Annotated in this window: 88 protein-coding genes and 2 tRNA genes (1 of these 90 only partly in view); 44 read left to right on the top strand and 46 right to left on the bottom strand. The window is 57.4% G+C overall.

The window, feature by feature from the left end:
* On the top strand, nucleotides 1-194 hold a 194-nt coding region (locus ACQKP2_RS05875; RefSeq protein ID WP_427575115.1), incomplete at its 5' end, for a hypothetical protein.
* Here the strand turns inward: ACQKP2_RS05875 and ACQKP2_RS05870 are convergent.
* Nucleotides 191-493: a transposase gene (locus ACQKP2_RS05870; RefSeq protein WP_427575114.1), complete on the bottom strand. Its 303-nt coding sequence runs from the start codon at nucleotides 491-493 to the stop codon at nucleotides 191-193. The genes ACQKP2_RS05875 and ACQKP2_RS05870 overlap by 4 nt on opposite strands.
* 329 nt (nucleotides 494-822) lie before the next feature.
* Here ACQKP2_RS05870 and ACQKP2_RS05865 point away from each other — a divergent pair, with 329 nt between their 5' ends.
* Nucleotides 823-1,863, top strand: coding sequence for a DNA-binding protein (locus ACQKP2_RS05865; RefSeq protein WP_427575113.1), 1,041 nt, complete (start codon nucleotides 823-825; stop codon nucleotides 1,861-1,863).
* Here ACQKP2_RS05865 and gorA read toward each other — a convergent pair.
* Nucleotides 1,860-3,218 carry a glutathione-disulfide reductase gene (gene gorA / locus ACQKP2_RS05860; RefSeq protein ID WP_427575112.1) on the bottom strand — a complete coding sequence of 453 codons (1,359 nt, stop codon included), beginning with the start codon at nucleotides 3,216-3,218 and terminating at the stop codon, nucleotides 1,860-1,862. The genes ACQKP2_RS05865 and gorA overlap by 4 nt on opposite strands.
* Before the next feature lie 145 nt (nucleotides 3,219-3,363).
* Nucleotides 3,364-4,203, bottom strand: coding sequence for a UTP--glucose-1-phosphate uridylyltransferase GalU (gene galU, locus ACQKP2_RS05855; protein ID WP_427575110.1), 840 nt, complete (start codon nucleotides 4,201-4,203; stop codon nucleotides 3,364-3,366).
* A gap of 276 nt (nucleotides 4,204-4,479) precedes the next feature.
* On the opposite strand from galU, the gene ACQKP2_RS05850 reads away from it, so the two are divergent.
* Both ACQKP2_RS05850 and ACQKP2_RS05845 read left to right on the top strand, forming a co-directional pair.
* Nucleotides 4,480-4,668: a hypothetical protein gene (locus ACQKP2_RS05850; protein ID WP_427575108.1), complete on the top strand. Its 189-nt coding sequence runs from the start codon at nucleotides 4,480-4,482 to the stop codon at nucleotides 4,666-4,668.
* 134 nt (nucleotides 4,669-4,802) lie between these two features.
* On the top strand, nucleotides 4,803-5,084 hold the full coding sequence (locus tag ACQKP2_RS05845; protein ID WP_427575107.1) for a hypothetical protein: 282 nt from the start codon (nucleotides 4,803-4,805) through the stop codon (nucleotides 5,082-5,084).
* A 10-nt stretch (nucleotides 5,085-5,094) separates the two neighbouring features.
* On the opposite strand, the gene ACQKP2_RS05840 is transcribed toward ACQKP2_RS05845, so the two are convergent.
* Both ACQKP2_RS05840 and ACQKP2_RS05835 read right to left on the bottom strand, forming a co-directional pair.
* Complete coding sequence (locus ACQKP2_RS05840) at nucleotides 5,095-5,325, bottom strand: hypothetical protein (protein WP_427575105.1); 231 nt, start codon at nucleotides 5,323-5,325, stop codon at nucleotides 5,095-5,097.
* A 70-nt stretch (nucleotides 5,326-5,395) separates the two neighbouring features.
* Nucleotides 5,396-5,752 carry a hypothetical protein gene (locus ACQKP2_RS05835; RefSeq protein WP_427575104.1) on the bottom strand — a complete coding sequence of 119 codons (357 nt, stop codon included), beginning with the start codon at nucleotides 5,750-5,752 and terminating at the stop codon, nucleotides 5,396-5,398.
* Nucleotides 5,753-5,959: 207 nt separating this feature from the next.
* Here ACQKP2_RS05835 and ACQKP2_RS05830 point away from each other — a divergent pair, with 207 nt between their 5' ends.
* The 5 genes from ACQKP2_RS05830 to ada all read left to right on the top strand — a co-directional run bounded on the left by ACQKP2_RS05830 (nucleotide 5,960) and on the right by ada (nucleotide 9,190).
* Nucleotides 5,960-6,262 (top strand): DUF1883 domain-containing protein, encoded by a 303-nt coding sequence (locus tag ACQKP2_RS05830; protein WP_427575102.1) that lies wholly within the window; start codon nucleotides 5,960-5,962, stop codon nucleotides 6,260-6,262.
* A 35-nt stretch (nucleotides 6,263-6,297) separates the two neighbouring features.
* Entirely contained in the window at nucleotides 6,298-6,468 is a 171-nt protein-coding gene (locus ACQKP2_RS05825) for a hypothetical protein (RefSeq protein ID WP_427575101.1), read from the top strand.
* A 193-nt stretch (nucleotides 6,469-6,661) separates the two neighbouring features.
* The gene (locus tag ACQKP2_RS05820; protein WP_427575099.1) at nucleotides 6,662-7,366 is read left to right on the top strand and encodes a 2OG-Fe(II) oxygenase; all 705 of its coding nucleotides are present in this window, start codon (nucleotides 6,662-6,664) and stop codon (nucleotides 7,364-7,366) included.
* 5 nt (nucleotides 7,367-7,371) lie between these two features.
* Complete coding sequence (gene alkB / locus ACQKP2_RS05815; protein WP_427575126.1) at nucleotides 7,372-8,037, top strand: DNA oxidative demethylase AlkB; 666 nt, start codon at nucleotides 7,372-7,374, stop codon at nucleotides 8,035-8,037.
* An 88-nt stretch (nucleotides 8,038-8,125) separates the two neighbouring features.
* Complete coding sequence (ada, locus tag ACQKP2_RS05810) at nucleotides 8,126-9,190, top strand: bifunctional DNA-binding transcriptional regulator/O6-methylguanine-DNA methyltransferase Ada (protein ID WP_427575097.1); 1,065 nt, start codon at nucleotides 8,126-8,128, stop codon at nucleotides 9,188-9,190.
* On the opposite strand, the gene ACQKP2_RS05805 is transcribed toward ada, so the two are convergent.
* The gene (locus ACQKP2_RS05805; protein WP_427575096.1) at nucleotides 9,191-10,174 is read right to left on the bottom strand and encodes an MDR family oxidoreductase; all 984 of its coding nucleotides are present in this window, start codon (nucleotides 10,172-10,174) and stop codon (nucleotides 9,191-9,193) included.
* A gap of 177 nt (nucleotides 10,175-10,351) precedes the next feature.
* On the opposite strand from ACQKP2_RS05805, the gene ACQKP2_RS05800 reads away from it, so the two are divergent.
* The 9 genes from ACQKP2_RS05800 to ACQKP2_RS05760 all read left to right on the top strand — a co-directional run bounded on the left by ACQKP2_RS05800 (nucleotide 10,352) and on the right by ACQKP2_RS05760 (nucleotide 18,868).
* Nucleotides 10,352-12,796, top strand: a complete 2,445-nt coding sequence (locus ACQKP2_RS05800; RefSeq protein ID WP_427575094.1) for an autotransporter — start codon at nucleotides 10,352-10,354, stop codon at nucleotides 12,794-12,796.
* A gap of 104 nt (nucleotides 12,797-12,900) precedes the next feature.
* Nucleotides 12,901-13,965, top strand: a complete 1,065-nt coding sequence (locus ACQKP2_RS05795) for an NAD(P)H-dependent flavin oxidoreductase (RefSeq protein WP_427575093.1) — start codon at nucleotides 12,901-12,903, stop codon at nucleotides 13,963-13,965.
* Nucleotides 13,966-14,098: 133 nt separating this feature from the next.
* Nucleotides 14,099-14,866 (top strand): molybdate ABC transporter substrate-binding protein, encoded by a 768-nt coding sequence (modA, locus tag ACQKP2_RS05790; protein ID WP_427575091.1) that lies wholly within the window; start codon nucleotides 14,099-14,101, stop codon nucleotides 14,864-14,866.
* The gene (gene modB / locus ACQKP2_RS05785) at nucleotides 14,867-15,547 is read left to right on the top strand and encodes a molybdate ABC transporter permease subunit (RefSeq protein ID WP_427575089.1); all 681 of its coding nucleotides are present in this window, start codon (nucleotides 14,867-14,869) and stop codon (nucleotides 15,545-15,547) included. It begins immediately after the preceding gene.
* Between the two features lie 3 nt (nucleotides 15,548-15,550).
* Complete coding sequence (gene modC, locus ACQKP2_RS05780; RefSeq protein WP_427575087.1) at nucleotides 15,551-16,630, top strand: molybdenum ABC transporter ATP-binding protein; 1,080 nt, start codon at nucleotides 15,551-15,553, stop codon at nucleotides 16,628-16,630.
* Between the two features lie 75 nt (nucleotides 16,631-16,705).
* Complete coding sequence (locus ACQKP2_RS05775) at nucleotides 16,706-17,725, top strand: DNA topoisomerase IB (RefSeq protein WP_427575085.1); 1,020 nt, start codon at nucleotides 16,706-16,708, stop codon at nucleotides 17,723-17,725.
* Between the two features lie 72 nt (nucleotides 17,726-17,797).
* Nucleotides 17,798-18,019 carry a hypothetical protein gene (locus tag ACQKP2_RS05770; RefSeq protein ID WP_427575084.1) on the top strand — a complete coding sequence of 74 codons (222 nt, stop codon included), beginning with the start codon at nucleotides 17,798-17,800 and terminating at the stop codon, nucleotides 18,017-18,019.
* 125 nt (nucleotides 18,020-18,144) lie between these two features.
* Entirely contained in the window at nucleotides 18,145-18,375 is a 231-nt protein-coding gene (locus tag ACQKP2_RS05765) for a hypothetical protein (protein WP_427575082.1), read from the top strand.
* Between the two features lie 208 nt (nucleotides 18,376-18,583).
* Nucleotides 18,584-18,868: a hypothetical protein gene (locus ACQKP2_RS05760; protein WP_427575080.1), complete on the top strand. Its 285-nt coding sequence runs from the start codon at nucleotides 18,584-18,586 to the stop codon at nucleotides 18,866-18,868.
* A gap of 23 nt (nucleotides 18,869-18,891) precedes the next feature.
* On the opposite strand, the gene ACQKP2_RS05755 is transcribed toward ACQKP2_RS05760, so the two are convergent.
* Complete coding sequence (locus tag ACQKP2_RS05755) at nucleotides 18,892-19,563, bottom strand: TetR/AcrR family transcriptional regulator (RefSeq protein ID WP_427575079.1); 672 nt, start codon at nucleotides 19,561-19,563, stop codon at nucleotides 18,892-18,894.
* Between the two features lie 177 nt (nucleotides 19,564-19,740).
* Here ACQKP2_RS05755 and ACQKP2_RS05750 point away from each other — a divergent pair, with 177 nt between their 5' ends.
* The 4 genes from ACQKP2_RS05750 (at nucleotide 19,741) to ACQKP2_RS05735 (ending at nucleotide 21,621) form a co-directional block, all read left to right on the top strand.
* A complete protein-coding gene (locus ACQKP2_RS05750) occupies nucleotides 19,741-20,571 on the top strand; it encodes an NmrA family transcriptional regulator (RefSeq protein ID WP_427575078.1) in 831 nt (276 codons plus the stop codon).
* Nucleotides 20,572-20,681: 110 nt separating this feature from the next.
* On the top strand, nucleotides 20,682-20,882 hold the full coding sequence (locus tag ACQKP2_RS05745) for a hypothetical protein (protein WP_427575076.1): 201 nt from the start codon (nucleotides 20,682-20,684) through the stop codon (nucleotides 20,880-20,882).
* A gap of 31 nt (nucleotides 20,883-20,913) precedes the next feature.
* Nucleotides 20,914-21,357 (top strand): hypothetical protein, encoded by a 444-nt coding sequence (locus ACQKP2_RS05740; RefSeq protein WP_427575075.1) that lies wholly within the window; start codon nucleotides 20,914-20,916, stop codon nucleotides 21,355-21,357.
* A 45-nt stretch (nucleotides 21,358-21,402) separates the two neighbouring features.
* Nucleotides 21,403-21,621 (top strand): DUF4287 domain-containing protein, encoded by a 219-nt coding sequence (locus ACQKP2_RS05735; protein ID WP_427575074.1) that lies wholly within the window; start codon nucleotides 21,403-21,405, stop codon nucleotides 21,619-21,621.
* Nucleotides 21,622-21,689: 68 nt separating this feature from the next.
* Here the strand turns inward: ACQKP2_RS05735 and ACQKP2_RS05730 are convergent, their stop codons facing one another.
* The 4 genes from ACQKP2_RS05730 to ACQKP2_RS05715 all read right to left on the bottom strand — a co-directional run bounded on the left by ACQKP2_RS05730 (nucleotide 21,690) and on the right by ACQKP2_RS05715 (nucleotide 25,337).
* A complete protein-coding gene (locus ACQKP2_RS05730) occupies nucleotides 21,690-22,073 on the bottom strand; it encodes a VOC family protein (RefSeq protein WP_427575072.1) in 384 nt (127 codons plus the stop codon).
* Between the two features lie 59 nt (nucleotides 22,074-22,132).
* Nucleotides 22,133-23,251, bottom strand: a complete 1,119-nt coding sequence (locus ACQKP2_RS05725; protein ID WP_427575071.1) for an S-(hydroxymethyl)glutathione dehydrogenase/class III alcohol dehydrogenase — start codon at nucleotides 23,249-23,251, stop codon at nucleotides 22,133-22,135.
* A 107-nt stretch (nucleotides 23,252-23,358) separates the two neighbouring features.
* Nucleotides 23,359-24,327 (bottom strand): glycine betaine ABC transporter substrate-binding protein, encoded by a 969-nt coding sequence (locus tag ACQKP2_RS05720; RefSeq protein ID WP_427575070.1) that lies wholly within the window; start codon nucleotides 24,325-24,327, stop codon nucleotides 23,359-23,361.
* Between the two features lie 173 nt (nucleotides 24,328-24,500).
* Nucleotides 24,501-25,337: a HalD/BesD family halogenase gene (locus ACQKP2_RS05715; RefSeq protein ID WP_427575069.1), complete on the bottom strand. Its 837-nt coding sequence runs from the start codon at nucleotides 25,335-25,337 to the stop codon at nucleotides 24,501-24,503.
* Between the two features lie 109 nt (nucleotides 25,338-25,446).
* On the opposite strand from ACQKP2_RS05715, the gene ACQKP2_RS05710 reads away from it, so the two are divergent.
* Nucleotides 25,447-26,358 carry a LysR family transcriptional regulator gene (locus tag ACQKP2_RS05710; RefSeq protein ID WP_427575068.1) on the top strand — a complete coding sequence of 304 codons (912 nt, stop codon included), beginning with the start codon at nucleotides 25,447-25,449 and terminating at the stop codon, nucleotides 26,356-26,358.
* Nucleotides 26,359-26,384: 26 nt separating this feature from the next.
* Here the strand turns inward: ACQKP2_RS05710 and ACQKP2_RS05705 are convergent, their stop codons facing one another.
* From ACQKP2_RS05705 to ACQKP2_RS05685, 5 genes are all read right to left on the bottom strand, one after another.
* Nucleotides 26,385-27,152, bottom strand: coding sequence for an ABC transporter ATP-binding protein (locus tag ACQKP2_RS05705; RefSeq protein WP_427575066.1), 768 nt, complete (start codon nucleotides 27,150-27,152; stop codon nucleotides 26,385-26,387).
* A 19-nt stretch (nucleotides 27,153-27,171) separates the two neighbouring features.
* Nucleotides 27,172-27,885, bottom strand: a complete 714-nt coding sequence (locus tag ACQKP2_RS05700) for an ABC transporter permease (protein ID WP_427575064.1) — start codon at nucleotides 27,883-27,885, stop codon at nucleotides 27,172-27,174.
* Nucleotides 27,882-28,571 (bottom strand): ABC transporter permease, encoded by a 690-nt coding sequence (locus ACQKP2_RS05695; RefSeq protein ID WP_427575063.1) that lies wholly within the window; start codon nucleotides 28,569-28,571, stop codon nucleotides 27,882-27,884. Before ACQKP2_RS05695 ends, ACQKP2_RS05700 begins: the two co-directional genes overlap by 4 nt.
* Nucleotides 28,572-28,661: 90 nt before the next feature.
* Nucleotides 28,662-29,450, bottom strand: a complete 789-nt coding sequence (locus tag ACQKP2_RS05690) for an ABC transporter substrate-binding protein (protein WP_427575062.1) — start codon at nucleotides 29,448-29,450, stop codon at nucleotides 28,662-28,664.
* Between the two features lie 61 nt (nucleotides 29,451-29,511).
* Nucleotides 29,512-30,681, bottom strand: a complete 1,170-nt coding sequence (locus tag ACQKP2_RS05685) for a M20 aminoacylase family protein (RefSeq protein ID WP_427575061.1) — start codon at nucleotides 30,679-30,681, stop codon at nucleotides 29,512-29,514.
* A gap of 130 nt (nucleotides 30,682-30,811) precedes the next feature.
* Here ACQKP2_RS05685 and ACQKP2_RS05680 point away from each other — a divergent pair, with 130 nt between their 5' ends.
* Nucleotides 30,812-31,765 (top strand): LysR family transcriptional regulator, encoded by a 954-nt coding sequence (locus ACQKP2_RS05680; protein ID WP_427575060.1) that lies wholly within the window; start codon nucleotides 30,812-30,814, stop codon nucleotides 31,763-31,765.
* A 10-nt stretch (nucleotides 31,766-31,775) separates the two neighbouring features.
* On the opposite strand, the gene ACQKP2_RS05675 is transcribed toward ACQKP2_RS05680, so the two are convergent.
* From ACQKP2_RS05675 to ACQKP2_RS05655, 5 genes are all read right to left on the bottom strand, one after another.
* Nucleotides 31,776-33,515, bottom strand: a complete 1,740-nt coding sequence (locus tag ACQKP2_RS05675; RefSeq protein WP_427575059.1) for a putative bifunctional diguanylate cyclase/phosphodiesterase — start codon at nucleotides 33,513-33,515, stop codon at nucleotides 31,776-31,778.
* 277 nt (nucleotides 33,516-33,792) lie between these two features.
* Nucleotides 33,793-34,476: a DUF3313 domain-containing protein gene (locus ACQKP2_RS05670; protein WP_427575058.1), complete on the bottom strand. Its 684-nt coding sequence runs from the start codon at nucleotides 34,474-34,476 to the stop codon at nucleotides 33,793-33,795.
* Nucleotides 34,477-34,581: 105 nt separating this feature from the next.
* Entirely contained in the window at nucleotides 34,582-35,220 is a 639-nt protein-coding gene (locus ACQKP2_RS05665; RefSeq protein ID WP_427575056.1) for a response regulator, read from the bottom strand.
* Nucleotides 35,221-35,336: 116 nt separating this feature from the next.
* A complete protein-coding gene (locus ACQKP2_RS05660; protein ID WP_427575055.1) occupies nucleotides 35,337-36,683 on the bottom strand; it encodes a DUF1329 domain-containing protein in 1,347 nt (448 codons plus the stop codon).
* Entirely contained in the window at nucleotides 36,683-38,545 is a 1,863-nt protein-coding gene (locus tag ACQKP2_RS05655; protein WP_427575054.1) for a DUF1302 domain-containing protein, read from the bottom strand. Before ACQKP2_RS05655 ends, ACQKP2_RS05660 begins: the two co-directional genes overlap by 1 nt.
* A 548-nt stretch (nucleotides 38,546-39,093) precedes the next feature.
* On the opposite strand from ACQKP2_RS05655, the gene ACQKP2_RS05650 reads away from it, so the two are divergent.
* Together ACQKP2_RS05650 and ACQKP2_RS05645 are read left to right on the top strand one after the other, a co-directional pair.
* Nucleotides 39,094-40,119: an AraC family transcriptional regulator ligand-binding domain-containing protein gene (locus tag ACQKP2_RS05650; RefSeq protein WP_427575052.1), complete on the top strand. Its 1,026-nt coding sequence runs from the start codon at nucleotides 39,094-39,096 to the stop codon at nucleotides 40,117-40,119.
* Nucleotides 40,120-40,289: 170 nt separating this feature from the next.
* On the top strand, nucleotides 40,290-41,852 hold the full coding sequence (locus ACQKP2_RS05645) for a carboxylesterase/lipase family protein (RefSeq protein WP_427575051.1): 1,563 nt from the start codon (nucleotides 40,290-40,292) through the stop codon (nucleotides 41,850-41,852).
* 78 nt (nucleotides 41,853-41,930) lie between these two features.
* On the opposite strand, the gene ACQKP2_RS05640 is transcribed toward ACQKP2_RS05645, so the two are convergent.
* Nucleotides 41,931-42,974, bottom strand: coding sequence for a helix-turn-helix domain-containing protein (locus ACQKP2_RS05640; protein WP_427575049.1), 1,044 nt, complete (start codon nucleotides 42,972-42,974; stop codon nucleotides 41,931-41,933).
* A gap of 106 nt (nucleotides 42,975-43,080) precedes the next feature.
* On the opposite strand from ACQKP2_RS05640, the gene ACQKP2_RS05635 reads away from it, so the two are divergent.
* Nucleotides 43,081-43,206, top strand: a complete 126-nt coding sequence (locus ACQKP2_RS05635; RefSeq protein ID WP_427575047.1) for a hypothetical protein — start codon at nucleotides 43,081-43,083, stop codon at nucleotides 43,204-43,206.
* Nucleotides 43,207-43,228: 22 nt separating this feature from the next.
* Complete coding sequence (locus tag ACQKP2_RS05630; RefSeq protein WP_427575046.1) at nucleotides 43,229-44,677, top strand: DUF1254 domain-containing protein; 1,449 nt, start codon at nucleotides 43,229-43,231, stop codon at nucleotides 44,675-44,677.
* A gap of 149 nt (nucleotides 44,678-44,826) precedes the next feature.
* Here the strand turns inward: ACQKP2_RS05630 and ACQKP2_RS05625 are convergent, their stop codons facing one another.
* From ACQKP2_RS05625 to ACQKP2_RS05615, 3 genes are all read right to left on the bottom strand, one after another.
* Nucleotides 44,827-45,036 (bottom strand): hypothetical protein, encoded by a 210-nt coding sequence (locus ACQKP2_RS05625; protein WP_427575124.1) that lies wholly within the window; start codon nucleotides 45,034-45,036, stop codon nucleotides 44,827-44,829.
* Between the two features lie 335 nt (nucleotides 45,037-45,371).
* Nucleotides 45,372-45,614, bottom strand: a complete 243-nt coding sequence (locus tag ACQKP2_RS05620; protein ID WP_427575045.1) for a hypothetical protein — start codon at nucleotides 45,612-45,614, stop codon at nucleotides 45,372-45,374.
* Nucleotides 45,615-46,207: 593 nt separating this feature from the next.
* Nucleotides 46,208-46,438 carry a hypothetical protein gene (locus ACQKP2_RS05615; protein ID WP_427575043.1) on the bottom strand — a complete coding sequence of 77 codons (231 nt, stop codon included), beginning with the start codon at nucleotides 46,436-46,438 and terminating at the stop codon, nucleotides 46,208-46,210.
* 155 nt (nucleotides 46,439-46,593) lie between these two features.
* Here ACQKP2_RS05615 and ACQKP2_RS05610 point away from each other — a divergent pair, with 155 nt between their 5' ends.
* On the top strand, nucleotides 46,594-46,773 hold the full coding sequence (locus ACQKP2_RS05610; protein ID WP_427575041.1) for a hypothetical protein: 180 nt from the start codon (nucleotides 46,594-46,596) through the stop codon (nucleotides 46,771-46,773).
* A 91-nt stretch (nucleotides 46,774-46,864) separates the two neighbouring features.
* Here the strand turns inward: ACQKP2_RS05610 and ACQKP2_RS05605 are convergent.
* The 6 genes from ACQKP2_RS05605 to ACQKP2_RS05580 all read right to left on the bottom strand — a co-directional run bounded on the left by ACQKP2_RS05605 (nucleotide 46,865) and on the right by ACQKP2_RS05580 (nucleotide 50,697).
* A tRNA-Leu gene (locus ACQKP2_RS05605) sits at nucleotides 46,865-46,951 on the bottom strand.
* A gap of 248 nt (nucleotides 46,952-47,199) precedes the next feature.
* Nucleotides 47,200-47,273, bottom strand: a tRNA-Cys gene (locus ACQKP2_RS05600).
* 344 nt (nucleotides 47,274-47,617) lie between these two features.
* Nucleotides 47,618-48,349: an MBL fold metallo-hydrolase gene (locus ACQKP2_RS05595; RefSeq protein WP_427575039.1), complete on the bottom strand. Its 732-nt coding sequence runs from the start codon at nucleotides 48,347-48,349 to the stop codon at nucleotides 47,618-47,620.
* A gap of 8 nt (nucleotides 48,350-48,357) precedes the next feature.
* Nucleotides 48,358-49,122: an amino acid ABC transporter ATP-binding protein gene (locus ACQKP2_RS05590; protein WP_427575123.1), complete on the bottom strand. Its 765-nt coding sequence runs from the start codon at nucleotides 49,120-49,122 to the stop codon at nucleotides 48,358-48,360.
* 43 nt (nucleotides 49,123-49,165) lie between these two features.
* Nucleotides 49,166-49,846 carry an amino acid ABC transporter permease gene (locus ACQKP2_RS05585; RefSeq protein WP_427575037.1) on the bottom strand — a complete coding sequence of 227 codons (681 nt, stop codon included), beginning with the start codon at nucleotides 49,844-49,846 and terminating at the stop codon, nucleotides 49,166-49,168.
* Between the two features lie 11 nt (nucleotides 49,847-49,857).
* Nucleotides 49,858-50,697: a transporter substrate-binding domain-containing protein gene (locus tag ACQKP2_RS05580; protein WP_427575036.1), complete on the bottom strand. Its 840-nt coding sequence runs from the start codon at nucleotides 50,695-50,697 to the stop codon at nucleotides 49,858-49,860.
* 139 nt (nucleotides 50,698-50,836) lie between these two features.
* Here ACQKP2_RS05580 and ACQKP2_RS05575 point away from each other — a divergent pair, with 139 nt between their 5' ends.
* Complete coding sequence (locus ACQKP2_RS05575) at nucleotides 50,837-51,721, top strand: LysR substrate-binding domain-containing protein (protein ID WP_427575034.1); 885 nt, start codon at nucleotides 50,837-50,839, stop codon at nucleotides 51,719-51,721.
* A gap of 60 nt (nucleotides 51,722-51,781) precedes the next feature.
* Here the strand turns inward: ACQKP2_RS05575 and ACQKP2_RS05570 are convergent, their stop codons facing one another.
* Nucleotides 51,782-52,555 carry a ParA family protein gene (locus tag ACQKP2_RS05570; protein WP_427575032.1) on the bottom strand — a complete coding sequence of 258 codons (774 nt, stop codon included), beginning with the start codon at nucleotides 52,553-52,555 and terminating at the stop codon, nucleotides 51,782-51,784.
* A 187-nt stretch (nucleotides 52,556-52,742) separates the two neighbouring features.
* On the bottom strand, nucleotides 52,743-53,516 hold the full coding sequence (locus ACQKP2_RS05565) for an AraC family transcriptional regulator (protein ID WP_427575030.1): 774 nt from the start codon (nucleotides 53,514-53,516) through the stop codon (nucleotides 52,743-52,745).
* 114 nt (nucleotides 53,517-53,630) lie between these two features.
* Between ACQKP2_RS05565 and ACQKP2_RS05560 the strand changes: the two genes are divergently transcribed.
* Entirely contained in the window at nucleotides 53,631-54,842 is a 1,212-nt protein-coding gene (locus ACQKP2_RS05560) for an MFS transporter (protein ID WP_427575028.1), read from the top strand.
* A gap of 91 nt (nucleotides 54,843-54,933) precedes the next feature.
* Here ACQKP2_RS05560 and ACQKP2_RS05555 read toward each other — a convergent pair whose 3' ends face one another.
* Complete coding sequence (locus ACQKP2_RS05555; RefSeq protein WP_427575121.1) at nucleotides 54,934-55,179, bottom strand: hypothetical protein; 246 nt, start codon at nucleotides 55,177-55,179, stop codon at nucleotides 54,934-54,936.
* A 265-nt stretch (nucleotides 55,180-55,444) separates the two neighbouring features.
* On the opposite strand from ACQKP2_RS05555, the gene ACQKP2_RS05550 reads away from it, so the two are divergent.
* Entirely contained in the window at nucleotides 55,445-56,221 is a 777-nt protein-coding gene (locus ACQKP2_RS05550) for a substrate-binding periplasmic protein (RefSeq protein ID WP_427575026.1), read from the top strand.
* Between the two features lie 74 nt (nucleotides 56,222-56,295).
* On the opposite strand, the gene ACQKP2_RS05545 is transcribed toward ACQKP2_RS05550, so the two are convergent.
* Complete coding sequence (locus ACQKP2_RS05545) at nucleotides 56,296-57,225, bottom strand: LysR substrate-binding domain-containing protein (protein ID WP_427575025.1); 930 nt, start codon at nucleotides 57,223-57,225, stop codon at nucleotides 56,296-56,298.
* A gap of 209 nt (nucleotides 57,226-57,434) precedes the next feature.
* Here ACQKP2_RS05545 and ACQKP2_RS05540 point away from each other — a divergent pair, with 209 nt between their 5' ends.
* The 10 genes from ACQKP2_RS05540 (at nucleotide 57,435) to ACQKP2_RS05495 (ending at nucleotide 67,375) form a co-directional block, all read left to right on the top strand.
* Nucleotides 57,435-58,205 carry an ABC transporter substrate-binding protein gene (locus ACQKP2_RS05540; protein ID WP_427575023.1) on the top strand — a complete coding sequence of 257 codons (771 nt, stop codon included), beginning with the start codon at nucleotides 57,435-57,437 and terminating at the stop codon, nucleotides 58,203-58,205.
* 134 nt (nucleotides 58,206-58,339) lie between these two features.
* Nucleotides 58,340-59,029: an ABC transporter permease gene (locus tag ACQKP2_RS05535; protein ID WP_427575022.1), complete on the top strand. Its 690-nt coding sequence runs from the start codon at nucleotides 58,340-58,342 to the stop codon at nucleotides 59,027-59,029.
* On the top strand, nucleotides 59,026-59,739 hold the full coding sequence (locus tag ACQKP2_RS05530; RefSeq protein ID WP_427575020.1) for an ABC transporter permease: 714 nt from the start codon (nucleotides 59,026-59,028) through the stop codon (nucleotides 59,737-59,739). Before ACQKP2_RS05535 ends, ACQKP2_RS05530 begins: the two co-directional genes overlap by 4 nt.
* 27 nt (nucleotides 59,740-59,766) lie before the next feature.
* Nucleotides 59,767-60,534 (top strand): ABC transporter ATP-binding protein, encoded by a 768-nt coding sequence (locus ACQKP2_RS05525; protein ID WP_427575018.1) that lies wholly within the window; start codon nucleotides 59,767-59,769, stop codon nucleotides 60,532-60,534.
* A 73-nt stretch (nucleotides 60,535-60,607) separates the two neighbouring features.
* Nucleotides 60,608-61,729, top strand: a complete 1,122-nt coding sequence (locus tag ACQKP2_RS05520; RefSeq protein WP_427575016.1) for a DUF2817 domain-containing protein — start codon at nucleotides 60,608-60,610, stop codon at nucleotides 61,727-61,729.
* Nucleotides 61,730-61,992: 263 nt separating this feature from the next.
* The gene (locus ACQKP2_RS05515) at nucleotides 61,993-63,066 is read left to right on the top strand and encodes a Rieske 2Fe-2S domain-containing protein (RefSeq protein WP_427575014.1); all 1,074 of its coding nucleotides are present in this window, start codon (nucleotides 61,993-61,995) and stop codon (nucleotides 63,064-63,066) included.
* Nucleotide 63,067: 1 nt separating this feature from the next.
* Nucleotides 63,068-64,207, top strand: coding sequence for an FAD-binding oxidoreductase (locus tag ACQKP2_RS05510; protein ID WP_427575013.1), 1,140 nt, complete (start codon nucleotides 63,068-63,070; stop codon nucleotides 64,205-64,207).
* A gap of 54 nt (nucleotides 64,208-64,261) precedes the next feature.
* Entirely contained in the window at nucleotides 64,262-65,380 is a 1,119-nt protein-coding gene (locus ACQKP2_RS05505) for an S-(hydroxymethyl)glutathione dehydrogenase/class III alcohol dehydrogenase (RefSeq protein WP_427575012.1), read from the top strand.
* Nucleotides 65,381-65,459: 79 nt separating this feature from the next.
* Nucleotides 65,460-65,843, top strand: coding sequence for a VOC family protein (locus tag ACQKP2_RS05500; RefSeq protein WP_427575011.1), 384 nt, complete (start codon nucleotides 65,460-65,462; stop codon nucleotides 65,841-65,843).
* 381 nt (nucleotides 65,844-66,224) lie between these two features.
* A protein-coding gene (locus tag ACQKP2_RS05495) for an IS3 family transposase (RefSeq protein WP_427575009.1) occupies nucleotides 66,225-67,375 on the top strand; the annotation gives its coding sequence in 2 pieces (ribosomal slippage) (nucleotides 66,225-66,459 and nucleotides 66,459-67,375; 1,152 coding nt in all).
* A 34-nt stretch (nucleotides 67,376-67,409) separates the two neighbouring features.
* Here the strand turns inward: ACQKP2_RS05495 and ACQKP2_RS05490 are convergent.
* The 7 genes from ACQKP2_RS05490 to ACQKP2_RS05460 all read right to left on the bottom strand — a co-directional run bounded on the left by ACQKP2_RS05490 (nucleotide 67,410) and on the right by ACQKP2_RS05460 (nucleotide 74,668).
* Nucleotides 67,410-67,700 (bottom strand): DUF1330 domain-containing protein, encoded by a 291-nt coding sequence (locus ACQKP2_RS05490; protein WP_427575007.1) that lies wholly within the window; start codon nucleotides 67,698-67,700, stop codon nucleotides 67,410-67,412.
* Nucleotides 67,701-67,818: 118 nt separating this feature from the next.
* On the bottom strand, nucleotides 67,819-68,901 hold the full coding sequence (locus ACQKP2_RS05485) for a quaternary amine ABC transporter ATP-binding protein (RefSeq protein ID WP_427575006.1): 1,083 nt from the start codon (nucleotides 68,899-68,901) through the stop codon (nucleotides 67,819-67,821).
* Nucleotides 68,894-69,781: an ABC transporter permease gene (locus ACQKP2_RS05480; protein ID WP_427575004.1), complete on the bottom strand. Its 888-nt coding sequence runs from the start codon at nucleotides 69,779-69,781 to the stop codon at nucleotides 68,894-68,896. The genes ACQKP2_RS05485 and ACQKP2_RS05480 overlap by 8 nt, the downstream gene beginning before the upstream one ends.
* A gap of 87 nt (nucleotides 69,782-69,868) precedes the next feature.
* The gene (locus ACQKP2_RS05475; RefSeq protein WP_427575002.1) at nucleotides 69,869-70,918 is read right to left on the bottom strand and encodes an ABC transporter substrate-binding protein; all 1,050 of its coding nucleotides are present in this window, start codon (nucleotides 70,916-70,918) and stop codon (nucleotides 69,869-69,871) included.
* Between the two features lie 345 nt (nucleotides 70,919-71,263).
* A complete protein-coding gene (locus ACQKP2_RS05470) occupies nucleotides 71,264-72,190 on the bottom strand; it encodes an ornithine cyclodeaminase family protein (RefSeq protein ID WP_427575000.1) in 927 nt (308 codons plus the stop codon).
* A gap of 103 nt (nucleotides 72,191-72,293) precedes the next feature.
* Nucleotides 72,294-73,265 (bottom strand): D-2-hydroxyacid dehydrogenase, encoded by a 972-nt coding sequence (locus tag ACQKP2_RS05465; RefSeq protein ID WP_427574998.1) that lies wholly within the window; start codon nucleotides 73,263-73,265, stop codon nucleotides 72,294-72,296.
* An 11-nt stretch (nucleotides 73,266-73,276) separates the two neighbouring features.
* A complete protein-coding gene (locus ACQKP2_RS05460) occupies nucleotides 73,277-74,668 on the bottom strand; it encodes an NAD(P)/FAD-dependent oxidoreductase (protein ID WP_427574997.1) in 1,392 nt (463 codons plus the stop codon).
* Between the two features lie 340 nt (nucleotides 74,669-75,008).
* Here ACQKP2_RS05460 and ACQKP2_RS05455 point away from each other — a divergent pair, with 340 nt between their 5' ends.
* Both ACQKP2_RS05455 and yddG read left to right on the top strand, forming a co-directional pair.
* On the top strand, nucleotides 75,009-76,061 hold the full coding sequence (locus ACQKP2_RS05455) for a GlxA family transcriptional regulator (protein ID WP_427574995.1): 1,053 nt from the start codon (nucleotides 75,009-75,011) through the stop codon (nucleotides 76,059-76,061).
* A gap of 171 nt (nucleotides 76,062-76,232) precedes the next feature.
* On the top strand, nucleotides 76,233-77,129 hold the full coding sequence (yddG, locus tag ACQKP2_RS05450; RefSeq protein WP_427574994.1) for an aromatic amino acid DMT transporter YddG: 897 nt from the start codon (nucleotides 76,233-76,235) through the stop codon (nucleotides 77,127-77,129).
* A gap of 19 nt (nucleotides 77,130-77,148) precedes the next feature.
* Here the strand turns inward: yddG and ydiJ are convergent, their stop codons facing one another.
* The 4 genes from ydiJ to ACQKP2_RS05430 form a co-directional block, all read right to left on the bottom strand.
* On the bottom strand, nucleotides 77,149-80,205 hold the full coding sequence (gene ydiJ / locus ACQKP2_RS05445) for a D-2-hydroxyglutarate dehydrogenase YdiJ (RefSeq protein ID WP_427574992.1): 3,057 nt from the start codon (nucleotides 80,203-80,205) through the stop codon (nucleotides 77,149-77,151).
* Between the two features lie 180 nt (nucleotides 80,206-80,385).
* Nucleotides 80,386-80,730 carry a RidA family protein gene (locus ACQKP2_RS05440; protein ID WP_427574990.1) on the bottom strand — a complete coding sequence of 115 codons (345 nt, stop codon included), beginning with the start codon at nucleotides 80,728-80,730 and terminating at the stop codon, nucleotides 80,386-80,388.
* A 10-nt stretch (nucleotides 80,731-80,740) separates the two neighbouring features.
* On the bottom strand, nucleotides 80,741-81,091 hold the full coding sequence (locus ACQKP2_RS05435; protein WP_427574988.1) for a cupin domain-containing protein: 351 nt from the start codon (nucleotides 81,089-81,091) through the stop codon (nucleotides 80,741-80,743).
* 78 nt (nucleotides 81,092-81,169) lie between these two features.
* Nucleotides 81,170-81,230 carry the 3' end of an NAD(P)/FAD-dependent oxidoreductase gene (locus ACQKP2_RS05430; protein WP_427574987.1) on the bottom strand. The gene runs 1,256 nt beyond the window's last position, so the window shows 61 of its 1,317 coding nt (coding positions 1,257-1,317); its start codon lies off the right edge, out of view; it ends in the stop codon at nucleotides 81,170-81,172.

Raw genomic sequence — 81,230 nt, 5'->3', positions numbered from 1 at the left:
TCCTTGGTCAAAGTCCGCGAACCGGCAGATGCTCTGGATTGCTTGTGATGTTCAATCAGCACGGCTTTGAGCTTCTCCCGCTCAGGGCTCACCTTTCCTTGGCGCTGACGCCAGGCGTAAAAGCTGCTGCGGCTGACTCCAAACGCCCGACAGCAATTGTTAACGCCGTATTGCTCGTCCAGCTCGTTGATTAACGAGAATGATCCTTGGAGTCCAAGAGCAGGAGAGCGCTGGCCTTTTTTAGGATTTCGATGTCCATGTCCTTTTGCCTGAGCAACGCTTTGAGCCGCTGGATCTCTCGCTGATCGGCGGTAATCGCCTTGGCGCCCAGTGGGGTCGAGCCTAAACGCTCCTGACGAACCTGATCGACCCAGCGGCGCAGGGCCGTAGGACCAACATCCAGACTGGCGCAGACTTCGGGAACTGACTGCCCCTCGTCCAGCACCAAGCTGGCAGCCTTGAGTTTGAACTCGCTGGAATAAGATTTACGCATGGCCAAACACCTCAGATTTGGGCGCCATCATAGCGCCCGATTGAAGTGTCCAAAATCATTAGGCCAGTTCAGCACGCTCGCGAAGATCGCAGGAACACCGCGTTAATTCAGGTTTCCCGCGTAATCGTTGACGACCATCGCGAGCATGCTCGCTCCTACAGGAGGGCGTCCTGTACTGACATCGCGTGATAGAAACCGTGAAATCGTGATGACACGGGGTAATACCAGTATATCCCGTGTCAGTAACAGACTGTATTTAACTTTTTATTTTGAGTGGTACAATGTGTATTTACGTAATACGTACCACATTTGAAAACACAGGAAAAATCATGGCCCGTGGCGGTGTAAACAAGGCAATAGTGCAAGCAGCTCGCTTGGCGATCCTCGCTCGCGGCGAAAACCCCAGCATCGATGCTGTACGGATCGAAATGGGCAACACCGGCTCGAAAACCACGATTCATCGCTACCTCAAGGAGCTCGATGACAGCATCGTGCGCGAAGAGGCCGAACCGATGGAGCCGATCAACGATGAGCTGATGGCGCTGGTTTCGCGGCTGGCCCAGCGCTTGAAAGAGCAGGCGCAAGAGCCTGTGGACCAGGCTCGCGAGCAGTTCGAGCAGCAACGCAAGGCACTGGAAACGCAACTGGAAGAAGCCCGGGAAGCCAACACCGAACTGCATCAGCAGTACGAGATTCAAAGCCTGGCGCTGACCCAGGAGTCCGAGGCGCTGCATGACACCCGCGCCCTGCTGCAGGCCGAACAGACCCGCAATGCCGGCCTGAACCAGGCGCTGGCCGATTTCGAATTACGTCTGAAGGACAAGGACGAGCAGATTCGCTCCCTGGAAGAAAAACACCTGCATGCACGTGACGCGCTGGAGCACTACCGCAATGCCGTCAAGGAGCAGCGCGAGCAGGAGCACAGTCGCCATGAGAGCCAGGTGCAGCAATTGCAGATGGAGCTGCGGCAGGCGCAGCAAAGCGCGCTGGTGCGCCAGGATGAAATCACTCAATTGCACCGTGACAATGAGCGCCTGCTGACCGAAAACCGCGGCACCCTGCGCGAATTGAGCTTGTTGCAGGAACAGCTCAAACAGAGCAACAGTCGTCAGGATCAGCTACTGGAACAGGCCAACCGTGTCGACGGCGAACGCACCCTCCTCCAGGAACGCTTGCGCGTCGCCCTGCTGGAAAGCCAATCGCTGAAACAGAACATCGACGAACAGACGCAAATCAACAAATCACTGGAAACCGAATTGGTAAAAACCCGGGCCAGTCTGGAGGAAAGCCTGCGCCTGGCCGCTGCCGTTGCGGCAGCGCCAGACGCAGAACAGACGCCTGAATCGAAACCAAAATCGAAAAAGGTTTAACCGGCAACCGGCGTACGCATGGTGACAAACTCTTCGGCGGCCGTTGGATGTACGCCAATGGTCTCGTCGAAGTCACGCTTGGTGGCGCCCGCCTTCAAGGCAATCGCCAGGCCCTGGACGATTTCACCGGCATCCGGACCGACCATGTGACAGCCCAGCACCTTGTCGGTCTTGCCATCCACCACAAGCTTCATCAGCGTGCGTTCCTGGCACTCGGTGAGGGTCAGCTTCATGGGACGGAAGCGGCTTTCGTAGATCACCACATCGTGCCCGGCCTCACGCGCTTCTTCTTCAGTCAAACCGACGGTGCCGATGTTCGGCAGGCTGAACACCGCCGTCGGGATCATTTTGTAATCCACTGCACGGTACTGCTCAGGCTTGAACAGACGCCGTGCAACCGCCATGCCCTCGGCCAGCGCTACCGGCGTCAGTTGAACGCGACCGATCACATCACCCAGGGCCAGGATCGACGGCTCGGCGGTCTGATACAGCTCGTCCACTTCGACGAAGCCTTTTTTGTCGAGTTTGACCCCGGTGTTTTCCAGCCCGAGGTTGTCCAGCATCGGACGGCGACCAGTGGCATAGAACACACAATCGGCCTCCAGTTGACGGCCATCCTTGAGCGTTACCTTCAAACTGCCATCGGCTTGCTTGTCGATGCGCTCGATGTCGGCATTGAATTGCAGGTCCATGCCACGTTTGGTCAATTCTTCCTGCAAATGCTTGCGCACCGAACCGTCAAAGCCGCGCAGAAACAATTCGCCGCGATACAGCAGCGTGGTCTGCGCGCCCAGGCCGTGGAAAATACCGGCAAACTCAACAGCGATGTAGCCACCGCCCACCACCAGCACACGCTTGGGCAACGCTTTGAGGAAGAACGCCTGATTGGAACTGATTGCGTGTTCATGCCCCGGAATCTGCGGAATCTGCGGCCAGCCGCCGGTTGCGATCAGGATGTGTTTTGCGCTGAAGCGCTCGCCATTGATCTCGACCGTATGTGGATCGACGATGCTGGCGTGGCCTTCATGCAAGGTCACTCCGCTATTGACCAGCAGATTGCGATAGATGCCGTTGAGGCGATTGATCTCGCGGTCCTTGTTGGCGATCAGGGTCGCCCAGTCGAACTGCGCCTCCTCCAGACTCCAGCCAAAGCCCGAGGACTGCTCGAAGTCCTCGGCGAAATGCGCGCCATAGACCAGCAGCTTTTTCGGTACACAGCCCACATTCACGCAGGTACCGCCCAGATAGCGACTTTCGGCCACGGCCACTTTCGCACCAAAACCTGCGGCAAACCGCGCCGCCCGCACACCGCCAGAACCGGCGCCAATCACATAGAGGTCAAAATCGTAGGCCATTGTCTATCTCCTCGGCAGGCAAACAGCATACGCGCCGATGCCCTTTGAGCAAACGCTGTTAAGGACAGGATCGTAAAAGATACGGCGCCGGAAAAAGAAAAAGCCACCCGAAGGTGGCCTTTCAATACAAGCAGGCCGCGTACGATCAGTATGCTTTGCCGGTCTTGTAGAAGTTCTCGAAGCAGAAGTTGGTCGCGTCGATGTAGCCTTCGGCGCCACCGCAGTCGAAACGCTTGCCCTTGAACTTGTAGGCCATTACGCAGCCGTTCTGGGCCTGTTTCATCAGGGCGTCGGTGATCTGGATTTCACCGCCCTTGCCTGGCTCGGTCTGCTCGATCAGGTCGAAAATATCCGGAGTCAGGATGTAACGACCGATAATGGCCAGGTTGGACGGCGCGTCTTCCGGCTTTGGCTTTTCAACCATGCTGTGCACGCGGTAGATGTCGTCGCGGATCATCTCGCCGGCGATGACGCCGTACTTGTTGGTTTCTTGCGGATCGACTTCCTGGATGGCCACGATCGAGCAGCGGAACTGCTTGTACAGCTTGACCATCTGGGTCAGGACGCCGACGCCTTCGAGGTTGACGCACAGGTCGTCCGCCAGCACCACTGCGAACGGCTCGTCGCCGATCAGCGGGCGGCCAGTCAGGATCGCGTGGCCCAGGCCTTTCATTTCGGTCTGACGGGTGTAGGAGAACGAGCACTCGTCCAGCAGTTTGCGGATGCCGACCAGGTATTTCTCCTTGTCGGTGCCTTTGATCTGATTTTCCAGCTCGTAGCTGATATCGAAATGGTCTTCCAGGGCGCGCTTGCCGCGACCGGTAACGATGGAAATTTCGTTCAACCCGGCGTCCAGTGCTTCTTCAACGCCGTACTGGATCAGTGGCTTGTTTACCACCGGCAGCATTTCTTTGGGCATGGCTTTAGTCGCTGGCAGGAAGCGAGTACCGTAACCGGCTGCTGGGAACAAGCATTTCTTGATCATATAAGTCCTTGAAAGGGCTGTGTGTACGAGTTTCGGCGCAGTCTAATCAGGCGGCGTGAAGCTTACAATGCCCCCGATGGCCAACCGATGCCATCATAGAGAAAAATTCTTGCGGATAGTTCCGCAAGTGTTTGCGTTGATCGATCAGCAGCCTGTAAGTGATAGCAGAGACCGGCAGATTTGCACGGCTTTACCCGGCCCTAAGTCGTCACCGCGCCCGATCGCGTGAAATTGGCGGTATCATGGCGCAATTGAACCCGCCAACGAGGCAAATAGATGTCGGCAGCAAAAAGCGTCAACGGTTTCCTGATCAACAAGGCAAAAGACGGCCAATGGTGGATTGACAGCGCCGCCGGTGAAAACATCGCCGGCCCTTTTCCAACCGAAGCCATGGCGGTTGAAGTCGCCTCGGTGCTGGAGCTTGAACACCCGCAGCCCAAGCGAAGCGGCAAGAAAAACGACTGACTGATACCCCGAACGCCGGCAGCCCTGACATCGCGCAGGGCTTTTTTATGCCGGCCGAGAAAAAAGTGGCCAATCGCTATAACCTTTTGCCTGGCACGCTGTCACAGGCTTGCCCCCAGCATGATGACAACGACATGACCCGATTCTTACCCTTGATTGCAGTGTTGGCCCTGAGTGGATGCGCGACATCCGAAACCGCTTACCTCGATAACGGCGAACAAGGCCTGGCCATCAACTGCTCCGGGGAGGCCAATTCCTGGGCGGACTGTTATGAAAAAGCGGACGCCTCGTGCGCCGGCACCGGCTACCGCATCATCGGCACTGATGGCACCCCGGCCCCCGATGAGCGCGACAAAACGTTGGGCGTCGATGTCGGCAACTATAAAAACCGCACGGTCGTGGTCGTCTGCAAGTAAACCGCCGACCCTACATGTGGATTTCGGCGAATTTGATTCCGAGACTGCGCACGGTTTCCACCAGTTCGTCGAGGCTGGTAAAGGATTCGACTTCGTCGTTGTCATCGACCAGGAAAAAGCTTCGACCGGCGCTTTTCTTGAAAAACACGATCCATTCCCCCGGATTCGCCGGATTGGATATCACATGGGTGGTACAGATCTGCCCCTGTGCATGGCACTCCCTTACCCGCTCTCGTTTCATGCCTGACTCCAGAAATGACAATGCCGCCAAAGTATCGCTTTGACGGCATGTGTTGAAAGTCGACAGTCTATCAGCCGGAAATGCACTCGGTCGCGGCGTCGCGCACATCCGTCGGGCGCACGGGCACGTTGGACATGCTTTCATGGAGTTTGATACTGCTGCCACCGGAGCGTTTTTCGATGTCGAAGACAGCGGCCGGCCCCGAGGTCAATTTGCCCGGCACGATCACCTGCACGCCCTCCTTGTGCGGTTCGATCTGCAAGGCACCACGGCTCCTGGCAAGCTTTTCGCTCAGGCATTGTGCGTATTCATGGGGCTTCTTGCCGGAAATGACATTCATGGTAGGCAGCGATTCGTTGATATCCGCAACACTTGCGCAACCACTGATCGCCAATGCCCACGGCAAGACCCACACACTCCATTTCATAAGAAACCTCCGACAAAGACCCTCCGACCGCCCGGATCCCGTTTTTCTCCGCATCCCCCTGTATTTTCGCAAATCAAATGTGGAAATACCGTTTTTAATTGCCAAAGCGCACCTCGACAGCCGGATAATGAAGGCCCCGGCCTGATAAACTGCGCCATTGGCTGATTGCTACCGTTTTGATTTGTAAAAGCCTTCTGGAGGCGCCCCATGAAATTCATTCACCAGCGCGAGCACCTCAACGAGGACGACATCGTTGTCATTCAATGCTCGCAAATGTGCAACATTCGCTTGATGAACGACGCCAATTTCCGCAGTTTCAAAAACGGCGGTCGCCACACCTACCACGGCGGCGCGTTCGACAAGTTCCCGGCGCGCATTACCGCCCCCAGCACCGGTTTCTGGAACATCACCATCGACACGGTCAGTCGCCGGGCGATCAGCGTGACCCGCAAGCCCAACCTGACTCACTCAATCAAAATCGTTCGCCGCTCCAGCTCCAAACTGAGCTGAGCGCCGCTCCAACTCGCATAAAGGCAGGTAAGGCCATGGCCCAGACGACCAAGTACGTCATCAAATACAAACTCAACGGCGAGCGACGCTTCGAATTCGCCCAGCTCGAAAACGGCACCCAAGAGCAAGCCAAGGCTGCGCTGGATGCCCTGCACGGCAAGAGCGAAGACGTCATCAGCGACATCAGCGTCAGCAAGGCCCTGTAAAGCGCTCGCGCAGCAGCAACAGGCATGCTGGCCCCGCGCGCTGGAATTCGACAGCAAGCAGCGGGGTGTCCACACCCTCGGCATGCCTCACACTGGCCACCTCACCCCGGGGTCAAGGTGTCAGAACAATGTCCATCGCTTGTGTCCGCCTCATTTGTCGCACATTGAATTCGAGCCATCGCGAGAATCGTCGATGAGTGAGCGATTCCTGGACAGGCTCGATTGGACGATGATCGAGCAGCAACTCGATCAGGATGGCTGCGCGATCATTTCCTCACTGTTGAGCCACAAGGCTTGTGATGAAATCGGCGCCTTGTACGCCCGCTGCGAACCGTTTCGCTCGCAGATCATCATGGCTCGCCACGGATTCGGACGTGGCGAGTACAAATACTTCAACTACCCCTTGCCCGATCTCGTGGCCCGCCTGCGCACTGCGCTGTACCCGCGCCTGGTGCCGATTGCCAATCGCTGGAACGAGCAGATGGACCTGCCGGTGCGTTTTCCCGACAGTCATGAAGCCTTCCTCGAACGCTGCCACGCGGCCGGCCAGAACCGCCCGACGCCGTTACTGCTGCAATATGGTCCGCAGGACTACAACTGCCTGCATCAGGACTTGTATGGCGAGCATGTTTTCCCGCTGCAAGTGGCGATTCTGCTGTCGGAACCGGGGGAAGATTTCACCGGTGGCGAATTCGTGCTGACCGAGCAGCGCCCCAGAATGCAATCGCGCCCGCAGGTCATCGGCCTGAAAAAAGGTGACGGCGTTATCTTTGCGGTCAACCAGCGCCCCGTCAAAGGTGCGCGAGGCTATTACCGGGTGACGCTGCGCCACGGTGTCAGTCGCTTGCACAGTGGTAAAAGGCATACGCTTGGCATCATCTTTCACGATGCGACATGACCGACATGGCCCCGACCACCCTCGACTTGTTCGCCGATGACGAACCCCAACAGCAGCCCCGGCGTGATCGGATCGGCGAACAGGCTTTCGTTCTCAGAGGCTTTGCCCTGCCCTGGCTTGAGCAATTGCTGCCCGCGCTGGAAGGCGTGCTGGCCGCCGCTCCATTCCGGCAAATGGTCACGCCAGGCGGATTGACCATGTCGGCGGCCCTGAGCAGTTGCGGCACATGGGGCTGGACGACCGACCGCAATGGCTATCGCTATACCCGTAACGATCCGCAGACCGGCCTGCCATGGCCGGACATGCCCGAGGTGTTCCTTCAATTGGCGCAAGCCGCAGCGCGGGAGGCTGGATTCGCAGCTTTTGTGCCGGACTCCTGCCTGATCAACCGATATGTTCCTGGCGCCAAGATGTCATTGCATCAAGACAAGGATGAAAAATCCTACGCGGCACCTATCGTTTCGGTATCGCTGGGGCTACCGGCCATGTTCCTGTTCGGCGGCTTTCACCGCAGCGACAAAAGCCAGCGGGTGCCACTGCTGCATGGCGATGTCGTGGTCTGGGGCGGTGTGGATCGATTGCGCTATCACGGCGTCCTGCCGATCAAGGACGGGCGGCATTCACAACTGGGTGAGCAACGGATCAACTTCACCTTTCGTACGGCGAATTGATGCCCCTGGAATTTGACCGCAAGCGCCGGAGTGCAGGCTTGCCGAGGCCAGTTCAATCTGCGGTAAACGGGTCAACGGAAACCAAGCCATGACAAATCAATCGACAAAAATCGCCATCGAACAGGATCCCCGCTGGGCCGCCGTTGTTGCACGCGACCCAAAAGCCGATGGGCAATTCGTCTATGCGGTGAAAACCACCGGGATCTACTGCAACCCCAGCAGCCTGGCACGTTTGCCCAAACCACAGAATGTCGAATTCTTCGAGACCGCCGAGCTGGCCCAGGCGGCCGGTTACCGCGCGAGTAAACGCGCCGTCAAGGACCAGAGCGATGTCGCCGCGCAACATGCCGCGACCGTCGCGGCCGCCTGTCGCCGGATCGAAACCGCCGAGCAGATTCCCGCCCTCAACGATCTGGCCGAAGCTGCGGGTCTGAGCAGCTTTCACTTTCACCGGGTATTCAAGTCCGTCACGGGCCTGACACCCAAGGCTTACGCGGCGGCCCATCGCTCGCGCCGGGTGCGCGAGCGGCTGGCCGACGGCCGTTCCGTCACCGACGCGCTGTATGACGCCGGCTTCAATTCCAACAGCCGTTTTTATGAGGCGGCGGATCAGGTGCTGGGGATGAAACCTGCCGATTATCGAGCCGCCGGGCAAAACAACGACATACGATTTGCAGTGGGCCAGTGTTCCCTTGGGGCGATTCTGGTGGCGCAAAGCGAGCGCGGCGTGTGTGCAATCCTGCTTGGCGATGATCCGCAACAATTGGTCTACGACCTGCAGGACAGGTTTCGCCGCGCCAACCTGATCGGCGCCGATACGGCGTTCGAGCAGTTGATCGCCAGGGTGGTGGGTTTTATCGAGGCCCCTGCCCTGGGCCTGGATTTACCTCTGGATGTACGCGGCACGGCATTTCAGGAGCGGGTCTGGCAGGCCCTGCGGGATATCCCCGCAGGCTGCACCGCCAGTTATGCCGATATCGCCCAACGCATCGGCGCGCCCAAAGCCGTTCGCGCGGTGGCCCAGGCCTGCGGCGCCAACCACCTGGCGGTCGCGATCCCGTGCCATCGCGTGGTGCGCAGCGATGGCAACTTGTCGGGATATCGCTGGGGGATCGAGCGCAAACGGCAACTGCTGGAGCGCGAGTCGCACTGATCAGCGATTCACATCCACCACAACCCGCCCGCGCAGTTGCCCGGCGAGCAAACGTGGAGCCGCATCGATCGCTTCGCTCAGGCCGATTTCATGGCCGATCAGCGGCAGCAGATTGAAATCCAGATCCTTGGCCAGGCGGCTCCAAGCCTCCACACGTTTGGCTTTGGGCTGCGTCACGCTATTGATGCCGGCCAGGGTGACACCCCGCAAGATGAACGGGGCGACGGATGCCGGGAAGTCCATGCCCTGGGCCAGGCCACAGGCGGCGACAGTGCCATTGGCCCGGGTGCTGGCACAGGCGTTGGCCAGGGTGTGGCTTCCGACCGAATCGATGACCGCTGCCCAACGCTCCTTGGCCAGGGGCTTGCCCGGTTCGGACAGGGTGGCGCGGTCGATGATTTCGCTGGCGCCCAATTGCTTGAGGTAGTCGTGTTCCGAGGTGCGTCCGGTGGATGCCACCACTCGATAGCCCAATTTGCTCAGCAAGGCGATGGCGAAGCTGCCCACACCGCCATTGGCGCCCGTGACGAGGATTTCACCCTGATCAGGCGTCACGCCGTTGTGCTCCAGCGCCAGGATGCACAGCATCGCGGTATAACCGGCGGTGCCAATGGCCATGGCTTGCGCAGCGGTGAACGCCGTGGGCAATGGAATCAGCCAGTCGCCATTCAGGCGGGCCTTTTGCGCCAGCCCACCCCAATGCCCTTCGCCGACACCCCAGCCATTGAGCAGGACCTGATCACCGACCTTGTAGTCTGGATGCCCACTCTCTTCGACAGTCCCTGCCAGATCGATGCCCGGCACCATGGGGAATTTTCGCACCACCGGGCTGCTGCCCGTGATGGCCAGGCCATCCTTGAAGTTCAGCGTGCTATAGGCCACACGCACCGTGACATTGCCTTCGGGAAGCTGATCGTCATGGATCTTTTCCAGTGTCGCCCGGTAACCGTTGTCGTCTTTGTCGATCAAAATACCTTGGAACATGACTGCCTCCTGGTGGGATCACCCGTTGTGGTGTGAATTAAATACCACATCGTAAAAAAATCCCGTACTCGACTTTAAGCCAACTGATCAATCCGCCGGACGGTTGCGCGAGCTGCGACTATGCTTTTTTCGCGATCTCGAAAAGCTGCCTGAACGGTCCTGTCGATGGAGTTGACGATGTATTTTCCGCGCGCTTTTGCAACGTTGCTGATGCTCTGCCTGGTGGCCTTGCCGAATGCACAAGCGGCACCGACACAACCCGCCAACGCCCCCGCCGCCCAGGCGCCAGGCCCCAGTTGGCCCCAGGTGCTGACCAGTGGCGACAGCAAGCTGACCCTCTACCAGCCGCAGCTCGACAGTTGGGACGGCTATACCCTCAAGGCACGGGCGGCAGTCGAGGCCACCGGTGCCGACGGCAAGTCCACCTACGGCATCGTGCAGTTCAGCGCCCATACGCTGGTCGACAAGGCCACCCGCTGGGTTGCGCTCGATCAATACACCATCATCAAAGCCGATTTTCCTTCCAGCGCGGCGCAAGCCGACAGCTGGGTAGCCACGCTCAAGGAGGATGCAGCAAACCGCAAGAAGACCCTCTCCCTGGATCAACTCGAAGCGGCCATGGGCGTGATCGCCGCCGAACAGAAATCCAGTGGCGAGCCAATCGCCAACACACCGCCCACCATCATAAGCTCCGAAGTGCCAGCCTTGCTGGTGTACATCGACGGCGAACCTGCCTATCGCCCGGTCGACGGCACCTCGTTGCAGCGGGTGATCAACACCCGGCCGCTGCTGCTCAAGGATGCTCAAGGCAAGCATTACCTGCACGTATTCGATGGCTGGATGGTCGCCGATGCATTGAACGGCCCGTATGCGCCGCTGCCCTCTCCCTCCGCCGAACTGGAAAAAGCCAAGAAAGCCGCGATCCAGAGCCGCCAGGTTGACCTGCTGACGGGCCAGAGCGATCCGAAGGACAAGATACCCACCCTGGCCAAGCCGCCTGTTCCGCAGATCCATGTCGCCACGGTCCCCACCGAACTGATCGTCACCGACGGCGCCGCGCAGTGGCAGCCGATCCAGGGCACCCAGTTGCTCTACGTGACCAACACCACCGGGCACATTTTCAAGGAGATCGGCGACCAGAACAGTTACCTGCTGATTTCCGGCCGTTGGTTCCGCGCCAGTGACATGCAAGGCCCCTGGTCCTTCGTCGCCGCCGACAAGTTACCGGCGGACTTTGCCAATATTCCCGATGACAGCGCCAAGGAAAACGTCAAGGCATCGGTAGCAGGTACGCCTCAAGCCAGGGAGGCGGCCATCGCAGCCACCATTCCCCAGACCTCGGCCGTCAAGAAAAGCGAGCTGAAAATGACCGCGCCGCAGTTCGACGGTCAGCCGCAACTCAAGGCGATCGATACCACGCCGTTGCAGTACGTGGTCAACAGCGCTACCCCCATCATCATGGTCGACGCCAATAGCTGGTACGCCGTGGAGAACGGTGTCTGGTTCGCCGCCACTTCCGTGCAGGGCCCCTGGGTGGTCGCCACTTCAGTGCCGGCAGTGATTTACTCGATTCCACCCAGTTCGCCGATGCACTACGTCACCTACGTGAAAGTCTATTCGGCCGACGGCGATACCGTGGTCGTGGGTTACACGCCCGGATATCAGGGCTCCACCATCGATCCCGAGAGTGGCGTGGTGGTGTATGGCACCGGTTATCCCTACACACCCTGGGTCGGCAGCGTCTGGTACGGGCCGCCGGTGACTTATGGTTTCGGCGTGGCGATTCGCTATACCCCCTGGACCGGCTGGACGTTCGGCTTCGGCTTCGGCTGGAGTTGGGGCGGCAGCACGGTGGCTGTGGGTTGGGGCTGGGGCGCCTACCCATGGTGGGGCAACTACGGTTGGGGCTATGCATGGGGCCCCCATCTGTATCCTGCGCCGATGCCATGGGGAGGCGCCGCCTACGGCTATCACGGCGGTGCAGTCGCCTGGGGACCCGGCGGCTGGGCCGGTACCACGGGCAATATCTATCGCCAGTGGGGTGATCGCGCTTCGGTCAGCCGCTACGGCGCCGGCTACAACGCCTGGACCGGCAACCAATGGGCCGGTCAGGTGGGTGCGTCCTACAACTCACGTACCGGCGTCGCCGCGGCCGGCCAGCGCGGCGCCGTGCACAACGTCTATACCGGCAACTACGCGGCCGGGCGCAGCGGCGTGGCGGTCGGCCCCAATGGCGGGGCCATTGCCGGTCAGCACGTGACCGCGGGTAATGCACGCTATGGCACGCAAGTGAAAGCCAATCGCGGCGCCGTCTACAACCCCAATACCGGCGACACCACGCAATACAGGAGCGTTCGTGGTCGTAATAGCGGTGCCGCGCAAATCGGCAACAACGTGTATGCCGGGCACGACGGCAACGTTTACAAAAAGACCGATGACGGCTGGCAATCGATGGTCGGCGGCACCAACCGGACCAATGCGGTCAATTCTGCCCAGGTGCAAAATCTCGACCGGGAATCGTCGGCGCGCTCGTTCGGCAACGACCGCTTGAACAACTTTCACGACTCCTCTCAAGTGATGAACCGTTCATTCGGTGGCGGCGGCGGATTTCACCGACGCTGAGCAGGCAGGCCCCGCGACAAACATGACTGGCCCCGGGCCAGTCATTGCTGCTACAAATCCGGTTCTACCGTCCCTGCCCGGTTTCAAGTCGGAGAACACCCAAAATGAAGCAATGGCCAGACACCCGCATTCTTGACCTGCTGGGCATCGAACTGCCCATCATCCAGGGCCCCATGGCCGGAGCCACCAACGCTGCCATGGTGATCGCAGCGAGCAACGCCGGCGGCCTGGGCTCCATGCCGGCGGCCATGCTGAGCATCGAGCAGCTGCGCGATGAGCTCAAGACCATCCGCCAACACAGCCAGCGCCCGATCAACGTCAACTTCTTCTGTCATCAACCGCCGCCGGTCGATGAGCAGCGCGCACGGGACTGGAAGAACCTGCTGGAGCCCTATTACCGCGAACTGGGTGTCGATTTCGACGCACCGACGCCCGTCTCCAACCGCGCGCCGTTCGATCTGGCGGGGTGCGAAGTGATCGAGGAGTTTCGCCCCGAGGTCGTGAGCTTCCACTTTGGCCTGCCGGAGAAATCCCTGCTGGATCGGGTCAAGGCCACAGGTGCAAAGGTACTGTCCTCGGCCACTACCGTGGAGGAAGCCGTCTGGCTCGAACGCCACGGCTGCGACGCGATCATTGCAATGGGTTATGAAGCAGGCGGCCATCGCGGGATGTTTCTGAGCGATGACCTGAGCAGCCAGGTCGGCACCTTCGCGCTGGTGCCTCAGGTGGTCGATGCGGTGAAGGTGCCGGTGATCGCGGCCGGGGGCATTGCCGATGCGCGGGGCGTTGCGGCCGCGTTCATGCTGGGGGCGTCGGCGGTGCAGGTCGGCACGGCGTACCTGTTCACCCCGGAAGCGAAAGTCAGCGCCTCGCATCACAAGGCATTGCGTACCGCCAGGGAAAGCGAGACGGCAATCACCAATCTTTTCACCGGGCGCCCGGCGCGGGGCATCCTCAATCGCGTGATGCGCGAACTGGGGCCGATGAGTACCAAGGCGCCGGCGTTTCCCCTTGCCGGCGGTGCATTGATGCCATTGCGCGCCAAAGGCGAAGCCGATTTCAGCAACCTGTGGGCGGGACAGGCATTCACGCTGGGTGTCGAGTTGACCACCGCTGAATTGACCCGGCAACTGGCCGAACAGGGGCTGGCCAGATTGCTCCGTCGCTGAGCATCGCGGCGAAGGCAGCACGCCTTTGCCGCGTCCCCTAAACCGCTCATTCCGTTTACAGGCATTTCGCTATATATTCCGATTTATAACGAATCACCCCCCTTGCAACATTTGACTATAACGGAGCCGTTTCATGACCATTCGTGCCTCACGTTTTGCCCCGACTTGCCTTGCGACCCTCATCGCCGTTTTCGCCTTCGGCACTGCGCAGGCCGATGAAGTGCAGGTGGCTGTCGCCGCCAACTTCACCGCACCGATTCAGGCGATTGCTGCAGACTTCGAGAAAGACACCGGCCACAAACTGGTCACTTCGTTCGGTGCGACCGGTCAGTTCTACACCCAGATCAAGAACGGCGCGCCGTTCGAAGTATTCCTTTCGGCCGATGACACCACGCCGGAAAAACTGGAAAAGGAAGGCGATACCGTCAAGGGTTCGCGTTTTACCTACGCCATCGGCACGCTGGCGCTGTGGTCGGCTAAAGAAGGCTATGTCGATGCCAAGGGCGACGTCCTGAAGAAGAACGAATACCAGCACTTGTCCATCGCCAACCCGAAGGCCGCACCTTATGGCCTGGCGGCGACCCAGGTCCTGGCCAAACAAGGCCTGACCGACAAGGTCAAGGACAAGATCGTTGAAGGCCAGAACATCACCCAGGCCTATCAGTTCGTGTCCACCGGCAACGCCGAACTGGGCTTCGTCGCCTTGTCGCAAATCTACAAGGACGGCAAAGTCACCAGCGGTTCGGCCTGGATCGTTCCGGCCAGCCTGCACGACCCGATCAAGCAAGACGCCGTGATTCTGAACAAAGGCAAGGACAATCCGGCCGCCAAGGCACTGGTTGACTACCTCAAGGGGCCAAAAGCCGCAGCCGTGATCAAGTCCTACGGTTATCAACTCTAAATGACGCTGACGAGTGCCGATTTTTCCGCCATTTGGCTGACCCTGAAACTGGCGTCCCTGACGACGGTCATTCTCCTGGTGATCGGCACTCCGCTCGCGTTGTGGCTCTCGCGCACCCGATCCTGGTTGCGCGGCCCGGTCGGGGCGATCGTCGCCCTGCCCCTGGTGCTGCCGCCTACGGTGATCGGTTTTTATCTGTTGCTGACGCTCGGCCCCAATGGGTTCATCGGCCATTTCACCCAATCACTGGGGCTCGGCACCCTCACCTTCAGTTTTGCCGGATTGGTCATAGGTTCGGTGCTGTACTCCATGCCGTTCGTGGTCCAGCCCCTGCAAAACGCTTTTTCCGCCATCGGCACGCGCCCACTCGAAGTGGCCGCCACCTTGCGCGCCAATCCTTGGGACACCTTCTTCAGCGTGACCCTGCCCCTGGCTCGCCCCGGTTTCATTACCGCAGCCATCCTGGGCTTTGCCCATACCGTCGGCGAATTCGGGGTGGTACTGATGATCGGTGGCAACATCCCCGAGAAGACCCGCGTGGTGTCGGTGCAGATCTACGATCACGTCGAAGCCATGGAATACGCCCAGGCGCATTGGCTGGCCGGGGCGATGCTGGTGTTCTCCTTCATGGTGCTGCTGGCGCTGTATTCCAGCCGACAAACCAAAGCGGGCTGGAGCTGATCGATGATTCAGGCGCGCCTGAAATTGAACTATTCGGGGTTTGCCCTGGATGTCGACTTACAGCTGCCCGGTCGCGGCGTGACGGCCCTTTTTGGTCACTCAGGCTCCGGCAAGACCACGTGTCTACGCTGCATCGCCGGCCTGGAACGGGCCGATCGAGGCTTTATCCAGGTCAACGATGAAGTCTGGCAGGACAGCGAAAGGCAAATTTTCGTGGCGCCGCACAAGCGCGCCCTGGGCTATGTGTTTCAGGAAGCCAGTCTGTTCTCGCATTTGTCAGTGCAGGCCAATCTGGAGTTCGGGCTCAAGCGAATCCCCAAACCCCAGCGCCGGGTCGATATGGCTCACGCGACCGCACTCTTGGGCATCGGCCATTTGCTCGATCGGCACCCGCAACATCTTTCCGGCGGTGAACGCCAGCGAGTCGGCATAGCCCGTGCGCTACTCACCAGCCCGAAACTGTTGCTGATGGATGAACCGCTGGCGGCACTGGACAGCCAACGCAAAAACGAAATCCTGCCCTACCTGCAGCGGTTGCACGACGAATTGGACATTCCGGTCCTGTACGTCAGTCATTCCCAGGATGAAGTGGCGCGCCTGGCCGATCACATCGTTCTGCTGAGCCAGGGCACGGCATTGGCCAGCGGCCCCGTCGGACAGACCCTCGCCCGCCTCGACCTGCCCCTGGCGTTGGGTGATGACGCCGGTGTCGTGATCGAAGGCAAGGTCAGCGACTACGACACGCACTACCAGTTGCTGACCCTGCAACTGCCCGAGACTCACCTGCACATTCGCGTGGCGCACACGCCGCTGGAGCCAGGCCAGGCGCTGCGCTGCAAGGTCCAGGCGCGGGATGTGAGCCTGAGCCTGCACAACGTCGAGCACAGCAGCATCCTCAATCGTCTGCCGGTCACCGTGATCAGCGAAATGAGCGCCGACAACGCCGCCCACGTGCTGGTGCGCCTCGACGCGGCGGGCACGGCCCTGCTGGCACGCATCACCCGTTATTCGCGCGATCAGTTGCAGGTGCACCCCGGCCAGCAACTGTGGGCGCAGATCAAGGCCGTGGCGGTACTGGCGTAACGTCGCGGGCACGTCTGCGCTGGCCTGGGGTCAATGGCTGTAACGGCCCCTGACTCCTGGCCCAGGACCATCGCCATGCCCGATGCACTGCCGCCCGACCTGCATTACGTCGATGATGCTCGCCCCGGAATTACCCGCAAGAAGTTGCGTGGCAAATTCAGCTATTTCGATCCTGCCGGCCTGCGCATCACCGACCCAGGCGAAATCCAGCGTATCAACGCGCTTGCGGTGCCACCTGCCTACACCGATGTGTGGATTTGCTGCGATCCGTGTGGGCATCTCCAGGCCACCGGTCGTGACGCTCGCGGTCGCAAACAATACCGTTACCACCCACGTTGGCGCGAAGTGCGCGACGGCGACAAGTTCTCGCGATTGAGGGCATTCGGCCTGGCGCTGCCGAAGCTGCGCAAGCGACTGGAAGCGTTGCTGGCCGCACCGGGCCTGAGTCGAGACAAGGTCATGGCCACGGTCATCACTTTGCTCGATGCGACGCTGATCCGTGTCGGCAACGCTCAATATGCACGGGACAACCGCTCCTACGGCCTGACCACCCTGCGCAATCGACATGTCGAGATCAATGGCAGTGCCATCCTGTTCCAGTTCCGTGGCAAAAGCGGCATCGAACATCAAATCACCGTAAAGGACCGGCGCCTGGCGAGCATCGTCAAACGTTGCCAGGAAATCCCCGGGCAACATCTCTTTCAGTACCTGGATGAAAATGGCGAACCGCACGCCGTCACCTCCGCCGACGTCAACACTTACCTGCAAACCCTGACCGGCGCCGACTTTACCGCCAAGGACTACCGCACCTGGGCAGGCAGCGCCCTGGCGCTGGCGGTGTTGCGAAAGCTTGAGTGGCAACCGCAATCGCAAGCCAGGCAACAGGTGGTGGAGATGGTCAAAAGCGTCGCCAGACAGTTGGGCAATACCCCGGCGGTTTGCCGCAAGTGCTATATCCATCCGGCGGTGCTGGACAGTTTTCTGCTGGGTGCACTGGCCGCACTGCCTCGGCCCAGGGAGCGCAAAAGATTGCGTGCCGAAGAAGTCGGCCTGGCCATGTTGCTGGAAAGGCTGGCAGCCGAACCGACGAACTGATCTGGCTGTTTTTTGCGCAATTGCAAATGACTTCTATAGTTGATCTGTAAACGAATCAGCTGCGGTGAAGCCATGGAAGACATTTTCGTCGTCAAGCGCTGCAACAAGATCATCATTTTTGGCCGCCGGGCCGGCGAAGCCGGTCACCCGCCTCCTGAAGCCGCCATCTGGTACCGCATTTGCGACACCCGTACCAATGGCTTTATCGGCGATGGCTATGATCTTGAAGAAGAGGCACGACGCATTTGCCGGCAGCTCAATATCAGGTCACAAGTCACGGCGCGCCAGGGCTGATGAGCCTTTACGCGCCTTTTACCGGTCTATACTGATGAAAGCGCAAGGACCGGCGCACCATGGAAAGCTCGCGCGTGGCGGGCTTTTTACTGCCCTGCCAGGTTGCTTGAACGGAGGTGTTTACCATGTCCGAAAAAGAGTCCATCACCACCCTGCTCACCCTGCTTGATGCCCGTCAGGTTCGCCTGGCTGCCGCGTGCAAGGAAATTGCCGACTGGGTCGATCATCAAGGCGGGCACCCGACGGCCCTGAGAATTCGTGACCGTCTGAACGATATCGAGAAGGACACGCCGCTGATTCGTACGACCTTGTCGTCGCTCAAACCTGTCGACCGGCCGCTGCCACGTTTCAGATGAATCCAATCGCACCTTCGATGCGAGGTTGTCTCTGACGCGGTTCGCATGATCGGCGACTTGAGTGTCACCGGGCATGTGGCTGCCTGTCAGTTCCCTGTGTTTCCCCCAACCCAGCCAGGCGCTGGGATTTTTTTGCGCCGCAAAACGCGGTCGAACGTCAATCTTCACGGGGTGTCCAACGATCACACGTCAAGAAGGAGACGTTCCGATGGTCACCCACTTCAGTGTTGGCGGGCATTTGGCCTGCGGTCACAAAGGCAACAATCTCACTTCGACCCGTGAGCTCAATCGGGTCAAATGCAGAAGCTGTCGAAACACCGACGCCTACAAGGAGGCGCGCAGAGAGCAGCGCAACGCCGCACGGCGCCTCGCACGCAAGGCCAGGGCCGCTTCGTCCACCACCGACTGGCGCCAGGCCTGGACTGATCGCCTGACGGCATTGCCCGGGTTGCAAAGGCTGCCTCGTGGTTTTACCGACCAACCTTTCGTCTGACAAAACGCTCCGGCGGCCAGGCGCTACGAGCTCGGCCGCCCGCTCTCGTCGCATGCGGGTTGCATGATCTGACGCAACGACATTTGTTTGTACGCCTCGACCAGCCCACGCCCCTCCTGGGGCTCGCAGGAAATGGCCAGGCGCATGGTCGCCTCGCCCAGATGCCAGATCAGGAACGCAGACTCGCGAACCTGCCGCGCATCGCTATGCGGGTAAACCCTCAATATCGCTTCGGCCAGTAACCCGCCGGCGATGCGGCTCTCCTGCAGTTCCAGTTGCAGCAACTGCTGGTCGGCTTGCATGCCGGACCAGATATCGCGCATCGCCGGGGTCGCGAGCACGATGTCGTAATACTGATCCAGCAAATCCGAATACGCCGCGTGCAGCCCGGGCACATCATCGACAGCCCCCAGCGCCTGTTCGATGCAGCAGCGACTTTCGAGGTTATAGCGTTCGGCAAGCACGCGGATGATCGAGCTTTTATCGGGAAAGTACTGATAGAGAGAACCGATGGAGATTTCCGAGCACTCGGCTATTTCACTCATCTTGAGTTGATCGCTGCCCTTGCTCGCAATCAATTGTGTCGCCACGGCGAGGATGCGCTCCTGCCGCTCGCGGCTGCGTCTTTGCGTCGGATGGCGCCGAATCGGTTCTGCAACAGGCTCCAGGTGCTCTTCGCGATTCTTTTTGCGCACGGCTGCGATTCCTCAGCGATAAACATGACGTTGACTCACCTTAGCACCGCCCATCGGCATCCCCAATAGAGCCTGTCCGTACGTCGGTTTGCAGGCTGTGATCAATTGACGGAAAAACGTGAGCGTTTATCATCTTTTAAACATGAGTATCCCTCACATTAAACAGGAGATGACGCGATGAACAACAGCCAGCAACCTGTTCTGATTCTCGGTGCCACCGGCAAGACCGGGCGGCGCATCGCGGCGCGGCTCGAAGCCTTGGGCCAACCGGTGCGCCTGGGCTCTCGACAGGCGACCCCATCGTTCGACTGGGAGGACCGCTCGACCTGGGCTGCCGCCCTCGATGGCGTTCGGGCCGCTTACATCTGCTACCAGCCGGACCTAGCCGTACCCGGTGCGCTTGAGACCATCCAGGCATTCACCGACCAGGCTGTAAAGAGCGGGTTGAGCCAACTGGTGTTGTTGTCGGGTCGCGGTGAGGTGGAAGCCGAACAGGCCGAATGCGTGGTGCGAAACAGCGGCATCGACTGGACCATCCTGCGCGCCAACTGGTTCTGCCAGAACTTCAGCGAAGCGCACTTTCTCGCACCGATCCTGCAAGGAGAACTGGTGTTGCCCGTCGGGGACATCGCCGAGCCTTTCGTCGATGTGGAAGATATCGCTGAAGTAGCCGTGGCGGCACTGACCCAACCCGGCCATCGCGGGCAACTGTATGAGTTGAGCGGACCCCGGGCCCTGACCTTTGCCGAGGCCGTTGCCGAGATTGGCCGCAAGACACATCGCGATATAAATTTTGTCAGCGTAACGCCCGACATCTATCGCCATGCGCTGGAACAGGAACAGCTGCCGCCAGAGGTGATCGACCTGGTGCTGTATCTGTTCACCACTGTGCTCGATGGCCGTAATACAGCCGTCACCGACGGGGTGCAGCGCGCACTGGGAAAACCGGCGCGGGATTTTTCAGAATATGTCCAACGCACGGTGGCAACGGGAGTCTGGGACAGGTAACTTTGAAGTCCGACGCACTGCATTGGCGACATGCAGGTTCCTCGACTAGGGTCTCTTTCGTATCGAACAGCGACACTTTTATTGACAGGAGCCTGATCAAGGAGCGAGCAATGTCATCCATCAGTAGTGCCGAACAAACCTATCGCAAGTGGTCCAGTCCGATCCTGCTCGAACTCAAGGAACGAGAACATCAGCTGGACCCGTCAGACCGCCAGGCGCTGCAAAATATTTTGCTGGAAAGAAGGCTGATCAACACAGGCAATCCAAACGGCAGTGATCGACGCAAGGCTGGCCCGGGTAAAGGCGATTGAGTCGACCCTTGTCTTTTGAGGGTGTACAGATGTGAAAGGCAGTTTGATTGGCGCATCGGTCGTCACGGTATTCGCAGGATTGCTGGCTTACGGGTTAAGTACCTGGGAGGTCAGCAAGAATGCGCGGCAGGAAGAAGTGTGCAAAGTCGCGCAGGAGCACCTCAAGTCCGTGGAGATCCAGGCTCGGGCCATGGCTGCGGGGTTGTCTGTCGAAGGGTACGCCGAGGCGGAGAAAGCTGAAGTGGGAAAACTCATCCATGCCCTGGACACCGCCAATACCAAGGAAGAAGTCGAAGCTGTCATTTCACAACACTCTGCCACCGTTGAAGCGCAGGTCGCCGCCACGGACGCAGAGGTCAAGTCACGGGGTGACCAACCCTTCCTCGGGCAGCAGCTCAAGGAGCAACGCATCACCACGGACGTCAAACAGGAAATCCAGCGTGCGGAGAAGGCCGTCAGCACCGCCTGCCAATGATCCGTGCGAGTGCAAGGCGATCCCGGTAAACATGGAGTTTGCAGCATGACCCAAGACACGAAAGTAAAAGGGCCCGCGTCGTACTTCCCCTCCATTGAAAAAAAGTATGGGCAGCCCATTTCCCATTGGCTTGATCTGCTTGGCACCGCAAGCGGCAAGAAGCATATGGAAATGGTGGCCTTGCTCAAAACCGACCACGGCATGGGCCACGGCCACGCCAATGCGTTGGTGGCGTACTACTTGAGCAGCGCCAAAGGCAACTGATCAACCAGTACGTCAGGCGCCTGCCAATCCGCAAGCTGCGGGGCATCCATGGATGCCCCGCAGCGCATTCATGCAGGTTTGAAGCAGTAGGCGGCCAGCTTGTTGCCATCCAGATCCCGGGCGTAAGCGGCATACGCATTCGGGGCCCAGCCGCGTGGGCCTGGCACACCTTCGCAGGTGCCGCCGCTGGCCAGCGCCGCTGCGTGAAACGCATCGATTGCAGCGCGATCGGAGGCTTCAAAGCTGACCGTGACTCCATTACCCACCGTGGCCGGGGCGCCATTGGCCGGTTTCAATACGAAGAACGACGGGGCACTTTCACCCCAGATCGAGCCGTTGTCGCCCAGATCCGCCATGCGCTTGTGGCCCAGGGCACCGAGTACCTTGTCGTAGAAGCTGCGGGCGTTAGGCAGATCGTTGGTGCCGACGGTGACATGCGTGAAGATGCTCATATTGTTGCTCTCTTGGGTAGATACACATTGGGTGTTGTTTGCGCTTTCGGCCGAATGCATCAGCGATCGAAATGAATGACGGTACGAATGCTCTTGCCTTGATGCATCAGGGCGAACGCCTCGTTGATTTCATCCAGCCCCATGGTGTGGGTGATGAAGGTTTCCAGCGGGATTTCGCCGGATCGGGCTTTCTCGACATAGGTGGGCAGTTCGCTGCGACCCTTCACACCGCCGAAGGCGGAGCCGCGCCAGACACGGCCAGTGACCAGTTGGAACGGCCGCGTACTGATTTCCTGTCCGGCACCTGCGACGCCGATGATCACCGACTCGCCCCATCCTTTATGGCAGCACTCCAGGGCGGCCCTCATGAGGTTGACGTTGCCGATGCATTCAAACGAGTAATCCACGCCCCCCTCGGTCATATCGACAATCACCTCCTGAATCGGCTTGTCGTAGTCCTTCGGATTGATGAAGTCGGTGGCGCCGAGTTGTTTGGCGATCTCGAATTTGGCCGGGTTGATATCAATCGCGATGATGCGGCCGGCCCTGGCCATGGTGGCGCCGATAATGGCAGCGAGGCCGATGCCACCCAGACCGAAGATGGCCACGCTGGCACCCTCTTCCACTTTTGCCGTGTTGAGCACCGCACCGATGCCGGTGGTCACACCGCAACCGAGCAGACAGACTTGCTCCAGCGGTGCCTGCTTGGGGATTTTGGCCAGCGAGATTTCCGGCACCACGGTGTACTCGGAAAAGGTCGAGGTGCCCATGTAATGGAATATGGGTTGGCCCTTGTAGGAGAAGCGGCTGGTGCCATCCGGCATCAGGCCTTTGCCCTGCGTGGCCCGAATTTTCTGGCAGAGGTTGGTCTTGCCGGACCGGCAGAATTTGCACTCGCCGCATTCCGGGGTGTACAGCGGGATCACATGATCACCCACTGCCACCGAGGTCACGCCCTCGCCCACGGCCTCGACGACACCGCCACCTTCGTGGCCGAGAATCACCGGAAAGATGCCTTCGGGATCAGCGCCGGACAGGGTAAAGGCATCGGTATGGCAGACACCGGTGGCGACGATCCGTACCAGTACCTCGCCCGCTTGCGGCGCAGCCACATCGACTTCGACAATTTGCAGGGGCTGGTTCGCCGCGAAGGCGACAGCCGCTCTTGATTTGATCATGTTCATGAATTCCGCACGCAAAGAGGCACCGCCTCTGTAAGGAAGCAAACAAAAACAGGTATGAAATGGTCGTTACGCAGAAAAGGCTTCCCTGCCCCCGTCGCTGGTCAGAGTGACGCTTCGATTTTTTTCGCGGCGGACTCATCGACCCAGGCGTGCCACACCTCCGGATGTTCCTTGAGGAATATCCTGGCCAGTCTTGGGGATTCGATGCGCTCGCTGGTCATTCTCGCCAGGTTCTGATTCAACAGATCGATGGGAATATTGACCTTCTCCAGTACGGCGACCAACTCCGGTGCCTGCTCATGAAAAGCCTTGGAGATGCCCACCCGGGTGATGACGTTCTTGTCGACGCCGGGTTTTTCTTCCAGCCGTACCGCATCGATCTGCCCCATCAATGGGGTCGGCGACCAGTAGTAGAACAGCACCGGTTCACCTCGCTTGTAGCTGGACAGTACCGCCGCATCCAATGCCGCGCCTGTACCCGGCCGGAAGTTGGTGAAGGTGTTTTCAAGACCATACTCTTTCAACATCTCGGTATTGTCCTGTTCACATATCCAACCTGCGGGGCAGTTGTAGAAACGGCCTTTGGAGGGTTCCTCCGAGTCGCGAAACACCTGCGGGTATTTGCTCAGATCGGCCACCGTCCTGAGGTCTGGTGCGCGGGCCGGTTTGTTGCGCTTGGCGTCCCCTTCGACGACATAGCGCGGCACATACCAGCCTTGAACGGCACCGATGATCGGCGCCCCGATCGCCACCACTTTTCCGGCGGCGGCGGCCTTTTTCCAGACTTCGCTGCGCTCCATCCACTCTTCGCCGAATACCTGAATGTCATTGCTGGCCAAAGCGGTTTCAAGAATGATGGTGTTGCCCACCAACTCGTCGGTCGTGCAGCCGTAACCATCCTTGAGCACGATCTTCATGATGTCGGTGAGCAGCATCCCGCTCTCCCAGTTCAGGCCGGCAAACTTCACTGATTTGCCCGAGTCGCACCATCCGGCCGCCTGGCTCGAAGCGCTGGCGGCAAGCACGCCAAGGGTGAGCACCGAGGCCAGCAATTTCTTCCTGTATTTCATGATCAGACGCTCCGAAATTATTATTGGGGATAGCGAGCTGTTGCGTGCTGCACCTGGCAAACGGACTCCGTCAATCGAATGGAGCCAGGCGCCTGTGCAAGCACGTGAACCGAAGGAATGCATCGAACGTTTTTGTTGTTATCGAGTTGCTATCGAGTTGTTATCGAGAGCACTCAAGCCACCGGGTCGGTGCTGGTGCGTCCGTAGAACAATTGACGGGCGTAGGCGCTGAACTCGACATTGGGTTGATCCACATAAGCCAGCACCGCATTGAGCCTCAAACGATCCCCTTCTACCGGCGTCACACGGTGCAATGAATAGCGACCACGGAACAGCGTCAGGGTGCCAGGCACTTGCGGCAGCACCTCGACCTGCTGCGTTTTCGAGTCGTCGAGGAACTGGCCGACCGCCTCGTGACAATCGTCGTTCTCATTGCGCAGCATGCGTACGTACTCGAAATCCCCACCGGCATTGGCTGCCTGAAGCGACAGGGTCACGCTGAAGCCTGCGCGGTCGAAGTGCCAGCCCAATTGTTGCCCGGCCGTAAAACCCTGCAAGTTGAGCGCAGCCAATGGGTCCGCATGGCGATAGAGCGTGTCCAGCCCCAACACATCCTTGATGAACGCCAATACGTCGTCCGATTCATAGATATTCCTGACCAGATTGTCGGCAGGAATGTCGGCGTAAGCGACGGTATCCTTTTCGGTTTTCATCAGGCGCCGCAGCGGGTGCGCCTCATCCACGCCCTCCACTTGTGGCTTGAAATAGACCGTGTGTTCTTCCCGGAAATGAAACATGCGCGGGTGCAGTGCAAGGGTTTGTTCGGCCATGGTTACGACCGTTTCGTCACGGGCAAATCCCGGGAAGATCGCCACGCCTTCCTGCTCAAGCAGCGCGCGACTGTGATCGACCAGCGCCTGATAGGCCGGGCTGGTTCGATCAGTGATGGGGTAACGCTCGAGATCGACGAGGTTGCCCAGGGTGACAGGTGTTGGCGCAAGCGTTGTCATGATTGTTGTTCTCCGATGGCTTTTGCTGGAAGCAGATTGCATCGCGGGAAAAAACAAGTCACGCTCATAATTTTACGCAATTTTGTGAATTATTTTCAGGTCGCACCCTATGAGACTCACCCTCGATCACCTCGTGATGCTGCAAACCCTGGCGGAAGTGGATTCCGTGACGGCGGTGGCCGAACGCCTGTGGCTGACCCCTTCGGCCGTCAGTCATCGAATGCGCGAAGCAGAGCGACGTCTGGGTGTGAGCCTCACGGAGCGATCAGGGGGAAAACTGCGGCTCAGCCCTGCGGGTGTCAGGCTTGAACGAGCCGCCAGGGACATCATCGCGATACTCAACGAAGCGGAGTCCGAGGCGCGCTCCATGGCGGGTGGCGTCACGGCGTTCGTGCGCATGGGCGTCACGTCCTACGGCCCGTTTCGCTGGATTCCGAAATTCATCAAGCATTACTCAAGCCTGCGTCCGGATATCGAAATCACCCTGGTGACGGTGCCGCGCAATGATGTCTACGCCAGCCTGATGCAAGGCAGGCTGGACGTATCGATCATCGATGACGGCATGGTGCCGAGCGGCGTCGCCAGGCTGCCGCTGTTTCGCGACGACCTGATCGCAATCATGGCCACCGATCACCCGCTGGCGCACCGGCAAAATATCTATGCCGAAGACTTCAAGACGTACAACCTGATTACCTACTCCACCGATCGCGCCAGTGGCTGGGAATATGACCGCTTCTTCGCCCCCGCCAGCATCCTGCCGCGACGGATGATCACCGTGGAGCTGATCGAGGCCATTGTCGAGCTGGTGCGCTCGGGCTACGGCATCAGCATCCTGCAGCGGGATCTGGTGACGCCCAGCCTGGATCGCGGCGAGTTGACCTGGGCAGCCTTGAATGAGGGGCTGGACATCGCCTGGAACGCCATTGTTCGCCCCTCGGAGCCGGAAGACAGCGAGGTCAACAAGCTGGTGGCCGAACTGAGCCGCTGGATTCAATCGGCAGAAAAAACCGGGCAGCCTTGAACCTGGATCCGAGCCTGCAGGTTTGGTTATTTGAGACTACCGGCCAGAAACTGCTGCAACCGCTCGCTTTGCGGATGTTGCAGAACACGGTCAGGAGCCCCCTGTTCCTCCACCCGCCCCTGATGCAGAAAGATGACCTGGTTGGAGACCTGCCTGGCGAATCCCATCTCGTGGGTGACCACGACCATGGTCCGGCCCTCCTCGGCCAATTGCTGCATGACTCTGAGGACTTCGCCGACCAGTTCCGGATCGAGGGCCGAGGTCGGCTCGTCGAACAGCATGACCTGCGGCTCCATGGCCAGCGCGCGCGCGATGGCGACCCTCTGCTGCTGGCCGCCGGACAAATGCACCGGATACTGCCCTTCCACCTTGGCAGGCAAACCCACCTTGGCAAGATAGTGACGTGCCCGTTCCAGTGCGACCTTGCGGCTGAGACCCAGCACACTCATCGGGCACTCGATCAGGTTTTCCAGCACCGTCATATGGCTCCAGAGGTTGAAGTGCTGGAACACCATCGACAATTGGCTGCGCATGACCCGCAGTTGCGCGGGATCGACAACGCACAACTCGCCGAGGGCGTTCCTGCGCGTGAGCAGTTCTTCGTCATTGACGATGATGCGTCCGGCCGAGGGCTGTTCCAGATGGTTGATGCAGCGCAGGAAGGTGCTTTTTCCCGACCCCGAGGAGCCGATGATGCTGATCACATCGCCCGCCCCGGCCTTGAGCGAGACACCCTTGAGCACTTCATGGTTGCCGTAGTTCTTGTACACATCTTCAACGATCAATTTATACATTCGGACAAATCCAATGGCTTCAGTGAGTGCGCGGTTTGAGGTAGGCAAGCCAATGCAACTCGCCGCGACGGAATAGCCAGATCAGCAAACAGGCGCTAACGGCGTACAACAGCCCCGCGATCCCGAACGCGGAGAAAGAGGCATAGGTCGCCGAATTGACGTCCCGGGCGATCTTCAACAAATCCGGGACCGTGGCTGTAAAGGCCACCGAAGTCGAGTGCAGCATCAGGATCACTTCATTGCTGAAAAACGGCAGGGCCCGACGCAATGCCGACGGCAAAATGATTCGCCGATAGAGGGTGAACCGGCCCATGCCGTAGGCCCGGGCCGCCTCGATTTCGCCGTAAGGGGTTGCCCTGATGGAACCTGCAAAAATCTCGGTCATGTAGGCACAGGTGTTGAGCCCGAACGCCAGCACCGTGCAATTGAACCCGTCACGGAAAAAGGCGTTGAGAAAATCCTGGGAGCGGACCACATGCAGGCTGTATACGCCGGTGTAGAAAAACAGCAGCTGGATGTACAGCGGCGTGCCGCGAAACACGTAGGTGTAGCACCACACCGGCAAGCGAATCAGCGGGTTGCGGCTGACGCGGGCAATCGACAGCGGCACCGCCAGCGCGAAGCCGATCACCACCGACAGGATGAGCAACCACAAGGTCACGGCCAACCCGGAAAAGTGAGCGCCATCGTTCCACAGGTAAGCCTGCCAATATTCCTGGAGAATGCCGTTCATAGCGCAGCCTTCCTGACACCGACCGAATAACGATGCTCCAGCCAGCTCAACACGCCATTGGACACCGTGGTGATGGCCAGGTAGATCAGGCCACCGACCAGTGTGAAGTAGAAGAACTGCATCGAACCCTTGCCCGCATCCTGAGTGGCCTTGACGACGTCGGTCAGGCCGATGATCGACACCAGTGCCGTCGACTTGATCAACACCTGCCAGTTGTTGCCGATGCCCGGCAGCGCATGGCGCAGCATTTGCGGGAAAAGGACTTTGCGAAAGGTCTGTACGCGGCTCATGCCGTAGGCCCTCGCCGCTTCGATCTGCCCCGTCGGGACGGCCTGGAAGGCACCGCGAAAGGTCTCGGTGAAGTAGGCGCCGTATATGAACGCCAACGTCACGACGCCGGCCAGAAACGGATCGATGTCGATCTGCGGGGTGCCCAGCCAATCGGTCAGGCGGTTGAGCAGCATCTGCAGGCTGAAGAACAGCAACAGCATGATGACCAGGTCCGGCATGCTGCGAATGGCGGTCGTATACCCCGTGGCCAATGCACGCAACATGCGATTGGAGGACAGTTTGGAGCTGGCGCCGATCAGTCCTGCCAGGACTGCGACCAGCAATGACCACAACGCCAGTTTGATTGTGGCCAGGGTGCCCAGCAGAATCTGCGGGCCAAAGCCATCCAGAAGCATCTCTCTCTCCTTGTTCTTGTTGGTCGAGATGAATGTCGAGGCGGCAACCGGATGATTCAGGGGAACACCCGGCACCGGAAATCGAGGGGACTACTTCGCACCGTACACGTCGAAGTCGAAGTACTTCTTGTTGATGCGCTCGTAGGTGCCATTGGCGAGAATGGTCGCCAGGGCCTTGTTCAAGTCCTCGCGTAATGCGACATCGTCCTTGCGCAAGCCAATGCCATCACCCACACCGAAGAATTTCGGATCGTCCAGCGTCGCACCCGAGAACTCATAGTCCTTGCCTTGCGCCGAGTTCAGAAAACCGTAGCTGGCCTGGATCGCGCCCTGCAGCGAGGCATCGAGTCGCCCGACCACCAGATCGGCGTACACCTGGTCCTGGTTCTGATAGGACAGCACCTCTACACCCTTGGCCCCCCACACGGCCTTGGCATAGGCCTCCTGGGTCGAGCCTTGCTCCACACCGATACGTTTGCCCTTGAGTGATTCGACGGTGGGCAGCAGGCCCGATCCGCGTTTCACCACCAGACGCGCCGGTGCATTGGAGACCTTGTCGGAGAAGGCGATCTGCTCCTGACGTTTTGGCGTGACGGTCATCGACGACGCCACCGCATCGAACTTGCGCGCCAACAGTCCCGGAATCATCCCGTCCCAGCTGCTTTCAACCCAAACGCAACGGGCGTGCAACTCGGTACAGAGCGCCTCGGCAATGTCGACGCCGAAACCGGTCAGGGTGCCGTCCTGGTTCTTGTACTCCAGCGGTGGATAGGTGGGATCCACGCCCAGTCTCAGGACTTTGCCCGACCAGTCGGCCGCACCGGCCAGGTTCGATGCCGTGAGCATGACCAGTGAAACGGCTGCAAATATCTTGTTCATTTTTTTCCTCTCCAGGTCGCAGTCGATGTTGGTACAGACGGACGCTCGTCAGAACGGCGTCTCAACGCAGAAAACTTTCCACCAGCCTGACCCAGTAACTGGCGCCAATCGGCAGGCAAGCATCGTTGAAGTCATAGCCGGGGTTGTGCAACAGGCAGCCGCTTTCGCCATCGCCATTGCCGATCACCAGGTAACTGCCGGGGCATTGCTCGAGCATGAAGGCAAAGTCCTCGCTCGCCGTGAATGGCCGCAGGTTGTCGATCAGTCGTCCTTCGCCCAACCACTGACGCGCGACTTCCCGGGCGAACGCGGTGGATTCGGGATCGTTGACCAATACCGGATGGCAACGCTGATAATCGATCTGCGCACGGGCGCCGAAACTGCTTGCCTGCGCGGTGACCAGCTCGGTAATCCGCACTTGCAGCAACTGGCGGATTTCAGGGGTCAGCGCCCGTACGCTCAGGCACATGTCGGCACTGTCGGGGATGACATTCGAAACAGTGCCGGCGTGAATCGAGCCCACCGTGATAATGGCCGTGTCCTGTGGGTTGACGTTGCGCGACACAATGCTTTGCAACGCCATTACGATCGACGCGCAAACCACCACCGGGTCAATCGCCTTGTGTGGCACCGCGCCGTGCCCGCCACAACCGTTGATCCTGATGTTCACCGTGTCGGCGGAGGCCATGAACGGTCCGCTGTAGAAACCCAGGTGCCCCACGGGGTAGCCGGGAATGTTGTGCATGGCAAAAATCGCGTCGCAGGGAAACCGTTCGAGCAGGCCGTCTTCGAGCATTTTCCGAGCGCCACCCAACCCCTCTTCCGCCGGCTGGAAAATCAGTTGCACCGTGCCGTTGAACGAACGCGATTGCGCCAGATACCGGGCAGCGGCCAGCAGCGTGGCGGTATGACCGTCGTGGCCACAGGCATGCATGACGCCGTCGACTCGGCTGGCATAGGGCAGACCGGTGGCTTCCTGAATGGGCAACGCATCCATGTCGGCGCGCAGGCCGATGGATCGCCCCTGGCCATTTGTCAGGGTCGCGACGACCCCGGTCTTGCCCACGCCCGTGCTGACTTCATAGCCCCACTGCAGCAAGCACTCGGCCACCAGACGACTTGTGGTGAACTCCTCGAAGCCCAACTCCGGATGCGCGTGAATGCTGTGACGCAACGCGATCATTTCCTCTTGTATCGCTGCAATACCCGGCAGCACCTGGCTGGTAACCATTGTTGTTCTCCTGAGATAGGACCCGCGCCTGTAACAGCGCTGTTGGAGCCGATCTTAGGCAAGCGCAACTGGGCTGGGGAGACCCAGTTTGGTTATGATGACAACCATTGGTTGTCCATAAGGTGAGCGGATGAAACTGCATCAATTACAAGCGCTGATCGCCAGCGCCGAAACCGGCAGCATTCGCGCTGCGGCGCGTTCGTTGCAGATTTCACAAGCGGCGGTGACCAAGGCCTTGCGGGAGCTGGAAACCAGTCAGCAGCTACCCCTGTTCACCCGCACCCCCAGCGGCCTGAACTTCACCGAATACGGCAAAGTCTTGCTGACCCACGCCCGACTGGTGGTCAAGCAACTGGAACACGCGCAAACGGAACTCGATCACCTGCGCGGCAGGGCCCAGGGGCGGCTTTGTGTGGGTGTCACACCGTGGATCGCGCTGACCTTCCTGCCGGAGGTGGTTCTGGCGTTTCGAGAGCGCATGCCGCAAATCAGACTGGAGCTGTTTGAAAGCCTGATGGCGGTGGCCCAACCCTTGTTGCGCGACGGCAGCATGGATTTCGCGATAGGCCAGATCCATCCCGGCCAATCAAGCCAGGAATTCGCCTGCCAAACGTTGCTCGACTATCAGACCTCTGTGCTCGTCCGTGAGGGGCATGCACAACAGCACGCCCGCTCCATCCATGAACTGCTGGAGCAGAACTGGACATTGAACTACGCCCCGGATGGTCATGATGCCCTGATGCAGGAGTTGTTCTGGAAACACGGTGCGCAGATCGATGAGAAACATATCGTTCGGGCTCATTCGCTGGCGATCCTGCAGATGATGGTCGAGCGGGCCGACATGTGCACCTGGGGACCGTCGATCGTCAGCATTGCCCCGCCCTTCCTCGGCCGTGTGGTTTCCCTGGACCTGGCCGAACAATTCGAGCCCCGCCAACTGAGCATCGTGACACGTCGCAATGGCGCCCTGAGCAATGCCGCCCAGTGCTTCACCGATTGCCTGTTGCAGGTCATTCGCCGCCATGCGCGCTCGGCCAGAAAGGAAGACCGCGCGCTGTTTGAAACCTTGCGGTTGTTGCTGTGAGGCAACGCTGTCATGCCTCCCGGGAACCGGCGCCATCAACCAGCCATGTGATGAGCGCCTCCAGAGGCATGGGCCTGGCGAACCAATAGCCCTGCCCTTCGGTACAACCTTCGGCTTGCAGGAACGCCAGTTGTTCCCGAGTCTCGATGCCTTCGGCAATCGCCTGCAAACCCAAGGCACGTGCGATGCTGAGCGTGGCACGGACGATCTCCTGTTCAGCCGTACTGCCAGGCAGCATCGCCACGAAGGAGCGATCGATTTTCAGTTTGTGGAACTGCAGACTGCGCAAGCGTCCCAGTGAGGAATACCCCGTGCCGAAATCATCCATGGCCAGATGAACGCCTGCATTGCGCAACGCCAATGAATTGCGCAGTACCTGCTCCGCCCCCTTCATTGCCACATCCTCGGTCACTTCCAGCACCAATCTGCCGGCCGGCAGACCGGTGTCAGTGGTCACCTCCTGCACCATTTGGGCAAAGTGTTCATCGACAAAGGAGTCCACGCAGACATTGACCGCCACGGGCACGTCCAGAATGCCCAGTTCAATGAGCCAGGCATTGTCTACGCAAGCCTGGCCAATGACCCAGCGGGTAATGGCCGGCATAAGACGATACTTCAGGGCGATGGGAATGAATTGATCAGGCATGACCAACTCATACCCATCGCGCCAGCGTAACAGTGCCTCCATCCCCGAAGGCCGGTAGGTTCGCGTATCGAATTGCAATTGGTAATGCAGTTCGAACTGCCCCTGCTCGAGCGCTTCACGCAGAAATGAGGCCAGGCGGTAACTGCGTTCATTCTCCTCGCGCATGTCCTGGTTGAACATGCTGACCATGCCCCCACCCTCCGCCTTGCCCCGGTACATGGCAATGTCCGCCGCGTTCATCAGCTTGTCCGCCGATCCGCCATGCTCCGGAAACAGACTGATGCCGATGCTGGCGGAAACCAGCAGCGGTACGCCATCGATCATGAACAGAGCCTTGAGGCCTTTGATCAGACGCTCTGCAATCTGGCCGGCGTTGTCCCCTTCATTGAGCTTGAGGAACGCCACGAACTCATCGCCACCCACGCGTCCCAGGATATCGGCGCCTCTGAGGGCCAGACGCAAACGCTCCGCGACCTGCTTGAGCAGACGATCGCCGACACCATGGCCATAGCTGTCGTTGATCTGTTTGAACCCATCGAGATCGATAAAGAGCAAGGCCAATCGTCCATCGGTCTGCTCGCATTTGAACAAGGCCTTTTCAAGCATGTCCACGAATCGATGGCGATTGATGCAACCGGTCAAATCATCGTAGGTCGCAAGCTGGGTTATCCGCTTGGTGAGTCGTTGACGTTCGCTGATGTCATAACAAACCCCTACAAAGGCACGTTGCTCCCCAAGCCGGAACTCATTGACGTTGAACTGCATCGGGAAACAGGAACCCGCCTTGCGTTGCCCCTCCACTTCGCGCCCGCCATTGTTGATTCCATGCCCGGTAGCGCTGCGAAAACTTTCCAGATAATCGGGTTGGGGCTTGTCATGAGCCTCCGGGATCAAGACGCAAATCGGCTGCCCGAGCAACTCTTCCCGGGCGAAATTGAAGTTCTGCAATACAGAGCGACTGACTGCCTGAATGATTCCCCGCTCATCGATGATCAGAACGGTGTTGGGCGACGCATCGGTAATGGCGTCGAACAGAGACAGGTCCAGAACAATGGGCGCATCTTTTTTTCTACCCGCCGAGGTACTGTCTTCGAGGCCGATCATTGCATGTGCCCTTCTTCAGTGCGATGCCATTTCAATACCGATGCGCTGCATCACTACGGGGTCGTCGCATGCCGCAGAATGAGGACGCACGGGAGACTCCCGGTCTGTCGTTTCTTTGTGTCTGTACAGGTGCCTACCCGACTCCAGCCTGGCAATCCGTGCGTGGTAAAGAGCCGGAATCGGGTAGACGTACAAATGGTATCAAGAGGCGTTTCGCGCCGTATTTAAGCCGAATCCGGGGTCGATACCGGGAGATTTACCTACGCGCCCTGATCGGTCATCGACGCCCTGCAGTCGAACCGGCGAGCTTTTCGTAGCCCTGACGCATATCCACGGCCCATCCATCCAGCGCCGACTTGACGTTATCGAGGGTCAACGGCTGTCTGTCGTTTTCAAGCTCTTGCGCATCGCTCTTGCGCACGACCTGCGCCAGCAACGCATGACTGGCCCCGTCGAGAAATTGTGCCTCGGTAGCGATTTCGACCGTTTGATCTCTGCCTCCCGCAGCAGTATTGACAGCTGCCGCCATCAACCAGAGAGGCAGTACCTCATAAGGTTTCAGGCCTTCGTTTCTGGTCGATACGCCTGTTATGGCTGCACGCATGACAATCGTGTTCGGGCCGGGAGCCTCAACCAACTGCAGGTCCTTGCCGAATTCTCGCTTGAGGGCTGAGTCGAAATACCGGGTAATCATTTGCAACGTCTGCGCCGAAATGACGGCCGTGGGTTTGGGGGCCGGATAGAGCTGGCTCGGTTCGATGTAGATCCGGGTGTAGCCGGACAACTTCGCTTGCGGATCTATCCAGCGCATGACTTCTTTTCCCGAAACACTTTCGGCGGGTTGCAGCCGGCCATAGTCCTGAAGAAAGCCCGAGTACTCGTCGGGTGTCACCCGCGAACTTGTGCAACCCGCCAGCGCAACGACTGCACAAAACAGTCCATTGAGTAGCATCGTTTTCATTGACTGTAACTCCATCAAAAAACAAAAAATCCAGTGGGCTCAATCGTGATCCGGCGCCATCGGCGCGCATCGATTCGGTCTTGATGACGCCGGCAAGCGAATGGCTCAGTGCCTGAGCTGATCCACAATGCCCTGGCGAATGGCGTAGACCACCAAGCCAGGAAGGTCGCGAATATTCAGGCGCTTCATTAACTGCATGCGGTGCTCATCGACGGTCTTGACACTGAGGTTGAGTTGCCAGGCCACTTCCTTGTTGGATTTGCCCTTGGCCAGCCAATAGAGCACCTCGCTTTGGCGGGCCGTCAGCGGCGTTTGCCCGCAAGGTGCGGATGACGCCTTCATCGCGTCGATGACCTGTGCGGAAATCTTCGGGCTCAGGTAACGATGGTTTTTCAAGACCGCCTCGATCGCCAATTGCAACTCGATATCGACGGCGTCCTTGAGTACGTAACCCGAAGCCCCATCCTGTAACGCCCTGACAACGCAATCATGAGTGCCGTGCATCGAAAGCATAATCACCGGCAACCCTGGCCGGTCGACGCGCAGTTGCCTGAGCGCCTCGAGACCCGACATGCGCGGCATCGAGATATCCATGATCAGCACGTGCGGTTCGAAGGCATCGAGCAGGTGTTTGACGTCTTCGCCATCGCCACCTTCGGCCACCACCGAGTAACCCCACTTTTCCAGCAGCACCCGAAGCCCCGCACGCACCAGTGCGTGGTCCTCCACCAAGACGACTCGCATAAACGTTCAACCCAGCAAAATGGAGGTGTCCGGCAAGCCGACATTGCCTACCCCGTATCGTCGGTTCCCGGATCAGCGGCAGCGGGAAACGAGCCCCCTCGGAGGCTCGATCACCCTTATTTACCCAGGCGCCTGATTTCCGCAGGGGTAAAGTCGGCTTTCGCCATGGGGGTTCCATAGGTGGCTTTCTGGGGTATTTCGTTGGTCATTTGCGAAACGCCATAGCGTCCGGAGATCAGATCGTAGGTAGTCTCCACTGCTGTGGTGGGGACCTGAATGTCGTACAGCATCGCGTAATGCGCTTCGAACAGGCGCCACAATTCGCCGCGGCTGTCATACATGTCCGACGCCAGGATCTGCCACGAATCTTCATCGATATAGAATCGACGCTTGCCATACACATGACGTGCGTCAGGCTTCAGCGTCGCCTCGATCACCCATACACGGTGTTTCTCGTAGCGCAGTGGCTCCGGATTCAGATGGCCGGGTTTGAGCAGATCGGCGTATTTCAGGGTTTTGCTGTACACCTTGTAGGCGTTGTATCCCACCAGCAGTTCCTGTTTGCCGATCAGCTTCCAGTCATACCGGTCCGGCGCACCGTTAAAACCGTCGGTGCCGTCACTGGTAACCTGTCCAAAGCTGTAGCGGGCGCTGCTGTCATAGGAAACGGTCGGCGCGCGACGCACGCGGCGTTGCCCTGGCAGGTATTGCCAGGCCGAACGTGCTTCGGACACCTGATTCATCGGCTCGTGAATCAGCGTCACCTCCCCCGCGTAACGGGAAGGGCTCAGGGTCTGGGCACGGTAGAAGAACAGCAGATTGTCTTGCGGATCCAGGTCCTTGATCCGGTCTCGAAAGGCGCCGACCTGGTTGTAGGTGACCACCGTGGTTTGCCCCTGGTCCTGCACCGTTGCCGACGCCATGTCACGGACGAAGGAACCGCCACGGTAGCGAGTCAAATGATTCCAGAGCACTTCCAACGGTTCGGTGGGCTCGGCAAACGGAATGCCGAAATTGTAGTTTTTCAGGCCATAGCCGTTGTCGGCCAATTCGACCTTGCCCAGGTTGCTCCTGGCTTCCTCCTGGTCGGCTTTCGGGAGGCTGGCGGTACGATGGCTGGGATAGACCGGCATGCGGTAATCGGGAAAGCGGACGAACATGGCCTGTTGACCGGGACTCAGCACGCTCTTGTACTGACCGACATTGTCCTTGGTCACGGTATAGAGTGGTCGCTCGCTGGCAAAGGGATCGGTGTAGTTGCCGTCGGCACCGACAGTACCGGCATTGACGGTAATACCTCCGCTCCAGGCAGGGATACTGCCGTCGGCATTGGCCGCCATTTCAGAACCCATCGGCGTCAGTTTGGTTCCGATCAGGGCTGGATTGTTTTGCTTGGCCTGGACCACTGAACAAGCGGCCATCATCGCCAGAACCAGAGGCAGTTTTTGCAGGACATTTTTCATCAGAAGCTCACCTTGAGGTTCACCGAGGCGAAATCGCGGTCATCGATGGTTGAGTATTTGTTGGTGCCGAGGAATTCGTTGTAAGCGAACTCCAACGAGTAGTCGTTGCGGTAATCGAAGGTCAGTGTCAGGCCAAGCGCCTGTTGACCCTCCTGGAAGTTCGGACCGTTGCCCTCGACGTCATGCCGCCAGTTGATCGCGGGGGTGATGACGGTGGCGGGCAGCAATTGCTCGTAGGACAGTCCCGCGCGCAGGCGATAGCCCCAGGAAAAATCGGTGTACAGGCCTTCGGTGTTGCAGTAGTCGGCGTTCATTTGCGCCACCTGCGCCGCGCTCAGGCCACCGGCGCCGGCCCCCACGCAAGAGGTCGCGATCCCTGTCGTGGGCAACGTACGACCGAAGGCCCCGGCACGACCGAAACGTTCTCCATCGAGGTTGTCGATCCAGTTGAAACCCATTTCCCCCGCCAATGACAGGCGGTTGGCCCCCAACACATTGGACACGGTATCGACCGCCCCGAGGCTGAACTGCCAGAGCGGCTTGCGCGCGTAACCTTCCACTTCCGATCCCCGCGCCGCCGCAACCCCGGCAGGCGTCAACGGCAGTATCGGCGTGGTGCCTGAACCCGCCAGGAGACCGACAAAATCCGCGCCGTTGTAGGCCAGCGGCATGTTGGGACGGTAACTGAGTTCACCGAAGGTGGCGGTGGTCCCGATGACACCGCTCAGGCTCGCGCCGAACAGTCGGATATCCTCGGGATAGACGTTGGAATAGTCGCCGGTATTGATATTGATGTTGGTGCCCACAGGTGCCTGGCGAGCGATGACCCCTTCGATCTGAGGTGTGCGGCTGTGGTAATTGATGTAGTACAGACCGAGGTCGGCATCGTGCAGCGACTCGATGGTGTAATGCATGGCCAGGCCATACTGGCCGGTGTCGCTCGGGTAATGGGTGGAGGTGCGTCGCAAGTAGCGTTCACGCTGAGCGTTGGCTGCACCTGCCGCCGGATCGAAGTCCTGCAGGGTCTGCGCCGTGGTGCCCGTCCCCCCGGCGATCATGTAGTTGTTCTGGCAGCCTTCCTGCAAGTTGTCGGCAACGCTGAAGAACGTGCCGCAGCCATCGAACACCGAGGGTCGGAAATTGTATTGCCAAAAGCCTTCCAGGCTGACCGAGTCGCTCAGGTCGAAGTTGAAGCTGATCATTTCGACGGGCAACTGCCCTTCCTTGAGTTCAACCCCCGGTCGGTTGAACGCAGAGACGTCCAGTGGGTTGATCACGTTTATACCGTTTTGGATAAACAGCGCCTCACCCCAACTCAATACTTGATTACCGACTTTGACATTCAATGAATGGTCGGCGATGTCGAAGCTTTTCCAGACATAGGCATCCAGTACTTCAAAACCCTTGAACCGGGCCAAGTCCTGCCAACCGGAATCGTCGAATTTTTCGAAGTCGCCGTTGCCGGTTTCCAGAGCGTGGTCGTACCAATACTTGAACCGGATAAATGCACCCTGTGATCCATCGTTCAAGTCGAACTCGGTCAGCCCCTTGAACACCGTGGAAATGGTGTCGCCCTTGTTGAAGTTGAGCTTGCCGTTGTCAGCGTTGTAGTTGGATCCGGTGCCGGTCTTTCCAATGCTGGCCGCATCGGCTGCCGTCATCTGAAACTTGTCGGCATTCTGCAGTGCCCAACTGGTGCCGAAACTGAGTGTGGTATTGGTGGTCAGCCCCCAATCATCGTTGACCTGCCAGGTTACTGCGTGCGCGGACTGACAACCGATGGCGACCCCTAGCGACAGCAGGTGCGGGTACAAGAGCGGCGTCTGACGGCGTGCGCGGCGGGTGATTGCTACATGCTTCATGTGTTGACTCACCTGTTATTGTTGTATTGGCGACCAGGCATTCGAAAATCCGCCAGGCACCGGGAGCGTGCTGGCAATCGCGTGAAAGTAAACGCGGAGCGAATACCGTGCAGGCACCTTGCAAGTAAACGGTGAGCAGCCATGAGTCATTGGCTGACAAATAGTTACCCCGAACACACGCAGCCTTTTTCTGCTTTTCTATCCTCCCTCTCCCGCGCACATGCCGCGGAATACAATTTGTCAAACAATGGCTCACAGACTTTGCGCGGACTCGCACATCGTTGGCCCGCAATCACGAGCCATGGGCGCTTGCCCATGCAAGGACAGAATCATCGACTGGAGCGCTGCTCTGACATCGCCCCTCGCATTTTGCCTGGGGCTTTTTTTTATCCACGCAAGCGACGCACTGAAGAATCCGCACCACAAGGAACCTGTTCAATTTGGATTGCCCGCCTCCACGCCGCTGCGTCAATCGATTGCACGCACCGGCGCACCGCGTCATGCTCACGCCATTCACACAGTCATCAGCAGGCGCAGCGATGGAGATCATGCAACCCCCCTCCGCCCCAGGCGCCAGAACCACCCTGGCCTCGGTCACCCGCGGCATCGCCAAGACCCTGGAGCTGGAATACGGCATCGACCCGTTACCCGTACTCATCAATCTGAACCTTGACACGGGCATCCTGCGCGATAACGAACTGCGCCTGGATTTGACCGATATCACGCCACTTTGGCTGCGTGCCGTCGAGTTGAGCGGCGATCCCAACTTCGGCCTGCGCGTCGCCAGAAACCTGGGGCCCGCCGATCTCTACGGCGTCGATCTTGCGCTCTATACCAGCGCCACGCTCAGCGATGCCGTACGACGTTACGTGTTGTTTCTGCCCTTGTTTACAACCGTGACCCGACCACAACTGATTCAGGACGACTTGGGGGACTGGCGAATGGAAACTCGCCTCACCGGCGTTCGCCAACCCGCCGATGCCGCACGCGATTGCTTCAATTATTTCAATGTGAAGATGTTTGAGCGCCAATCCGGGCTCAAGGCAGCGCAATTTCTGCGCCGAATCGAAATGCCCCGCCCACAGCCCGCCGACCCCGGCCCCTGGCTGAAACTGGGTGTTCCCGTGGTATTCGGCCAGGACTACGCGACATTGGTCTTCGACCACCAAGCCTGGGATACACCGCTTCCCGGTGCCAATGCACATTGGCTGGCACGCGTCGAACAACCGATCCTGCAGTATCTGGTCCGCCTGGGAGCGCCGTTGCCACTCAGCGCTTTGCGCGCAGGCCTGGCGGAAATACTCGAACAGGAAACCAGTCTGCAACGGCTCGCCGACTCCCTGCTGCTGCCAGCCCATTGCATCAAGTCTTCCCTGACGGCGCAAAATACGTCTTTTGCCCAACTCCTCGATCAGACTCGGGAGACGCAGTCGCTCAAGCTGCTGGCCATGCCCGACTTGACGCTGGACCAGGTCGCCAGTCGAACCGGCTTCAGTTCGAAGAACAGTTTGATTCGCGCGTTCCGCCGCTGGAAAGGCGTGACCCCACTCAGCTATAGAAAACAGCTCAACTAGCGCTTTACGCCCCTGCAGCGGTGTCGTTTTTGTCAGTTGAAGACATGCATTCGGGCCAAGTACCGCCCAGAATCCTTACGTTTGTCGCCACGCCGAATGGTTGCTCGATGCGCTGCCCGGCCAGTTGAGCGCAGGGTGTTGGCGATTCGAATCAAAAGGAGGCAACACCGATGAGAACGCCACTTTGGTCTGCGACGCTGCTGATAGGCGGTCTGCTGCCACACATGGTCATTGCAGGGACAGACGCGGCAGCGCAGCCTGAACTCGTGAAGGTTGATACGGGACTTTTGCGTGGTGTGATGAAGAACGATGTACTGAGCTTCAAAGGCATTCCCTACGCGACACCCCCCATCGGCGAATTGCGCTGGCGTGCGCCACGCCCGGCCAAGGCATGGGACGGTGTGCGCGATGCCGATCAATTCGGGCCCGAATGCATGCAAGTCGATAAGGTAGCCAAGTCCGAGGACTGCCTGACGCTGAACGTCTGGCGCCCGGCCGCCACGACCACTCCATTGCCGGTGATGGTATGGATATACGGCGGTGCGCTGGTCCACGGTGCAAGCTCGCTCTACCCGGCCGATGCACTGGCCAGACAGGGTGTGGTGGTCGTGAGCATGAATTACCGCATGGGCCGCCTGGGTTTTTTCGCTCACCCTGCTCAAGAACAGGAAGCGCCGGATGAAGTGCAAGGCAACTATGGCTACCTCGATCAGCAGGCAGCGCTTGGGTGGGTGCAGCGCAACATTGCCGCGTTCGGTGGAGACCCCCGGCAGGTGACGCTTTTTGGCGAATCGGCCGGCGGCGGTTCGGTGCTGGTGCACCTGACCTCACCGTTGTCCCGAGGCCTGTTCCATCGTGCCATCCTGCAATCGCCGGGCATTCCGACGGCGCGTGCCGCCGCCCTGCCACTGACCCGGCTCGATGTCGCCCGCAAGAGCGCCCGCGATTACGCCCACTCGCTGGGTATTGATGGCGATGGACCGCAAGCCCTGGCGGCATTGCGCAAGTTGCCCGCACAAAAACTGGTGGAGGGCACTTCCTCTGGCGAAGTGCTGGCCGGGCTTTCCGGCGGCGCTCCTGTCAGTGGCGTGGTCGGTTCGATACTCGATGGACGATTGCTGGTCGAGACCCCGGAACAAGCGCTGGCCGCCGGGCATCAGGCCAAGGTACCGCTCCTGCTCGGCGCCAATGATCGCGACCTGGGAATCGGCAAGGCCGCCAGCAAGGACGAGCTGTTCGCCGCCTTCGGTGCCGATGCCTCATTGGCAAGAAGCCTGTACGACCCAACCGGCGAGCAGACCCTGGAGGAATTGAAGACCGATGTCTTTGCCGACGAAACCCTGGTAGAGCCAGCCAGGCATTTGGCCGATGAAATGGCCAGGGCAGGCCAGCCTGTCTGGCTGTATCGCTTCGGCTATGTCGCAGAGAGTCTTCGCGGCAAGAGCAAGGGTGCGCTGCATGCACTGGAAATTCCCTACACCCTTAACCTGCCAGGTGCTTTAGTGGGCAAGGCGGTCACGGCCGACGACAAGGCAATGGGCAATCTCGCCAGCGCCTACTGGGTTGCCTTTGGAAAAAAAGGCGACCCCAATGGCGAGGGCAGGCTTGAATGGCCTCGGCATGATCCAAACGTCAATCTATTGATGCATTTCACCAACGAGGGTGCGATCGCCGGTACCGATCCGCTCAAGCAACGACTTGATCTGGTCGCCAGGCTACGCACACGCCCGTAAGCATTTTTCAATGCGGCACGCAGGCTGCCGGTTAAATCGACTGCCTGTGTGCCGACCGTTTCGTAAAAATGGGCTGCCTCAGCCCTGCTCGGGATCTACGTCGCGCAACTCACTGGGCGTCGAGCCGTACCAGCGACGAATCGCACGTGTAAAGCTGCTGACCTCGCTATAACCCAAATGATCGGCAACCTCGGCGACGGACAGGGGACTGTCCATGAGCAGGTCATGGGCCAGATAGCGACGATGAATATCGATCAGTTCGCTGAAACTGAAGCCATCGCGCAACAATGCCCTATGCAGGGTACGCGTGGTCATGTGCAGCCGCTGCGCCATGCTGTCCAGGGTGATCCCACCGCGAAGCCCCTGGAGTACTGCTCCGCTGGCCATTTCCAGCAAGCTTCCCCTGGCGGTCTGACCGGCATAGTCGTCCATGGAACTTTCCAGGGCCTGACGCACGCTAAGCGGACCGGCCGGGCGCTCGAATTGCAGCGCCTGGACATCCAGCACCATTTCGTCTCGCAGAGCGCCGAAATAGACAGGCCTGTTCGCAAGTTGCTCCCAGGGCGCGGGGTCGGCAGGACGCGGACGCCGCAGGTGTATTTCAATGATGGGATTGGGTGCGCACACCCAGCTTCGAAGATGATGAATTTGCCTGGCGCACCAGTAGTCGACTTCCTCCAACGCGGGGCGTAGTTGTGCAGGTTCCTGCAAACCGAAAACCAGCCTTTGCGGTAGCTGCTCGAAGCGCAATTGGATGTGACTGGCCACCAGCGGCCAGAACCGCTGCATCGTATGCAGCGCCTCCATCCGGGTCGGCGCCAGTTGCATGAGGTAGTTCAGGCCCAGCAATTGCCCCAGGTCCGCCGGCCTGGCAGCCGCCAGCCCTATGGCCGGATCATCGTCCAGCTGGCGCGCGCACTCCCAGAAATGCCGGGAAAGAAAGGCTGGCAGGCGCAGATAGGGTTGACGCAGGGCCGACAGCGGAAAATTCCAGCGCTGTTGCAGCGCCTCCATCGACGTCCCGCGCGATTCCAGCAGACGAATGCCCGCCAGGACCGTCGAAGGTGAAAGCGAGAGACGGTCGCAGTGATTGGGGTAATTATTTGTCAGCCAGGGATTCATCGTCGTTCGCCAATAGCTTGCATGCTCGATCAGGGTTGCGATGCTGCGTGACCTCAGGGAGTCACTCCCTCGGTGCCAGAACAAAAATAACAGGTGAATCAAAGAAATGAAGCATCTTCCGGGCAACTCCATCCGGGTTGGCGCGCTCTACGCCTTTGGGCAAACAGATCCTGAAATGCTCGCTCGATGCCGCCTGCGGTTTTTCCTGACGGTGGCGCAGCGCGCTTTTTGATTTGCCTATGGGAGAAGACACGATGGATTCGAAAAATGGGATGGACGTCAATCCGGGCCAGTACGCAAGACGGGACATGCTCAAGGCCTTGGCTGCCCTGGGTGCCGTGGGTGTCTCGCTCGGTTTGCCCGGGCCGCAATTGTTGGCAAGCGCCGTGGAACTGGATGAAGAATCGGCCTACCAGTTGGGTCTGCAAGCCTACGTCTATGGCTATCCACTGATCTACTTCGCACGCATGCGTTACGCACGCATGATGGAAGGCGATCCAATGATGAAAACCCGGCAGCTCTGGGGACAATGGTTGCACCGCAATGTGCCTGTGACCCCGGCCGTGCCGGGCGCGCCACAGACCGATACCCTCTACTCCACCCTGTGGCTGGATCTGCGCGCGCAGCCTTACATCATTTCGATCCCGCAAATGGATGATCGTTACTGGAGCATTCAGTTCTGTGATCTGTTCGGTTCGACCTTCGGCCTCCCGAGCAGACGCAGCCTGTTCAAGGGTGGACGGGTAGCGGTGGTCGGTCCTGACTGGAACGGAATGTTGCCTGCCGACATCGACCTGGTGCTCAGGTCCAGAACGCCGCAAACGTTCAATGTCATGCGGATCTACTTCGCCGATGACGACGACCGCCTCAAGGCGATCGACTACCAGACGCGCGTTGTCGTGGCGCCTCTCGCGGATTTCCTGGCGGGCAGGGACAATGTACCCGGCGTAGCTGCCGACCTGCCCAGACCACCACTCCCGGCGCAAGATCCCCTGGCCGACTTCAAGGTGCTGCAGGACATGTGGCAGCAATGCCCACCGCCGCGAGAGGATGCTGCCACCGTCGGCCGATTTGCCAGCCTGGGCCTGGCTCAAGGGCAGCTCGGCTTCGAACAACTTTCACCTGCCATTCTGAGGGGGCTGGTCCGGGCCGAACGCGACGGCCGGCAAACAGTGATCGACGCCACCCGTTCGCTGGCCGGGCAACACACGCGCAATGGCTGGACAGTGCCAAGAGCCAGCCTGGGTTACTTCCATGATACCGACTACCTCTACAGGGCCTCGGTGGCGCTGGCCGGTACCGTCGCGCTGCCGGTGTCCGAAAATCCATACCATGTCTTGCAAAAGGATGGTTCCGGAGCGCTGCTCAATGGCGACTCGCGCTACGAGCTGCATTTCCCGGTGGAGCAAATCCCCGTTGCAGATGCGTTCTGGTCGCTACATGCCTACAACAGCAAATACACGGTGATCGACAACCCGATCAATCGCTACGCCATCGGTGACCGCACAGCCGGGCTGCAATATGGCAGCGATGGCAGCCTGACCCTTTACCTGCAGGCTGAAGATCCCGGTGCAGACAAGCGCGCCAATTGGCTACCCGTCAAGAAAGGCGATCTGTTCTGGCTTATGGTGCGTGCCTATGAGCCTCGCGGCCTGATGAAAGAGATGCGCTGGGAGGGGCCGCAGCTCATCAAGATCAGTTGATGGCTTGATTGTCAGGGGGCATGCCGCCCATGGAATGGGCGGCGTTTTTCCAGAGCGATCGCTTCTGCCTGCACTTGCATCATGGCCGACATCCCCGCCCGGCAACATGAAGAAGTGCCATGGGTACGAATAAGCGTCAACCGATCGACTCAGTGCAGCGTTAGCACTCTGCGACTCTCGCCGATCCTGATTCGATCCAGTGCCCGATTCAACGCATCCAGGGCATCGATGAGGGCTTTGGCTTCCGCCTCCCGCCCGTCCCCCCAAAGGCGTTCCGCCATTTTGTTCAGGGCCTGGATAGAGCGCTCGATATCAGCAGCCGTTGGCGTCACAGTGTTTTCAGGGTGTCTTTTGGGCATGGTCAGATCCTGCAAGGCGTTGCCTTGTCTCTTCCTTACTTGCGAACGCATCGCTCACGACAACGATACCTGCCCTTATCGGTAACGACATTGCCATTGCCTGAAGCAGAAACAGATGCGCCCTTCTCGTCCGTGGGTAACGAAGCGAAATCTATCACTATGGAAACGACACGTGGCGGGAAAAGAAAGTGTGTCTTGTTCAGCTCGTTGTTGTGTGGCAGCGGCACACATTTGGAAGCCCTTGAGACAGCGTTGACTGCCCTGGGCAAAGGGCTGTGTTGGCTACCGCTGGATGTCTGGCAATAAAAACCCGGCGCAGTGGCCGGGCTTGCTGATCAGCCATTCTTCTTTCGAAACAGCGCGAAAAACGGTTGCGTGGGCGTGATGGCTCTCAATATCGCCAAGCCAATGAAGAGAGTGATGAGGCCGATTCCGACTGCGTAAATACGCTGTTCCCACTCAAGCTCTGCGTCAGTCCCCGCCAAAAGTGCGGTTACGCCGAGGCCGAACAGGCAGGCAAGCAGAAAGGCCGATATGAGCCATACCTTGATAAACAGAATCAGCCAACGCCACTTCATTCGTCTTTCCGGAAAGTGGGTATCGACTGATCGGCAATTCCTGCTCTGCATTTCCATGTCGTGGTCCAACTCCATTCAGCAAAAACCCGACACTAAGGCCGGGTTACATGATCGATTGCAAATCGACAGGTTTCGAAACCTTGCCGCCCCTCTGTGCAGCCTTCTATCTGCGACGATGCAGGCCTTATCGATTCACACTCTGCTTTTTCTTTTCGCCGCGCATGGAGCCCACAACGGTTGAGAGATTTTCAGCAACTTTTGAGCTTAACGCCGCACCCGTGAGCAGTACCGTCCCCACTACGGCGACCCCCACAAACGTCCATGCAACTATTTTTCCACTTCGGGATTATCGATCTCGATGGGCCCGCCCTTTATGAGTCCGTCATAACCGCCTTTGGCAACCTCACCGAGGACACTCTTGAAATCCATATCGTCACTCCCGCATCAGCAGATGATTCTAAGATGATATCAGGAAAACGAAAAACCCGACGCTTGGCCGGGTTTTGGTGATGTTCGCCAGAGGCGAAATTGTCATTTCGACAATAGACAAAATGAAACTGCGAACCTGGGCACCTACGATTAAAGCCAAAAGGTCAGTCGTCCCTGTCGTCACGGTCGCGATACTGACGGTGGTAACGATCATAGTCACGACGATCATATCGACGGTTATAGCCTTGATCATCGTCATCCCCGCGGTCGTATCCACGCCGATGATCGTGATCGTAACCCCGGTCATACCTTCCCTCATCTTCCCAGTGAGGGTAACAACCACCCAGCAAGAGCACACTTGAAAAGGCCAGGATCATCATTACTGCGCGCTTCATTTGAACGTCCTAAATGGTCATGACTTCAGAGAGGGCTGTCACGGACCGGAATCTCAACCGGACAGTTCTCGCGAGGAATATGACAACTCTGTAACTCAATGATTCATTTGTGAAATTCAGCAATCTGCGAAACGAAAGCCCACCCTTGCGCGCCCATGCGCAAGCAGCATCCCGGCACCTGCTACCGGTGCAACAAGCGTGTCGAAGTTGGACAGGGACTGGTTGTGAAAATGGGCAGTATCGAAAACACCGAGGCGGCGGTTCTGCCTGGCGTTTCACAGACCGAGCAGTACATCCGGATGCGCAAGGGCAAAAAGGCGACCCCAACGAAGTGACAGACAGCGCCGAATTGCGGAAAGGAATTTTTTATTGCGGAAAAAAAATAAGGGCTTGCATGAGAAACCTCATGCAAGCCCTTGATATTCATGGTGCCCGAAGCCGGAATCGAACCGGCACGCCCTTACGAGCGGGGGATTTTAAGTCCCATGCGTCTACCAGTTTCGCCATTCGGGCGGTAGCGCGGTGAATCAGAGGGTGGAAATATATACATCCCTCGCCGGTGAAGCAAGGTCATATGTGTGATTTTCGAGACTGAAGCCTGCGGAATTCAAAAATAAAAAACCTCTGTAAATCATGGAGCTACAGAGTTTTATTCCAATGAATATCAGGACGATCAATAGCTTGTGAGACACAATGCAATCGGGCAATTGCCCAGGCAATAAAAAACCCCGTAGATCATCGATCTACGGGGTTGTTTATAGTGGAGGCCGAGGTCGGAATCGAACCGGCGTCTACGGATTTGCAATCCGCTGCATAACCATTTTGCTACTCGGCCTCAGAACATTTGCTGTCAGTAGCACAACATCAAATGTATATAAAACGCTTTGGAAACAGATTTCTATTCAAGCTCTATCTCCTTGAAAACATTGAGCTTTTTAAGCCGTCAGTGCTTTCGATGGCGTGAATTATGTACTCATTTCTCGAGGCTGGCAACCCCTTGATTTCAAAAAAAAATCTGCCGCCTTGTTTCCCGGTTGCCCGGAGGTACATTGGCCCTTTCGCGCCTTCCGAACGGCCCCATACGATCTCACCCTTTGCATTACGAATGCTCAGTGACTGTCACTGGCAACAGTCATGAGCTTGATAAAAACATTGTCCGGCTGCCCGTGACCGGGTCGATCAAACCGTCGCCCTGGCCGATGTCCCCTGCAGGTATTGCCTGGCAATCGCCTTCATCTGTTGTGCCGACATCGCCTCGCCGTGGCCACCGTAAACACAATCGACGTCCAGATCGATCAATCGCTGCATGGTCTGGCGGTAAAGTGCCCGATCGGAACAAGGAAGATCATCCACCAGTCCCCCGATGTAAATGACATCACCACTGAACAGCAGCCCTGCACGCTCGTCGAGCAAACCGATGGAGCCATGCGAGTGGCCCGGCAAATGAAGCACCCGCAGCCGCCTGTCTCCCAGGTCGATGATGTCCCCCTCGCCCACGGTCCTGGTCAAAGGGGCTGGCGCAATACGATGATTTTCCGCCGACACGTTCAGGCCAGACGCTTGCGTGACTGCGCCTGGCAAGTTGCGAAAGACATCGGCCAGGGTGTCCTGATCACTCATCCGGGCGAATGCGGTCGCTTCGGCTGCGTGTCCAAACCGGGTTTCAAACTCGTGGAAGGCGCCCACATGATCCGCATGAATATGGGTTGCAACCGCAACGACCGGCTTGCCTGCTTCCAAACCCAGGTGCGGCCGCAGCGGGCACAACCCCATGCCGAAATCGATCACCAGATCGGCATCACGTCCCCTCAGGTGAAACAGATTCGCCGAAAAGTAGCGATGCACATAAGGCTCGCTCAAGCTTGTAATCCCGTTGCCCAAATCCTGCTTTTTGTACCATTGATCGTGCATTCGACACCTCAATGCAGCAACTGGCCAAGAAAGCGCTGGGTTCGCTCATGGCTCGGCCGGGTAAATATTTGCTCTGGCGTGCCGTACTCGACAATCTGCCCTGCATCCATGAAGACGACCTTATCGGCCACCTTGCGAGCGAACCCCATTTCGTGGGTCACGCAAACCATGGTCATACCCTCCTCTGCAAGTTGAACCATGGTGTCGAGTACTTCCTTGATCATTTCCGGGTCCAGGGCCGAGGTGGGCTCGTCGAACAGCATCACCCGCGGGTTCATGCACAGGGCTCGGGCGATGGCAACGCGCTGCTGCTGCCCACCCGAAAGCGTTGAGGGATAGCAGTGGGCCTTGTCGGGAATACGCACACGCTCCAGGTAATGCATCGCCAACTCTTCGGCTTGCCGACGTGGCATCTTGCGTACCCAACGAGGTGCCAGCGTGCAGTTCTCGAGGATGGTCAGATGCGGGAACAGGTTGAAATGCTGGAACACCATGCCGACCTCACTTCGAACCCGGTCAATGCGTTTGAGCTGCCCCGTCAACTCCACACCATCAACCACGATGCGTCCTTCCTGGTGTTCTTCCAGCCGGTTCATGCAGCGGATCAGGCTTGACTTGCCCGAACCGGAAGGCCCGCAGATCACCACACGCTCGCCCTGATGGATATCCAGATCGATGTTTCTGAGTACCTGAAAGGCGCCGTACCATTTACCCAGTCCGCGAATTTGCAGGGCCACGGTTTCACGTTCGACAGACTCGCATGGCTTATCAATAAACACGTTCACGATTGCTTCTCCTGTTTGTCTGTAGCGACCCTTAACGCAAACCACCGGAAAGAACGCGCTCGACGCGCATTTGCAGCCCCGTCAACACCGACACCAGCACCATGTAGTAGACCAACGCCGCGCTGTACCACTCCAGGAACTGGAAGCTGGTGGCTATCGCAAACTGGGTGGTGGTCATCAGTTCATTCAGGGAGATGATGGTCGCCAGGGAAGTGGCCTTGAGCAGTGAGATGAACTCGTTGACCAGAGCCGGCAACGCGACCCGCAACGCTTGAGGCAGCACGACCAGCAAGAACACCTGCCAGCGGTGCAAACCCAATGCTGCGGCGCCTTCACGCTGGCCGTTTCCGACCGCTGCGAAAGCGCTGCGGAAGATTTCGGTCAGGTAGGCAATCTGGATCAGGGTCAGGGCAATGAAAGCGGCCAGGAAGGGTGTAAACCAATCGCCCCGAAAACCCGGAAAGAGTTGGGGCAACCCGTTCCAGATGAACAGCAAGACCAGCAAGGCCGGAGCACCGCGAAACAGCCAGACATACCCGGCCATCGACCAGCGGATACCGCGCCGAGGGGAGGTCGACAACGAACCTGTGAACAGTGATACACCCATCGACAATGCCATCACGCCGACCGACAGCACGACGGTCAGCAGCGCGCCCCTGGCAAGCGGCCAACCGAACACGGCATCCAGAAACAATGAAGAATCAAACACCATGACACTCATCCTTACTGCTGGGCCAATTGGACGTCCGTCGACATCGCCGGCAGATTCCACTTCACCAGCAACGTCTTGAGTTCACCGCTCTGCTGCAACGCTGCCAAGGCCTCCTTGAGCTTTTGCAAATCGGCAGCGTCCTTGCGCAAATAAAGTCCGAAGAGCTCCGCGTCCGGGTAGGTGTAGGTAATCTGCAATTGTCCGGGTAACTGGCTGCTGCGATAGGCAGCGGTTGTGTCCTGGGTAATGGTCGCCGCCGCGCGTCCCACCAGTACTTGCTGAATGACTGCGGAGGCCGACGGGTAGGTCTGCATGCTGACTGGATTGCGCCCGCTCTCTACCAGCTGTTTGTTCAGCGCACTCACGGTGCCCTCGTAGGTCGTACCGGCTTCGATCGCGATGACTTTGCCGCTCAGATCCTGCGGCGTTCGCATTGGCTCGCCCCGAGTCGAAGTCACCATGACCTTGGCGGACTTGAAGTACCCCACCCCGTCGTAGCGTTTCAGGCGATCGGCAGTCAGGGTCATGCCGCTGGCAACCACATCACAGCGCTTTGAGTCGAGCGACGGCAGCAAACCCTTGAAGTCACCCACGACCAATTGAAGGTTCACCCCCCAGTGCCTGGCCAGCGCTTGCATGACATCCACTTCGAAGCCAACCATCCGGGCGTCGCCCGGCTTGGCGTAGAACTCCATCGGCGGGAACTCGCCGGCGGTGCAAACGTTGAGCGTATCGCCCTGGGCGAACGAAGGTTTCATGTCCGTCGAATTGTTGGCCGCGAAGGCCAGGCTGCCGACAAGGCCCAGGCTCAAACCCAGCCCCAGAAAAACAACTCCCGCTGCATGTTTCATCGCGATTCTCCGGTTTTTATTGGTGGTAGAGAGGAAGTAATCGTTGCTGATGCGGGAATGTTGCTGGTCTGAGCACACTCAAACAAGCTAAACTTTTTACCCATATATCGCTTAGAAAATCTAAACAAAAGGTACTGCCTTGGCCCTCCCTCCTCTTCATGGTTTCCGGGTGTTCGAAAGCGTCGCCAGGCTGGGCAGCATTGCTGCGGCCGCCGTGGAACTGCACGTGACCACCGGCGCTATCAGTCAACAGCTTCGGGGTCTTCAAATTGGCCTGGGGACCGAACTGTTTGAAAAGCGCGGACGACAACTGGCCCTGACTGACAGCGGGCGGTTGCTGCAAAAACGAGTCGCCAAGGCGATGGGAGAGATCGCCGACGGGGTACGTGAACTATCGATTGCACATCACGGCGAACGACAGAAAATCGAACTGACCCTGTCCATCCCTGGCGTGCATGGCGTGGCCTGGCTTGCCACCCGGTTATTCGCCTTCATGGAAGAAAACCAGCACATCAAACTGAACGTGATCAGCGCCGGCCACTTCAACAAGGTAGACTGGCGGCGCGCCGATCTGGCTGTGGTGTATGGCGTTCCACCCTGGCCCGGTTTCTGGTGGCGACTGCTGCACGGGATTCGCCTGACGCCGGTATGCAGCCCTCAGTTGCTGCGAGGCCCCAAGGCCATTCGCAACGTTGCCGACCTGGCTCACTACCGATTGCTCCATGAAGACGATGGCGCACAGTGGCGACGCTGGTTGTCCGAGGCACGCAGTGTGCAATCAGGTGACTCGGATATTTACTTCGATGACTTCGGCATGGTGCTACAAGCGGCCCGCGATGGTTATGGCGTAGCGCTCAGCGATGAGGTGGTGTCCGCCCGCGACCTGGACGAAGGCCGCCTGGTGCAACCCCTGGCATTGACCGTGCCTGCGTTGCAGAACTACTACTGCGTTTGCAGCGAAGGGAATCGTGATCGTGAGGAAGTGAACAACTTCATAGAGTGGCTGATCATGCAATCAAGGTAGCGATGGGGCGACGCAAGCCTTCCGAGGGACTGCCCTTTCGGCAGCCCCTCGGCAAAGAAACTAGGCAGCTCGCTCCAAGGCGTCCAGCAAACCGGCAAACTCGAGCGCAAGCTTATGACGAGGGGCCAGATGAACAATGGGAACAGAGGCTTCGTGAGATTCACGCATCTTGACGGAGTTGCTGAGGTAAACCGGCAAGACCGGCAAACCTTCGGCCAGCAGCTCGTTGACAAGAGATTGGTGCAGGCCGGTATTGCCGGCGAACTGGTTGACCACCACCCCTTCCACTTTCAGTGACTCATTGTGATCCTGACGCAGCTCCTCGACCTCCTCGATGACGCGATACAGGGCCTGCCTTGAAAAACTGTCGCAATCAAACGGAATCAACAATCGATCCGCAGCGACCAGTGCACTGAATGTGTAGAAATTCAGCGACGGCGGCGTATCGATGTAGATGCGCTCGTAATCCTCGGATAGCTCGACCAACAACTTGCGCAGTTTGTTGATCTTGAATTTGCTCTCGAGTTTTGACTGGATCTGCGCCAGGTCAGGGCTGGCCGTAACCAGGTGGAGATTGTCGTAAGCCGTCTCGGTGATGACCACCCGACTCTTCCTGCCTTCAAAACCACCGGAAAGTGTCTGCTTGAAAAAATCGGCGATGCCGGTCGGAATACGCTCGTCGGTCAAGCCGGTGAGATAGTGAGTCGAATTGGCCTGAGGATCGAGATCGACCAGCAGTGTCCGGTAACCTTCGGCTGCACTCGCTGCGGCAAGATTGCAGGCGATACTGGACTTTCCAACACCCCCTTTCTGATTGAATACGACACGACGCATGGCACACGCTCATCCATGAAAAAGGCCCGAGGCCAGATGAAAGAAATTGTAAGAAGCCATGTCAATTCTATGACGGCAACATTACAGTTTTGCGACAGAGATTAGCCCAAGCCCCGGACTAGAGCGATTTATAGCCTGCAAAGAGACTTTGCAACGGATTCATCGTGATAAAAATCGACCTGCGCCCTCACTTGAAAAAATGACTCGGCGTAGTCCCGAACTGCTTTTTGAACATGGTGCTGAACGCACTCGGACTGTCGTAACCCAGCATCCCCGCCACATCGATGATTTTCTCCCCCAGCGCAATACGCTCCAGCGCCGACAGCAGCCGTGCCTGTTGCCGCCACTGTCCGAACGTCATGCCGGTTTCCTTGTGGAACAGACGCTGGATGGTCCTGGCATCCAGGTTCAGCCGACCGCTCCAGTCCGACAGGGTTGAGCTATCCCCCAGATCCAGGCGCAAGGCAGCGCAAATTTCCTGGATACGTTGATCGGCCGGTTGCGGCAGGTGCAGCGGCAAGGTCGGCAACAGGGTCAGTTCGTCGACGATCAGACGCAGGATCCTGGCTTCCCGGGAGTCCTCCTCCACCGGTCCGGCGATGCTGACCGAGGTCTTGATCAATTCGCTCAACAGCGCCGAAATGCTGACGGCCCGGGTTTCATCCGGCAGTTCTGGAAAGTGATCCGGTCGCACGAAAACGCTGCGCATTTTCAGCGCCCCCACACAACGAATCGAATGCTCGTGACCACTGGGCATCCAGATGCCACGGCTGGGTGGAACCGTCCATTGGTGCAGCCCTGAATGCACCACCATCACGCCCTCGATGGCATAGATCAACTGGTGCTTGGCATGGCTGTGGGGTTCGATGAACCAGTTTTCCGGGTAATCGGTGGCGCTGGTGCAGACCGGCCAGTCCACCTCGTCCATTGCCAGCAGAAATTCTTCGAGTGATTGGTTCATGATGCCTTTTTTACGAAAGTCATCGCCCGAATTGCGCGAGACAGGCAATTTTTCGAAATCTAGCATAGCGGCTGATCGACGTAATACCCCTTTTCCCAGCCTGGATGATGTGCGATGTCCTCAATGACGCCCCCTATGGCAGCCGCCCCCGCGGCCAGTCAGACAAGCCCCCTGGTTCTGCGCGTGATCGGTGCCTGCGCCCTGGCGCACCTGATCAACGACCTGATCCAGGCGGTGCTGCCCTCGATCTACCCGATGCTCAAGGCCAGCTATGGCCTGAGCTTCACCCAGGTGGGCCTGATTACCCTGACCTTCCAGCTCACCGCTTCCTTGCTGCAGCCCTGGGTCGGTTATCACACCGATCGCCATCCCAAGCCCTGGCTGTTGCCGGCTGGCATGGTCTGCACCTTGATCGGCATCCTGATGCTGGCGTTTGTCGGCAACTTCCCGGCGATTCTCGCGGCCTCGGCCCTGGTGGGGATTGGCTCCTCGACCTTTCACCCGGAAACCTCGAGGGTCGCGCGCCTGGCTTCCGGCGGTCGCTACGGCCTGGCCCAGTCAACTTTTCAGGTCGGCGGCAATGCCGGGACGGCGTTCGGCCCCTTGCTTGCGGCGGCCATCATCATTCCCTACGGGCAGGGTCATGTGGCCTGGTTCGGCCTGTTTGCGGTGTTCGCCATTCTGATTCTCTTTGGCTTGAGCCGCTGGTACCGCTCACACTTGAACCTGTTCAAACTCAAACAAGGCGGCAAGGCGAGCCACGGTCTGTCCAGGCGACGCGTGACCTTTGCCCTGGTGGTGCTGGCGTTGCTGGTGTTCTCCAAGTACTTCTATATGTCCAGTTTCACCAGCTACTACACCTTCTATCTGATCGAGAAGTTCGACCTGTCGGTGGCCAGTTCGCAGTTGTACCTGTTCCTGTTCCTCGGTTCGGTTGCAGCGGGCACCTTCTTCGGCGGCCCCATCGGCGACAGAATCGGGCGCAAGAAAGTGATCTGGTTTTCCATTCTGGGCGCCGCCCCCTTCACCCTCGCCCTGCCCTATGTCGATCTGTTCTGGACCAGCGTGCTGAGTGTGATCATTGGCTTCATCCTCGCCTCGGCGTTCTCCGCCATCGTGGTCTTCGCCCAGGAACTGGTGCCGGGCAATGTCGGGATGATCGCTGGTGTGTTCTTCGGGCTGATGTTCGGCTTCGGCGGCATTGGCGCCGCACTGTTGGGGCATTTGGCGGATATTCACGGCATCGAGTACGTATACGCGTTGTGCTCCTATCTGCCGCTGCTGGGCATCATGACCCTCCTGCTGCCGTCGACCAAAGGCGTCTGACCGCTTCCGATCGCGCTGAAGATGAGACTGTTTGCACACGACTGAACACCGAACCGCCAAGGGAACTACTGCACACCGCCACCCCGTACTGTTAAGCCGAGATAGTCGGTAGCGACTCTCGTTCGCAAAGGGTGGCTTTTGCCCTCTCGAGGTTCATGCGATGACACTCGGCTTGCGCTTCTTCTCGGGTCTGATAGGTCATCTTCAGCCGTAGCTTTTCCACGTTGTCATAGAGGTTGAAGCCTATGGGGGCGGTCTCGCAGTAGTAACGGAATCCACTGCGCACGGAACTGGTTTCTACAGGAATTGCAGGGACAACGGAAAATCTCGAAATCATCTTCACACCCTCTCCACGTACCCTCAGGATTAGCGGCTATAGGCCACTACCGCAAGCAGCCATCGTGAGTTTCCGATGAGCAGCGTGAGTGACTCATGGACGGAACGCTGCATCGAAAAAATCGGGGCGGCCGAAATCATGGCGCAAGTGAATTCTGTAGCGTGATGAACACTTGAGATCCCTACCGATATGGTTAAATGCCGGTCTTGCACGCCGGACTCAATGGATCAATCAAGCCTCCCTGCACAAAAGGACTTATCACAGCATGTGGTCACCTGTTTCGGCGACGCTTCTGATGTGCACCCTCCCCTTGTTGGCGGCGAGCGCTGGTGCCAGCGCTGTACAGAAAACACATGAAACGCTGACGATCATGGTCGAGGACGCCGCCGCCCCCTGGTCCGCCAGCGACGGCACCGGGTACGCCAACGATGTTGTTGTCGCGGCTTTCAAAGAGATGGCCGTAGAGGTCAGGTTGAAAGTCGTGCCGTATTCGCGCTGCAAGTACCTGGTGCTCAGTGGCCAGGTCGCTGCCTGCTTCAACATGAGTTGGCAGCCCGAATTCGAGGGCAAGATCAAGCTGGCAGCGCAACCGATCTTCAGAGTCAGTAACGATATTTTCGAACCTGTCAAAGCCCCGTTACCCAAGCCTGCAGACGCTCAATGCAGTTTGCCGCCCGGTACGGTCGTCGGCATCACCAGAGACTACGAATACTCGGCAAAAGTGATGGCACTGAAGGCCTCCGGAGTGGTGTTCGAAAACTCCCTCTCTGACCTGACGAGTCTCCAGAAACTCGCCGCTCGGCGTTTTCAGGCGGCGGTGATCATGAGCAATGATCTGGAGGTCAGGAACCAGAAAGCCAAACAGTCGGGCACAGAAGATGAGGTGCGCTTTGCCTTCAATTGCGGAGTGATCGACTCGACGATTGGCTTCAGCGTGACGCACCCGGACGGGTTACGAGCGTTGGCGCTGTATGACGATGGCTATCGACGCATCAAGGCCAACGGTGTGCTCAAAAAAATTCACATGCACTGGTTTCCTTAGCGGCATGCGAACCAGAAGCAGCAGCGGATCCTGCGAATTGAACCTTCGGTATCAGCATTCTGTTGTATGGGCGGTCAACTCAATAGTTGCGTGTTGACGGCCATCTGATCGCGTCCACGAGCCACCAGCCATCGATGAAAGTCACGGCAGTGCGCTTTGTCGAAAGCATCTTTGGCACCCACCAAATAATACGACGATGGCATTTGCAGACCATGCGCGAACGGCATGATCAAACGCCCATCATCCACTGCTGCGGCAATCATTGAGTACTGCGCCAGGACAACGCCCTGTCCCAAAATCGCAGCCTGGATTGCCATTGACGATAATGAATACACCCGATACCCGTCACAAATTTGCGAACAGTCGACTTGTTGTGTTTCAAACCAATCGCGCCAAGAGGGTGGAGAAGCGAATTTAGGCAGCCAATCAATCGACAATAGCGGATAAGCCATTAAATCGGCGGGGGTCCGTAGCGGCAAATCAGCACGCAACAAGAGAGGGCTACAGACAGGAACAACGCAGTCACGGAACAGTTCAATTGCGTGTTCGGTCGACTCGTAATCTCCGTATGTCACTCGAAAATCGATTTCATAGCCATCAGGAGAAGGCTCGGCATGGCTGCCATCAAGAAAGAGATTGAGTTCAGGATGTTCAGCCTGCCATGTGTAAATGAGTGGCGCCAACCAGTCTGAAAGCAGCGATGGCAAAGCACTGATTCGCAAGTTGGTGGCGCTCTTGGCTCGCTCCACTTCCACCTGGGCAATGCGCAGCGTTTCAAACGCTGCCACGCAGCTATCGTGATAACGCTGACCCGCATCCGTCAGGCGGATTCGCTTACCGACCCTGAAGGTCAGACTCAAGCCCAGGCTATCTTCCAGCAGCCTCATTTGCTGGCTGACAGCACCTGCCGAAATGCCCAGGCGCCTTGCTGCTTCGACAATCCCACCATAGCGTCCAACGGCTTCAAATACCTGAATGGCTCGCAGAGAAGGCAAGTTGGTCATGGCACCTCCAGAAATGCAATCGCCGATTAATACTTTAGCTCAGCTACACAATGCAACAGTTTTTGACATCTTTTCGAATATTCAGAGTCTCGTATGCTGGTCCTGCCACTGCTCCCCTTGCAGGCAGTGATGAGCACCTTGATTAGCCATGCACCACGACCTTGCACCCGCCATGCGCAAACTCCAATAACAGGTAAAGGCAAAGAAAAATGAAAAAAATCATTCTCGCCGCGTTATTTGCACTCGCTTCGACCGGCGCGCTCGCTAACGAATTGAGCACCATTCGATTCGGGGTAGACCCGACATTCGCGCCTTTTGAATCCAAGCAACCTGATGGTCAACTAGTGGGCTTCGATATTGATCTGGGCAATGCCATTTGCGACCAGCTCAAGGTGAAGTGCGTTTGGGTGGAAGTTGCTTTCGACAGCATCATCCCGGCACTCAAGGCAAAGAAATTCGATGGCATTCTTTCGGCCATGACCGTCAACGAAAAACGCAAAGAAAACATCGCGTTCTCCGATCGGCTTTACAACTCGCCCAATCGCCTGATTGCCAAGACCGATAGCGGCTTGCTACCGACTGTGGAATCGCTCAAAGGCAAGCGGGTCGGTGTCGCACAAGGCAGTACCCAAGAGGCCTATGTCAGATCGGCATGGGCGCCGCATGGGATTACCATGGTGTCCTACACCAATCAGGACCTGCTCTACCCTGACCTTGTCAGTGGCCGCATCGATGCCACCCTTACAGATGCAGTTGTCGCAGACATGGGTTTTTTGCAGACGCCTCAGAATAATGGTTTCGCTTTTGCCGGCGAGACTGTCCAGGATGAAAAACTTCTGGGTCAAGGGATTGCCATTGGCCTGCGCAAGAATGATCAGGAACTGATCAAGGCCATCAATGGCGCCCTGGCAGAAATACACAAAAATGGTACTTACGACGCGATTCAGAAGAAGTACTTCACCTTCGATATTTATAACTGAATCCTCCCCCGGCTGGCTCTTGACCTCCCATATAACGGCGATCAAGAGCCCAAGCCACATTCAATGTTCCCCTTGAATTTCAAGCCTCTAAATAGATGGTCTGCGGACCGCTATTGCCGAAGGAGAGACAGAACATGTTTTTACAGGGCTATGGTCCGCTCATTCTCGAAGGTACATTCGAGACCATCAAGTTGGCGTTGCTCTCGATGTTGCTGGCCGTTTCTTTGGGATTGTTTGGCGCATCAGCCAAACTTTCGAATAAACGTCTATTGCGAATACTGGCAACAGCTTACACAACGCTTATCCGAAGTGTTCCTGACCTGGTCATTATGTTGCTGCTGTTTTACAGCTTACAAATCCTGTTGAATGTTCTTACTGAATGGATGCACTTCAAGCAAATTGACCTCAACCCGTTTGTCGCTGGAGTTTTTACTCTGGGCTTCATCTACGGCGCCTACTTCACCGAGACGTTCCGTGGCGCCTTCCAGTCTGTACCTGCGGGTCAGCTCGAGGCTGCCATCGCCTATGGAATGAATCGTCGGCAAATATTTGTGCGGGTTCTGTTTCCACAAATGATGCGATTTGCACTTCCAGGCATTGGAAACAACTGGCAGGTACTGATCAAAGCAACCGCTCTGGTTTCGATTATCGGCCTTATCAACATCGTCAAGGTCACTCAGGATGCGGGCAAACATTCGATGCAACTGTTCTTCTTCGGTTTGGTGGGCGCATTGGTTTATCTGGCAATTACCACCCTGTCCAATGGCCTCTTGATGTGGCTTGAGCGACGTTACTCTGCTGGCGTCAGGGGAGCGCAGTTATGATCGGCATATTGCAAGAGTACTGGCAATCCTACCTCTGGTTTGATGGCTATCAAGTGTCCGGCGTTGCAATGACATTGTGGTTATTGGTCGTTTCCATTGCCATCGGCGGTGTCCTGGCCGTGCCCTTGGCGGTGGCCCGAGTATCAAGGAATCCCTTCATCCGTGGCCCCGTCTGGTTCTATACCTATGTGTTTCGAGGTACGCCGCTCTATATCCAATTGCTGCTTCTGTATACGGGTGTCTACAGCCTGGAAATGGTCCGTACCCAACCAGAGCTTGATGCCTTTTTCCGCGAAGGCCTCAATTGCACCTTATTGGCGTTTGCCCTCAACACATGTGCTTACACCACGGAGGTTTTTGCCGGCGCGATCCGCGCGACGCCTTACGGTGAAATCGAAGCCGGACGCGCCTATGGCATGTCCAGCTTTACCTTGTACAGACGAATCATCCTGCCGTCTTCGCTACGTCGTGCACTGCCGTATTACAGCAATGAGGTCATCCTCATGCTGCACTCCACCACCCTGGCCTTCACCGCGACCGTTCCTGATTTGCTCAAGGTTGCCCGTGATGTGAACTCGGCCACTTACTCCACGTTTGAGGCGTTCGGTATAGCGGCGGTGCTCTATGCCTTGATGGTGCTTACCCTGGTCTGGTTTTTCCGCCGCTGCGAAATGCGTTGGTTGGCCTTCTTGAAGCCTCAAGCTCATTGAGCTGCCGTCATTCGGAGAGCATCGAATATGTACAAATTAAGCATCGATAAGCTGTACAAAAAATACGGCCCCCACGAAGTCCTCAAGGGTGTCTCACTCAAAGCCAAGGCAGGTGATGTCATCAGCATCATTGGTTCAAGCGGATCAGGAAAGAGTACCTTCCTGCGTTGTATCAACTTTCTCGAACAGCCGTGCGCCGGGCGAATTGCAGTAAACAACGAGGAAATTCGCACAAAACAGGATATCAACGGCGCCATGAGTGTGGCCGATCCGCAGCAACTGCAAAAAATGCGCACCAAACTGTCGATGGTGTTCCAGCATTTCAACCTGTGGCAACACATGACGGTCCTGGAAAACATCATCGAAGCCCCGGTTCATGTGCTTGGCATCAAACGTAAAGAAGCTGTACAGCGAGCCCAACAGTACCTGCGCAAGGTAGGACTGGACTCAAGCATTGAAAGCAAATACCCCTCGCATCTCTCGGGAGGCCAACAACAGCGCGTGGCGATTGCCCGTGCATTGGCGATGGAACCGGAAGTGATGCTGTTCGACGAACCGACATCAGCGCTTGATCCAGAGTTGGTCGGCGAAGTGTTGAAAGTGATGCAAGCGCTGGCCGAAGAAGGTCGAACCATGGTTGTGGTCACCCATGAAATGGGTTTTGCCCGCAACATTTCCAACCACGTCATGTTCCTGCACCAAGGTCGTGTGGAAGAAGAAGGCCATCCCGGGGAAGTGCTGGTCAATCCGAAAAGCGAACGTTTGACGCAGTTTCTCTCCGGCCGCTTGAAGTAACGCTATCGACTTCCAGATCCCGGCATCCGGTGCTCGATGAGCATCGGTTGTCAGCGTTCGCCATGAGGTAACCATGAAAGCAAGTTTTCCCACGCACCCAAGTTACAACAGCCAACGTGAGCAATTTCTGGCCGCAGCCAAGGCGGCCGGTGCCAGCCTTACAACCTATCCCCACCCTTTGAGCGGGCCCTTTGGTGAGCCACTGAGTACCGACGTTGCCTGGCTGGGTGACCTGCAGGCGAAAAAAGTGTTGGTTGCCCTGAGCGGCACTCACGGTGTCGAAGGCTTTTATGGCTCGAACTGTCAGATCAAATGGCTGCAGGAGTTCAGTGAAAGGGCCCTGCCTCCCGATGTTGCGGTGCTGATGATCCATCTGATAAACCCTTGGGGAACCGCCTGGATGCGCCGCGTCAATGAAGACAACATTGACCTCAATCGCAACTACGTGGACTTCAGCCAGGCATTACCGGTTAACCAGGATTACGAAGCATTTCACGACATCTATGCCTGCGCTCAGCTGTCGGGACCGAAGCGCGAGAATGCCGATGCCCTGCTCGACAATCGCATTCGCACAGAAGGCTGGTCATCGGTGATGTCGATTGTCGAAGCCGGTCAGTACAACCATCCTGACGGCCTCTACTTTGGTGGACAACATCCGAGCTGGTCGAACAGGACCCTGCATACGATTTTACAAGAGCACCTGAGCCACACTCGGGTGGCCATGTGCTTTGACCTTCACACCGGTGCAGGAGACTACGGTCATCCCATGCTGATGACCATCGCCCAATCCGCATATCCCGCACTTCGCGATGCGCAAACGATCTATGGCCCCTGGCTGTACACCCTGATCACCGGACCTGGTAACCAAAGCGACACGGGAGTCGCGGCTACAGCGACTGGGTACACATCACAAGCCATCATCAAAGCACTACCGCAAGTGCACTTGATGCCATTTGTAATTGAGTGCGGCACTTATCCAGGCGAACAGATCCATACTGTTTTGCGCGATGATCAATGGCTGCACTTGCACGGGGATTTTACTGACCCAATTGCCGAGCAAATCAAACTGACCCTGCTTGAACAGTTCTATCCAGCTGATCCTGATTGGCAAGCCATAACCTGGCAGCGCACTCGACAAATCTGGGAGCGTGCGTTGGCGGCCTTGCCACTTATTCAACGTCCTGTTTATCAGTAACCACTCGACCTGTCTCAACAGCTCAATCCATCGATACCTCCAACCTTCAAGGCTGCCTGGCGCGGCCTTGAATGCGTTGCCAAACGCTCGTTCAAAGCCAAGGCGCTATCGCTCATGTAGCCCCAATAATCCATTAGGAAAACTAAACCATCAAACAGTTTTAAACATCTATTCTTACTCAAACGGATCCTCGTAACCTGTCCTCACCGTTAGCCATTGTTCGCCAGCACAAGGCGAACAACAAAATTACGAGGAGACATCCAATGTTTTTAAGAAATGCGTGGTATGTGGCTGCCAGTGAAACTGAATTGGGTGAAGACCTGCACTCTGTAACGCTTCTCAGTGAATCCGTAGTGCTTTATCGCAAAAGTGACGGCACGCCTGTCGCCCTCGAAGATGCCTGCCCTCACCGCAAGCTGCCACTCTCGATGGGGCGCAAGCAAGGTGATCATATCGAATGCGGTTATCACGGCCTGACCTTCGACTGCTCTGGCAGCTGTGTCCGCGCGCCAGGCAGCAGTCGTATTCCACAAGGCGCCAAAGTTCGCAGCTACCCCCTCGCAGTGCGATACGGTTTGATCTGGATCTGGATGGGTGATGTCGAACGTGCAGACGAAGCGAAGATTTGTCAGGTGCCGGAATGGGGAGACCCCGCTTGGGGACTCAATCGCGGCGATAGCATGGTCATACCTTGCAACTATCTGTACATGACCGACAACTTGCTCGACCCTGCACATGTCGCTTGGGTGCATCAATCTTCTTTCGGTAACGCTGCCTGTGCGGAGGAACCGCTGCAAACCACCGTAACCGATGTCGGTGTCATTGTTTCGCGCTGGATGCGTGATGTTGAAGTTGCACCTTTCTATGCCAAGTTCGTCAAGTTCAGTGGCAATTGTGATCGCAAGCAACACTATGAGGTGCACTACCCCTCCCAGGCGATTATCAAGGCTTTGTTCACGCCTGCTGGAACCGGCTCCGACGACGGTCAGTTGCACGAGCATGTGTTCTTGATGAACTCCTACAACTTCATGACCCCCATCGACGAATCGAATACTCGCTATTACTGGTTCCAGGTCCGTAACTTCGATACTGAAAACGAAGAGGTATCACGTCAGTTCGACGAAGACGTACGTCATGCGTTTGCCGAAGATCGGGTTGTTCTGAGTGCCGTGCACAAGGGCATGGCCAATAAGCGCACGCCGAACATCGATCTGGCTTCTGACTCTGGCCCCCTGCGCTTCCGTCGCAACCTCGACAAATTGATAGCCCTGGAGCAGCCCGACAACCTGGTTCCACTGACTCAACTCGACGCTGGAAAAGTCAAACTGGAGGCATGAGATGGGTACTCAACAGCAACCTCAACCTGCCTCCGTGGGTTTTAAAACCTTCCGGGTGATCGAGAAGCACCACGAAAGCGCGGTCATTACCTCCTTTGTCCTGACCGCAGTCGATGGCGCATCCAACCCGGGCTTTCGTCCAGGTCAGTACCTCATCGTTCGCCTCGCCCTGGAGGGGGGTGTCAAGGTGCTGCGCAATTACAGTCTTTCCGGGGATGCCAGCGATCCTTCGCAAGTACGCATTTCGGTCAAACGCGAACCTGCACCTTTCGACCGGCCGGAGCTGCCGCCTGGCCAAGGTTCCAGTCACCTGCACGATCACGTGCAGGTCGGCGATGCCCTCGAGATCGCCGGGCCCACGGGTACTTTCGTGCTGGATGAAGAGAGCCCAAGGCCGGTGGTGTTGTTCAGTGGTGGTGTGGGACTCACGCCGATGTTGAGCATGCTGCATCAACTGAGTCGTCATTCGTCGCGGCCGGTGTATTTCATCCATGCCTGCGAAAATGGGGCGGTGCATGCGTTTCGTGACGAAGTGCTGGCATTGGCCAGCCGTCGCCCCGGGATCAGCGTGCACTTCTGCTACCGCAACCCGGAGGCCGACGACCATGCCCAAGCAAACTTTCACAGCCAGGGCCTGGTCAGCCGGGACACCCTGCAAAGGCTGCTGCCGCTGGACGACTACGACGTCTATCTCTGCGGCCCGCGGCTCTTTATGCAGGCGAACTGGCGGCTGCTGCGTAGCCTGGGGATTGCTGGCGAGCGCATCCATTACGAGTTCTTCGGCCCGGCGACCATCCTCGAGAAGGACGATGTCTTGCCGGCGGCGCCTGCTGCCCCCGTACCTGCAGCCCCCCAAACACCCACCGCACCGGTTGAAGGTGCCTTGACCGTGGAGTTTCTCCCCTCCGGTACGCGCCTGGCCTGGGATCAGAATTGCCAATCCCTGCTGGAGCTGGCCGAACAGGCGGGCCTGACACCGCCCTTCAATTGCCGGGCCGGCCTGTGCAACACCTGTCAGGTCAGCCTGCGTGAAGGTTCTGTCGAGTATTTCGAAGCACCACTGGATGTCCCTGAAAGCGGCCGCATCCTGCTCTGTTGCACCCGCCCGACCACCGCCGTGACGGTGGACTTGCGCCAGTGATCCTGCCGCCCCCCCTTCTGCCGACTGCTTACGCTGCACTGAGGAATCAAGAGAATGATCAAGTCACGCGCCGCTGTTGCCTTCGCGGCCAACCAACCCTTGCAAATCGTCGAAGTCGACGTGGCCCCACCCCAGGCCGGCGAAGTGCTGGTGCGCATCGTCGCCACCGGTGTTTGCCATACCGATGCCTTTACCCTGTCCGGGGCTGACCCGGAAGGCCTCTTCCCGACCATCCTCGGTCACGAAGGGGGCGGCATCGTCGAGGCCATTGGCGAGGGCGTAACGTCCGTCGCTGTGGGTGATCACGTGATCCCGCTCTACACCCCGGAGTGTGGCGAATGCAAATTCTGCCGGTCCGGCAAGACCAACCTGTGCCAGAAAATCCGCGCCACTCAAGGCAAGGGCCTGATGCCTGATGGCACCAGCCGGTTTTCCTACCAGGGCCAGCCGATTTATCACTACATGGGCTGTTCGACGTTTTCCGAGTACACCGTATTGCCAGCCATCTCGTTGGCGAAAATTCCCAAGGACGCACCGCTGCAGAAGGTGTGCTTGCTCGGTTGCGGCGTGACCACCGGCATCGGTGCCGTGCTCAATACCGCCAAGGTCGAGGCCGGCGCCACGGTAGCGATTTTCGGCCTGGGCGGCATCGGCCTGGCCGCCATCATCGGCGCCGTCATGGCCAAGGCCGGCCGGATCATCGCGGTGGATATCAATCCGGCCAAGTTCGAGATCGCCAAACAACTGGGTGCCACCGACTTCGTCAATCCCAAGGACTATGACAAGCCGGTTCAGGAGGTCATCGTCGAGTTGACCGAGGGTGGCGTCGATTACTCCTTCGAGTGCGTCGGCAATGTCCAGTTGATGCGGGCCGCGCTGGAAAGCTGTCACAAGGGTTGGGGCGAGTCAGTGATCATCGGAGTCGCCGGTGCCGGGCAGGAAATCAGCACGCGCCCGTTCCAGCTGGTGACCGGTCGTGTCTGGCGAGGCTCCGCCTTTGGTGGCGTGAAAGGCCGTACGGAACTGCCCAGCTACGTGGAAAAGGCGCAGAACGGCGAAATCCCGCTCGACACTTTCATCACCCACACCCTGGCACTCGATGAGATCAATCAGGCCTTTGACCTGATGCACGAAGGCAAAAGCATTCGCACCGTAATTCATTTTGATCGCTGAGCCTGGCCCGGCGACCACCGTCAGGCCTTGCCTGACATCACTGCAACACCCCCACCGATAACACCCGGAGAAGCAATAGATGAGCATCTTTACCCACGTTACTGTCGGCACCAACGATCTGAACAAAGCCCGTGCCTTCTATGACAGCGCATTGGGTCAGCTGGGCCATAAGCGCATCGCCGATCTGGCCGACAACGGCTCGATCTGGGGCGAGAACGCTCCCTCGTTTTTCGTCCTGAAACCCGCCAACGGCGCCCCTGCCAGCGTCGGCAATGGCGTGACCGTCAGCTTCGAGGCACCGAATCGCGCGGCGATCGATGCGTTCCACGCAGCGGCCCTGGCCGCGGGTGGTACTGATGAAGGAGCGCCGGGTACACGCGACTGGGCAGCGAATGCCTATGCCGCGTACGTGCGTGATCTGGATGGAAATAAACTGGCGGTCTATTGCTTTAAACCAGCCTGACTTCTGATCGTTCGCCAAGGGAAGTCTCCAGATCGGCTCCAAAGCCATCTGAGAGACTTTTCTTCGTTGAATGGTGTGCTTGAAATTCGTGACGTTGGGTAGATCTCGACAGAATTGTCGAGACGAAAAAAAAGAGGCCTAAGCCTCTTTTTTTCAGAATCTGCCTAACTCGATGGAGCTAGGCAGATCAATGTTTGGAGCGGGAAACGAGACTATGATTCACGCTCTACCTCATTGAAAACATTGAGCTTTTTTAACGGTCATTGCTTTCTATGGCCTGAATTATGTACTCATTTCTTGATGCTAACAATGCCTTGATTGAATCGCCCCGGGTTTCGTAGACACCTCCATGCCTTAAAATGAGGCCAATCAGGAGGTGCCATGAGCAACCCGCGTTACCCCGAAGAATTCAAAATCCAAGCGGTCAATCAAGTGACCGAAAAGAAGCTGCCTGTCGCTGATGTGGCGGCCCGTCTTGGCGTGTCGACGCATAGCCTCTATGTGTGGATCAAGCGCTACAGCAAACCTCAAGAAGAACGGCAGCAAGACGATGATCAGCAGGCTGAACTGCGCCGCCTGCGAGCGGAACTCAAGCGGGTCACTGAAGAGCGAGATATCTTAAAAAAGGCCGCCGCGTACTTTGCCAAGGAGTGCGGCTGAAGTACGCCTTTATCAAGCAGCGAGCGGGCGACTATTCCATCCGACGGCTATGCCTGACGCTGAAAGTCCATCCCAGTGGTTACTACGCCTGGTTGTCCGAGCCGCAATCTGCACGCGCTAAAGACGACCAGCGATTATTGGGTTTGATCAAGCATTCGTGGCTGGAGAGTGGCGGTGTGTATGGCTATCGCAAAATCCATGACGATCTGCGAGAGGTCGGTGAGGAATGTGGCCGACATCGCGTGGCGAGATTGATGCGCCTTGAAGGCCTGCGCTCTCAGACAGGGTATCGACGACGCCCTGGAAAGTACGGAGGTAAGCCAGCAGTCGCCTCGCCCAATTTACTGAAACGCCAGTTCGATGTCGTAGAGCCCAACAAAGTTTGGGTCACCGACATCACCTACATTCGCACGTATGAAGGCTGGCTGTATTTGGCCGTGGTGCTGGATCTGTTTTCTCGCCAGGTCGTTGGTTGGTCAATGAAGTCCCAGATGACCAGTGATTTGGCGATTGATGCGTTATTGATGGCGGTTTGGAGGCGTAAACCGAAACAGGAGGTGATGGTTCACTCCGACCACGGCAGTCAGTACAGCAGCACAGATTGGCGCAGTTTTTTGAAGGCGAATAACTTGGTTGCCAGCATGAGTCGCCGAGGCAACTGTCATGACAACGCCGTAGCCGAGAGCTTTTTCCAGCTTTTAAAGCGGGAACGGATCAAGCGGAAAATCTATGCCACGCGGCAGGAAGCACGTAGCGATGTGTTCGATTACATCGAGATGTTCTACAACGCCAAACGCCGCCATGGTTTCAACAATCAGCTGTCACCGGTACAGTTTGAAAAGCGTTACGCAATGAGCTTGCAAGGTGTCTAGAGAATCCGGGGCGATTCAACCGGACAGGAAGCCATTAGCTCAGATCGCCCTCAACGATAACCAATTCACGAGTGGAAGCCCGAAGAGCGAATCTCTTGGCCTCGATATAGGCTGGGTCTTCATAACAGGCAACTGCCTGCGCGTAGCTCGGAAACTCGACAACGATCACACGGCTGCCGCCCTTCAATTCGCGTAGAGCCTCCGTACCTAACGTTTTGAGAACAGCTCCGTATTGCTCTGCAATAGGTTTCCAAAGACGGCCATATTCCTGTTGCGCCTCCGGATCGATCACCTCGGTACCCACGATGATCCAGTAACCTTTCATAAACGCTCTCCATTCAATTGCAATTTTTGCGGAGCGAGGAATCGAAGTAGTGCTTGCAGCAATACCGTGGTCAAACGGATGCATTGGTTCAACCACGGCCCCACAGACGCCGAATCGGTCAGTGCGCTACTGCTGCTAGAACCTGCTCTCGACTCTCTGGTAGTTCTTGGGCATTCACCATGGCTTCTGCGAGGCGTCGGAACGTGACAATGCCAATCGGCTTGCCGGACGTCGTAACTACGGTGACATCCCCATCCGGCGCCAATGCCAAAGACCGTACAGCCTCTTCGACAGTAGTACCGGCGAAGATTGTGGGCCCATTTAACGGTGCACCAGCCCGCAGCGGTTGCATTACGGCTTCGACGTTAAGCACACGTCCTCTGTTAACCTCTTTCACGAAGTTAGCGATGTAGGCATCAGCAGGACGCAATACGATATCCTGGCTTGTCCCCTGCTGGATGACCTGTCCATCTCGCAAAATGGCAATTTGATCCCCAAGCCGCAGAGCCTCATCAAGATCGTGCGTGATGAAGACGATGGTTTTCTTGATCTCTTTTTGCAGATCCAAAAGCACGGTCTGCATGTCAGTGCGAATCAGAGGGTCAAGCGCAGAGTAGGCTTCGTCCATCAAAAGCACAGGCGCATCATTAGCCAGCGCGCGAGCCAGGCCAACCCGCTGCTGCATACCGCCCGAAAGTTGATTCGGATACTTCTTTTCGAAGCCTTTGAGTCCCACTCGCTCGATCCAGCGCATAGCAATGTCAGTGCTTTTAGCGCGGGACATGTTCTGAATATCAAGCCCGTACACGGTGTTCTCAATGACGTTGCGATGGGGAAGAAGCGCGAACTTCTGAAAAACCATTGCGGTCTGTTGTCGGCGGAACTCACGCAGCTCAGCCTGGCTCATCTTCACCACATCGACGCCATTCACCAAAACCTCACCTGCGGTAGGGTCGATCAAACGGTTGATGTGTCGAATCAGGGTGGACTTACCCGATCCAGACAAGCCCATGATGACCTGGATGCAGCCCGCCGGCATTTCCAGATTGATGTCTTTCAGGCCAAGCACGTGACCATAACGCTCCATCAGCTCCATCTTCGACATGCCGTTCTTCACTGCATCGACATGAGTAGCCGCTTGCGGGCCGAAGATCTTGTAGAGACTACGGATCTTGATGCCGTCAAATTGTTGGTCAGCCATGTACCACCTCCAGGTGCTTCTGAAGTCTTTGCCCGTATGCCTGGCTGACCCGATCAAAGATGACGGCGATACCGACAATCGCAAGGCCGTTGAAAATGCCAAGTGTGAAGTATTGGTTGGCGATGGCCTTGAGTACCGGTTGGCCAAGGCCCTGCACCCCGATCATCGAGGCAATAACCACCATGGCCAACGCCATCATGATCGTCTGGTTGATACCGGCCATGATGGTTGGCAATGCCAATGGCAATTGAACATTTTTGAGCTTTTGCCAACTGGAAGAGCCGAAAGCGTCGGCGGCTTCGAGCACATCCTTGTCTACGAGACGGATGCCAAGGTTGGTCATGCGGATCATGGGTGGAATCGCGTAGATCACCACCGCGATGAGTCCAGGCACCCTGCCGATGCCCAGCAACATGACGACGGGGATCAGATATACGAAGCTCGGCAACGTCTGCATGACATCCAGAATTGGATTGATGAGCCTTTGAAGTCGATCAGAACGAGCCATCACAATGCCGATTGGTAAACCAATCGCGATGGACAGCAACGTGCAGACGAAAATCATCGATATGGTACGCATTGAGTCGTCCCACATACCAAAGTACCCGATGGCCATCAGCGCCACGAGTGCACCCAATACGATCTTGACGCTCCGACTTCCCGCCCATGCGATGGCAAGAATCATCACGACGATGATTGGCCAGGGCGTCTGCGTCATGAATTTCTCGGAAATGAGGAGAAACTTCTGCAGTGGTGAGAAGAACCCTTCGATGCCCTCACCGTAGCTACGGGTGAATGTTCGAAATCCCTCGTCTACAACTTGTTTGAGCCCGCGTAGGGCGTCTTCGTCCATTTGAGGAAAATCTTGAAACCAGCTCATGTGCTCACCTTTTCCTAAATGCCAGGTTCATTTTTGTTTTCTACCTGGGAGGACTCGGCGTCCAGAGACGCCGCGCCTCAAATCGAATTACAACGCTGACTTGATCTTCTCAGCCGCCTCAGGCTCGACCCACTTCGCCCAGACATCTGGATGCTTTTTCAAGAACTGCTTTGCACCATCTGCACCGGTCGCTTGGTTATCTGCCATCCAGGCCAGCATCTGACTGACGTCTGCGTTTGGCCAAGAGCGTACTGTCAGATATTTATAGGCCGATCCAGCGCGGTCGGAGAACGACTTGGTCACGATCGTATTGACTTCGTCAGCAGGCCATTCATTAGGTTTGGGATCCGGGCACTTCTCGACCTTGTTGCAACGGTTCCACTCAGCGTCATCGTAAGGAACCCCGGATGGAAGACGAACCATCTGGTATTTACCCAGCAGAGAGGTCGGATCCCAGTAGTAGCCGATCCACCCTTTCTTGCGCTCATAAGCGTGAATGAGCGAGCCGTCGTGCCCTGCCGCAGACCCGGTATCAACGAGATTGAAGCCCGCTTCTTTGCCCTTGTACGCTTTGTAGTACTGGCTAGCGATGATGGTGCCGCCCCACCCTTGCTGTCCGGCAGACCAGGCGCCTTTCGACGGATCTTCAGGATCAGGAAAGAGCTCAGGATGCTTAAAGGCATCGGCGATGGTTTTGATGTCAGGGTGTTGATCAACAATGAACTTGGGGATGTAAATGCCCTGCACCCCACCATCAGCGAAGGATTTGCTCGCAATGAGCAATTTACCTTCGGCGATGTTCTTCTGTGTGATTGGTGGTCGCAAGCTTGTCCAGGACTCAGGTGCCACGTCTGGTTTGCCTTTCTCGGCCATGGAAGTCAATGTCGGAACCGTGTCGCCAAGCACGATGCTCGCATCGCAACCGTAGCCGTTCTGCAGAATGAATTTATCGACCTCGGCAAGGAGCTCTGCTGATGCCCAGTTCATACTGGCAATTGTCACAGCGCCGCAGTCAGCCGCATGAGCAGCCGGAGTGATGGCTGCTAGGCCAAGCAGCAGCGGCATGCTAGCGACCAAGCGTTTCATTACGAGCCCTTTGATATCCATCTGGGCGGAGACATTTTTTGTTATTTTCATTTGCGGTCACCCTTCTCATGCTCTTCTAAGATGCTTATTTAGATGCACATCCGCCAGCGACAACACCCCTACCCAACAAGCATTGAATGCTCTATTTTCGGAGTTTCATGGCGGTCGACTCTTCGAGGCGTGAGTTGATTCTGTTCCGGCTGAAAATCCGCAGCTATAAGGAAAAGGACGATTACCGGCAGAATCTGACAGCTTCGGTTATTCCTCTTCGTTGTAGTTGATGCGCACCTGTACAAGCCGGCATTCAAAGCTGAAGTGGCTTGATGACTGATAGATTGAGTACAGACGCTTTCTGGCAGAACGAAGGGATTTTCAACGAGTGCAATCGATCCTGCTCTACGCCAATTGGCTGATCACGAACTGACTAATCACCAGGTCGAAGTGCGCACCGCCTGCATTTTTGTAAACGGTGATATCGCCTGGTGCGCGGCTGAATCCTTCGTCTTGGCAAAGGTCGTACAGGTCACCCTCGATCTGTGCTTCACTGATCGCACCGAGGGCTAGGGGGATATGGATATCGCCAGACACATACGATGTCGAACGGTCATCCACAAAGATCCTCGACTTGCTAATCAGATCGATATCCGCTTCCTGCATATCCTCGCGATAGCCGCCTACGAGGTCGACATGGGTACCAGGTTTAACATCCCTACCCTCGATCAAAGGTATCGTCGAACTGGTGGCCGCGCTGATGATGTCCGCCTCACTAACTGCAGCAGACAGATCTTCGACGATCTCGACTTTCACTCCTCTCCCGCGAAGCTCCTGGCAAGTCTCGTTCAGTTTCGAAGGCGTGCGATTCCACAACAGCACTTTGCTGATGGTTGGGCGGATATGCAGATAGGCATCGACCAAGGATTTGGACACTGGGCCTGCCCCTAAAACGAGCAAGACACTACTGTCCTTACGACTGAGTTTTCTCGCTGCAACGATGGAGTCTGCAGCAGTCTTCCAGCGGGTTATCGCAGGGCCATCCAACACCGCCTTAATAGCCTTGGTTGATTCATCAATTACAACAAACGCGGCATCCTCAACCGGGCGCGGTGGTTGCGCATGGCTGTTGGCCGCGCACATAGAGGCAATCTTCAGTCCTGCACCGAAGCCAGGAAGAATGACACCTCTGCTTAACAAGCCATAATTGGCATCACCCAGAAAAAAACTGTCCCCAGTCGGTCGAGGCCCAAGATGGGCAGCGTACAGTGCTTCCAACACCGCGTCCCAGCCCATCACAGAATTTATTTCGCTCGACGTGATAATCCGCATTTCGTGCCCTAATGCTCTCAAAAAAAAGTGCCGCACACAGGGTATGTGAGCAGCACTAAGCAGGAACCGTTGATACTTGAAAGCTCGATCCCAACAGGCCAGATTAATCAGCAGTGCTGGACAAACGAGCATCTGCGCGTGAAAACACAAACTCGTTGATGTTCTCAACGCTACGACTGATCAAGTACTGCATCGCGTCTTTGCTGCTCCAAGCAACATGAGGAGTGAGGATGAAGTTGTGCATTCCGATCAATTGCATAATGGGATTGTCCGGCTGCACTGGCTCATCCACCAGAACATCTAACGCAGCTCCGCCTATGCGCCCAGCCAGCATCACTTCTATCAGGGCCCCCTCGTTGACAATGCCACCGCGCCCTGTGTTGATGAGGATCGCATCCCTCTTCATCTGGGCCAATTCCGCAGCACCAACTAGATCTCGAGTTTCTTCGGTCAACGGACAGGTGATCATCAGCACATCACTGACCTGCAGCAGCTTTTCCATAGACGTGAATTCCGGCCCGACGTAGCGACCATCACGATCGTAGAAGAACACCTTCATGCCAATTGCGCGTCCGAGTTCCGCTACGCGCTTACCGATGGAACCATGCCCAACGATACCTAGCACTCGGCCACAAAGATCCCTGATCGGGAAGTCGAAATAGATGTTGCGAGGTTCGGTTTCACCGCGCTGAACCTGTTGCATCAAGCGGTTGTAGCTGGAGACCTTGCGAAAAAGCTCGAACATCATCGCCAGCGAATGCTCCGCCACAGTATTAGTGGCATAGCCTGGGACGTTGGTGACTTTGATTCCTCGCGCCTTGCAATACTCCATATCAACGATGTCAGTACCGGTCAGTGCAAGGGAGATCATCTGCAGATCAGGCAGTTGAGCGAGATGCTCTTCGCGAAATGCGACGCTGCAGGTCAGCGCTACGGTAGCACCGCGCAGGCGTTCAACCACCTGATCGGGTTGGGTATAGCGATAGCTCACCCAGCTGTGATCAAAGGGCATTTCTGGCAAGACGATATCTGGCCCGATGCCTTCGTCATCGAGGAATACGATGCGATGCTTCATGAAAGACAATCCTATTTTTTCTGAGCGGGAACGTAGCCAGCAGGCGCCAGCGATGCGAGTTTGGAGGTCAGGGCGCTGGCATCCAGATTTCGATCCTCCAGCGACTCCTTTCGTACAAGCGCGTCACGTACAAGGTGTGCACCGATGAAGCGGAAGGGTTCGATTGGGAACAGCTTCATCTTCTGATTCACCAGGCCGCAGTTCGACCACTCATCGTTGGCGTTTTCCACCAGAGATTTGATGATCCGGCTGGCGAACACCGTCGTACCAACGCCGTTACCAGAGAAACCGATGCCAAAGACAATGTTTGGATGCCCGCCGAGCTGACCGAAGTTCGGCAAGCCTTTCATTGCGCGGTCGATAGGCCCTGTCCAACTGCTGACGATCGGAACATCACTGAGTTGCGGGTAGAAGCTGCGCATTTCTTCAGTGACTTTATCCACCGCCGGTGTTGGGCGCTCATAGAGGTCACCGATCTTGCCAGCGAATGCAAATTTACCCAGCGGCTTGCCGAATACGATTCGGCCATCGGGTGTATTGCGGTAGTAGTTCAGCACCGTGCGTGAGTCTGTGATGCACTCGCCGCCACTGAAGCCGATTTGATCAAGACGCTCTTTGACCGGCGCGGTCGCAACCATGTCACTCGACATGACGGCGATCATTCGACGCAGCTCAGGGAACTGGGCTCCCCAAGCATTCATTGCCACGACAACTTTATTCGCCTGAACACTTCCGTGTTCGGTATGAACGATAGGTTTCTCCGACCGTTCCAGAGTGGTCAGGGGCGACTTCTCGTAAATCACAACGCCGAGCTTCAATGCAACACGGCGCAAGCCACGAGCCAACATCGCAGGCTGCACGGTTGCGGCGTTAGGGTCGAAGATCCCGCCCATCATGCGCGCAGAGCCCGTGCGGCGACGAACCTCTTCACGAGTGAGTGGGCTGAATGGGTTCACGCCGTGTTTTGCGAGACTTTCAGTCAACACCTTCCAGGAGTCGACTTGACGCTGGTTGCTGGCCGTCCAGATCCAACCATCTTTTCGGTATTGAGCGTCGATGCCATGTTCTGCACAGAAGGAACCAATCTCGTCGATTGCAGATTCTGCAGCCTCACAGATGCGACGAGCTTCTTTCTCACCACAGATGCTCATCACAGAAAGGTATTTTGCCCACCAGTTGGTCGCGATGCCGCCATTACGCCCACTTGCACCGGAGCCACAACGATCACGCTCTATGATCACAATGCGCCATTCGGGGTGAGCCATCTTCAGACGGATCGACGACCACAAACCGAGAAAACCACCGCCGATGATGCAAACGTCAGCCTGCTCATTACCCTTCAGCGAAGGTGCAAGATGGCAGTCTTGATCCAGAGCTTGCGCATACCAAAATCCACGATACATGTGTGTTCACCCACAGTGAAATTGATCGATGGGACACATGTTGCCGAACGGGGGGATCTACCACTATCAGGTTACGGACAGATGCTATTAGCCTCCTGCCGTTATGAAGAAATATGGGAAAAAAGGCTGCCAGCTGTAGCAGGAAACTACCTGGTGTCCGAAATTTTACAGATCCGACCTAAATATTATATTTTCTGATAGCGCTGTTATATTTAAGACAGCAGAGTGAGCATAAGCTTTCGCTCATAGAGGGTGCTGTGTGCGCAACGGCCCACTCTTCTAGAAAGAGCGCAGCCCCCCACTCACCTTCCGGTGTGTGAGGCCAGTGAGGAAAACAATAATGAAAATTTCCAGTGTCTATGAGCCTGGCGGTCAAGACCCTGAGGCCCCGGTTGTGAAGCCCGACCTGCGCGTTGGCTTCATCCTCATGAACCAGTTCACCCTTGTTCCAGTGGCCGGACTCGTGGACTCCTTGCGTTTCGCTGCTGACAAGTCATTTCGCAGCCAGCAGATCTACTGCAAGTGGGACTGGATGACCTGCAACGATCTGCCCATCACTGCAAGCTGCGGAATGCCCATCCATCCGACCAAATCTCTGACGGACATAGAAAGCTACGACTACGTCGTACTGGCGGGCGGACTGCTGAGCGAGACGCGTGATCCACCCGAATGGCTGCTGGAAATGCTGCGTCGTATTCATGCTGCGAAAATTCCGCTCATTGCCTTGTGCTCAGGCTCATTCGTTCTGGGCAAAGCAGGTCTGCTGGATGGTCGCCGCTGCGCGATCCACTTCACGATCCGTGAAGAGTTCATGCAGCGCTACCCTGATGCAGAAGTGTTGGTGGACAAGAGCTTTGTCGACGATGACGGCATCATCACTTGTCCGGGTGGGACAGCCATTGATTTGGCTGCGAACATCATCAGCCGGCATTGCGGCTCGATACGGGCACAAAAAGGGCTGGAGTACTTGCTGGTCAACGATGAAGAAATCCAGCGCCAAGCCAACGATGAAAAAACTGGCGTGACTGAGCTGCACGTATACAAAAATGCCATGGTCGAACGCGCCATTGGCTATATGCGCAAATTCATGGACTCCCCTACATCCCTTAAAGAAGTTGCAGAAAGTGTTGGCACCAATGAACGCCAGCTTCATCGAGCCTTCATGTCCAGTACCAATGAATCGCCTGCACAGTATTGGCGAAAACTGCGTCTGGAGCATGCGCGCAAACTGCTGATGAACACCGAGATGCATGTCACTCAAATTGCTTATCAGACAGGGTTCTCGGACGCATCTCACTTCATCCTCTGGTTCCGCAAACAGTTCGGTGAAACGCCGTGCTCATTCCGCAAGCGCCGTCATGATGTGGAGAAGCTCATCAACTTCGGTCACTAAGTGCCTGCCCCAGGATTCAACTGCCGCAACATCGAGCGGCAGTTGACCTCGCAAGAATCATCCGCCCAGCTACAGATATTGATTCTTCCGCCCCACAATCGCAGGGCGATGCTAACACTGCGCTTAGAAACCAGCAGTTCCCGCCGCCCTTAGCCTCACACTAGACAGACAATGACAAAAGCCACTTCACATCAAGCCAAAGGCAACCTTCTGGGCGTAAGTGCGATCCTGCTATGGAGCACCATGACCTCGCTAATGCGCCTGCTCAGCGAGACATATGGCCCGACCGGCGGCGCGGCCCTGATGTATACGATAGCCACCATAGCTCTGTCGCTGCTGTTGGGGTGGCCATCGATGAAGCGCTTTCCTCTGCGATACCTGGTTGTCGTGGGATCGCTGTTCGTGACGTACGAAATCGCGCTGTTCTTCGCCTTAGCATTCGCCCAGAACCGCTCACAAGCTATCGAAGTCGCCATCCTTAATCACATGTGGCCCTGCCTGACAGTTGCCTTGGCAGCAGTGATGGGATTACAGCGTGCAAGCCTTTTACTGATCCCAGGGATGGCAATTTCCTTGTCGGGTGTGAGTTGGATTCTCAGTGGTGGCCAAGGATTGACGGTCGACAGTATTCTGTTGAATGCAACTCAGAATCCGCTCAGTTACGGACTCGGATTATCGTGTGCATTTCTATGGGCTTTTTACTGCTGCCTGTCGAAGAAGATGGTGCACTCGGAGGATGGAACGGTACCTTTTTTCGCGTTCGCGAGCATCGTCCTTTGGATCAAATACGCGTTCAGTGAAGAGACCTTACCCGAACCCGGACTGGCAAGTGTGGGATTATTGATCGCTACCGCAGTCGTCATCGCTCTCGGTTACGCTGCTTGGAACAGAGCGCTGCGAACCGGCAACCTCATGATGCTGGCAGCCATCTCATACACCTCTCCTGTTCTGTCCGCTTTTCTGAGCTCATTGCTTCTCAGCACCACCCTGCAGTTGAGCTTCTGGCAGGGTGCGGTGATGGTGACAACGGGTTCACTGATCTGCTGGTGGGCCTCGCGTCGCGGCTAAAGGCCGCTCTAACCGCCGGCTACTTGCCGGCGGCACCTCGAACATGAGTTAACAACGCTTGGAGTGGATGCAGAACTGTTTTTCCATCCATGCGTTTAACTTGGCTTCGGCAGGAGTAGCCGTCCGCAAGCAGATTGCCATCAGCCCCATGCTTGTCGATCAATGGGCCCCACGACTGCTCATAAATTTTCCGAGATGAGTCAACATTCCTGGTCTCGTGCCCATAGGTACCGGACATACCACAGCACCCTGTCGTTAGCACAGAGAGCTTCAGTCCGAATCGCTCAAATACTTGCTGCCACTGGTTGATGCTCGCTGGGGCATTGGTTTTTTCGGTGCAGTGAGCCAACAAGCTGTAATCAACCATTGGCGGTATATCAATTTCCGTCTCAGGCAAGATGTTGCACATCCACTCCTGGATGAGATGCACTTGAGGCGCCCCGCCACCCAGTACTTTTGAGTATTCCTGCCGATAGACGAGTGTCATCGCAGGATCCAGCCCTACCAACGGTATACCTGAAGCTGCCAGGTCTTTTAGAGTCCCCCCATTGCGCCGAGCAGCCTTCTCAAAGGCACCAAGGAAACCTTGAACTTGCAATGGCTTACCATTCGGGGCGTACGGAGCGAGATAAACCTGGTAACCAAGACGCGAGACCAGTTCGATCCAGTCCATGGCAACAGAGGTCTCGAAGTACCGGGTGAACGCATCCTGCACGAAAATCACGCTCCCCTCCCGCTCTGCTTGTGACAACCCCTCAAGAATCTGCGGGGTCGCCAACTTCACCTTCCAGCGTTTGCAGGCAGCCTTGAAATTCAGGGAACTGATACGCGGACTATCGACCATCCCGGCGACCCGCTCCAGGAACAACTTTACTGGGGCAAACCCCATCAGGCCGTTATACAGGCGAGGGAATCGCGCAAGCAAAGGGATGCTGAACTCAAGGGAGCCGATCAGATAGTCCTTCAGAGGTCGCCCATACCGGCTGTGATAAAGCTCCAGAAAACGTGAACGAAACTCCGGTACATTCACCTTGACTGGGCACTGACCGGCGCAGGACTTACAGGCCAGACAACCGGCCATGGCGTCATACACTTCGTGGGAAAAATCATGTTCACCAAAAGATCTCGCGACCGAATTACGCAGTCGCGCCAGAGGCGCGAACAGGCTCGCTCCCTGGCGTATCGCGACACTCTGAGCCAGTACATCAACTCCAGCCTGCCCTTGCTGACGGAGCCATTCGCGAATCAGCGAAGCACGTCCCTTTGGTGACTGAGTTCGGTCACGAGTCACTTTCCACGACGGGCACATGGCATCATTTGGATCGAAGTTGTAGCAAGCCCCATTGCCGTTGCACTGAACAGCGGTGTCATAACTTTCCCACACACGTTCATCTATGACCCGATCCAGGTCGCCCCGAAGAGTGACCTCATCAACGCCGGTTAACCTCGCATTAATCACACCTGCCGGTGTCGCGATCTTACCGGGGTTCAATTGGTTGTACGGATCGAACGCTGCCTTAAGCGCCTGTAGCTCGGAATACAACTCTCCAAAAAAAGCAGGTGCATATTCCGAACGCAGCCCCTTGCCATGCTCTCCCCACAAGAGGCCACCGTATTTGTGGGTCAATGCGGCTACAGCATCGGAGACCGGACGAATCAACGCAGCCTGTGCCGGATCCTTCATGTCGAGTAGCGGACGAACATGAAGCACGCCGGCATCCACATGCCCAAACATTCCGTACTGTAATCCATGGCCATCGAGCAGCTCACGAAACTCAACGATAAAATCCGCCAGATTCTCTGGAGGTACTGCAGTGTCTTCAACGAAGGGTTGAGGTCTCGCCTGGCCTTCGACATTACCCAACAAGCCGACCGCCCGTTTACGCATCATGTAGACACGCTTGACCGCCGCCTCCCCGATGGCCAGGGTGTGCCCTAAGCGTCGTACCGAAGTTTCCGTGCACAAATGCTCCACAAAATCATGCACTCGGGACTCCAGCTCCGGCAAATCGTCACCACTGAACTCGATCATATTGATGCCCAAAGTCGGCGCATCACTGTCTTCAGGGAAGTACTCGGCCACGCCATGCCAGACGATGTCACGCATCGCCAGAAGCAGCACTTTCGAATCAACCGTCTCAATGGACAGCGGCTTGAGCGCCATCAGCGCCTTAGCATCACGCAAAGCATCCATGAAGCTTGCGTAGCGCACATTGACCAACACGGTATGCTTTGGAATCGGAAGAACATTTAGCTTGGCCTCGACCACGAAACCGAGCGTGCCTTCAGAGCCGCACAGCACGCTGTTGAGATTAAATCGACCATCAGGCTCACGTAGGTGCGCCAGGTCGTAGCCCGTCAGACAACGGTTGAGTTTGGGAAACTTTTGGGCAATGAGATCGGCCTTGCTATCGATAATATCGCGAGCACAGCGGAGCACATTCGCGCTGCGGCCAGAGCCCGCAATCTCGAACTCCAGCGCGCGCTCCTCAACGGCGAAACTGCTCAACAGATCCCCCCCGAGCAGCACGGTTTTCAGCTCTAGCACATGGTCACGAGTCTTCCCATACGTGCAGCTGCCCTGCCCACTTGCGTCGGTATTGATCATCCCGCCAATAGTTGCCCGGTTGGAGGTCGAGAGCTCTGGGGCGAAGAACAAACCGTAAGGTTTCAGCGCAGCGTTGAGCTGATCCTTGACCACCCCGCCTTGCACACGTACCCAGCGTTCTTCAGGATTGATTTCCAGGATCTGTGTCAGATGTCGGGAGAGATCGACAACAATCCCTTCAGTCAGTGATTGGCCGTTGGTTCCTGTTCCACCTCCGCGAGGCGTCAGCACAACCTCTCGGAATTCTTCTTTAGCAATTAGCGTGGCAAGGCATGAAACATCTGCAGTATTCCGGGGAAACACTGCCGCCTGAGGCATCCGCTGATAAATGGAGTTGTCGGTGGCAAGCACCGTTCGGGTTGCCTGATCCGGAGTGATTTCTCCGCTAAAACCGGCAGCGCGCAACTGCGTCAGAAACGCTCGATACGCCTTGGCGAGCGGAGGTTCAGCGTGGAGACGGGCAATCATTTGATCACTCCTGCGAAAAGTCTTTAAAACACAATAAGTTCAACCCTGTCGGCCTTTATGCATTTGGCTGAAGCAGGGTACAGAAAGGGCTGAGAGGGTATGACCTCCAACCTGGAGCGCGGTCGATACACAGCCAGCTCACCAGAGATGATGGAGCCGGCCTGTGTCCTCGCGTCATGCTCAGCGGTGCGCCGAAGCCTGAATCTCGATGAGGTAATCAGAGGTCGCGAGCTGCGCGCCCACGCAGGCGCGAGCAGGTTGTAGCTTGGCTCCCACCCAGGCGTCATACACTTCATTCATAGCGTCAAAATGCTTCATGTCGGCGAGCCAAATCTGCACGCGCATCAGCCCTTCCCGCCCGACACCAGCCTTGCCTAACAGTTCGTCAAGCTGGGAAAGCACATCACGAGTTTGGCCAGAGATGTCCTGTGTGACATCGTTGGCCACTAAGCCTGATGTCTCGACCCGGTTGCCAGCGATCACCAGCTTGCTAGATCGGTGAGATGAATCAATTCGAGAAACCATGGCATTCACCTCAGAAAATGACATAGGTCTTACGGAACGTTTCGCGGATATCCCAGACGCCTTCGCAGTTGGCCGGGAAGAACACGGCATCCCCTGCACGAAGCTCGACCGGCTCTCCTCCATCTGGCGTGAAGATGCACCAACCCGCAATGACGTGACTGAACTCGCGATTCATAATGTGACGACGGAATACGCCTGGAGAGCATTCCCAGACACCTACCGAAGAGGAAGACTCTTCCAGTGTGACATCCTGGCCGAGTCGAGAATGAGCGATCACATCACCGATTGGCAGTTTTGCAGGTGCGGATTCACCCATTGAAGAGCGTTCGGCATTTGAGATCACGGTAGGTTTAACAGACATTGGTTGTTTCCTCTTCATAGTTGCCTGGTATGTTTCAGACGCGGTTTACAGCTCGACTTAAGAACGCCAGCCTCAGCCCTAACTCTCCAGTCCCGCGCGATGTTGTCCCCAGCGCAGGTTGGCGTTTACGCCAAGGGAT

Source organism: Pseudomonas sp. NPDC089569 (assembly GCF_050280625.1).
Taxonomy (GTDB): domain Bacteria; phylum Pseudomonadota; class Gammaproteobacteria; order Pseudomonadales; family Pseudomonadaceae; genus Aquipseudomonas.
The sequence above is the reverse complement of the archived record's forward strand: the minus strand, read 5'-3'. Positions and strand labels throughout refer to the sequence as shown.

What these genes read in the sequence shown, in the direction of transcription:
- ACQKP2_RS05870 (WP_427575114.1), bottom strand. Translation starts at nt 493, where the DNA reads ATGCGTAAATCTTATTCCAGCGAGTTCAAACTCAAGGCTGCCAGCTTG.
- ACQKP2_RS05865 (WP_427575113.1), top strand. Translation starts at nt 823, where the DNA reads ATGGCCCGTGGCGGTGTAAACAAGGCAATAGTGCAAGCAGCTCGCTTG.
- gorA (WP_427575112.1), bottom strand. Translation starts at nt 3,218, where the DNA reads ATGGCCTACGATTTTGACCTCTATGTGATTGGCGCCGGTTCTGGCGGT.
- galU (WP_427575110.1), bottom strand. Translation starts at nt 4,203, where the DNA reads ATGATCAAGAAATGCTTGTTCCCAGCAGCCGGTTACGGTACTCGCTTC.
- ACQKP2_RS05850 (WP_427575108.1), top strand. Translation starts at nt 4,480, where the DNA reads ATGTCGGCAGCAAAAAGCGTCAACGGTTTCCTGATCAACAAGGCAAAA.
- ACQKP2_RS05845 (WP_427575107.1), top strand. Translation starts at nt 4,803, where the DNA reads ATGACCCGATTCTTACCCTTGATTGCAGTGTTGGCCCTGAGTGGATGC.
- ACQKP2_RS05840 (WP_427575105.1), bottom strand. Translation starts at nt 5,325, where the DNA reads ATGAAACGAGAGCGGGTAAGGGAGTGCCATGCACAGGGGCAGATCTGT.
- ACQKP2_RS05835 (WP_427575104.1), bottom strand. Translation starts at nt 5,752, where the DNA reads ATGAAATGGAGTGTGTGGGTCTTGCCGTGGGCATTGGCGATCAGTGGT.
- ACQKP2_RS05830 (WP_427575102.1), top strand. Translation starts at nt 5,960, where the DNA reads ATGAAATTCATTCACCAGCGCGAGCACCTCAACGAGGACGACATCGTT.
- ACQKP2_RS05825 (WP_427575101.1), top strand. Translation starts at nt 6,298, where the DNA reads ATGGCCCAGACGACCAAGTACGTCATCAAATACAAACTCAACGGCGAG.
- ACQKP2_RS05820 (WP_427575099.1), top strand. Translation starts at nt 6,662, where the DNA reads ATGAGTGAGCGATTCCTGGACAGGCTCGATTGGACGATGATCGAGCAG.
- alkB (WP_427575126.1), top strand. Translation starts at nt 7,372, where the DNA reads ATGGCCCCGACCACCCTCGACTTGTTCGCCGATGACGAACCCCAACAG.
- ada (WP_427575097.1), top strand. Translation starts at nt 8,126, where the DNA reads ATGACAAATCAATCGACAAAAATCGCCATCGAACAGGATCCCCGCTGG.
- ACQKP2_RS05805 (WP_427575096.1), bottom strand. Translation starts at nt 10,174, where the DNA reads ATGTTCCAAGGTATTTTGATCGACAAAGACGACAACGGTTACCGGGCG.
- ACQKP2_RS05800 (WP_427575094.1), top strand. Translation starts at nt 10,352, where the DNA reads ATGTATTTTCCGCGCGCTTTTGCAACGTTGCTGATGCTCTGCCTGGTG.
- ACQKP2_RS05795 (WP_427575093.1), top strand. Translation starts at nt 12,901, where the DNA reads ATGAAGCAATGGCCAGACACCCGCATTCTTGACCTGCTGGGCATCGAA.
- modA (WP_427575091.1), top strand. Translation starts at nt 14,099, where the DNA reads ATGACCATTCGTGCCTCACGTTTTGCCCCGACTTGCCTTGCGACCCTC.
- modB (WP_427575089.1), top strand. Translation starts at nt 14,867, where the DNA reads ATGACGCTGACGAGTGCCGATTTTTCCGCCATTTGGCTGACCCTGAAA.
- modC (WP_427575087.1), top strand. Translation starts at nt 15,551, where the DNA reads ATGATTCAGGCGCGCCTGAAATTGAACTATTCGGGGTTTGCCCTGGAT.
- ACQKP2_RS05775 (WP_427575085.1), top strand. Translation starts at nt 16,706, where the DNA reads ATGCCCGATGCACTGCCGCCCGACCTGCATTACGTCGATGATGCTCGC.
- ACQKP2_RS05770 (WP_427575084.1), top strand. Translation starts at nt 17,798, where the DNA reads ATGGAAGACATTTTCGTCGTCAAGCGCTGCAACAAGATCATCATTTTT.
- ACQKP2_RS05765 (WP_427575082.1), top strand. Translation starts at nt 18,145, where the DNA reads ATGTCCGAAAAAGAGTCCATCACCACCCTGCTCACCCTGCTTGATGCC.
- ACQKP2_RS05760 (WP_427575080.1), top strand. Translation starts at nt 18,584, where the DNA reads ATGGTCACCCACTTCAGTGTTGGCGGGCATTTGGCCTGCGGTCACAAA.
- ACQKP2_RS05750 (WP_427575078.1), top strand. Translation starts at nt 19,741, where the DNA reads ATGAACAACAGCCAGCAACCTGTTCTGATTCTCGGTGCCACCGGCAAG.
- ACQKP2_RS05745 (WP_427575076.1), top strand. Translation starts at nt 20,682, where the DNA reads ATGTCATCCATCAGTAGTGCCGAACAAACCTATCGCAAGTGGTCCAGT.
- ACQKP2_RS05735 (WP_427575074.1), top strand. Translation starts at nt 21,403, where the DNA reads ATGACCCAAGACACGAAAGTAAAAGGGCCCGCGTCGTACTTCCCCTCC.
- ACQKP2_RS05730 (WP_427575072.1), bottom strand. Translation starts at nt 22,073, where the DNA reads ATGAGCATCTTCACGCATGTCACCGTCGGCACCAACGATCTGCCTAAC.
- ACQKP2_RS05725 (WP_427575071.1), bottom strand. Translation starts at nt 23,251, where the DNA reads ATGATCAAATCAAGAGCGGCTGTCGCCTTCGCGGCGAACCAGCCCCTG.
- ACQKP2_RS05720 (WP_427575070.1), bottom strand. Translation starts at nt 24,327, where the DNA reads ATGAAATACAGGAAGAAATTGCTGGCCTCGGTGCTCACCCTTGGCGTG.
- ACQKP2_RS05715 (WP_427575069.1), bottom strand. Translation starts at nt 25,337, where the DNA reads ATGACAACGCTTGCGCCAACACCTGTCACCCTGGGCAACCTCGTCGAT.
- ACQKP2_RS05710 (WP_427575068.1), top strand. Translation starts at nt 25,447, where the DNA reads ATGAGACTCACCCTCGATCACCTCGTGATGCTGCAAACCCTGGCGGAA.
- ACQKP2_RS05705 (WP_427575066.1), bottom strand. Translation starts at nt 27,152, where the DNA reads ATGTATAAATTGATCGTTGAAGATGTGTACAAGAACTACGGCAACCAT.
- ACQKP2_RS05700 (WP_427575064.1), bottom strand. Translation starts at nt 27,885, where the DNA reads ATGAACGGCATTCTCCAGGAATATTGGCAGGCTTACCTGTGGAACGAT.
- ACQKP2_RS05695 (WP_427575063.1), bottom strand. Translation starts at nt 28,571, where the DNA reads ATGCTTCTGGATGGCTTTGGCCCGCAGATTCTGCTGGGCACCCTGGCC.
- ACQKP2_RS05690 (WP_427575062.1), bottom strand. Translation starts at nt 29,450, where the DNA reads ATGAACAAGATATTTGCAGCCGTTTCACTGGTCATGCTCACGGCATCG.
- ACQKP2_RS05685 (WP_427575061.1), bottom strand. Translation starts at nt 30,681, where the DNA reads ATGGTTACCAGCCAGGTGCTGCCGGGTATTGCAGCGATACAAGAGGAA.
- ACQKP2_RS05680 (WP_427575060.1), top strand. Translation starts at nt 30,812, where the DNA reads ATGAAACTGCATCAATTACAAGCGCTGATCGCCAGCGCCGAAACCGGC.
- ACQKP2_RS05675 (WP_427575059.1), bottom strand. Translation starts at nt 33,515, where the DNA reads ATGATCGGCCTCGAAGACAGTACCTCGGCGGGTAGAAAAAAAGATGCG.
- ACQKP2_RS05670 (WP_427575058.1), bottom strand. Translation starts at nt 34,476, where the DNA reads ATGAAAACGATGCTACTCAATGGACTGTTTTGTGCAGTCGTTGCGCTG.
- ACQKP2_RS05665 (WP_427575056.1), bottom strand. Translation starts at nt 35,220, where the DNA reads ATGCGAGTCGTCTTGGTGGAGGACCACGCACTGGTGCGTGCGGGGCTT.
- ACQKP2_RS05660 (WP_427575055.1), bottom strand. Translation starts at nt 36,683, where the DNA reads ATGAAAAATGTCCTGCAAAAACTGCCTCTGGTTCTGGCGATGATGGCC.
- ACQKP2_RS05655 (WP_427575054.1), bottom strand. Translation starts at nt 38,545, where the DNA reads ATGAAGCATGTAGCAATCACCCGCCGCGCACGCCGTCAGACGCCGCTC.
- ACQKP2_RS05650 (WP_427575052.1), top strand. Translation starts at nt 39,094, where the DNA reads ATGCAACCCCCCTCCGCCCCAGGCGCCAGAACCACCCTGGCCTCGGTC.
- ACQKP2_RS05645 (WP_427575051.1), top strand. Translation starts at nt 40,290, where the DNA reads ATGAGAACGCCACTTTGGTCTGCGACGCTGCTGATAGGCGGTCTGCTG.
- ACQKP2_RS05640 (WP_427575049.1), bottom strand. Translation starts at nt 42,974, where the DNA reads ATGAATCCCTGGCTGACAAATAATTACCCCAATCACTGCGACCGTCTC.
- ACQKP2_RS05635 (WP_427575047.1), top strand. Translation starts at nt 43,081, where the DNA reads ATGAAGCATCTTCCGGGCAACTCCATCCGGGTTGGCGCGCTCTACGCC.
- ACQKP2_RS05630 (WP_427575046.1), top strand. Translation starts at nt 43,229, where the DNA reads ATGGATTCGAAAAATGGGATGGACGTCAATCCGGGCCAGTACGCAAGA.
- ACQKP2_RS05625 (WP_427575124.1), bottom strand. Translation starts at nt 45,036, where the DNA reads ATGCCCAAAAGACACCCTGAAAACACTGTGACGCCAACGGCTGCTGAT.
- ACQKP2_RS05620 (WP_427575045.1), bottom strand. Translation starts at nt 45,614, where the DNA reads ATGAAGTGGCGTTGGCTGATTCTGTTTATCAAGGTATGGCTCATATCG.
- ACQKP2_RS05615 (WP_427575043.1), bottom strand. Translation starts at nt 46,438, where the DNA reads ATGAAGCGCGCAGTAATGATGATCCTGGCCTTTTCAAGTGTGCTCTTG.
- ACQKP2_RS05610 (WP_427575041.1), top strand. Translation starts at nt 46,594, where the DNA reads ATGCGCAAGCAGCATCCCGGCACCTGCTACCGGTGCAACAAGCGTGTC.
- ACQKP2_RS05595 (WP_427575039.1), bottom strand. Translation starts at nt 48,349, where the DNA reads ATGCACGATCAATGGTACAAAAAGCAGGATTTGGGCAACGGGATTACA.
- ACQKP2_RS05585 (WP_427575037.1), bottom strand. Translation starts at nt 49,846, where the DNA reads ATGGTGTTTGATTCTTCATTGTTTCTGGATGCCGTGTTCGGTTGGCCG.
- ACQKP2_RS05580 (WP_427575036.1), bottom strand. Translation starts at nt 50,697, where the DNA reads ATGAAACATGCAGCGGGAGTTGTTTTTCTGGGGCTGGGTTTGAGCCTG.
- ACQKP2_RS05570 (WP_427575032.1), bottom strand. Translation starts at nt 52,555, where the DNA reads ATGCGTCGTGTCGTATTCAATCAGAAAGGGGGTGTTGGAAAGTCCAGT.
- ACQKP2_RS05565 (WP_427575030.1), bottom strand. Translation starts at nt 53,516, where the DNA reads ATGAACCAATCACTCGAAGAATTTCTGCTGGCAATGGACGAGGTGGAC.
- ACQKP2_RS05560 (WP_427575028.1), top strand. Translation starts at nt 53,631, where the DNA reads ATGTCCTCAATGACGCCCCCTATGGCAGCCGCCCCCGCGGCCAGTCAG.
- ACQKP2_RS05555 (WP_427575121.1), bottom strand. Translation starts at nt 55,179, where the DNA reads ATGATTTCGAGATTTTCCGTTGTCCCTGCAATTCCTGTAGAAACCAGT.
- ACQKP2_RS05550 (WP_427575026.1), top strand. Translation starts at nt 55,445, where the DNA reads ATGTGGTCACCTGTTTCGGCGACGCTTCTGATGTGCACCCTCCCCTTG.
- ACQKP2_RS05545 (WP_427575025.1), bottom strand. Translation starts at nt 57,225, where the DNA reads ATGACCAACTTGCCTTCTCTGCGAGCCATTCAGGTATTTGAAGCCGTT.
- ACQKP2_RS05540 (WP_427575023.1), top strand. Translation starts at nt 57,435, where the DNA reads ATGAAAAAAATCATTCTCGCCGCGTTATTTGCACTCGCTTCGACCGGC.
- ACQKP2_RS05535 (WP_427575022.1), top strand. Translation starts at nt 58,340, where the DNA reads ATGTTTTTACAGGGCTATGGTCCGCTCATTCTCGAAGGTACATTCGAG.
- ACQKP2_RS05530 (WP_427575020.1), top strand. Translation starts at nt 59,026, where the DNA reads ATGATCGGCATATTGCAAGAGTACTGGCAATCCTACCTCTGGTTTGAT.
- ACQKP2_RS05525 (WP_427575018.1), top strand. Translation starts at nt 59,767, where the DNA reads ATGTACAAATTAAGCATCGATAAGCTGTACAAAAAATACGGCCCCCAC.
- ACQKP2_RS05520 (WP_427575016.1), top strand. Translation starts at nt 60,608, where the DNA reads ATGAAAGCAAGTTTTCCCACGCACCCAAGTTACAACAGCCAACGTGAG.
- ACQKP2_RS05515 (WP_427575014.1), top strand. Translation starts at nt 61,993, where the DNA reads ATGTTTTTAAGAAATGCGTGGTATGTGGCTGCCAGTGAAACTGAATTG.
- ACQKP2_RS05510 (WP_427575013.1), top strand. Translation starts at nt 63,068, where the DNA reads ATGGGTACTCAACAGCAACCTCAACCTGCCTCCGTGGGTTTTAAAACC.
- ACQKP2_RS05505 (WP_427575012.1), top strand. Translation starts at nt 64,262, where the DNA reads ATGATCAAGTCACGCGCCGCTGTTGCCTTCGCGGCCAACCAACCCTTG.
- ACQKP2_RS05500 (WP_427575011.1), top strand. Translation starts at nt 65,460, where the DNA reads ATGAGCATCTTTACCCACGTTACTGTCGGCACCAACGATCTGAACAAA.
- ACQKP2_RS05490 (WP_427575007.1), bottom strand. Translation starts at nt 67,700, where the DNA reads ATGAAAGGTTACTGGATCATCGTGGGTACCGAGGTGATCGATCCGGAG.
- ACQKP2_RS05485 (WP_427575006.1), bottom strand. Translation starts at nt 68,901, where the DNA reads ATGGCTGACCAACAATTTGACGGCATCAAGATCCGTAGTCTCTACAAG.
- ACQKP2_RS05480 (WP_427575004.1), bottom strand. Translation starts at nt 69,781, where the DNA reads ATGAGCTGGTTTCAAGATTTTCCTCAAATGGACGAAGACGCCCTACGC.
- ACQKP2_RS05475 (WP_427575002.1), bottom strand. Translation starts at nt 70,918, where the DNA reads ATGAAAATAACAAAAAATGTCTCCGCCCAGATGGATATCAAAGGGCTC.
- ACQKP2_RS05470 (WP_427575000.1), bottom strand. Translation starts at nt 72,190, where the DNA reads ATGCGGATTATCACGTCGAGCGAAATAAATTCTGTGATGGGCTGGGAC.
- ACQKP2_RS05465 (WP_427574998.1), bottom strand. Translation starts at nt 73,265, where the DNA reads ATGAAGCATCGCATCGTATTCCTCGATGACGAAGGCATCGGGCCAGAT.
- ACQKP2_RS05460 (WP_427574997.1), bottom strand. Translation starts at nt 74,668, where the DNA reads ATGTATCGTGGATTTTGGTATGCGCAAGCTCTGGATCAAGACTGCCAT.
- ACQKP2_RS05455 (WP_427574995.1), top strand. Translation starts at nt 75,009, where the DNA reads ATGAAAATTTCCAGTGTCTATGAGCCTGGCGGTCAAGACCCTGAGGCC.
- yddG (WP_427574994.1), top strand. Translation starts at nt 76,233, where the DNA reads ATGACAAAAGCCACTTCACATCAAGCCAAAGGCAACCTTCTGGGCGTA.
- ydiJ (WP_427574992.1), bottom strand. Translation starts at nt 80,205, where the DNA reads ATGATTGCCCGTCTCCACGCTGAACCTCCGCTCGCCAAGGCGTATCGA.
- ACQKP2_RS05440 (WP_427574990.1), bottom strand. Translation starts at nt 80,730, where the DNA reads ATGGTTTCTCGAATTGATTCATCTCACCGATCTAGCAAGCTGGTGATC.
- ACQKP2_RS05435 (WP_427574988.1), bottom strand. Translation starts at nt 81,091, where the DNA reads ATGTCTGTTAAACCTACCGTGATCTCAAATGCCGAACGCTCTTCAATG.